Raw genomic sequence first — 109424 nt, 5'->3', positions numbered from 1 at the left:
GCGAGGAGACGACCGTTCTTGTCCCGTTGGGGCTCCCGTGCCTGCTCCGCCTCCGACATGCGTCCCCTCTGCGATCAACCCGCCCTGGCAGAGCGTTCATTGTCCCTCACCCCGGGACCGGTCCTGGTGCCGGGTCCGGGGTCCGCCGCGATACGGCACGACGAGGGAACCCCCACACCTTCCTACCTACCGGGCCTCCCCGTCCAGGCCGGTCCGGCGGCCACCGCCGGGGGCCGGGCTCTCTCCCGCCAACTGGCCCGGACCTGGCGGGCGGTGGCCGCCGGCGTGCACCCGCCCCTAGATCGGCACGATGTCCGGAGCGCCGAGCCGGGCCGCGTCCGCGGTGAGGTCGTCGGGCTGCCGCTGCGACTCGCGCTCGGCCTCCACGCGCTTCTCGTAGTGCTCGACCTCCCGGTCGATCTGCCCCTCGTCCCAGCCCAGCACCGGCGCCATCAGCTCCGCGCAGAGGCGGGCGCTGCGGGTACCCCGGTCGAAGGTCTCGATGGAGATCCGGGTACGCCGGGTCAGCACGTCGTCCAGGTGCCGGGCCCCTTCGTGGGAGGCCGCGTAGACGATCTCGGCGCGCAGGTAGTCGTCGGCGGCGGGCAGCGGTTCACCCAGGGAGGGGTCGGCCAGGATCAGTTCCAGAATTTCTTCCGTCATTGAGCCGTACCGGTTGAGCAGATGCTCCACCCGGACGACATGGAGCCCGGTCCGGGCCGCGATCCTGGCCCGCGCGTTCCACAGGGCCTTGTACCCCTCGGCGCCCAGCAGCGGGGTGTCCTCGGTGACGCAGGCGGCGACCCGCTGGTCGAGCCCGTGCACCGCCTCGTCCACCGCGTCCTTGGCCATGACCCGGTACGTCGTGTACTTGCCGCCCGCGACGACGACGAGTCCGGGGGCGGGGTGGGCCACGGTGTGCTCGCGCGACAGCTTGCTGGTCGCCTCCGACTCACCAGCCAGCAGCGGGCGCAGCCCGGCGTACACACCCTGGACGTCGTCCCTGGTCAGCGGGGTGGTGAGGACGGAGTTGAGGTGTTCGAGGAGGTAGTCGATATCCGCGCTGGAGGCGGCCGGGTGGGCCTTGTCCAGGTCCCAGTCGGTGTCCGTGGTGCCGATGATCCAGTGCCTCCCCCAGGGGATGACGAAGAGCACGGACTTCTCGGTGCGCAGGATGAGGCCGGAGGAGGAGTGGATGCGGTCCTTGGGGACGACCAGGTGGATGCCCTTGGAGGCCCGGACGTGGAACTGTCCGCGCTCCCCGATGAGCCCCTGGGTGTCGTCCGTCCACACCCCGGTCGCGTTGACCACCTGCTTGGCCCGGACCTCGTACTCCTCGCCGCCCTCGACGTCCCGCACCAGCGCGCCGACGACCCGCTCGCCCTCGCGGAGGAAGCCGACGACCCGGGCGCGGTTGGCCACCTGGGCCCCGTAGGAGGCGGCGGTGCGGACCAGCTCGGTGACGAAGCGGGCGTCGTCCATCTGCGCGTCGTAGTACTGCAACGCGCCGACCAGGGCGTCCTTCCTCAGCGCGGGGGCGACGCGCAGGGCGTGCTTGCGGGAGAGGTGGCGGTGCACGGGCAGGCCGCGGCCGTGGCCGGAGGAGACCGACATCGCGTCGTACAGCGCGACGCCGGAGCCCGCGTAGAGGCGCTCCCAGCCCTTGTGCTGCAAGGGGTAGAGGAAGGGCACCGGCTTCACCAGGTGCGGGGCGAGCCGCTCCAGCAGGAGCCCGCGCTCCTTCAGGGCCTCGCGCACCAGGGCGAAGTCGAGCATCTCCAGATAGCGCAGGCCGCCGTGGATCAGCTTGCTCGACCTGCTCGACGTGCCGGACGCCCAGTCGCGCGCCTCGACCAGGCCGGTCGAGAGTCCTCTGGTGGCGGCGTCCAGCACCGTGCCCGCGCCGACGACGCCCGCCCCCACGACCAGCACGTCCAGTTCGCGTTCGGCCATGGCGGCGAGCGCGGCGGTGCGCTCGGCGGGTCCCAGTGTCGCTGTCCTCACTGCTGCCTCCCGGTGGATCGGGGTGGTCGGACGCGGGAGTGCCACCCGGCCGAGGGGCCGACCGCCCGTGTCCACTCCTCGATTCTGTCCGCGCTCCCCGACTTCAGCCACCGCCTGTGGACAACACCCGAGCGACAGGCGTCACGCAATGCGACATATAGGTCATATATATGCCTAGTCTGACATTGCGCTGTCCACAGCAGTTGCGGAACTCGTTCTCCGGTATTAAGGAAGGCGGCCTTCGAGATGCCCGCAGACCTCGCCGTCATCGGACTCGGCCACCTCGGCCTGCCCCTGGTCCAGACCGCCGTGGCCGCCGGGATCGACACCGTCGGCTACGACCCCGACCCACGCGCCTGCGCGGAACTGCGCGCGGGCCGCACCCCCGTCGAGGGCTCCCTCACCGCGTCCGAGACCCGGCGCATGCTCTCCGGCGGCTTCCGGCCCACCACCAACGCCGCCGAGCTCGGCCGGGTCCGTACCGCCGTGATCTGTTCCCCCACCCCCCTCGGCCCCGACCGCACCATCGACCTCACCGCCCTCGGCGACGCCGCCCGGGCCCTGGCCGCCCAGCTGCGCCCGCACACCACCGTGCTGCTGGAGTCCGCCGTACCGCCCGGCACCACGGAGAACTTCCTGCGCCCCCTGCTCGAGGAGGGCTCCGGCCTCACCGCCGGACGCGACTTCCACCTCGCCTGCTCCCCCAGCCGGCTCGACCCCGGCAACCGCACCCACACCTACGCCTCCACCCCCAAGGTCATCGGCGGTCTCACCTCCGCCTGCACCGAGTCGGCCGCCGCCTTCTACGGACGCCTCACCGACAAGGTCGTACGGGCCCGGGGGCCGCGCGAGGCGGAGATGACGAAGGTGCTGGAGACCAACTTCCGGCACGTCAACATCGCGTTGGTCAACGAGATGGCGGTGGCCTGCCACGACCTCGGCGTCGACCTGTGGGACGTCATCCGGTGCGCGGAGACCAAGCCCTTCGGCTTCCAGCCCTTCCGGCCCGGGCCCGGCGTCGGTGGCCACGGCGTGCCGGTGGACCCGGGCTTCCTCCCGTACAGCAATCGCACGCCCGGCCATCCGCTGCGGATGGTCTCGCTGGCGCAGGAGATCAACGACCGGATGCCCAGTTACGTCATCCAGCGCTGCGCCACCCTGCTGAACGAGCACGGCAAGTCCGTCCGGGGGGCCCGCGTGCTGCTGCTCGGCGTCACCTACAAGCCGGACAGCGCCGACCAGGAGGCCGCGCCCGCCCGCGAGATCGCCACCCGGCTGATGGACATGGGCGCCCAGATCGGCTACCACGACCCGCACGTCCTGGACTGGCGGGTGCGCGAACTCCCCGTCCCGCGCGCCGACTCGCTGTACGAGGCGGCCGCGGCGGCCGACCTGACCGTACTGCTCCAGCAGCACCGCACCTACGACCTCCAGGGCCTCGCGGTGAAGGCCCAGCTCCTCCTGGACACCCGGGGCGCCACCCCGGCGGGGGCCGCACACCGGCTCTGACCGCACGTATCGGCCACCGAGATTGCTAGTGACCGATTCCGGTGCGTACTGCTACCGTGCGGCGTCACAGAGCGCACACATGTTCGCGTCAAGTACGCCCATGCGCATTTCGCCCCAGGGGGGACCACCATGAGTCAGCCCGTGCCGCCGCCGAACCAGCCCCAGCAGCCGTACGGCGGCCAGCCCGTAGACGGCAATCCGTACGCGGCCGGACCGGGCGCCTCCGCCCCCGTCGCCCCGGCGGGCAACCCGTACGGCGAGCAGACGCCGGCCCCCACCGGCAACCCCTTCGGGAACCCGCAGGGCCGGCCCGCCCCGTTCGGCGGCGGCGCCCCCTTCGCACCGGCTCCCCCGGCCCGCAACGGCCTCGCCCTCGGCGTACTAGCCGCCCTCGGCGCGGCGATCGTCGCCTCCATCCTGTACGGCGTGATCCTGGGCTCGATCGAGCGCGAGATCGGTTACGCGGCGGTCGGCGTCGGCTTCCTCGTCGGCTTCGCGGCGGGCAAGCTCGGCGGCGCCAACCCGGTGACCATCGCCGCGTCCGCCGTCTTCTCGATCGGTGCCGTCTACCTCGGCCAGCTCATCGGCTACGCCATGGTGATGGCGGACGTCGCCCAAGTCTCGTTCTCCGAGGTGTTCCTCGACCACTTCGACACCGTGACGCGGGTCTGGAACGAGGAGGCCGACTTCATGCGGTACCTCTTCCTCGCCCTCGGCGCGATCGCCGCGATCGGCGGCGCCAGGAAGGCGAACTGACACCCCGTACGACCATGCGGAAGGGCCCGGACCGTTCGACGGTCCGGGCCCTTCCCGTTCACCTACGGGCGGGTCAGCGGCGGTGCTGCGAGTCCGCCACCGTCACCTCGACGCGCTGGAACTCCTTCAGGTCGCTGTAGCCGGTGGTGGCCATCGCGCGGCGCAGGGCGCCGAAGATGTTCATCGAGCCGTCCGGGGTGTGCGATGGGCCGGTGAGGACCTCCTCCGTCGTCCCGACCGAGCCGAGGTCGACCAGCTTGCCGCGCGGCACGTCCTCGTGGACGGCCTCCATGCCCCAGTGGCGGCCACGGCCCGGCGCGTCCGTCGCGCGGGCCAGCGGGGAGCCCATCATCACGGCGTCCGCACCGCAGGCGATGGCCTTCGGCAGGTCGCCGGACCAGCCGACACCGCCGTCGGCGATGACGTGCACGTACCGGCCGCCGGACTCGTCCATGTAGTCGCGGCGGGCGCCGGCCACGTCCGCGACGGCGGTGGCCATCGGGACCTGGATGCCGAAGACGTTGCGCGTGGTGTGCGCGGCGCCACCGCCGAAGCCGACGAGGACACCGGCCGCGCCGGTGCGCATCAGGTGCAGGGCGGCGGTGTACGTGGCGCAGCCGCCGACGATGACCGGGACGTCCAGCTCGTAGATGAACTGCTTCAGGTTGAGCGGCTCGGCCGCGCCCGAGACGTGCTCGGCGGAGACCGTCGTACCGCGGATGACGAAGATGTCCACCCCGGCGTCGACGACGGCCTTGGAGAACTGGGCGGTGCGCTGCGGGGAGAGCGCGGCGGCGGTGACGACACCGGAGTCGCGCACCTCCTTGATGCGCTGCCCGATCAGCTCCTCCTGGATGGGGGCGGAGTAGATCTCCTGGAGCCGGCGGGTCGCGCTCTCGACGGGCATCCGGGCGATCTCGTCCAGCAGCGGCTGCGGGTCGGCGTGCCGGGTCCACAGCCCTTCCAGGTTGAGGACACCCAGGCCGCCGAGCTCACCGATGCGGATGGCGTGCTGCGGGGAGACCACGGAGTCCATGGGAGCGGCCAGGAACGGCAGCTCGAAGCGGTAGGCGTCGATCTGCCAGGCGATCGAGACCTCCTTCGGGTCCCGGGTGCGGCGGCTCGGTACGACAGCGATGTCGTCGAATGCGTAAGCCCGGCGGCCGCGCTTGCCGCGCCCGATCTCGATCTCAGTCACGATGTGTGGCCTTTCCCTCTACGTCTGCGCTGACCAGTATCCCCGACACACGGGTGAGGGGCGGTACCGGGAACTCCGGTCCGCCCCTCACCTGCGCCGATGCGTTACTTCCGGCTGTAGTTCGGTGCTTCCACCGTCATCTGGATGTCGTGCGGGTGGCTCTCCTTGAGACCCGCCGAGGTGATCCGGACGAAGCGGCCCTTGCTCTCCATCTGGTCGACGGACCGGGCGCCGACGTACCCCATGGTCTGGCGCAGGCCCCCGACGAGCTGGTGGAGGACGTTGGCCAGCGGACCGCGGTAGGGCACCTGGCCCTCGATGCCCTCGGGGACGAGCTTGTCGTCCGAGGAGACCTCGGCCTGGAAGTAGCGGTCCTTGGAGTACGAACGGCCCTGGCCGCGGGACTGCATGGCACCCAGCGAGCCCATGCCGCGGTACGACTTGAACTGCTTGCCGTTGATGAACATCAGCTCGCCCGGCGACTCCTCGCAGCCCGCGAGGAGGCTGCCCAGCATCACGCTGTCCGCGCCGGCGGCGAGCGCCTTGCCGATGTCGCCGGAGTACTGCAGGCCGCCGTCGCCGATGACCGGGACGCCCGCGGCACGGGCGGCGAGCGCGGCCTCGTAGATCGCGGTGACCTGCGGGACGCCGATGCCGGCGACCACGCGGGTGGTGCAGATCGAGCCCGGGCCGACGCCGACCTTCACACCGTCGACACCGGCGTCGATCAGCGCCTGGGCGCCGTCGCGGGTGGCGACGTTGCCGCCGATGACGTCGATACCGACACTCGACTTGATCTTCGCCATCCAGTCGAGGGCGTTGCTGTTGTGGCCGTGCGAGGTGTCGACGATCAGGAAGTCGACCCCGGCGGAGGCGAGGGCCTGGGCGCGGTCCAGCGCCTCGGGGCTGGCACCGACGGCCGCGCCGACCAGCAGACGGCCCTCGGCGTCCTTGGCGGCGTTCGGATACTGCTCGGCCTTCTTGAAGTCCTTGACCGTGATGAGGCCCTTGAGGAGGCCGGCCTCGTCGACCAGCGGCAGCTTCTCGATCTTGTGGCGGCGCAGCAGCTCCATCGCCTCCACACCGGAGATCCCGACCTTGCCGGTGACGAGCGGCATCGGCGTCATGACCTCGCGCACCTGGCGGGAGCGGTCCGACTCGAAGGCCATGTCGCGGTTGGTCACGATGCCGAGGAGCTTGCCCGCGGCGTCGGTGACCGGCACACCGCTGATGCGGAACTTGGCGCAGAGCGCGTCCGCCTCACCGAGGGTGGCGTCGGGGTGCACGGTGATCGGGTCGGTGACCATCCCGGACTCGGACCGCTTGACCAGGTCGACCTGGTTGACCTGGTCCTCGATCGAGAGGTTGCGGTGCAGCACGCCGACGCCGCCCTGACGGGCCATGGCGATGGCCATCCGGGACTCGGTCACCTTGTCCATGGCGGCCGACAGCAGGGGGATGTTCACCCGTACGTTGCGCGAGATGAGGGACGAGGTGTCGACCGCGTTGGGCAGGACCTCGGACGCGCCCGGCAACAGCAGCACGTCGTCGTATGTCAGCCCGAGCGTCGCGAACTTCTCAGGCACTCCGTCGACGTTTGCAGTCATGACACCTTCCCCAAATGGTCTTGATCGGTGCGGATGTCCATGCTAACGGGCTCCACGGGTGTCTCATTCCACGATCAAGATCAGTTGAGCGTTCTGTACTTTCCTACGGGCCGCCCGCGCCCCGTCGTCCTACTGCTCGGCCAGCGCCCGCAGCCTGCTGAGCGCACGGTGCTGGGCGACCCGGACGGCGCCCGGGGACATCCCGAGCATCCGTCCGGTCTCCTCGGCGGTCAGTCCGACCGCGACCCGCAGGACCAGCAGCTCGCGCTGGCTCTCCGGGAGGTTGGCGAGAAGCTTCTTGGCCCAGGCGGCGTCGCTGCTGAGCAGGGCGCGCTCCTCCGGGCCGAGGGAGTCGTCGGGGCGCTCCGGCATCTCGTCGGAGGGGACGGCGGTCGAGCCCGGGTGGCGCATCGCGGCGCGCTGGAGGTCGGCGACCTTGTGGCCGGCGATGGCGAAGACGAAGGCCTCGAAGGGCCGGCCGGTGTCCTTGTAGCGCGGCAGGGCCATCAGCACGGCGACGCAGACCTCCTGCGCGAGGTCCTCCACGAAGTGGCGAGCATCACCGGGCAGGCGGTTGAGCCGGGAGCGGCAGTAGCGCAGGGCGAGGGGGTGGACATGGGCCAGCAGATCGTGGGTGGCCTGCGCGTCGCCGTCGACGGCGCGGTGCACCAGAGCACCGATCACCGTGGTTCCGTCGTCGCGCATCGGACCATGGTGCCCTGGTGCCGTCCGGTCCGCTCCATCGCGTCCCGAGTTGTGCACCGAAGCGTTATGAGCGGGTGCGCCGGATGTCATGTCCTGCGCCCTCCCCTTCCGCTCGACCGAATCGTTCCTGAGGAACTCCACGACTCAAGGATGCGTCATCGGCCGGGAAGCGTCACACGGCGCGGTCGGCGGGCACCCGGATCCGGGGTCGTATCGCTGGTGACCCGTCCCGTCGCCCCGTCCGCCGGTCTGCGGACGGGGGCGGTCCGGGCCGGGCGTCAGCGGACCAGCCCCCAGCGGAATCCCAGGGCCACCGCGTGGGCGCGGTCCGAGGCCCCGAGCTTCTTGAACAGCCGCCTGGCGTGGGTCTTGACCGTGTCCTCGGAGAGGAACAGCTCACGGCCGATCTCCGCGTTGGAGCGGCCGTGGCTCATGCCTTCGAGCACCTGGATCTCCCGCGCGGTGAGCGTCGGGGCCGCCCCCATCTCGGCGGACCGCAGCCGGCGCGGGGCAAGCCGCCACGTCGGATCGGCCAGCGCCTGGGTGACGGTGGCCCGCAGCTCGGCGCGCGAGGCGTCCTTGTGCAGATAGCCGCGGGCACCGGCGGCGACCGCGAGCGCGACGCCGTCGAGGTCCTCGGCGACGGTCAGCATGATGATCCGGGCCCCGGGGTCGGCGGAGAGCAGCCGCCGGACCGTCTCCACACCCCCCAGACCGGGCATGCGTACGTCCATCAGAATCAGATCCGACCGGTCGGCCCCCCAACGGCGGAGGACTTCCTCGCCGTTGGCCGCCGTGGTCACGCGCTCGACACCGGGCACGGTGGCCACCGCGCGACGGAGCGCTTCTCGGGCAAGCGGGGAGTCGTCGCAGACGAGCACGGATGTCATGACCGTCCTCCGCAGCTGATGCGCGTCACCTTGAGCCTCCAGGCTGATACAAGTCGTCACCTGTGCGGTTGACCCCCTCGGACATGTGCCCGAGCTCGTTCTCCGTCAACCACATCCGCTCTCTTAACGATGGTCACTCGAAAGAGTTACGGGTCGGACCTTCGGGTTCGGCACTCTACGTGAGGGTGCGCACACGGAGGAGAGCGACGCGGGTGATTCACCCGTCAACCGAATCTTCACTCCGCAGCTTGCCCTATTTGGCGAGATTTCTTCCCTTTTAAGGGTGTCTGTGGCTAGATTCGCAAACAGTCATATTTACATCTACTAGCACCACAGATGTACGGTCGAGACTCAGGTCACCGAAGAGACGATCGCCGATCACGGGCCGCCGGTTCACCGGCGGTCGAGGATGCCGCTTCCGACGCAGCACGGCTTCGAGGGGACAAGCAATGGCAGATTTCTCCCGCCTTCCCGGACCCAACGCAGACCTGTGGGACTGGCAGCTGCTCGCCGCCTGCCGAGGCGTCGACAGTTCTCTGTTCTTCCACCCCGAAGGGGAGCGCGGCGCCGCCCGCAGCGCTCGTGAGACCTCCGCCAAGGAGGTGTGCATGCGGTGCCCGGTGCGCGCCGAGTGCGCGGCCCACGCCCTGGCCGTACGGGAGCCCTACGGGGTGTGGGGCGGCCTGACCGAGGACGAGCGCGAGGAGCTCATGGGCCGGGCCAGAACCAGACTCATCACCGCGGCGCCCTCGGGCGCCACCACGGCCACCACGGGCTCCCGCCCGACCTGACACCCGAGCGCCCCGCCCGAACGCAGAAACGTTTCCTCGGTACCGCCCCTCAGCGCGCGGCCGCCAGGGAGAGCTGGTCCAGCGTGGCCGCCACCGCCGGGACCCGGGCCAGGTCCGGCAGGGTGAGCGCCACGATCTCCCGCTCGATCGCGGGCTCCACCGGGACGGTCCTCGCCCCCTTGGGCCGTACCGACTCGACGGCCAGTTCCGGCAGCACGGCCACCCCGAGCCCGGCCCCCACCAGGCCCATCACCGCCGGGTAGTCGTCGGTGGCGAAGTCGATCCGGGGGGTGAACCCGGACTCCTCGCAGACCTCCACCAGTTGACGGCGGCAGCGCGGGCAGCCCGCGATCCACGCCTGGTCCGCCAGCTCACCGATGGACACGCTCGACGCGTCCGCCAGCCGGTGCCCGTCCGGGACCAGGCCGATCAGCCGGTCGGTGAGCAGCGGCCGGACCACCAGGTCGTCCCATTCGCCGCCGGAGCTTCCGTACCGGAAGGCCAGCGCGATGTCGCAGTCGCCGTCGCGCAGCAGGTCGACCGAGCGCGGTGGCTCGGCCTCGACGAGCGAGACCCGGGTCCCGGGGTGCTCGGCCCGCAGCGCCGCCAGCGCGCCGGGGACCAGGGTGGAGCTGCCGCTGGGGAAGGAGACGAGCCGGACCCGGCCGGCCCGCAGCCCGGCGATGGCGGCGACCTCCTCCTCGGCGGCGGTCAGCCCCGCGAGGATGCCGGAGGCGTGCCGTACCAGCGCCTCGCCTGCCTGGGTGAGGCGCATCTCGCGCCCGGTCCGGATCAGCAGGGTGGTGCCGGCGGAGGACTCCAGGGCCTTCATCTGCTGGCTGACCGCGGGCTGGGTGCAACCGAGTTCGCGGGCGGCTGCGGAGAACGAGCCGGTGGTGGCGACGGCGCGCAGGACACGGAGATGGCGTGCTTCGATCACCCGCCCACCATAAGAGCTTCTTGGGTGGGAGGCGAACTAACGGCGTACCCCTTTGGGGACTGAGCCATTAGCGTGACCGCATGAGATTGCTGAGTGTGAACGTCGGCCGGCCCACCCCCCTCCCCTCCGCCGGAGGTCCCGGCGGGCTGTCCGGGATCGACAAGCGGCCGTTCGAGGGGCCCGTGAGGGTCTCCGATCCCGGCCCCAAGGGGACGGGCGGCAGCGGGCTCGCCGGGGACGCGGTCTGCGACCTGCGCCACCACGGCGGCAGCGACCAGGCCGTCTACGCCTACGCCCGGGAGGAGCTGGACACCTGGGAGCGGGTGCTGGAGGGCCGGAAGCTGGGGGACGGGGCGTTCGGCGAGAACCTGACCACACTCGGGGTCGACGTGAGCGGCGCGCTGATCGGTGAGCGCTGGCGGGTGGGGGCGGAGCTGCTCCTGGAGGTGACCTCCGGGCGCATCCCGTGCCGGACGTTCGCCGACCACATCGGGGCGGAGAAGTGGGTGCGGCGGTTCACCCGGGAGGCGGCCACCGGCGCGTATCTGCGGGTGATCGAGCCGGGCACGATCCGGGCCGGGGACCCCGTCGAGATCGTCCACCGCCCGGACCACCAGGTCACCGCGGCCCTTCAGTTCCGGGCCGTCACGACGGAACGCACCCTGTTGCCGTCCCTGTTGGCCGCCGCGTCGGCCCTGCACCCGGAGGCGCTGCGCAGGGCCCGGGAGTATGTGGCGGCGGGCGGTGGTTCCGGGGCGTCGGCCGGGCACTAACGTGCCGCGTATGACGACTGCACTGATCACAGGCGCGACGGCGGGTATCGGGGCCGCCTTCGCGCGGCGGCTCGCGGCCCAGGGGCACAATCTTGTGCTGGTGGCCCGGGACACCGCCCGGCTGCGCGAGCAGGCCACCGAGCTGCACGACCGACACGGCATCGAGGCCGAGGTACTGAGCGCCGACCTGTCCACGGACACCGGGATCGGGGCGGTCGAGGAGCGGCTCGCGGACCGCACCCACCCGATCGACCTCCTGGTCAACAACGCCGGGTTCGGCAACAAGGGGCGCTACCTGGAGGTGTCGACGGCCGACGAGCTGACGATGCTGAAGGTGCACTGCGAGGCGGTGCTGCGGCTGACCTCGGCCGCCGCCACGGGGATGAGGGAGCGCGGCCGGGGCGCGGTGATCAACGTGGCGTCCGTCGCGGCGTTCGTGCCGCGCGGTACGTACGGGGCGTCCAAGGCGTGGGTCGTGCAGTTCACCCAGGGTGCGGCGAAGGACCTCGCCGGGTCGGGGGTGCGGCTGATGGCGCTGTGCCCCGGCTTCGTCCGTACGGAGTTCCATGAGCGGGCCGGCATGGGCACCGGCAACATCCCGGGGTGGATGTGGCTGGACGCGGACAAGCTGGTGGCGTCCGCACTGACGGACCTGGCCCGGGGCAAGGCGGTGTCGGTCCCGGACCCGCGCTACAAGGCGCTGATGGGACTGGTCAAGGTGACGCCGCGCAACCTGCTGGGCGGGGTCACCTCGCGTACGGGGCGCAAGTACGGGCCGCAGTAAACGCGTCGGGGCTCCCCGCCGTACGCCCCCGGCAACGGCACGAGGCCCGGTACCCCCGCGACGGGGGTACCGGGCCTCGGACGTACCGGGAGGTACTAGTGGGAGTGGCCGTGGCCGCCGTGACCGGCGTCGCCCTCGTCCTCGGCCGGCTTCTCGACGACCAGGGTCTCGGTCGTGAGCAGCAGCGACGCGATGGAAGCGGCGTTCTCCAGGGCGGAGCGGGTGACCTTGACCGGGTCGATGACGCCGGCCTTGACCAGGTCGCCGTACTCGCCGGTGGCGGCGTTGAAGCCCTGGCCCTTGTCGAGCTCGGAGACCTTGGAGGTGATGACGTAACCCTCCAGGCCCGCGTTCTCGGCGATCCAGCGCAGCGGCTCGACGGCGGCGCGGCGGACGACCGCGACACCGGTGGCCTCGTCACCGGTCTTGCCGAGGTTGCCCTCCAGGACCTTCACGGCGTGGACGAGGGAGGAGCCACCGCCGGAGACGATGCCCTCCTCGACCGCGGCGCGGGTGGCGGAGATGGCGTCCTCGAGGCGGTGCTTCTTCTCCTTGAGCTCCACCTCGGTGGCGGCACCGACGCGGATGACGCACACGCCGCCGGCCAGCTTCGCCAGGCGCTCCTGGAGCTTCTCGCGGTCCCAGTCGGAGTCCGTGGACTCGATCTCGGCCTTGATCTGGTTGACGCGGCCCTTGACGTCGTCGGCGTTGCCGCCGCCGTCGACGATGGTCGTGTCGTCCTTGGAGACGGTGACGCGGCGGGCGGTTCCGAGCACGTCCAGACCGGCCTGGTCGAGCTTGAGGCCGACCTCCTCGGCGATGACGGTGGCACCCGTGAGGGTGGCGATGTCGCCGAGCATGGCCTTGCGGCGGTCGCCGAAGCCCGGGGCCTTCACCGCGACGGCGTTGAAGGTGCCGCGGATCTTGTTGACGACGAGGGTGGAGAGCGCCTCGCCCTCGACGTCCTCGGCGATGATCAGGAGCGGCTTGGAGCCGCCGCCCTGGATGACCTTCTCCAGCAGCGGGAGCAGCTCCTGGATGGAGCCGATCTTGCCCTGGTGGATCAGGATGTACGGGTCGTCGAGGACGGCCTCCATACGCTCCTGGTCGGTCACCATGTACGGGGACAGGTAGCCCTTGTCGAAGGCCATGCCCTCGGTGAACTCCAGGTCCAGACCGAAGGTGTTGGACTCCTCGACGGTGATGACACCGTCCTTGCCGACCTTGTCCATCGCGTCCGCGATGAGCTCGCCGACCTGGGTGTCCTGCGCGGAGAGCGCGGCCACGGCGGCGATGTCGGACTTGTCGTCGATCGGGCGGGCGGTGGCGAGGAGCTCCTCGGACACGGCCTTGACGGCGGCGTCGATGCCCTTCTTCAGGGCGGCCGGGGAGGCGCCCGCGGCGACGTTGCGCAGGCCCTCGCGGACCAGCGCCTGGGCCAGGACGGTCGCGGTGGTGGTGCCGTCACCCGCTACGTCGTTGGTCTTGGTCGCCACCTCCTTGACGAGCTGGGCACCGAGGTTCTCGTACGGGTCGTCGAGCTCGACCTCGCGCGCGATGGTGACGCCGTCGTTGGTGATGGTGGGTGCGCCGAACTTCTTGTCGATGACGACGTTGCGGCCCTTGGGGCCGATCGTCACCTTGACCGTGTCGGCAAGCTTGTTGACGCCGCGCTCAAGGGCGCGACGGGCGTCCTCGTCGAACTTCAGAATCTTCGCCATGGGCTGTACTTCCCTCTCAAAATGAACTGCGCCCCTCACCGCCCGGCTAGTTATCTCGCAGGGGGCCAGGGGCGCAGAACACAGGCAAACGTGGGTGAGTTACTTCTCGATGATCGCGAGGACGTCGCGGGCCGAGAGGACGAGGTACTCCTCGCCGCTGTACTTCACCTCGGTGCCGCCGTACTTGCTGTACAGGACGACGTCGCCGGTCTTGACGTCGAGCGGAAGACGCTCGCCGTTCTCGAAGCGGCCCGGGCCCACGGCGAGGACGACGCCCTCCTGGGGCTTCTCCTTCGCGGTGTCCGGAATGACCAGGCCGGAAGCCGTGGTCTGCTCGGCGTCGAGCGGCTGGACCACAATGCGGTCCTCAAGCGGCTTGATCGCAACCTTGGAGCTGGTGGTCGACACGATCCGGTCTCCCCCTTCGGAGATCTCACGGGGTTTAGCAGTCAGTGGGCGGCGACCAGACCGATCCGTCGTCGCGGGTGCCGGACCTGCCCTGTCGCACGTTGTGGTGCTGGCACTCTCCAGGGGGGAGTGCCAGACCTGAGACTATGACCGCGATTAGCACTCGGTCAAGCGGAGTGCCAATTCACCACCCTCGCGCCGTCCCGGGCGGGGCCGGCCGCCCGTCCGTCCGTCCGGGACGCGGATCAGACGTAGTCCTCCAGCTTCGCCACCGCGTACCCCTTGTCGGTGATGGTCTTCATGACCAGGCGGATCATGTCGGGCATCGTGCCCTTCCAGTCGTTCTTGCCCCGGAAGTGGGTGAGGACGATGTCGCCGGGGTGCAGGTCGCGGTCCCACTCGCGCCACTCCATGTGGTCGGCGAAGGCCTCGGAGGACCAGAGGGGGACGGCGGTGATGCCGCAGGTCTTGGCGGCGACGAGGGTGTCGCGGTTGTAGTTGCCGTAGGGCGGACGGAACAGGGTGGGCCGCTTGCCGTAGTGCTTGAGGATCTTCTTCTGCTGGCCGCAGATCTCCCGCTTCTGCTCGGCGTAGGAGAGGCCGGGCAGATAGCGGTGGTTGAGCGTGTGGTTGCTGATGGTCACCCCGCGCTTCTGCATCTTCTTGAAGTACCCGTAGTCGTCATTGATGACGTAGTCGCTCAGGAAGGCGCTGTAGGGGATGTCCAGTTCGGTCATCATCCGCAGCAGCGCGGGGTCCTTCTCCGCCCCGTCGTCCATGGTGAGGAAGACGATCCTCTCCTTGGTGGGGACGGTGGTGAAGACGGGCGGCAGCCCCTCGTCGTCCCGGACCTCGAACCCCTCGCGGGTGGTGATGCGGGGCTTCACCTCGGGCGGCTCGGGCGCCGCGAGCGGGGTCTTGGCCAGCCCCCACTTCTTCGCGGCGACGGCCCGGGCGGCCTGTTTCCGCTTGAGCTCCTGGGCGTACGTGTCCAGGGCGCGGGCCGGCCCGGCCTGCCGGGCGGCCTGGCCCTGCTGCCCGGCGGCGGGCTTCGCCGGGCCGCCCGGGGTCCCCGCACCGCCGCCGGCCGTCTCCGTCGCACAGGCCGAGGTGACGACGGCGGCCAGGAGGGTCGCCAGCACGACGGAGACCGGCCGGTGCCGCTTCGTGGGTGATTTTCCTTTTTGTCGTACTAGCTGCATGGCGCCGCATCCTGCCAGCCGCCCGTCCGCCTCCCGTCCCGACACCGCGAGCGGACCGGACCCGTCCCCCGACCGGCCCACAGGGGCCCGCGTCGGCCTACGAGGGTCTGCGGTGGCTTACAGAGGCACGCGGCGGTCCATCAAGGGCCCGCGTTCGCCTACAGAGGCCCGCGGCGGTCCATCAAGGGCCCGCGTTCGCCTACAGAGGCCCGCGTCGCCCTGTAGGGACCCGCCCCGGCGCACCGGCCACAATGGACCGGGTGAACGCAACGACCCCCGCCACCCCGGCCGACGACCCCGCCCGCGCCGCCTTCGCCGCCCTGCGCACCCCCGAGGGCGAGCGCCTGCTGGCCGAGCTGCGCGACCACGACCCCGCCGAGGAACTGGCCACCGCGACCCGGCTGCGCCGCACGCACCCGGCGGAGCTGGTGTCGGCCGCCCTGGGCCAGGCCCGGCTGCGGCAGCGGGCGGTGGCGAAGTTCGGGGCGCAGGACGCGTACCGGATGTACTTCACGCCCAACGGCGTCGAGCAGGCCACCAGGACCTCGGTCGCCGGCCACCGCGCCGGCCGCCTCGCCGCGGTCGGCGTGCGGAGCGTGGCGGACCTGTGCTGCGGCATCGGCGGCGACGCCATCGCGCTGGCCCGCGCCGGGATCGCCGTCCTCGCCGTGGACCGCGACCCGCTCACCGCCGAGGTGGCCCGCGCCAACGCCGAGGCGCTCGGCCTGGGCGCGCTCGTCGAGGTGCGGTGCGCCGACGTCACGGAGACCGACACCTCCGCGTACGACGCCGTCTTCGTGGACCCGGCCCGGCGGGGCGGGCGCGGCAGGATCTTCGACCCGGAGGCGTACTCACCGCCGCTGTCCTGGGCGACGGCCGCCGCCCTCAAGGCGCCCCGGGCCGCGCTGAAGATCGCCCCGGGCATCCCGCACGAGGCGATCGGGCCGGAGGCCGAGGCGGAGTGGATCTCCGACGGCGGCGATGTGAAGGAGGCGGTGCTCTGGTACGGGGAGGGCTTCACGCCCGGTTCGTTCCGGGCCACCCTGCTGCCGTCCGGGGCCTCCCTCACCGCCGCGGCCCCGCTGCCCGCCCCGCCGGTGGGCCCGGTCGGGCGCTATCTGTACGAGCCGGACGGCGCGGTGATCCGGGCGCATCTGGTCGCCGACATCGTCGAGCGGTGCGGCGGTCGGCTGGTGGACGAGACGATCGCGTACGTGACGAGCGATGTGCCGTACTCCTCCCCGTACGTCTCCGGCTACGAGATCACCGACCGGCTCCCGTTCAACATGAAGAGGCTGAAGGCGCTGCTGCGGGAGCGTCAGGTGGGCGTGCTCACCGTCAAGAAGCGCGGCTCGGCGGTCGAACCGGAGGAGCTGCGCCGCCGGATGAAGCTCGGCGGCCCGAACGCGGCCACGGTGTTCCTGACCCGGGTGGCCGGGGCCCCGACGATGCTGATCGGCCGGCCGTTGGGGTGAGCGGAGCCGGCCGCTGGGGTGAGCGGAGCCGCCCGTCCGGTCCGGGGCGGGGCCAGGACCGGATCAACGCGGGCGGCGGGGGCGGGGCAGCGAGGGTGTGGTGAGCCCGGTGGCGCCGAAGGTACGCGCCGTCATGGCCGGGGGCGCCGAGGGTACGCGCCGTCATGGCCGGTACCGCCGGCTGACGGGCCCGGGCTCAGGCGTCCCGCAGCGCCTGGATGTCCAGCTTCCGCATGCCGAGCATCGCCTTCATGGTCCGCTCCGCCTTCACCGGGTCCGGGTCGGCCAGCAGCCGGGGCAGCTCGCTGGGGACGATCTGCCAGGAGACGCCGTACCGGTCCTTGAGCCAGCCGCACCGGCTCTCCTCCCCGCCCTCGGAGAGCGCGGTCCACAACCGGTCCACCTCGGCCTGGTCGGCGCAGTCCACGGAGAGCGAGATCGCCTCGGTGAAGGGGAACTGGGGTCCGCCGTTGAGCCCCGTGTACTCCTGGCCCGCGAGCCGGAAGCTGACGGTCAGCACGGAGCCCGTGTCGCCGGGGCCGGATTCGCCGTAGTAGCTGACGTCCAGGATGCGGGAGTCGCCGCCGAAGATCGCGACGTAGTGCTCGGCCGCCTCCTTCGCCTTGCCGTCGTACCAGAGACAGGGGGTGATCTTCTGCATGGTCGTCCTCTCCTCGTCGGGCCGCCCCGCGTCCGGGCCGGCCGGTCCGGACGTCGTGGGCGTGGTGGCCTCGTGGAAGGTAGACCCGCCCGGGCGCCCGGACTCATCGGCACCCGGCGTCCTCCTCGGGTTCCCCGGGACCATCACCGGGAAGGACGCGCAGGCACCGCTCAGCCCGCCGCCTCGAACCGCCACCGGTGCACCGGCCGGGTGATCAGGGAGGCGTCGGGCTCGGGGAGTTCGGGGAGGTCGTCGGCGTACGACGCCTCCTCCCACCACGTCATGACCAGCACCCGGTCCTGCGGGGCGCGCAGCAGCTCGCGGCGGGCCGGTTCACGGGACAGCTCGGCGGCCCGGGCCCGGGCCCACTCCAGGAGTTCGCCGCCTCGGCCGTCCACCGCGCGGGCCTCCCACATCAGGACGATGGTCGCGGCGCTCATGAGTAGAGGTTGTCCTTGCTGATCTCGTGCACGTGGTCGTGCGTGTGCTCGTGGTGTGCCCCCGGTACGTGCGGCTCCGTCACCGGCAGCGAGGAGTCCGCCGACAGTTCCAGGTCGGAGGGGCGCCGGTTGCGGGCGACCATCTCCGCGCCGAGCGCCGCGACCATCGCGCCGTTGTCCGTGCAGAGGCCGGGGCGCGGCACTCGCAGCCGGATACCCGCCCGCTCGCACCGCTCCTGCGCCAGCGCGCGGAGCCGGGAGTTGGCCGCGACCCCGCCGCCGATCATCAGGTGGTCGACGCCCTCGTCCTTGCAGGCCCGCACGGCCTTCCGCGTGAGCACGTCCACCACGGCCTCCTGGAAGGACGCCGCCACGTCCCGTACCGGCACCTCCTCGCCCGCCGCCCGCTTCGCCTCGATCCAGCGGGCGACGGAGGTCTTCAGGCCGGAGAAGGAGAAGTCGTACGGGGCGTCGCGCGGGCCGGTCAGGCCGCGCGGGAACGCGACGGCCGCCGGGTCGCCCTCCTTCGCCAGCCGGTCGATGACCGGGCCGCCGGGGAAGCCGAGGTTCAGCACCCGGGCGATCTTGTCGAACGCCTCGCCCGCCGCGTCGTCGATGGTCGCGCCGAGCGGCCGGACGTCGCTGGTGATGTCGGGGGCCAGCAGCAGCGAGGAGTGGCCGCCGCTGACCAGGAGCGCCATGGTCGGCTCGGGCAGCGGGCCGTGCTCCAGCTGGTCGACGCAGATGTGCGAGGCGAGGTGGTTGACCCCGTAGAGCGGCTTGTCCAGGGCGTACGCGTACGCCTTCGCAGCCGAGACGCCGACCAGCAGCGCGCCCGCGAGCCCGGGGCCCGAGGTGACCGCGATCCCGTCGAGGTCACGGGCGCTGACCCCGGCCTCCTTCAGGGCCCGCTCGATGGTGGGGACCATCGCCTCCAGGTGGGCGCGGGAGGCGATCTCCGGGACGACACCGCCGAAGCGGGCGTGGGTGTCGACGCTGGAGGCGACGGCGTCCGCGAGCAGGGTCGTCCCGCGCACGATGCCGACGCCGGTCTCGTCGCAGGAGGTCTCGATGCCGAGTACGAGGGGTTCGTCGGCAGCCATCATTCAGTCCCGTTTTCCGATGCGTGTTCGTGCACTGCTTGTTCTTGCATGGTGAGGCGCATGACCAGGGCGTCGATGTTCCCCGGCTGGTAGTAGCCGCGCCGGAAGCCGATCGGCTCGAAGCCGAACCGCTCGTACAGCTTCTGCGCGCGGGCGTTGTCGACCCGGACCTCCAGGAGGACGGTGGCGCACTCGAAGGCGGTCGCGGCCTTCAGCAGGTCGGTGAGGAGTTCGGAGCCGAGGCCGGTGCCCCAGGCCTCGCGGCTGACCGCGATGGTCTGGACGTCGGAGAGGTCACCGAGGGCGGCGAGCCCGGCGTATCCGGCGATCTCGCCGGTGGCCGGGTCCTCGGCGACGACGTAGTGGCGGGTGGCGCCGGGGCCGCGGGCGTGGGCCAGCTCGGACCAGAACATGCCCGGCGACCAGGCGTCCTCCGGGAAGAGAGCGTGCTCCAGCTCCAGCACCGGCTCGATGTCCCACCAGCGCATCTCGCGCAGCACGGCCGTGTGCGCCGCGTTCACAGCGCTCACTTCGGGGTGACCACCTTGTAGTTCTTCGGGACCTGCGCGTCGGGCCGGCGCAGGTAGAGCGGCCGCGGCTCCAGGAGTTCCTGCCCGGCGGCGAGCCGTTCGGCGGCGAGCGCCGCGAGCGCCCCGGCGGCGACGTGCTCGGGGCCGCGCGCGTCCGGGAAGGCGTCCGGGTAGAGCACCGCGCCCGCGCCGACCACGGGCAGCCCCGCCAGCTCGGCGGCGATGTCGGCGGGCCGGTCGACGGCCGGTTCCCCCGAACGGGTGCGGGCGTCCTCGTACCGCGCCCAGTAGACCTCCTTGCGGCGCGCGTCCGTCGCCACGGCGAAGGGCCCCTCCAGGCCGCTCCGCCCGGCGGCGTACGCGAGGCCGTCCAGGGTGCAGAGGCCGTGCACGGGTAGGGAGAGGACGGAGCCGAAGGTCGCCGCGGTGACCAGGCCGACCCGCAGTCCGGTGTAGGGGCCGGGGCCGACGCCCACGACCACGTCCGTCACGGCGCCGAGCTGCACGCCGGCCTCGGCGAGGACCCGGTCGACGGCGGGCAGCAGCAGTTCACCGTGGCGGCGGGCGTCGACCTGGCCGGAGGAGGCGATGACGGACGCACCGTCGTGCAGGGCGACGGTGACGGCGGGCGTGGCGGTATCCATGGCGAGCAAGAGCACGCAAACAGCCTACGGCTCCGCCGACGGCGGTACGGCGCCCGTACGGCGTCCCGGCCTGCCCGTCGCCTGCTGCTACCGTCACCGGGTATCCGCGGGTACGACGTAAACGCTTGTACGACAACGTCTGCGCGTCGTGCCGCAGGCGGCGGCCGAAAGGGGAGTTCACGGTGTCAAGGGGAAGCTCGGGAATGGTGGCCGGGCTCACTGCGGCGGCGGTCGTCGCGGTCGGCGTCCTCGCCTACCAGGCATCGGCGAACGCACCCGCATCGGTGGCGTCGTCCTCCTCGGCCGCTCCGAAGGCATCGGCTTCCGCCTCCGCCCGGCCCTCCGCGAAGCCGGAGCCGGTGCAGGACCCCCTCGCGGTCCCCGCGGACTCGGGCTCCGGGGAGCGCGTCGTCTACGCGCTGAAGGACCGGCGGGTGTGGCTGGTGGACGGGAACGGCACGGCGCTGCGCACGTTCACCGTGATGCCCAGCCCCGTGAGCCCGCCGCCCGGCGTCCACAAGGTCACCTCGCGCTCGGGCACGGTCCAGGGCTCGGACGGAGTGCCCATCGAGCACGTGGTGCGCTTCGCCAACGTCAACGACGTCGCGGTGGGCTTCAGCGCGGCGCAGGACGGCTCGATGCAGGCACCGGACCCGCAGTCGAGGACCGGCGGCGTACGGATGAAGCGGGCGGACGGCAACGCGATGTGGACCTTCGCCACGGTCGGCGCCAAGGTCGTCGTCGTCCCGTAGCGCCTCGCCGCGCCAAGTCGTCCCGTAGAGCCCCGCCGCGCCAAGTCGTCCCGTGGGGCCTCGCGCGCTAAGCGGCCCGGGGTCGGACAGCGCGGTCCGGCGCGTCCTTCTCGTCAGCGTCCACCGTGTCCGGCTCGCCGGGCGGGGTGGAGACCGCGGTGGCCGCCGCGCAGGAGGCCAGCAGGTCCTTCATGGACAGGGCGGACGGCGTCGGCTGCTGCCGCGGCTGCTCGGCACGCTCGGGCGTCGGCATGGATGCCTCCTGGGGGCTCCGGGGAGGTCGTGGTTAGGTAGACCTAACCAGGTCTCGTACCCATGTGACCACGACCACCGCCCCGTGCGCAACAATTTACCGACAGCCCGTCGGGAAGGCGAGGGCCGACCGGACCCCGGGGGCGTTGTTACGCCAGTTCCTCCCGCAGCCCCGCCCAGCGCGGGCCGATGCCCACCAGGGTCACCTCGCGCCGTTCGTCGTCCGTGTCGCCGGTCGCGCGGTCGATCAGCACCCGCAGCCGGTCCTCGGAAAGCTCCTCCACCTTGCCGTCGCCCCACTCCACGACCACCACCGACTCCGGCAGCGACACGTCGAGGTCCAGGTCCTCCATCTCGTCGAGCCCGCCGCCCAGGCGGTACGCGTCGACGTGGACCAGCGCCGGTCCCCCGACCAGCGAGGGGTGGACGCGGGCGATGACGAAGGTGGGCGAGGTGACCGCGCCGCGCACGCCGAGGCCTTCGCCGAGGCCCCGGGTCAGCGTCGTCTTCCCGGCGCCCAGCTCGCCCGTGAGCATGACCAGGTCGCCGGGGGCCAGGGTCCGGGCCAGGCGGCGGCCCAGGCCCTGCATCTGTTCGGGCGACTCGACGGTGATCGTCACGGTGACGGCCTCGGGAACGGGCGGGGCGAGGGCCGTCTCCGGGCTATCGGCGGCCGGGCTGCTGTGCGGTGCTTCCATGCTCGCCAACGTTAGCGGCAGCCACCGCTCCGCTGCGTACGAGCAGGTCGGCCAGCCGGTCGGTGACCGTCTCGGGGTGCTCCAGCATCACCAGGTGCCCGGCGTCCGGCACCAGGATCAGCTCGGCCTCGGGCAGCACGTCCGCGATGGCCTCGCTGTGCGAGCTGGGGGTGACCAGGTCCTTCTCCCCGGCCAGGATCAGCACCGGCACGTCACGGAAGGCGGGCAGCGCACCGCTCTTGTCGTGCTCGGTGAAGGCCGGGTAGAACTCGGCGACCACGTCGATCGGGGTCGACTCGATCAGCCGCTCCGCGAACCGGGCGACCGCCGGGTCCACGTCCCGCGAACTGAACGAGTACCGCTTGATCAGCCCGGCGAAGAGGTCGGCCGTGGCCCGGCGCCCCTTCTCCACCAGCTCCGCCTGCGAACCCAGCGCCCGCAGCACCCCCGGCAGCACCCGACGCACCGCGTTCACGCCCGCCACCGGCAGCCCGAAGTTCACCTCGCCGAGCTTGCCGCTGGAGGTGCCGACGAAGGCGACGGCGGCGACCCGGTCGCGGATCAGGGCCGGGCAGCGGTCGGCCAGCGCCATCATCGTCATGCCGCCCATGGAGTGGCCCACCAGCACGATCCGCCCCTCGGGGGCGGCGGCGTCGATGACGGCCTTCAGGTCGCGGCCCAGCTGGTCGATGCCGACCGGCACCCCGTCCGCCTGGGCCCGGCCGCGCTCGGAGCGGCCGTGGCTGCGCTGGTCCCAGTAGACGGCGCGGACCAGGCCGCGCAGGGCGGCCCGCTGGAAGTGCCAGGAGTCCTGGCCCAGGCAGTAGCCGTGGCTGAAGACGACGGTGACGGGGGCGGGGGCCTTGCGCCCGAAGAGCCGGCGGCGACGGGGGCTCTCGGAGGCGGCTCCATCGGCCGACTGCGCGGGCTCGACCTCGTCGACCTCGTAGTACAGCTCGGTCCCGTCGTCGGCGACCGCCCGGCCCGGCGTCCCGCGCAGCGAGCCGTAGGGTCCGGTCGCGTCCAGCGCGAGGCGGGCCTTCTTGCGCATCCCGCGCCCGACGGTGAGCCGCTCGACCGCGACCCCGGCCGCCGCACCGGCGGCGAGCACTCCTATCGCGGCCCCGGCCACACCCGCCCGGCGCCAGCCGGCCGCCGTCGTGGCGGCCGCCGCCACGGCCTCCCCCGCCGCCGCCCCCACGCTGCTCTCGCTCACCCTGCCGTGCCCCCGCTCGGATCGGCCGTCCCGTTCACGTACACCCTCGGTACCCGGCTTCCGATCCGGGTGACGATCTCGTACCCGATCGTGTCGGCGGCCACCGCCCAGTCCTCCACGCTCGGCTCGCCCCGGTCGCCCGGTCCGAACAGCAGGGCCTCCGCGCCCGGTTCCGGCCGGTCGCCGCCGAGGTCGACGACGAACTGGTCCATGGCGACGCGGCCCGCCACCGTGCGGACCTTGCCGCCGACCAGGACGGGCCCCGTGCCCGACGCGTGGCGCGGGACGCCGTCCGCGTAGCCGACGGGGATCAGGCCGAGCGTCGTCTCGGCGGGGGTCGCGTAGTGGTGGCCGTAGCTGACGCCGTGGCCGGCCGGGACGTCCTTGACCAGGGCGACGGCGGCGGCGAGTGTCATCACCGGGCGGAGTCCCAGCTCGGCGGGGGTGCCCAGCTCGGGGCCGGGCGAGACGCCGTACATCGCGATGCCGGTCCGTACGAGGTCGAAGTGGGCCTCGGGGATCGTGAGTGTGGCCGGGGAGTTGGCCAGGTGGCGCACCTCGGGCTCGACACCCTCCTTCTCGGCGTACGCGACCAGGTCCCGGAACACGGCGAGCTGGGCGGCGATCGAGGGGTGGCCGGGCTCGTCGGCGCAGGCGAAGTGGGACCAGAGGCCGGTGACCCGGATCGTTCCCGCCCGCTCGGCGGCGCGCGCCTGGGCGATGAGTTCGGGCCAGTCGGCGGGCTGGCAGCCGCCCCGGCCGAGGCCGGTGTCGGCCTTGAGCTGGACCCGGGCCGGGCGGTCGGCCCCGGCGGCGACGATCTCGCGCAGCGCCCACAGGCCGCCGACCGCGACGTCGATGTCGGCCTCGATCGCCTCGCGCCAGGGGCCGCCCGGCGTCCAGAGCCAGCACATGATCCGGCCGTCGATCCCGGCCGCCCGCAGGGCGAGGGCCTCGTGCGGGGTCGCGGTGCCCAGCCAGGTCGCCCCGGCCTCGCGGGCGGCCAGCGCGCAGGGCACGGCCCCGTGCCCGTACCCGTCGGACTTCACCACGGCCATGAGCTGTGCCCCGGCCGCCCGCTCGCGCAGCACCCGCACATTGGCGCGCAGCGCGGCGAGGTCGATCTCGGCACGGGCTCTCAGGGACGCTGTCTCGTTCATCGCGCCCAGTCTCTCAGAGCCGCCCGGCGCCTCCCCGGGAGCGCACGCCGGTATCCGGGCCTATGTACGTTTCATCACATGCCGGGGGCGGGTCCTCGACCAGGACCGGCACGTGGCCCGCCTCACTCCTCCCGCACATCGCGCCAGGCCGCCGGGATGCCGGCCGCGACGTCCTGCGCGGAGACCGGGGCCCCGTCCGAGCCGTGGCGGGCGGCCAGTCCGTGCAGGTAGGCGCCTACGGACGCGGCGTCGCGCGGGGCGAGACCGGCCGCCAGCAGCGATCCGGTCAGACCGGACAGCACATCGCCGCTACCAGCCGTGGCGAGCCATCCGGTCCCGGTCGGGTTGACCCGTACCGGGGTGTCCCGGGCCTCGGCGATCAGGGTCGTGGACCCCTTCAGGAGCACGGTGGCGCGGAAGCGGGCGGCCAGCTCCCGTACGGCGGCGAGCCGCCCCGCCTCCACCTCCTCGCGCGCCACGCCCAGCAGGGCGGCGGCCTCCCCGGCGTGCGGGGTCAGGACGGTCGCGGCGGTCCGGGTCCGTACGGTCTCCGCCTCCAGCAGCCGCAGCCCGTCCGCGTCGACCAGGACGGGGACGTCGGCGGCCAGCACATCGGCGACGGCCTCCTCCGCGCCCCGCCCGTCCCCGAGCCCCGGCCCGACCACCCAGGCCTGCACGCGTCCGGCCTTCGACGGCGGCCCGGCGTGCACCAGTGCCTCCGGGAAGCGGGCGATCACCGCCCCCGCGCCGGGCCCCACGTACCGCACGGCCCCGGCCCCGCCGTGCAGGGCGCCCGAGACCGCGAGGACGGCCGCGCCCGGGTAGCGCTCGGAACCGGCGACGACGCCGACGACCCCGCGCCGGTACTTGTCGCTCTCCGCACCCGGCACCGGCAGCAGCGCCGCCACGTCCGCGTACTGGAGCGCCTCCAGGTCCGGCGGCTCCGGCAGCTCCGGGCCCAGCCCGATGTCCACCAGCCGCAGGGCTCCGGCGTGTTCGGCGGCCGGGTCGATCAGGTGGCCCGGCTTGTACGTGCCGAAGGTGACGGTCGCGTCCGCCCGGACCGCCTCGCCGTGCACCTCCCCGGTGTCGGCCTCCACCCCGCTGGGCAGGTCGACGGCGACGACGGGGGTACGGTCGCGGGTCACCGCCCGCAGCAGGGCGCCGGCGTCCTCGCGCAGCCCGCCGCGCCCGCCGATGCCGGTGATGCCGTCCACCACGAGGTCGAGCACCCCGAGCCCGTCCGGCCCGTCGGCCACCCGTCCCCCCGCGGCCAGGAACGCGGCGAGGCCGCCCGCGTGCGCCCGGTCGGGCGAGATGAGCAGGGCGCGCACGCCGGCGCCCCGGCGGGCGAGGCGTGCGCCCGCGTACAGGGCGTCACCGCCGTTGTCGCCGCTGCCGACCAGGAGCAGGACCCGGGCCCCGTACACCCGGCCGTTGCGCCGCAGCAGGTCTCCGCAGGCCACGGCGAGGCCGGCGGCGGCGCGCTGCATCAGGGCGCCTTCGGGCACCCGCTTCATGAGGGCGGCCTCGGCGGCCCGTACGGTCTCCACGCTGTAGGCACGTCGCATGGGACCCACCCTGGGTGATCACGGGGGCGAACGCCACCCCCACCGGCCGGAAACGGCCCCCTCGGACCTGGGACGGCCCCACCCCTCCGCGCTCACGACGGCGGACGCGCCACCCCCGCCGACCGGAATTGCCCCCCCTCGGACCGGGACGACCCCACCCCTCCGCGCTCACGACGGCGGACGCGCCACCCCCGCCGACCGGAATTGCCCCCCCTCGGACCGGGACGACCTCACCCCTCCGCGCTCACGACGGCTGGCGAGCCCACCCCCGTGGTTGCGCGGAGACAACGCGCCGCGCGGGCCTCACCCCTCCGCGATCACCACCGCCGACGCCACCCCCGCGTCATGGCTGAGCGAGACGTGCCAGCCGCGCACGCCCAGCTCGGCGGCGCGGGCGGCGACCGTGCCGCTCACCCGCAGCCGGGGCTGGCCGCTCTCCTCGACCCAGACCTCGGCGTCGCTCCACAGCAGTCCGCCCGGCGCGCCGAGCGCCTTGGCCAGCGCCTCCTTCGCGGCGAACCGGGCGGCGAGCGAGGCGATGCCGCGCCGCTCGCCGCTGGGCAGGGTCAGCTCACTTCCGACGAAGAGGCGGTCGGCCAACTGGGGCGTACGCTCCAGCGCGGCGCCGAACCGCTCGATCTCGGCCACGTCGATCCCCACTCCGATGATCACGAACCCACCCTCGCCATCCCCATCACGCGGGGCGCGCGCCCCGGCTCACTCCACGGTCACGGACTTCGCCAGGTTGCGCGGCTGGTCCACTTCGTTGCCACGGGCCGTCGCCAGCTCGCAGGCGAAGACCTGGAGCGGCACGGTGGCGACCAGCGGCTGAAGCAGCGTAGGCGTTGCGGGGACGGTGATGAGGTGGTCGGCGTACGGGACGACGGCCTCGTCGCCCTCCTCGGCGACGACGACGGTGAGCGCGCCCCGGGCCCGGATCTCCTGGATGTTGGAGACGATCTTGTCGTGCAGCACCGACCGGCCGCGCGGCGAGGGCACGATGACGACGACCGGCAGCCCTTCCTCGATGAGGGCGATCGGCCCGTGCTTCAGCTCCCCGGCGGCGAACCCCTCGGCGTGCATGTAGGCGAGTTCCTTGAGCTTGAGCGCGCCTTCGAGGGCGACCGGGTAGCCGACGTGGCGCCCGAGGAAGAGCACGGTGTCGTGGTGGGCCAGGGAGCGGGCCAGCACGCGGACGGGCTCCATGGTCTCCAGTACGCGTTCCACCTCGCCGCTGATGGCCGAGAGCTGGCGCACCACCGTACGGATCTCGTCGCCCCACTTGGTGCCGCGCAACTGGCCGAGGTAGAGGGCGACGAGGTAGCAGGCGACGAGCTGGGTCAGGAACGCCTTGGTGGAGGCGACGGCGACCTCGGGCCCGGCGTGCGTGTAGAGGACGGCGTCGGATTCGCGCGGGATGGTCGAGCCGTTCGTGTTGCAGATGGCGAGCACCTTGGCGCCCTGTTCGCGGGCGTGCCGCAGGGCCATCAGGGTGTCCATGGTCTCGCCGGACTGGGAGATGGCGACGACGAGGGTGCGCTGGTCCAGGATCGGGTCGCGGTAGCGGAACTCGCTGGCCAGCTCGGTCTCGCAGGGCAGCCGGGTCCAGTGCTCGATGGCGTACTTGGCGATCATCCCGGCGTGGAAGGCGGTCCCGCAGGCGACGATGACGACCTTGTCGACCTCGCGGAGGTCGGCGTCGGGGATGCGCACCTCGTCCAGGCTCAGCGAGCCCTCGCCGTCGATCCGGCCGAGCAGGGTGTCGGCGACGGCCTGGGGCTGGTCGGCGATCTCCTTGAGCATGAAAGAGGCGTAACCGCCCTTCTCGGCGGCGGAGGCGTCCCAGTCGACGTGGTACTCGCGCACCTCGGCGACCTCCCCGTCGAACCCGGTGACGGACACGCCCTCCCGGCTCAGCTCGACGACCTGGTCCTGGCCCAGCTCGATGGCGGACCGGGTGTGGGCAATGAACGCGGCGACGTCGGAGGCGAGGAACCACTCGTCGTCCCCCACCCCCACCACGAGCGGCGAGTTGCGCCGGGCACCGACCACGACGTCCGGCTGGTCCGCGTGCACGGCCACCAGGGTGAACGCCCCCTCCAGCCGCCGGCACACCTGCCGCATGGCGTCCGCGAGGTCCCCGCCCGCCGAGAACGCCTCGGCCAGCAGATGCGCGACGACCTCGGTGTCCGTCTCCGACCCCAGGGCGTGCCCGCGCCCGGTCAGCTCGCGCCGCAGGGCCGCGAAGTTCTCGATGATCCCGTTGTGGACGACGGCGACCCGGCCCGCGTTGTCCAGGTGGGGGTGGGCGTTCACATCGGTGGGCGCCCCGTGCGTCGCCCACCGCGTGTGCCCGATCCCGGTCCGCCCGGCCGGCAGCGGCCGGTCCCCCAGCTCCTTCTCCAGATTGACGAGCTTGCCCGCCTTCTTCGCGGTGGCGAGGCCGCCGTCCGCGAGAACGGCGACACCCGCCGAGTCGTAGCCCCGGTATTCGAGGCGCTTGAGTCCCGCGACGACGACGTCCTGCGCCGACTGACCACCGACATAACCCACGATTCCGCACATAGCGGCACCCTAAGGCCGGAAGCGACCCGTAAGAGGAATGTTGGTGACACATGATTCTTTGTGCATGACCCACACGAAGGACGGCCGGTGGTCTACCTGCTCGACACCTCGGGCCTCGTACGACTGCTCTCCGACACCATCCTGCGGTCGGCGTGGTCCGCCACGGCGGCCCATCACGGCCTGACGGTCCTCCATGACGACCAGGGCTACCGCACGGTTGCCCGGCACGCTCCGGACCTCGGCGAGCACAGCGTTCACGACGTGGCCTGAATCTCCGGTGCGGAACCCCGCGCGGGGTTCCGCACCGGAGCGGGGTCAGCCCGTCAGGAGCAGTACTGCGCCTGCTTGCCGATCGACCGGTACATGCAGTCCGCGTTCTCGATCAGTTGCAGCACCGCGTCCCGGTTGCGGGAGGTCTCGCGCTCGATGACCTCGTCGGGCGGGTAGAAGCCGCCGCCCGAGGACGAGCGCGGGTACATCTCGAAGGTGTAGCCGAAGATCTTCTGCGCGCCCCACAGCCAGTCGTCGATCGAGCCGTCCGTGATGTAGAGGTCGCTGGACTGCTCGGCGGTGTACCCGTTGCTGGCCGCCATCTTCTGGCCCACCGCTGCGAAGGCGTTGCGGTCGTCGGCCGTCATACCGGGCGCGATGTCGTTGTACGTGTAGCCGAACGGCCACAGCACCAGCTCGCTGTAGGTGTGGAAGTCGATGGCCGCGGTGATCTGCTGCTTCCCGCCGACCACCCGGCTGCGCACGAAGTCCGCCACCACCTTCGTCTCGGGTGCGGACTCGGCGGCCCTGCCCCGGTACGTCTCCGAGGACGTGCTGGAGGACGAGCCGCCGCAGCAGCCCCACTTGAAGGCCCAGTTGCGGTTGAGGTCGGTACCCACCGCGCTGGAGCCGGAGTTGGGCTGCCGGTTCTTGCGCCAGCTGCGGTACGAGCCGGAGGCGATGTCGTACTCGCCGCCGTCGGGGTTCATGTCCGGCACGATCCACAGCTCACGGCCGTTGACCGCCTGGGTGATCCGGGAGTCGCTCCCGTACCCCGCGGCGAACTCGCGGAGCAGGTAGAGCGCCATCTCGACGGTCAGGTGCTCGCGGGCGTGCTGGTGGGCGGTGAACAGGACCTCGGGCTCGGCCTCGTCGGTGCCCACGTTGTCGCTGACCTTGACCGCGACGATGTCCCGGCCCTGGTAGGTCTTCCCGATGACGCGCTTGCTCATGATCGAGGGGTTCGCGGCGATGCGGGCGTCGATCGCCGCGGTCATCTCGGCGTAGTTGTGGTAGCGGGAGTCGGCCGACGGGAAGTCGAGCGCGCCGACTCCGCCCGCGGCGTGCGTCTGGGCGCCCAACGCGGGCAGCGCCTCCAGGACATGACCCTTGGCCCGGAGCTTCCTGGCCTGGGCGGCGTCCGCGGTGATCACGATGCCGTGGTCGTGCACCTCGTCGATCGAGACGCCCGCGCGGGCGATCTCGGTGCGGGCGGCGGGGGTGGTGCGTCCGGTTATCTCGTACTGGAGCGTCCGCTCGTCCGCGGCGACGACCGCGTTCGGGGCGGAGGTCTCGGCGGTTGCCACGGCGGTCGCCGGGGCGGCGAGGCCGAGGGCGAGCAGGACGGCGAGGGTGGCGTTCCGTCGGGCCTTCGCCGGCCGGGATCTCGGCCGGGAGGTCCGTGCGTCGGTAAGTCGCATGCTGGCAGTCTCCTGAGTCCGTCGGGGTGGGGGGTGGAGCTGTGCGACGGGCACAGGATGAATGCTTGTCATGAGCCGGTCAAGAGAGCGGTTCCGGCCATGATTCATCCGGCCGGTTCGAACGGATGGTCACATCTGCTACCCACCGGGCACTCCCTCGGGCTCCCACTCCTGGTCGTGGTCGGTCTCGGCGTGCTCGGGCTGCTGGGCTGGGCCGGGTTCTGCTTCGCCCGCTGGTACCGAGCCGATACCGAGACCCGGATCAGCCTGCGGCAGGCGCGGCGGCTGCGGTGGGGCTGGAAGCGGCTCGCCCCGATGCTGGGCCTGGCGGTCAAGGACGCCACCCCGACCGTGCTCCAGCAGTACGGCTCGAAGGAGCAACCGAACCAAGCCGCGCGTGCTGGTCCCGCGACTGCGCACCCGCGCCGACGCCTTCGGCGTCACCGTCACCGCCGATGCCCTGCCGCAGCTTGGGCTGAGCGCCTGGCAGGACGCCGGCGAGGGCCTGTGCGACGCCTGAGGCATGCGCCGTATCCCGATCAGCCAGCCCAAGCCCGGAGTGATCGTCGCGCGCGGCTTCCGCCGCGAGCCGCTGGAGGCGGTGATCCGCTCACCACTCCTCGGCCCCGACGGCTCCCCGGCCTGCCGATCGGGGCAGTTCGTCCCTCCACCGATGACCTGCTGCTCGGCTGGGACGAGGGCGGCACCCCCATCGTGCTCAATCCCCTGGTTCGAGTCCATACCTGAGCACGCCGCTCGCATGATCCGCACCGCCTGGGCCCTCGGCGTCCGCGAGGACCTCAGGCACCTGAACCTGCGCAAGTGGGCCCACATGCTCGGATTCCGCGGCCACTTCTCCACCAAGACCCGCGCCTACTCCACCACCCTCGGCGCTCTCCGGGCCGGCTGAGCCGCCTGGCACCGCCGCCACACCCCTCCGACCTCCCCGACCACCCTCGTTCTCGCCCACTGGGCCTACGACGGCACCGGCCTCACCCCCGACCTCGAACGCCTCGCCACCCTCATCGGCGGCGACCCGACATGCGAACTCCTGGAACAGGGCGTCGATCTCGTCGTCATCGAAGAACTCCTCGGCCACGCCGACATCGGCGTCACCGCCGGCGTCTACGCCCACGTACGACTCCGCCTCCAGCGCCAGGCCATCGACACCCTCGGGGGCATCCTCGGCCAGACCGACGCCCCCGGACGACCCGCCCACCGCAGCCGTCGTCCGCTGACGTTGCCGTCAGCATTGCCGTCAGCATTGCCGTCAAAACACCGCGAGGCCCCCTCTCCAAGAGCTGCAGGAAGAGGGGGCCTCGTCATGTCAATTCGACCCCGGATAGGAATGGAATCGATCTTCAGGACGACCAGGGGATGGTGCTACTCAACTGTCGAAAACCATCCGCTGCGCGGCTCCGACAACCGTCCCAGCGAGACCAAACTTCTGCACGCGGAAACTATTCCGTCCAGGCTTTCCGTGAATTCTTCACCGAGGCTCACCGAAAGCCTCCTGACCCTCCAGGCGTCAAATACTTCCGTCCCTTCCTCCAGGAAGTCCACGTCCACTTCTGCCCCACTGGCCTCAATGAAAAGGCATCCAAAACCGTGGAAGTTGTATTCAACACCTTCCCGGATACGCCCGGACTTCTCCAGGTCTCGCGACCGATACAGATGGAGGATGCTAGCCAGCCCTTGCCCACCCGGGTGACAGTGCTGAACAGCGCTGCGCACCCGGGAGAGGGCCTGCAAGTACACCTCGACTTCCCTCAAAGTCTTGCTCGTCATCGATACCCCGGTCTCTTGTGCTTGTTCACCAGACGGTCCGGCCCTACCTCGGCCCAGGCAGTTGTAATGTCATCGGCGCCCCCGGGATACCTGGCACGAATGTCAGCATCCGAACGCACCGAATACGGCACATCAATCCCCGCACGCTTCGCCGCGGCAACACGATGGTGACCGTCCAGGACGTACCGGTCATCACCGATCTTCGCCACGGATATCGGATCGCCCTGCCATCCATTCTCCTTCATTGAAGCAGTTAGCGAATCGACGTTCCTCTTGGACGCGTTGCCAGACAGAGCCTCCGTGCGCCTGAAGCTGTACGCATCCGCACTTCCGCAAATTCCATTCGAATTGTGAACGAGGACCGGCGTCTGTCCCGCCAGCACATATTAATAGTACGTGTGCTACGCGAAGCCTTTGACCTGCTTTTTCGCAGGTCAAGTACGGTTTGCTGGTCCGGCGAGGTGCGTGGGTGTCCGTGGTTGTGCGGGGTTGTTGCCGTCGCTACTGCCGTCAGGCGGTTCAGCCCAGGTACGGCTTCTCGCGCTGTTCCAGGAAGTGCTGGAGCCTGAGTCGTCGGGTGTGGTGCATCGGCAACTGTTCGATCTCTTCTGACGGTACAAACCGGAGTTCGGTGGACTCGTCGGAGATCTCCAGTTGGCCGCTGGTGATGCTGGCGGTGAAGCAGACGTTGAATTGGCGGCGGACCTCGCCGTCGGTGTAGGCGATGATGTGTTTCGGGTCGGTGTAGGTGCCGACCAGGCCGGTGATCTCGACGTCGAGGCCGGTTTCTTCCTTGACCTCGCGGACGGCCGTGCCTGGCAGGGAGTCGGTGAGGTCCATTCCGCCTCCGGGCAGCGCCCATAGGTCGTTGTCGCGGCGGCGCTGGAGGAGGATGCGCCCGTGGTCGTCGGTGACGACGGCGGAGGCGGCGACGACCATGCTGTTCGGCTTGGGCGCGTTCGGATCGTCGTAGTACTCGGTGCGGGCCACGGTCAGCCTTCCTCTCGTACGGGTGTTGCTGTCGTCCATGTCGAGCCGATCAAGCGGCTCCATCGAACGAGGATGTGATGGCATGGCCATGACTCGAATCCGTGTTGCCCTGCTGCCGTCGGCGGTCTGCATTGCGGGCACCGACCCGGCGCTGAAGGTCAAGGACCAGCAGACTGGGGAGGTCGCCACCGACCGGGAGACCGGCGCGTCGCTGTACACGGTGACCGTGATGCTCACGGAGGACGGCCGTGCCGAAGTCCTGAAGATCACGGTCCCGGAGACGGGTCTGGCGGCCAGGCTCAAGCCGGGGGCGATGGTGCGGCCGGTCGAGCTGTTCGCCACCCCGTGGGCGCGGATCTTCAACGGCCAGCTCTCCGACGGCGTCGCCTACCGCGCCGCTCGCCTGGAGCTGGTGGCGGCGGAGGCCGCCCAGTGATCCGCTCGAACACCCCGCGCCGGAGCGGGCGTTGTCTCCGCTCCGGCCACTGCCGGGCACCGAGGGCAAAGCCACGTTCTCCGCCTCGGGTGCGGTGCTCGATCTGCTCGGCCTGAGCCCGGAGCAGGCGGCCCGCCTCGACCTGGGCGACATGTTCCGCCTCATATCCGAGACCGAGAGGGACTGACATGGAGAACCTGACCGATCACGCACCGCAGGTGCTGCTGGTCGTGGCCGTGCTGGCGGGCGTCTGGCTGCTGCTGGTCGTGGTGCGCTACGCACGGGCCGATCCGGGCACGCGGGTCAGTATGTGGCAGGCCGTGCGGGTTCGCTGGGGCTGGATGCGCTTGGCGCGGATGGCCGGACTAACGGTCACCGACAAGACGCCGGGCCTGCTCTCGCAGCTCACCGCCCAGAATCACAGCCCCGCCCCTGCACCCCGGGTGCTGACTCCCAGGATCAAGGTGAAGCCGGACCGGTTCGGGGTGATCGTGCGGGCCAGGACACTGCCGCGGGTCGGATTGGAGGAGTACCAGAAGGCGGCACGCTTTCTGGCGGACGCCTGGCGGTACACGCGGGTCTCCGTCCTGCCGGACGGGCCCGGCCGAGTGGTGATCCGTGGCATGCGCTCCGACCCGTTGACCACGCCGACCAGGCACCGGCCCACCGGCAGACCGCCGGAGGACGTGGCGCGCTGGGAATTGGGGGTGGACGAGTACGCGGCGCCGGTGTGCGTGTCCTTGGCGAATGTGCCGGGGGTGACCGTGGCCGGCACCCTCGGCGCGGGCAAGACCTCCGGGATCAACAAGTTCGTCTGTGACCTCGCGCCGTCGGCGGCCGTGCAGTTCGTGGGCTTCGACGGGAAGGTGTCGCGGGCCGAAGAGGGCGACTACGCGGACCTGGTCAAGCGGATGTTCGCATTCTGCGGCGACGACCTGGACGAGGCCAACGCACTGTTCAAGCGCCTGGTGGCGCTGCGTCGGCGGCGGTCGTCGGTGATCCGGGGCGTGCTGGGCGTGAAGAACATGTGGCACGTCGGCCCCTCGCGGCTGTGGCCGCTCACCGTGGTCCTCATCGACGAGGCGCACACGTTCTTCCGCGAGTACAAGGGCGGCGATCCTGAGACGAAACGTTTGGCCGCGCTGACGGCGGAGAACGCCCGGCTGGTGGAGGACCTGGTCAAGAAGGGCCGCAGCGTCGGCATCCTAACCATCCTGATCAGCCAGAAGACCACCGGCGACGCCATCCCGACCTTCATCCGCGACGTGTGCCCGGCCGGGCTGTCCTTCGCGCAGAAGACGGTGGAAGCCGCGGTGGCCGCACTGGGCGACGACATCCGCAACTGGCCGGACGCCAGCCCGGTCACCTTGCAGGACCCCGCCTATGTCGGGTCGCGGTGATGGCGATGCAGGGCCGCCCCGGCTTCATACGCATCCGCACCCCCCACTTCTCCGACGCCGACGCCGCCCGCATCGCGGAAGCCACCTCCCACCTGACCGCCGACCCCGCCCTGTGCCTGGACGCCCTCCTCGACACCACCGACCACACGGGCCCCGGCGACGACGGGCCGGACGGCCCGGCCGTCCCCCTGGCCAAGCCTTGAACACCCCCGATGCCCAGGCCCCGAGAGGAGGCCCCGCACATGGCGGAGGAACGGTTCACCCGGCGCAGCGTGACCGTGGTCATGGGCGTGATCGCGGCCTTGGCCTTCGTCTTCTCCTTCGGCAACGTCTGGGCGCTCGCCCTGCGGCTCGGTGTCCCCCGCCCCACTGCCCCGCTGATCGCTCCCAGGGTGGACCTGTCCGTCGTCGGCCTCCTGGTCGCGCTGCGGTTCCTGGCCCTGCGCGGCGTCCCCAAGGCGGAGCTGAAGGCCGGCACCCGGCTACTGCACCTGTGCGGGCTGCTCACGCTCGCGCTGAACACCGCCGAACCCCTGCTGACCGGACGCTACGGACGGGCTTGCCTGGACACCGTCGCCCCGCTCCTGCTCCTGGGCTGGGGCCACGTCGGCCCCGCCTTCCTCGCCCACTTCCACACCACTGCACACCTGGAGGACACCACCACAGCTACCCCGGCCCCCGCGCCCATCGCTGAACCGGTGCCCACCTCGGTGCCCGCTCCCGAGACGGCGGCCCCGGCCCCCGAGCCGGTCCCCGCCGCGACACCTGTGCCGCCTCCGGCCGAAGTACCTCCCGTAATTGCGCCTGATTCCGCCCCCGCCCCCGCCCCCGCCGTCAACAAGGCGCCCGCTACTGGCTCCCGCCCGACCCTGCCCGCGCCCTGCTAAGTGCGGCCCGGCGCATCGCGGACACCCACCACGCCGAGCACGGAACACCGGTCACCGCCGCCCAGCTCGCAACCCGCATGGGCGTCGCCCTGCCGGTGGCCACCGCCGCCCTCGCTCAGCTCTGAGCCACCCCGGCAATCGGCCGGATCACCTCTCCCTGAAATCCACGCCCGCCCTTGGGCCTGGTTCGTCATGCCCCGAGCAGCCCCAACACGCCCACAACCATTGCCGGTTGCTGCTCGGGACCATCCACCCGACAGAAGGGACACGCCCCGAATGGTCACCCTGGACCTGCGCCACGTGGCAAGCCCCGCCGTGCGGGACCTGCTCCACCTTGTCAACCACCCCGACTTCGACCGCGCACAGCAGCAGATTGAACGCCTCGGCGGCTGCACCGAGCCCGTCCGCCTGACCGGCCGCACCACCGCCGTCGACACCACGACCGGTGAGGTGCTGCGCTCCTACACCACGTCCGAGGAGCCCACCGGCAGTCTGCTCACCACCTGCGGCAACCGCCGCGCCTCCCGCTGCCCGGCCTGCTCTCACCTCTACGCCGCCGACACCTTCCACCTCGTCCGCGCCGGCCTCTCCGGCGGCAAGACCGTGCCCGACACCGTCCGCACCCACCCCTGCGTCTTTGCCACCCTCACAGCACCCTCCTTCGGCCCCGTCCACAACCGCCCCGACACCCGGCCCTGCCGCTGCGGCACCCGCCACGAACCCACAGACCTCCTGCTGGGCACGCCACTCAACCCGGCGACGTACGACTACGCGGGCGCGGTCCTCTTCAACGCCCACGCCGGAGCCCTGTGGGCACGCTTCACCACCTACCTGCGCCGCGAGCTCGCCGCCCGGCTCGGCCTCACCCAGAAGGCCGCCCGCGCCGTCCTGCGGGTCTCCTTCGCCAAGGTCGCCGAGTACCAGAAGCGCGGCCTGGTCCACTTCCACGCCGTCATCCGACTCGACAACCCCGACGGCAACACCCAGCCCCCACCCTCGAACGCCACCGTCGCCGTGCTCACCGACGCCATCAAGGCCGCCGCACCGCGCGCCCGCATCTCCGTCGACTCCGACGCGGTCGGCGAACGGGCACTCGGCTGGGGCCAGCAGCTCGACGTGCGCGAGATCGCCGCCTTCGGCACCGACACCGAATTCAGCGACCAGGCCGTGGCCGCCTACGTGGCGAAGTACGCCACCAAGTCCGCCGACGCCTCCGGCACCCTCGGCCGCGCCCTGTACTGCCCCCCCTACCAGGGACGCGGCGGCACCCTCCTGCCCCACGGAACCCCGCTCCCCTGCACCGCCTGCGACGGCACCGGCCAGGCCCGGCCCCTGCCCCGCCTCGCCGTCGCACGCCACGCCCGGCAGATGATCCGCACCTGCTGGGAACTCGGAAAGCTGCCCGAGTTCGCCCACCTCAAGCTCTGGAAGTGGGCGCACATGCTCGGCTTCCGGGGCCACTCCTCCACCAAGTCCCGCTCCTACTCGACCACCCTGGGCGCGCTGCGCGACGCCCGCCGCGCCTGGCGCACCGAACAGGCCCGCACCCATGCCGGCCTGCCCGAGCCCGACCCGGACACCACGCTCGTCGTCGGCCAGTGGGACTACCTCGGCTCGGGCTACAGCCCCGGCGCCGCGCTCCTCGCCGCCCACGTCTGGCACCGCAGGGAATTGGAACGGCAGTTCACGGCCGAAGGGGGCTGCTGATGGCCTCGCCCCAGACCACCATCCCCTGTGCGGAGGTGGCACCGGCGCTGGATCTGCTCACGGTGCCCCAGGTGATGACCCGCCTCCAGCTCGGCCGCTCCGCCGTCTACGACCTGCTCCGCACCGGCCAGCTCGCCTCGATCACCCTCGGCCGCGCCCGCCGCATCCCTGCCCACGCCCTGACCGACTTCATCCGCACCCGACTCGAACAGGACGCCGCCTGATGATCACGCCCCGCCCTACTCCGTCCCGCCGCTCCCGTACACGTGCGAACGGCGACGGAACCGTATATCAGCGCAAGGACGGACGGTGGGAAGCCGCTGGATACGTCCTCGCCCCCGGCAACACCCGCAAGCGCGTCCGCGTCTATGGCCAGACCCGCAAAGAGGCCCTGACCAAGCTCACCGAGAAGATCGCCGCCAGCAACCGCGGCCTCCCCATCGCCGCAGCCGACAGCACCGTAAGCGCCTACCTCACGTACTGGCTGAACGGCGTCGCCGTCCACCACCTGCGGGAGAACACTCACACCCGCTACGCCGCCGCCATCCGCCTCTACCTCAACCCCGGTCTCGGCAAGAAGAAGCTCGCGCGGCTCACCGCACGCGACGTACGCACCTTCCTCGACGGGCTCCGCACCACCTGCCAGTGCTGCACCCAGGAACGGGACGCGGCCCGGCGTTCCTCATCGGCCACTGCTGCGCCAAGACGCTGTCGCCGCTGACGGTGACCTACGTCCACTCGGTCCTCAAGTCGGCCCTGGAACACGCCGTCCGCGAGGACGAGCTGCCGCGCAACGTGGCCCGGAACGTGAAGGCCGCCGCGCCCCGCACGAGGCGCTTCCAACCTCTTACGGCGGCCGAGGCCCGGCAGTTCCTCCAGGCCGCCAGCGGTGACCGGCTGCACGCGCTGTACGAACTCGCCCTTCGCACCGGGCTCCGCAAGGGCGAACTTCTCGGCCTCCACTGGGAAGACCTCAACCTGGACAGCGGCACCGCCACCACCCACCGTTCCCTCCAGCGCACCCGCAGCCAGGGCCTGACCGTCTTGAACACCAAGACCCTTGCCTCGGAACGCCGCATCGCCCTCCCAACCGAATGCATCAGCTCGCTCAAGATCCACCAGGAACGGCAGCGGGAGGAGCGTCAGGCGGCTGGAACGGGCTGGACGGACAACGGGCTCGTCTTTACCACCCCGAAGGGCAGGCCACTCGACCCTGGCAACCTCAACCGCCGCTTCCGCCGCCTCCTCCACGACGCCGGTCTTCGGACGATCCGTTTCCACGACCTCCGGCATTCGACCGCAACCCTGCTCCTGGAACAGGGCGTCGATCTCGTCGTCATCAAGGAACTCCTCGGCCACGCACACATCGGCGTCACCGCCGGCGTCTACGCCCACGTCCGACTCCGCCTCCAACGCCAGGCCATCGACACCCTCAACGACGCGCTCGGCCAGGCCGACGACGGCCCTGACGCCCCGCCCGCCGCTGCCGTCGTCCGCTGACGTTGCCGTCACCGTTGCCGTCAAACGACTGAAGAGCCCCACCGAAATGAGATTTCGATGGGGCTCTTCAGCCTTATTGACATTGACCTAGATATTAGGTAGCGGCTATCGAGATTCACCTTCACCGACGGGTCGCAATACAGACCGCAAGCGGTCAATCGCGGCCTGCGCCTCAGATCTCTCCTCGGCATCTACCCAGCTGCGCCAAAACCAGCCGTCCGTAGGAAGCGCCGCTTCCAGCGCCTGGACGGCAGATGACGCCAGGGCGGGCGTGATTGGTTTCGCCAGCCATTCCATGATGCCCGGGTATTCCTCGTTCCAAGCCAGAGACCGCCCAGCAGGAACATTTGCCGCAACCACCGCAGCAGCAGTCATCACCTCCTCCGGCAACACCGAAGAGGACGAGCTCCCGCCCCCCTCAATTGCGGAACGGAACGTGTTCTCCACGACCGCCAGCCGCTGCGGAGCCGACTGTTCTTGCAGCTCATCGAGGAAGTCCTCAGCCGTGTCGCTGTCGAACGGACCCGAACCCCAGGTTCCCATCACTCACTCCAGTTAGAGGCTTACGGCAGGTATCCGCCGATTGGAACTTCGATCTCTGGGTCTCTTCGGTTAAGGAGAGTTCCACCTCTCGCCTTAACGCCCTCCATCATGGTCTGCTCCATGCGGCGGATGGCCGTCTTACTTGTCCCGGCAGGCAGAGTGAAGTAGGTGACATTAACTACGTCATCCGATGTGTATCCGGCCTTGCGGATCGCATGCTTGGATCGCATCGACTTATTCACTCGCTCTCTAATGCTCGACGTTGAGCTTCCTACATACTTCGTTCCGTCATTGAGGTGAATGGTATAGATGCCCGGCCCGGTCGGCACATCAAACTTCGTGCCCGGCCCACAATTTGAGTTGTGAACGAGTACCGGAGTGGCCCCCGCCAGCACATATTATATGTCCCCGCATAGGCAATTCCTTTGGATCATCGAGCTGACCGAAGGAAGATGTCTGCGGTATGAAGTCCGGCAAGGTATGCGGTTGTGGTCTTTTCGTAGCAGGTTGCAATGCCTCACCACGGCTTCGGGCGGTTGATCCACCGTTCGAAGGTATTTCACCGGTTGTAGGTCTCGCGGGCGAAGGCTGGTGGCCGACCTCCAGGGCCCCTACCCGGCGCAGTCGGTGACCCTGTTGGGCGGCCCGAAGGGGGATCACCGTGTGGATCATGCATCTGTGCGAATGGACTGCGGATCGCGCTGTGAGGAGTACGCCTTGCCGGCCAGGACTACGTCCGGCTTGGTGAGAGGTCGTCCCCGAGACCGGGGAACCGCGATGCCGAGCTCGCCGACGATCTGCTGATACGGGCTCCGTTGCGGCAACAGCCGAACGCTCCGGTACGGGTGCAAGCACGCGCTCCCGTACGGGCGCCGCCTCCACCTCCCGTACCGGCGTGGGCCCCGCTCCCCCGGCGCCCCCGGCAACCGCCGCCCTCTGGGCCGCAGACTCCGGGTGGTTGTACGACTCCGTGCGCGTGGCCACCCGGCCGCCCTGGACGCGTTCGCGGGTGCGGCGCCGGAAACCGTGGTGCTCCAGCTCCCGCAGCCCGGCCGCGATGGCCGCCTCGCTCTCCGGGAAGGTCGCGGCCAGCGTCTTTATGCCGATCTGCCTCCCGGCGGGTGGCGACTGACCATGTGAGTGACGGCGCCCTCGCGCGCTCACGCGCCCGCAGGCGTAGGCGTAGCACCGGCCGGTCAGGGTGGGGTCGGGTTATTTCCTCAGTACTTGAAAACAGGTACTCAAAAGCTTTTACGTCGTGGCCTACCGCGACACGGCCCACCACGTCGCGGCCACCCACGTCCCGGTCCACCACGTCGCGGTCCACCGGGTCGCGGTCCACCGGGTCGCGGTGGTCACGATCCGGTGGAGGCCGCCTCCGGCCGGACGCCATCGCAACGGCCCGCCCACTCACAGCCAGCGGAGTTCCCACAGGCGCCAGACGGCGTCCTCGGCGAGTCGGTGCCCGCCCAGGACGGTGGAGCGCGTCACCACCCGGCGCTGCCTGTGCCAGATGGGGATCAGCGGGGCGTCCTTCGCAATGGTGTCCTGGATGGCCCGGAACCGCTTCATGGCTTTGCCTCGATCAGTGAACCGCTGGGTGTCCCTGATGTCCTGGTCCACCCCCACCGATGTGTAGCCGTTGTCCAGGACGTTTCCGGACCCCACCAACGGCTGGACGAAGGTGTCCGCGTCGGGAAAGTCAGGCACCCATTGGAATAAGTGGGCGTCGAACTCGCCTTTCAGGCAGCGCTTCTGGTAGGTGATGAAATCACGCTCCTCGACGAGCTCGACCCGGAACAGGCCGTTCTTCTCCAGTTGCCGCTTCAGCTCGCGCGCCTCGACGGCGGCGATACCGGACTGGTGCCCCAGTTTGATGCGCACCGGTACGGTGGTACCGGCAGCTCGCAGGCGCTGTGCCGCATATGCGGTATCCGCCTCCGGGTACCGGTCGAAGAACGCCGTACTGTGTCCGGCAACGCCTTGCGGAACGAGCGAATACAGCGGTGTCACCGTGTGCTTGAACACCTCGCTCGCCAGGTGTCCACGGTCGACGAGTGCCGCGACGGCTCTACGGGCCGCGATATTGCCCAGGGGTTTTCGTGGGCGCGAATTCAGCACGAGATAGTGCGCTTCCGCACTGTCCCCGACGGAGAGACGCACGTCCGTGTCGCCGGGGCCGATCCCGGCGAGGGTGGCGGCCGGAAGTCCTGCGTAGGCGATGTCGACCGTCCTGGCGTTCCATGCCTTCTCGACGTCCTGCGGTGTCTCGAAGTAGCGGACTTCGACCACCCCTCCCCGCTTGGTCACGGCACCTCTGTACGCGGCGTTCGGTTCCAGGGTGATGGCCTTCGCATCCCGGTAGGACGAGATGACGTAGGGCCCCGAACCGGAAACGCTCCGCTCTTCCCGTAGCCGGTTCAGCGGGAACTCCGCCGGGTCGACGATGGAACCCGCTCCCGTGGCGATCTTTGACGGCCACGTGGCATCCGCAGCCGCCAGGTGGAACGTCACGAGAGAGCCCTGGGCCTCCACGGAGGCGAGGTTGGCGAACAGCGGACCGGGACCGAGCGGGTCCCGAATACGCAGAATGCGGTCGAACGACCGCTTCACCGCCCTCGCCGTGAGCGGGTTCCCGTTGGAGAATGCGAGGCCGCCACGGAGTTCGCACTGGTAAGTAGTGAGTGTGGGACCGGTGAATTCGCAGGACTCAGCCGCGTCGGGCCTCGGAATGGGTGACCCCGGCTCGAAGGTGAGCAGGCTCTGATAGATGTTGTTGAACACCGCCCAGGACCCGGCGTCGTACACCCCTGCGGGGTCGAGTCCCGCCAGAACGCTGGACGTCCCGATGACGATGGGTTCTTCGTTCGCAGTCCCGGTCGGCGGCAGCTGACAGCCACCGACGAAAAGAAGCGCAACGGATCCTGCCACGATTCCCTTACGGATTGATTTCACGAGAGTGCTCATACTTCCTTGAACATGGACATGGCGGCGCCGTGCCATCGATGGCTGGAACTTAGGCGCAACGCGTGGGTGCTGCTATCCGTAAGCAGGAACTACGGATACGGCCCGTCCGTACCGCCATCGGGATACGTATAGGTAATCGCCCCGTTCCGGATATTGAGGGCCGGGGGCGCTTCGTACGGTGGTGTGACCAGTCAGCGGTCGATCCGACGCGAGCAGGCCGGGGAACCGCGACACCGAGGAGATGGCGCCATGACCAAGCTCTACTTCCAGGTCGATGTCCCCACCCGGAACTCCGTGCAGCCGGAGCGGTGCGGTCTGCATGTCTTCACCGGGGCCGCCGAGACCGGATCGGAGGCCCTGCGCATCGCGCGCGAGGCGTGTGACGCGGCGGTTGCCGCCCAGAAGGCGGGCTTCGCGCTCCCTCGTCGGCGCCCGGACGGCTGGGGAGCGCGCGGGGTGCGTGCCGGTTGGGTGTTCGACTGGACGGCCGCGACCGTCATCGTCTGGAAGCACGAGCGAACGTTCCGGACCGGCAGGGCCCCCCTGTCCCTGCGGGACGGATGTCCCTGGTAGGGGCCGTCAGGTTCGGGCCCGCCGGTCGGCCGGATCTCGTCTCACGGAGTCCGGCCCAGTCGGTGAGCGAGGTCGCGGCGGGAGAGCGCGCCGGTCTTGCGCATCGCGCCGGCGATGTGCTGCTCCACGGTGCGAGGGGAGAGGTGCAAGGTCGCGGCGATCTCCCGGTTGGTCAGGCCGGAGGAGGCGAGCTGCGCCACCTCGGCCTCCCGGGGGGACAACTGGTCGGTGTGCGAGGGTCGTCCGGGAGGGCGGCCCTTCCTGGCCGGCTGCCGTGTGCGCAGCAGGGCTCTGCTCCGAGCGGCGTCCCAGATGGCACCCAGGTCGGTGAAGCGCTGGGCGCAGAACTCCAGCTCGGTGATGGCCGACACGGTGGAGGCGTCGGGTGCCGGGGCGAGGGAAGCGTCGGGTGCCGGGGCGGGGGAGGCGTCGGGTGCCGGGGCGAGGGAGGCGTCGGGTGCCGGGGCGAGGGAAGCGTCGGGTGCCGGGGCGAGGGAAGCGTCGAGTGCCGGGGCGAGGGAAGCGTCGAGTGCCGGGGCGGGGAAGGCGGGGGTGTCCGCGGTCTCCGGGGCCCGGCCGGAGGTCCCTTCGGGGTCCGCCGCGATGACGCAGCGCGCGGCGCCCTCCGTGGTCAGTGCCTGGGAGTAAGGGCGGGGAAGTTCCGCATAGGCGGCCGCTGCCTCCCGGTACAACGCCGCGGCCTTCAGCAGCCCGCTCCGCTCCTCCCCGGCCAGCGCTTCCGTTTCGGTGAGTACGGCCCGGGTCCACACCAGCGCGGCTCTGGCGGCGGGCGCGTCACGCCGGCCGAGCCCCTGGGAGAAGTTCCGGACCATGGTGTGGGCGGTGGCCCCGTCGCCCGAACGCGCCAGTGCCTCCACGGCCCACGGCGCGAGTTCCGCGGCCCATGGCCATACCCCTTTCTCGGCCACCACCGTCCAGGCGGCCCGCGCCTGTTCCGCCGCGGCGGTCACTTCCTGGCGGGCCAGGGTCAGGCGGATCACGGCGCCGGCCGCCGTCGCGCCCAGGGGCACGGGCAGCTTCTCCGTCCCGAACGTCCCTCGCTGGGACAGCCAGGACACCGCCTCTCCCCAGTCCCCCTGGGCGAGGGCGAGCAGGCCTCGCACGACGTAGGCGTCGGAGGCGATGAACGGCATGTCGGCGGTGGTGGCGATGAAGTCCTCGCACCGCTTGTCCAGGCCGAGCCACTGGCCGGTCCACCACTCCTGGAGCAGCCGCGTCCCCGACGCGCTGTGTTCGGTGTAGGGCGCGCCGCTCTGTACGGACAGGTCACGGCCTTCCGCCAGCAGGTCCTCCGATCGTCCGTAGAAGCCGAGCCAGACCGCTGAGTCCGCGGCGTTGCACAGACCGCGTGCCGCCTGCCGGGCGCATGCGGGGTCCGTGCTCTTCACGGGCAGCTTCGCCACCAGCTCCCATGCTTCGGGATCGGCCCAACTCATGGCGAGTCCGACGTGGTTGGCCAGCACCGCCGTACGCATGGCGTCATCCCCGCTGTCGTCCGCAGCGGCCCTGGCCTTGATCAGCCACCCCTGGTGGACGTCGAGGGAGACGCCCGGCCAGTAGGGGGTGACCAGTGCCGCCATGGCGCGGGCGGCGAGGACGGACCGGACTTCGCGCAGTTCGGCGGCGGCGATCTCCAGTACCCGCCATCCCTCGGCGGACCGGCCCATCTGGTTGCACAGCATCAGCCCCAGGTCGAGCCGCAGCTCTCCTCGTACGTCCGGAGGGAGGGCCGCGTCCTGCACGATCTGTGCGAGCACCTCCACGGTCTGGTCCGAGCGCAGCCCGGTCACCGCGTTGCGGGCCAGCAGCGGTGCCAGCCGGGCCCGGGCCTGCGGGGGGATGCCGGGCGTGGCCAGGGTCCGCTCCAGCAGCGTGATCGCCTGTTGGTGCCGACCGGAAGCCTCCGCCGACTCGGCCGCCCTTTCCACCGCCCTCAGCCACCGGTGGCCGTCCCCGGCCGCCCTGTGGTGTTCGGCCACGGTGGCCCATGCCACGGGCGGTCTTCGGCTGAGCACGTTCGCCGTTCGCCGGTGCAGATCCTGGCGGACGGGGCCGGGCACGGTGGCCCGTACGGCCGACGCGGCCAGCGGGACGGCGAAGCCGTAACGGCCCTCGCCCAGCTCCGCCAGGGCCGCGCTCTCCAAGGCTTGCAGGAGTGCGCTGCTTCCGGTCACGGCCCCGAGGCCTGACACCGCGATCAGTTCGTCGCGGCCGGCGGGCCCGTCCAGGACGGCGGCCGCCCAGACCACCGGCCGGTGCGCCGAGGACACGGCGTACGTCCGGCTCAGCACCAGCTCCGCCAGTCGGGTGGGCACACCGGCCGCTTCCACCTCCGCGGCCGTGCCGGTGAAGGCGGGCTGCTGTTCCCGCAACACGGCGAGGAGGTCGACGACCACTCTGGGCACTCCCCCGGTGCGCTCGTGCAGCCTGCTCGCCGCCTCGGCCGCACAGCTCTCGCCCAGCACCTCCGCGGCGACCCGGCGGACACGTTCCTCGTCCCAGGGCGCCAGACGGTTCCTGAGCACCGTCAGCCGGTCCGGATACGTCATCGGGAGGCTGCCCAGCGGCAGACCGGGCACGGGGAGTTCCTCGGGGCGGTAGGTCAGCGCGGCCGCCGAGCCCGGCTCCAGCCCCTCCAGCACCCGGCGCAGCCGCCGCAGCTCCTCCTCGTCCGCCCGGTGGACGTCGTCCACCAGCCACAGGGTGGGTGCCCGCCGGTGCTCGTCCTCGGTTGGCCGCCCGCCATCTGCTCCGCACCGCCACCAGCGGCGGGCCACGGCCGGCGTCCCGGGCAGGTCGGCGAGTTCCTGGAGCAGGTGGCTCTTGCCCTCGCCGGCGGCGCCTTCGACGAACAGCAGCACCGGTTCGGCGCGTCGGCCGGCGAGAGCCCGCTCGAGGGCACTCAGGGCGGAACCACACGTCGTGATCACATCGCCACCCTCGCTCTCCTTCGCCCGGGCGCCCCGGGCACGCCACTCCCCGGCTCACCCGTCGGAGAAACAAGTAGATCACTTGTTCTCGATGAACAACAGCCTTGAACTCCTTTCGGGAGGAGTCGCCGCTTTTGCCTTCAGTCATACTCCTCCTCGAACGTCCGGAGAGCGAATTCACGGATACGTAATGAACTTTCAAAAAGAGCCTGCGGCGCGGGAGTTGTCGCAGGTCCGGGGCCTACCGCGCACGCACCATCCCACCGAGGCGGGCACATGGGCGTTATCGGCCCTCCGGAAGCGCACCCCTCTCCCGCTTCCCTCTGCATTCATGTGAACAGGACCAGCAGTTTCTACCACCTCGTCTCACAATTCGGGCGGGTGATGGGCCTGGCACGAGTTCACCCACGGCGTCACCGAGGCCACCGCGTGCCTCATCTACGCGGGCGAGTCGGAGGGCTCGACGAAGCCGCCTCCGGCCCGGAACGGCGTCGACGTCAAGGGCTGACCCCAGCCGCTCCCCCGGGGCCCGCACGGCGGCCGGCCGCCCACCGTCCTCGACGGCGGGCGGCCGGCGAATTAAATAGGGGTCCGTATACGCGGCACCCGGATGGTCATCCGGGTGCCGCGTTCGTACGTTTCCCCTCACCGGCCGATCACTCGCACCCCACAGGGATCAGCCGAACCACGACGGGTTCCGGAATCACCCGCCTCACGGCCCGTCGCGCACATCACCGGTGCCACCGATCTCCCCATCCCCACCGGGGAGCCGGTGGCACCGGAAACCGAGAGCTGAGCGTGCGAGTGGACCCTCTCGCACTCCTGCGCCACCCCCCATTTGTCATGCCCCGTTCGAGCGGAGTGACCTGCCCGAACGGATCGAAAGGAACCGAAGTGCACGGTTTTACCCCCCTCCGAATATCCGTCGCGCTCGCAACCGTCACCGCTGTGATGGGCACCGGCGTCGCCTTCGCCGGCGGGACCCCCGAGTCGGCCCACCCCACCGACTCGGCCCGGACGGCCGCCCCCGCGGCCAGCGGCACCGCCGAGCTCACCCAGCGCTTCATCGTCGGGTACAAGCCCCACGCGGAAGAGGCGAAGTCGAACACGGCGATCGTGAAGGACGCCAAGGCCAAGGGCGACGAGGCCGGCGAACGCCTCTCCTTCGAACGCCGCCTGGGCACGGGCGCCGCCCTCGTGGACCTGCCCGAAACCGACAAGCCGAAGGACACACAGGAGGCGATGGCCGCCTTCCGGGCCGACCCGGACGTCGCCTACGTCGTCCCCGACCGCCGGGTGTACCCCACCGCGGTCGACCCCGCCGAGTACAGCTACCAGTGGGACCTGTACGAGTCCCGGGCCGGCATGAACGTTCCCTCGGCCTGGAAGCAGGCTACCGGCAAGGGCGTCACCGTGGCGGTCATCGACACCGGCATCACGAAGCACGCCGAGCTGAGCTCCCGGCTGGTACCGGGATACGACTTCATCTCCAACTCCTGGACCGCCACGGACGGAGGGGGCCGGGACAGCGACCCGTCCGACACCGGGGACTGGATGAACCGCGGGGAATGCGGCAAGGACCGGAACGGCAACCCGGTCCCCGCCCGCGACACGAACAACTCCTGGCACGGCACCCATGTGGCCGGCACCATCGCGGCCACGGCCAACGGGTACGGCACGGTCGGCGTGGCCCACGAAGCCAACATCCAGCCGATCCGCGCCCTGGGCAAGTGCGGGGGATCGACCTCCGACATCGTCGACGCCATCAGCTGGGCCTCGGGCGGCACGGTGTCCGGAGCGCCCGCCAACAAGTACCCCGCAGCCGTCATCAACATGAGCCTCGGCGGTGAATTCGCCTGCGACCAGGCCTACAACGCCGCCATCAAGGCCGCCACGGGGCGTGGAACCAGCGTCGTCGTGGCCGCCGGCAACGACAACGCCGACGCCTCCGCCTACAGCCCGGCCGGCTGCGCGAACGTCATCACCGTCGCCGCCTCCGACCGGGAGGGCAACCGCGCCGCCTACTCCAACTACGGCAGGGCCGTCGACGTCACCGCCCCCGGTGGTGAGACCGCCGTGCGCGCCGACGACGGCATCTGGTCCACGATCAACAAGGGGACCCGCGCGCTGGGCGGCGAAGGCTACGCCTCCTACCAGGGCACGAGCATGGCCACTCCGCACATCGCTGGACTGGCCGCGCTGGTGAAGCAGAAGAACCCCTCGCTCACTCCCGCCCAGATCGAACAGGCGATCAGGAACAACACGCGCAGCCTGCCCGGGTCCTGCTCCGGCGGTTGCGGCACCGGTCTCGCCGACGCGTCCAAGACCCTGACTGCCGTCACCGGTAACTGACCCGGTCCCGAGCAGCCCAGGGCGGCACCGCTCCCTCAGCGGTCACGGCCCCTGAGGGAGCCTCGTTCGACTACAGGAGCAGCACGCGTGAACACCTTCAGCAGGACTCTGTCGATCGGCGCGATAGTCGGAGCGGTGGCTCTGACCGGAGGCCTGGCGGCCGCCTCGCAGGCCGCCGCCGACCCGACGCCCGCACCGTCCCCCCGTACCCAGCCCACCGGCATGGTGAAGGCGCTCGCCGACTCGCTCGGCGTGTCCGTCGCGGAGGCCGAGCGGAAGCTCGACCGCCAGAACGGCCAGCAGGAGACACTGAGACGGCTCGGCATGTCGGGAGTGCCCACCGGGAGCGCGTACTTCGACGCCAAGGGCACCCTCACGGTCGACGTCACCACCGCGCGGCAGGCCGCCGACGTCAAGGCGGCCGGACTCGCCGCCCGCATCCCGGCCCGGGCTCCCTCGGCGCTCGACCGGATCAAAACGGAACTCGACAGGCTCGCCGAGAAGAAGCTCCCGGCCGGGGTGGAGTCGTGGCACGTCGATCCGGTCGGCAACAGGGTCGTCGTCACCGTCCGCAACACCTCCGACACCACCAGCCGCGCCTTCGTGGCCACGGCGCGCACCCACGGCTCGGCCGTCACCGTGGAGACCACGCGCGACGACGCCCCGCAGGCCACCGCCGCCGTCGCGCCCGGCAGCAAGATGAACACCAACACCTCGGACGTGAACGGCCCTTACTGTTCCGTCGGCTTCGGGGCGCGGGACCAGCAGGGCAAGCAGTACCTGGCCACTGCCGGCCACTGCATCAAGGGCCTGGACACGCTGTACTTCAACGGATCAGCGTTCGCCAAGGGCACCAGGACCCGCTTCGCGCACGGCTACGACAGCGTCGACATGGGCGTCGCCGCCATCAGCTCCGGCAACTCCGTCACCACCGCCGTCGGCGGTTGGGGCGTCGTGTCGAACACCCCGGTCAGGGGGAGCCAGCGGGCCGCCGTCGGCTCGACGGTGTGCAAGTCCGGCGCGACCACGGGGTGGACCTGCGGCACCATCAGCAGCTACAACCACTCGGTCACCTACACCGACCCCGGCCAGCCGCAGACCCTGGTCAAAGGGCTGGCCAAGTCCAGCGTCTGCATCCACAAGGGCGACAGCGGCGGCGCCTGGATCACCAACCAGGGCCAGGCCCAAGGGGTGACCTCCGGTTCCAGCAACACCAGCTGCAACGGCAGCTTCGGCAGCGGCGCCAGCTGGATGCAGCCGCTGGACGACCTGCTCCGCTACTACGGCCTGACACTGAACACCGCGTCCTGACCGTACGTACCCACCGCGCGGGCCTCACGGCCTCACGGCTTCCCCGACGCGGTCGGCGGCCCTCCGACCGCGGTCGGGTGGCCGCCGACCGCCCGCTGCCGGGCCCGACGGCTCACCGCGGCGGAAGCTGCGCCTCCCTCACCGCGACCCACGCCCCCCAGGTCTCCACGGTGACGGCGAGCTGGTTGGCCGTGTGCCGGGTCACCCCGGTGTATGCGCCGTCCGCCGCCCCCTTCTCCCGCTCCACACCGCAGCCGATGAGCGTCGTGTCCAGCTGGTCCACGGCTTCGGCGGCTGCGGCCGGGGTGGCGTACTCGGCGACGCGGTACCGGGCGCGGGCGCCGTCCTTGCCCGTGTACATGCTGGTGAACTGCTGCTCGGGCTCCTCGGCGCCGCCGGACCACAAACCGCACGCGGTGTCCAGCCCCACCTGCGGCAGCGGAGCCTCCTCGCTCGGGTGGTCCGCCGGGACGACGCTCTTCCAACGCAGCTCCGCGTCCCCGGGCAGCTCCGAGGGCTCAAGGGACTGCACCACCCCGTCGGACACGAACGGGTTCGGGCCCTGGGCGGCCACCTCCGCACCGCCTGACCGCTGCGGCAGGACCAGGCCCGCCCACACGCCGACGCCCAGTGCGCCGGCGGCCACGACCGCCACCGCCGCCACGGCCGTCCGGCGCCGCGCCCGTCGACGGTCACCGCGTGCCCGGACCGTCGCGGCCGGGGCGAGCCGCACGGGAGCCTCGGGCAGCAGTTCCTCGATGTCAGCCATGCCGGACCATCCCCTCGTCGTCATGCGTGTCGATGTGCGCGAGCCGCTCGCCGAGCAGCTTCCGCGCGCGGCTGAGCCGGGTCCGTACCGCGCCGCTCGTGGAGCCCGTCTCGCGGGCCACCTCCTCCACCGGCAGGTCGAGCAGATGGTGCAGCACCACCGCCCGCCGCTGGTCCGGACTCAGCTCGCGCAGGGCCGCCACCAGGGCGGCCCGGTCGCCGGAGAGCCCGGACGGGCCCGGCACGTCCGGCGCGGGGCCGTGGCGCAACTGGGCGCGGAGCCGGTTGCGGGTGCGGCGCCAGGCGCTCACCGCCAGCCGGGACGCGACGGTCCGCACCCATGGGAGCGGGTCACCCTCGCGGGTCAGCCGGTCCCAGCGCTGCCAGGCCCGTGCGTACGCCTCCTGGACCGCGTCCTCCGCCTCCGCCAGATCGCCCGTCATCGCGTAGACCGTGGCGACCAGGCGTCTGGCCGTCGCTGCGTAGAAGGCGTCGAACTCAGCTTCCGTCGACATCCTGATCCTGCCTCTGTTCCGGATCCCCGTTTCGGGCCCTGGTCCCGGGTCCCTGGTCCCGGATCTCTCGTCCGGTCCCTGTTGTCCCTGTTTCCCGTGGTCGTATCTCTGCCGCTTCCTGTCATAGGCACGCCTGGGCGGCCCGCGATGTTACGAGCGGGCCGACGAGAATCCGGGGAGGGCCGGACACCCACGTGATGGACCCCACCCCCCACTCCGTTAAAACTCCCGCAACAATGAACGGGTGATCACCTCGCCCGTACGGAGCCCTCAGCGACGCACCGAGCATGCGCCGACCCCCTACGTGGACCTCTCGCGCGACGAGTGGAGCGCCCTGCGGGACAAGACGCCGCTGCCGCTGACCGCCGACGAGGTGGAGGGGCTGCGCGGGCTCGGTGACGTCATCGACCTCGACGAGGTGCGGGACGTCTATCTGCCGCTCTCCCGGCTGCTCAACCTCTACGTCCAGGCCACCTCCGGGCTGCGCGGCGCGCTGAACACCTTCCTCGGGGACGCCGGGAACGGGCACGGGGCGCAGCGCGGTACCCCGTTCGTCATAGGGGTCGCGGGCAGTGTCGCCGTCGGCAAGTCCACCAGCGCCCGTATCCTCCAGGCCCTGCTCGCGCGCTGGCCGGAGCACCCGCGGGTCGAGCTGGTGACCACGGACGGGTTCCTGCTGCCGATGAAGGAGCTCCGGGCACGCGGGCTGACCTCGCGCAAGGGGTTCCCGGAGTCCTACGACCGGCGGGCCCTGACCCGGTTCGTCGCGGACATCAAGGCGGGCAAGGACGAGGTGACCGCGCCCGTCTACTCGCACCTGATCTACGACATCGTCCCCGGCGAGCGGCTCACCGTACGCCGCCCGGACATCCTCATCGTGGAGGGGCTCAACGTCCTCCAGCCCGCGCTGCCGGGCCGGGACGGCCGGACCAGGGTCGGGCTCGCCGACTACTTCGACTTCAGCGTGTACGTGGACGCCCGCGCCGACGACATCGAGACCTGGTACCTCAGCCGCTTCCGCAAGCTGCGCGACACGGCGTTCCAGGACCCGTCCTCGTACTTCCGCAAGTACACCCAGGTCTCCGCGGAGGAGGCGATGGACTACGCGCGCACGATGTGGCGGACCGTCAACAAGCCGAATCTGCTGGAGAACGTCGCTCCGACGCGCGGCCGTGCCACTCTGGTGCTCCGCAAGGGCCCGGACCACAAGGTCCAGAAGCTGTCCCTGCGCAAACTCTGATCCCTCAGCCCCGGGAGGGCCGGCCGCGTGCTGCATCTGCGTCTCATCGTGCCCGCCGACGCCACCGACGAGGTCGTCACCCTGCTGGAGGGCACCGTCGGCACCGCCCACCTCGTCGTCCTGCCCGGCGCGGCCCGCTCCCCGGCCGGGGACGTGGTGATGTGCGACGTGGCACGGGAGGCCGGTGACGAGCTGATCGGTGCGCTGCGCCGCCTCGGCATCGACGAGTCCGGGGCCATCAGCGTCGAGCACCAGGACCTGACGCTCTCCGCACGCGCCGAGCAGGCGGAGCACGAGGCACCGGGCGACGGCGCCGACGCGGTGCTGTGGGAGGAGCTGACGGAGGCGACGCACGAGGAGTCGACGTTCTCCATCACGTACGTCTCCTTCCTCGCCCTCGCCACCATGCTCGCCGCCTGCGGCGTGATGCTCGACAACGCGGTGCTGATCGTGGGCGCGATGGCGGTCGGTCCGGAGTTCGGCCCGCTGGCCGGGATCTCCACCGCCCTGGTGCAGCGCGCGCCACGGCTGGTGGGGCGATCGCTGTGGGCGCTGATCGGGGGCTTCGCGCTGGCGATGATCGTCACCGCGGGATTCTCCTGGCTGCTGGACGTCTTCGGGCTGTTCGAGAAGTCGATGATCGAGGCGGAACGGCCCATCACCGGGTTCATCTGGCAGCCGGACTGGATGTCCTTCATCGTGGCGTTCCTGGCGGGCGTCGCCGGGACGCTCTCCCTCACCTCGGCGAAGTCCGGGGCGTTGATCGGCGTGGCGATCTCCGTGACGACGGTCCCGGCCGCCGCCAACGCGGCTGTCGCGTTCAGCTACTCCGACTACCAGCAGACCATCGGCTCCGGGCAGCAGCTGCTCGCCAACCTCGGCGGGATCGTCCTCGCGGGCACGCTGACACTGCTGCTGGAGAAGGCCCTGTGGCGGTCCCGACGCGCGCGGAAGCCCCCGGCGAGCACGCCGGGGGCTTCGGTGCGGGTGTGAGCCGCCGGCGTACGGGCCTGGACCGCTGCCCGTAGGCCTGCGGGACCGGCGAGCTCCGTACGCGTACGGCTGCGCGGCTCAGCCCAGCGCGGACTTCACCACGTCGGCCAGCCGGCCCGCCACCGCGCGCGCCTGCTCGATGTCGGCGGCCTCGACCATGACCCGTACCAGCGGCTCCGTACCCGACTGGCGCAGCAGGACGCGGCCGGTCGAGCCGAGCTCGCGCTCCGCCTCGGTCACCGCCGTGGCCAGCTCGGGCGAGGTGTCCACCCGGGACTTGTCGACGTCGGGGACGTTGATGAGCACCTGCGGCAGGCGCCGCATCACCCCGGCCAGCTCCGCGAGGCTCCGGCCGGTCGCGGTGACGCGGGCCGCCAGCATCAGGCCGGTCAGCGTGCCGTCGCCGGTCGTGGCGTGGTCCAGGACGATGACGTGGCCGGACTGCTCGCCGCCGAGCGCGAAGCCCTCGGCCTTCATCGACTCCAGGACGTAACGGTCGCCGACGGCCGTCTGGACGAGCTGGATGCCCTCGCGCTCCATGGCGATCTTGAAGCCGAGGTTCGACATCACGGTGCCGACGACGGTGTCCTTGCGCAGCTGCCCCGCCTCCCGCATGGCGAGGGCCAGGACGGCGAGGATCTGGTCGCCGTCGACCTCCTCGCCCGCCGCGTCCACGGCGAGGCAGCGGTCGGCGTCGCCGTCGTGGGCGATGCCCAGGTCGGCGCCGTGCTCGACGACGGCGGCGCGCAGCAGCTCCAGGTGGGTGGAGCCGCAGCCGTCGTTGATGTTCAGGCCGTCCGGCTCGGCGCCGATGGTGACGACCTGGGCGCCGGCCCGGGCGAACGCCTCGGGCGAGACCCGGGCGGCGGCGCCGTGCGCCTCGTCCAGGACGACCTTCAGCCCGTCGAGCCGGTTGGGGAGGACGGCGATGAGGTGGGCGACGTACCGGTCGAAGCCCTCCGTGTAGTCGGTGACCCGGCCGACGCCCGCGCCGGTCGGGCGGCTCCACGGCTCACCGGTGCGGTGCTGCTCGTAGACCGTCTCGATCCGGTCCTCCAGCTCGTCGGCGAGCTTGTGTCCGCCGCGCGCGAAGAACTTGACGCCGTTGTCCGGCATGGCGTTGTGGCTCGCGGAGAGCATCACGCCGATGTCGGCGCCGAGCGAGCCGGTGAGGTACGCCACGGCCGGGGTCGGCAGCACGCCGACGCGCAGGACGTCCACGCCCGCGCTGGCCAGACCGGCCACGACGGCGGCCTCCAGGAACTCTCCGGATGCCCGGGGGTCGCGGCCGACCACGGCGGTCGGGCGATGGCCCGCGAAGGTGCCCGCCTCGGCGAGTACGTGCGCCGCCGCGACCGAGAGCCCGAGCGCGAGCTCGGCCGTCAGATCCGCGTTGGCGACACCGCGCACTCCGTCCGTACCGAAGAGTCGTCCCACTGGTGTCCTCCGAGGTGCTCCGAAACCACAAAAAACCAAAGCAAAGCGAAACTAAACAACCACAACCACGAAAACGGCAAAACAGCCGGGTGGACGGCATGGCGCAGCTCACGCGCGAAAGGTACGCAGCGTGCGGGCCGATGAACGTCTCATGCCGTTATACGCTGCGGGGGCCGATAAACGAACGCCCCAGCAGCACGGAGTGTGCCGCCGGGGCGTTCGTGTAATGCGGACGAGCGGGCGATTTAGCGCTTGCTGTACTGCGGGGCCTTACGGGCCTTCTTGAGACCGGCCTTCTTGCGCTCGACCGCACGGTCGTCGCGGGAGAGGAAGCCGGCCTTCTTCAGCGTGGCGCGGTTGTTGTCCACGTCCGCCTCGTTCAGCGCGCGGGCCACGCCGAGGCGCAGGGCGCCGGCCTGACCGGAGACGCCGCCACCCGAGATACGGGCGACCACGTCGTAGCGGCCGTCGAGCTCGAGCACCTTGAAGGGCTCGTTGACTTCCTGCTGGTGCACCTTGTTGGGGAAGTAGTCCTCAAGGGTGCGACCGTTGATCTTCCACTTGCCGGTGCCCGGAACGATCCGGACGCGGGCGATGGCGTTCTTGCGACGGCCCAGGCCGGCGGCGGGCTGCGGGTCGCCGAAGCGGCCCGCGAGCGACTCGGAGGTGTACTCACCCTCGACGGGGACCTCCGACTCGAAGGTGGTCACCTCGGCGAAGGTCTCCTCGCCCTCGGTGCCCACCGTGTCGTCGGCGGTCGTCTCAACAGTGGTCTCGGCCACGATTCTCCTCAGATCTTTCTGTATGCCTTAGGGGGTGGCCGGAACTACTGCGCGACCTGGGTGATCTCGAACGGGACCGGCTGCTGAGCAGCGTGCGGGTGCTGGTCGCCCGCGTAGACCTTGAGCTTCGAGAGCATCTGGCGGCCCAGGGTGTTCTTGGGGATCATGCCCTTGATGGCCTTCTCGACGGCCTTCTCCGGGTTCTTCGCGAGCAGCTCGTCGTAGCGCACCGAACGGAGACCGCCCGGGAAGCCCGAGTGGCGGTACGCCATCTTCTGGGTCTTCTTGTTGCCGGACAGGTGCACCTTGTCGGCGTTGATGATGATGACGAAGTCGCCCATGTCCATGTGGGGGGCGTAGATCGCCTTGTGCTTGCCGCGGAGGAGGTTCGCAGCCGTGGTGGCCAGACGGCCCAGGACGATGTCCTGAGCGTCGATGATGTGCCACTGGCGAGTGACATCGCCGGGCTTAGGGCTGTACGTACGCACTTCGTAGCCTTCGCTTCTTCAGTGGATGGGGTCCAGACACACGACACCTCTGAAGCGATCATGCAGCTGGGGCCCACAATGCCGGGAACACTGCCCGTATGCGAGCCACTGGTAACTGCTCCAGAGAACTTACGTGCGGGCTCTTCGCGTGAGAACGACGCAGCCCATACGTGTAACAGTCCTCGACACTACCCGCCCGGCCCCGGACGGGTCAAAACGCGCCGGTCTACCGCGCCCGCTGCACCCGCCGCTCGTCCCACACCGGTTCCGACGTCTCCCGTACGACCCCGTCCGAGCCGAAGACCAGGTACCGGTCGAACGACTTCGCGAACCACCGGTCGTGCGTGACGGCCATCACCGTGCCGTCGTACACCTCCAGGCCGTCCTGCAGCGCCTCCGCCGACTCCAGGTCCAGGTTGTCCGTCGGCTCGTCCAGGAGCAGCGCGGTGGTGCCCGCCAGCTCCAGCAGCAGGATCTGGAACCGCGCCTGCTGGCCGCCGGACAGCCGCTCGAAGGCCTGGTCCCCCTGCCGCTCCAGTTCGTACCGCCGCAGCACTCCCATGGCGCCGCCCCGGTCCTTGGCGTGCTCGGACCAGAGGATCTCCACGAGCGTCTTGCCGAGCAGCTCCGGATGCGCGTGCGTCTGGGCGAAGTGCCCCGGCACGACCCGCGCCCCGAGCTTGCACTCCCCCGTGTGCGCCACCGGCTCCCCCGCCAGCAGCCGCAGGAAGTGCGACTTGCCCGACCCGTTGGAGCCGAGGACGGCGACCCGCTCCCCGTAGTAGATCTCCAGGTCGAAGGGCTTCATCAGCCCGGTCAGCTCCAGGCCCTTGCAGGTCACCGCCCGCACCCCGGTCCGCCCGCCGCGCAGCCGCATCCGGATGTCCTGCTCGCGCGGCGGCTCCGGCGGCGGGCCCGCCTCCTCGAACTTCTTGAAGCGGGTCTGCATCGCGTGGTAGCGGTTGGCCATGTCGGGGCTGTTCGCCGCCTGCTGCCGCATCCGCAGGACGAGCGCCTTCAGCCGGGCGTGCTCCTCCTGCCAGCGCCGCAGCAGTTCCTCGAACCGGGCGAACCGCTCCTTGCGCGCCTGGTGGTACGTGGCGAAGCCGCCACCGTGCACCCAGACGTCGCTGCCCGCCGCGCTCGGCTCGACGCTGACGATCTTCTCGGCGGCGCGGGAGAGCAGCTCGCGGTCGTGGGAGACGAAGAGGACCGTCTTACGGGTCTCCTTGAGCTTCTCCTCCAGCCAGCGCTTGCCCGGCACGTCCAGATAGTTGTCCGGCTCGTCCAGGAGCAGCACCTCGTCGGGGCCGCGCAGCAGCGCCTCCAGGACCAGCCGCTTCTGCTCACCGCCGCTGAGCGTGCGCACCTCGCGCCACTGCGCCTTCTCGTACGGGACGCCCAGCGCGGCCGTGGTGCACATGTCCCAGACGGTCTCGGCCTCGTACCCCCGCGCCTCGGCCCAGTCGCTGAGCGCCTGCGCGTACGCCATCTGCGCGGCCTCGTCGTCGACGGTGAGGATCTTCTCCTCGGCCGCGTCGACGGCCCTCGCCGCGTCCCGGATGCGCGGCTGGGAGACGGAGACCAGCAGGTCGCGTACGGTCCGCTCGTCCCGCACCGAGCCCACGAATTGCGGCATCACACCGAGCCCGCCGCTCACCGAGACCGTGCCGCCGTGCGGCTGGAGCTCGCCGGAGAGGAGCCGCAGCAAGGTCGTCTTGCCGGCCCCGTTCGCCCCGACGAGGGCGACGACGGCTCCGTCGGCCACCCGGAACGAGGCGTCGCCGAGCAGCACCCGCCCGTCCGGTAGGTAGTACTCCAGGTGGCCTGCTTCCAGATGTCCCATACCGAGCATTGTCACGTCCCGCACGGCGATGGCCCAACCGGATTACGGCGGCGCCGGAACCCCGCCGGGGAACTGGCCCTAAGATTCGCGCATGAGTTCATGGCAAGGGGGGCCCTCCTGGGGGCCAGGGGACAACGGGACTCCGGGGGACAGCGGAACTCCGGACTGGGCCGCGCTCGCCGACGAGTCCGCCGCGCGCGCCCGCCGCAAGCGGTGGCTGATGATCGGCGGCGGGGTGCTGGCGACCGCCGTGGTCGGCGCGATCGTGGCCACCGCCGTGGTGAGCACGGGCGGCGGCGGGAACGACCCGGGCAGCAGTGCGAGCGAACTGCCCGCGCCGGCCGACCTCCCGGAGGACACCTCGGCGCCCGCGCCGTCCTTCTCGTCGGTGGCGCCGCCGCCCCCGCCGGACCCGAAGGACTACATATCCAGCGCCGCCAAGGACAAGGCGCCGATCACCGTCGACGGCTTCTTCCCCGGCGAGAAGCTCGCCATGGGCGACCGCGTCCACCTCAAGGGCGCCACCAACCGGACCACCACCTGCGCCAACGGCACCCAGGGCGCCCTCGGTGCGGTCCTCACGAAGAACGGCTGCCGGCAGCTCATCCGTGCCACCTACCGCAAGGACGGGGTGGCCGTCACCGTCGGCATCGCGGTCTTCGACACCGAGTCCCGCGCGAAGAAGACGGTCGACCAGGCCTCCGGCGGCCTCGCCTCCCTCAGCGGTGCGGGCGTACCCACCTTCTGCCGCGGCGGTACGGTCTGCCGCCGCACGACCAACTCCTACGGCCGCTACGCCTACTTCACCATCGGCGGCTTCACCGACGGCACCCGCGTCACCGCCCAGGACAGGAACGTCTTCGCGGTCGGCGACGACCTGACGAACTTCGTCTTCCGCCAGATCCGCCACCGCGGCCAGGTGCAGGCCTCGCAGGCGGCGGAAGCCGGGCCGTAGGAGGAACGCCCGGCGGGAGCCGGCACACCCGCGCGCCTCAGCACCCCCGAGGCCTCAGCAGCACCCCGCCCCCGGCAGTGTCCTGACGTTACGGGCCTCCTCGGCGCGCGCCGCCAGCAACGCGTCCGCCGGGTACGCCACTTCCTCCAGCGTCAGCCCGTGCGGCCGCACCACGTGCACCGCCGGGTCACGCACCTTCGCCGCGAGCACCTCGGCGGGCCAGCCGGGCGGGCGGCGGCCGTCGCCGACGAAGAGCGCGGCACCGATGAGCGCCCGGACCATGTTGTGGCAGAACGCGTCGGCCTGCACGGTCGCGGTGAGGACGCCCGAGGACTCCTCCCGTACCCAACTCAGCTTCTGGAGCGTACGGATGGTGGTCGCGCCCTCGCGCTTCTTGCAGTACGCGGCGAAGTCGTGCTCGCCCACCATCAGGGCGGCCGCCTCGTTCATCGCGTCCAGGTCCAACGGCCGGTCGTGCCACAGCACATGACCGCGCGTCAGCGGGTCCACCCCGCCGGGCCGGTCACCGACCCGGTAGGCGTAACGCCTCCAGAGCGCGGAGAAGCGGGCGTTGAACCCGGCCGGGGCCGGCGCCGCCCGCCAGATCCGTACGTCCAGCGGGAGCCTGCCCGCCAGCCGCCGCAGCAGCTTCTCCTCGTGCTCGGCCCACACCGCCTCCGGCAGGTCCACGTGCGCCACCTGGCCCCGCGCGTGCACCCCGGCGTCCGTGCGGCCCGCCACCGTCAGGTCATAACCCACCGCCGACCGGGTCACGGTCCGCAGCGCGTCCTCGATCTCGCCCTGCACCGTGCGCCGGCTGGTCTGCTTCGCCCAGCCGGAGAAGTCCGTGCCGTCGTAGGACAGGTCCAGCCGCACCCGTACGAAACCGGGCTCCACCTCGTCACTCACCGCGTCATCCTCTCACTGCCCCTGGTCAGCAGAACGGGCCCGCACCGCCCCGAAGGGTGATGCGGGCCCGTCCCGTGGTCGTCAGAACGCTCAGGCGTCCTTGGACTCCTCGTCGGCCTTCTCGGCCGGCTTGGCGTCCTCGACGGTCTCCTCGGAGGACTCGGCCTTGGCCTCGTCCTTCTTGGCGGCGTCTTCCTTGACCGCGCGCTTCGTCGCGGCCTCGGCCTCACCGGTGGCCTGCTGGGCCACGGTCAGCGCCTCGACCAGCTCGATGACCGCCATCGGGGCGTTGTCGCCACGACGGTTGCCGATCTTGGTGATACGCGTGTAACCACCGGGGCGGTTCTCGTACCGGGGGGCGATCTCGGTGAAGAGCGTGTGCACGACGCTCTTGTCCGTGATCGTCTGGAGCACCAGGCGACGGTTGTGGATGTCGCCCTTCTTCGCCTTGGTGACGAGGCGCTCGGCGACGGGGCGCAGGCGGCGGGCCTTGGCCTCGGTCGTCGTGATGCGGCCGTGCTTGAACAGCGACTTCGCCAGGTTGGCGAGGAGCAGACGCTCGTGCGCGGCGCTGCCGCCCAGACGGGCACCCTTTGCGGGACGCGGCATGGTGATTCTCCTTGTGTGCTGCACCGGCCGTATCAGGTACCGGTGTCAGTTCCCGTAAGGCGGACGCCTCACGGAAGTCGTGCGGGTGGTGCTCAGTACTGCTCGGTCTCCACGAAACCGGCGTCCGCGTCGTCGTCGGCGCCGAAGGCGTCGGCGGCGGCGGTCGGGTCGAAGCCGGGAGGCGAGTCCTTGAGCGCGAGGCCCATACCGGCCAGCTTCGCCTTGACCTCGTCGATCGACTTCGCACCGAAGTTGCGGATGTCGAGCAGGTCCGCCTCGGAACGGGCCACGAGCTCACCCACGGAGTGGATGCCCTCGCGCTTGAGGCAGTTGTACGAACGGACCGTGAGCTCCAGCTCCTCGATCGGCAGAGCCAGATCGGCGGCGAGAGCGGCGTCCGTCGGGGACGGGCCCATGTCGATGCCCTCGGCGTCGATGTTGAGCTCGCGCGCCAGACCGAACAGCTCGACCAGGGTCTTGCCGGCCGACGCCATGGCGTCACGGGGACGCATGGCCTGCTTGGTCTCGACGTCGACGATCAGCTTGTCGAAGTCGGTGCGCTGCTCGACACGGGTCGCCTCGACCTTGTACGTGACCTTGAGCACCGGCGAGTAGATGGAGTCGACCGGGATCCGGCCGATCTCCTGGCCGACCTGCTTGTTCTGGACGGCGGAGACGTAGCCGCGACCGCGCTCGACGGTCAGCTCCATCTCCAGCTTGCCCTTGCCGTTGAGCGTGGCGAGAACGAGGTCGGGGTTGTGCACCTCGACACCGGCCGGGGGCGCGATGTCGGCGGCGGTGACCAGACCCGGGCCCTGCTTGCGCAGGTACATCACGACGGGCTCGTCGTGCTCCGAGGAGACGACCAGCTGCTTGATGTTGAGGATGAGGTCGGTGACGTCCTCCTTGACGCCCGGCACGGTGGTGAACTCGTGCAGGACACCGTCGATCCGGATGCTGGTGACAGCGGCACCGGGGATCGAGGAGAGGAGGGTACGGCGCAGGGAGTTGCCGAGGGTGTAACCGAAGCCCGGCTCCAGCGGCTCGATCACGAACCGGGAGCGGAATTCGTCGACGACCTCTTCGGTCAGCGACGGACGCTGAGCGATAAGCATGGGGAGAGTCCTTCAGTCGTGGGCACCCACTATTTGATGCCCGACACATGTGACAAGGGTACGGGCGGTACGCCCCGTGAGAGGTGTACCGCCCGGACCTGAACGCTACTGACGCACGGCCGTCACCGGCCGTGGCGGATCAGACGCGGCGACGCTTCGGCGGACGGCAGCCGTTGTGCGGCGTCGGGGTGACGTCCTGGATCGAACCGACCTCAAGGCCCGTGGCCTGGAGGGAGCGGATCGCGGTCTCACGGCCGGAGCCGGGACCCTTGACGAAGACGTCGACCTTGCGCATGCCGTGCTCCTGCGCGCGGCGGGCGGCCGACTCGGCGGCCATCTGCGCGGCGAAGGGGGTGGACTTGCGCGAGCCCTTGAAGCCGACGTGGCCGGCGGAGGCCCAGGAGATCACGTTGCCCGAGGGGTCCGTGATCGAGACGATGGTGTTGTTGAACGTGCTCTTGATGTGCGCGTGGCCGTGAGCGACGTTCTTCTTTTCCTTGCGACGCACCTTCTTGGCTGCGCCCTGACGACCCTTGGGGGGCATGTCTTGACTCCAGATGGAGAGGGGAGGTGATCGGTCCTACAGCGAAGACCGCTGGTTGCTGCGGTGGTCCGGAGATCCGGACGCGCGCAGTGCGTCCGCTGAGGACTACTTCTTGCCCGGCTTCTTCTTACCGGCGATGGCGCGACGCGGGCCCTTGCGGGTACGCGCGTTCGTGCTGGTGCGCTGACCGTGGACCGGCAGACCGCGACGGTGCCGGATGCCCTGGTAGCAGCCGATCTCGACCTTGCGGCGGATGTCGGCCTGGATCTCGCGGCGGAGGTCACCCTCGGTGCGGAGGTTGGCGTCCACGTACTCGCGGATCTTGACCAGGTCCTCTTCGGCCAGGTCGCGAACGCGGGCGTTCGGGTTCACGCCGGTGGTGGCGAGGATCTCCTTGGACCGGGTGCGCCCGATACCGAAGACGTAGGTGAGGGCAACCTCCACGCGCTTTTCGCGCGGGATGTCAACACCTGAAACGCGTGCCATTCAATGGCTCCAGTTGTTAGATCGGGGGTCTTCCGCAGTGCCGCTCCCGACCGCCGACCACTCGCTGGGAAGGGTGGTACGTCCGGGTCCCCGGCCCCCGCCGGAGGTGTCGTCAGCCGTGGCTTGGACGGGCTCTGCGTATGTACGTGATTACGTGCGTCGCGCGAAGAACTGCGAGATGCAGGCGGTCGTGCGTCAGCCCTGGCGCTGCTTGTGGCGCAGGTTGTCGCAGATGACCATGACCCGACCGTGACGGCGGATCACCTTGCACTTGTCGCAGATCTTCTTGACGCTCGGCTTGACCTTCATGGGATGTCAGGTTCTCCGGGTCAGTGCCATCACCGCGCCAAAACGGGGTGGGGGCAAGATCTACTTGTAGCGGTAGACGATCCGGCCACGCGTCAGGTCGTACGGAGAGAGCTCCACCACGACCCGGTCATCCGGGAGGATACGGATGTAGTGCATCCGCATCTTGCCGCTGATGTGCGCCAGGACCTTGTGACCGTTCTGGAGCTCCACCTTGAACATTGCGTTCGGGAGGGACTCGATCACGGTGCCCTCAATCTCGATGGCACCTTGCTTCTTGGCCACGCTTCGCCTTTCGAATCGGCTACCTTGATCGGCTCCCGCGATCCCGTGCCTTACCTGCGGACACACGGATGCACCAGAGCCGACGAGTCAGTCTACGTCAGCGGACTCCAAAAGACGAATCCGTCAAGTTTGCCCACTCCCGGTGATCCTTAGACCTCCCGGAGGGGTTGCATCAGGCCAGGGGGTCCGGTCAGGCCAGGGGGTCCGGTGCCGCTTCGATCCCGTACTCCGCGAGCTTCGCCTTGCCGCAGTCCGGCGCGGTCAGCACCAGCGGGCCCTGCTCCGTCAGCGCGATGGAGTGCTCCCAGTGCGAGGACCAGGTGCCGTCCGTCGTCAGGACCGTCCACTCGTCGCTCAGGACCTCCGTCCGCGCCGTACCGAGCGAGACCATCGGCTCGATCGCCAGGCAGACGCCCGGGACCAGCTTGATGCCCTTGCCGCGCTTGCGCGAGACGTAGTTCAGCAGGTGCGGGTCCATGTGCATCTCGGTGCCGATGCCGTGGCCGCCGTAGTCCTCGATGATCCCGTACTTGCCGGTGGCGGGACGGGGCTGCCGGCGGATGTAGGTCTCGATCGCCTTGGAGATGTCGACGAGGCGGTTGTTCACCTTCATCGCGGCGATCCCGGCCCACATCGACTCCTCGGTCACCCGGGAGAGCTCGACCAACTCCGGAGCGTGACCGGTGCCGACGAAGGCGGTGTACGCGGCGTCGCCGTGCCAGCCGTCCACGATCGCACCGGCGTCGATCGAGATGATGTCGCCGTCCTTGAGGACCGTCTTCTCGTCGGGGATGCCGTGGACGACGACTTCGTTGACCGAGGTGCAGATGGTCGCGGGGAACCCGCCGTAACCGAGGAAGTTCGACTTCGCGCCGTGGTCGGCGATCACCTTGCGGGCGACCTGGTCCAGGTCCTTCGTGGTGGCGCCGGGCACGGCCGCCTCACGGGTGGCCGCGTGAATGGCAGCGACCACCAGCCCCGCCTCGCGCATCTTCGCGATCTGCTCGGGGGTCTTGATCTGCACCATGGCTCGGCGCCTCTCTGCATCGTCGGTGACGGGTGACGGGTGACGGGTGACGGGTGACGGGTCCGCCGCGGCCGTACTCAACGATACGGGCGCAAACAGTCGGCCGCGGCGCCCTGGGGCGCCGCGGCCGGCTGTACAGCGGTGGTACGGGGTGGGGCTCAGTCCTGGTCGGACTGCTTGAGCGCCTCCATGGCACGCTTGGTCACCTCGGTGACCTTGCCGAGCGCGGAGATGGTCACCACCAGGCCCTGGGCCCGGTAGTAGTCGATGATCGGCTCGGTCTGCGTGTGGTAGACCTCCAGCCGGGTGCGGACCGTCTCCTCGCTGTCGTCGTCCCGCTGGTACAGCTCGCCGGCGCAGGTGTCGCAGACACCCTCGGTCTTCGGCGGGTTGTACGTCACGTGGAAGACGTGCGCGCTGTCGCTGCGGCAGATGCGGCGACCCGCGATCCGCTTCACGACCTCCTCTTCGGGGACCTCGAGATCGAGGACCGCGTCGAGCTTCACGCCCTCGTCCTTGAGCATCACGTCAAGGGCTTCGGCCTGGCCCACGTTCCGCGGGAAGCCGTCCAGCAGGAAGCCGTTCACGGCGTCCGACTGGGCCATGCGGTCCTTGGCCATCCCGATGGTGACCTCGTCCGGCACCAGCTGGCCTGCGTCCATGTAGGCGCGGGCCTGCTTGCCAAGGTCGGTGCCCTGGCTGATGTTGGCGCGGAAGAGGTCGCCCGTGGAGATGTGCGGAATCGACAGGTTCTTGGCAAGGTACGCAGCCTGCGTTCCCTTGCCGGCACCCGGAGGCCCGACGAGGACGATTCGCATCAGCGGAGGAACCCTTCGTAATTGCGCTGCTGGAGCTGACTCTCGATCTGCTTCACGGTTTCCAGACCCACACCCACGATGATGAGGATGCTCGTCCCGCCGAACGGGAAGTTCTGGTTCGCACCGCCGAAGCCTGCCAACGCCATCGTCGGCACCAGAGCGATCAGGCCCAGGTACAGCGAGCCCGGCCAAGTGATCCTGTTGAGCACGTAGCTCAGGTACTCAGCAGTAGGTCGACCTGCCCGGATGCCCGGGATGAAGCCACCATACTTCTTCATGTTGTCGGCGACTTCGTCGGGGTTGAACGAAATGGCCACGTAGAAGAAGGCGAAGAACACGATGAGTACGAAGTACACCGCGATGTAGTACGGGTGGTCACCCGTCACGAAGTGGTCCTGGATCCAGGTGGCCCAGCCGGCGGTGGACTGGGAGAACTGGACGATCAGCGACGGGATGAAGAGCAGCGAGGAGGCGAAGATGACGGGAATCACACCCGCCTGGTTCACCTTCAGCGGGATGTACGTGGACGTACCGCCGTAGGAACGGCGTCCGATCATGCGCTTCGCGTACTGCACCGGGATACGGCGCTGGGCCTGCTCGACGAAGACCACGAGGGCGACCATGACGAAGCCGATGAGGATGACCGTGCCGAACTCGATCCAGCCGTCGGCCAGCTTGCCGCTCTCCTTGATGGCCCACAGGGCGCCGGGGAACGTCGCGGCGATCGAGATGAACATGAGGATCGACATGCCGTTGCCCATGCCGCGGTCGGTGATGAGCTCACCGAGCCACATGACGGCGGCCGTACCGGCGGTCATGGTGATGACCATGACCATGGTCGTGAAGATCGACTTGTCGGCGACGATCTGGTCGGCCACGGAGCAGTTCTGGAACAGCGCCCCGCTCCGGGCGGTGGCGACGAGGCCGGTGCCCTGGAGGATGGCGAGCGCGACGGTCAGATAACGCGTGTACTGCGTGATCTTGGCCGTGCCGGCCTGCCCCTCCTTCTTGAGGGCTTCCAGTCGGGGGATCACGACGGTCAGCAGCTGCAGAATGATGCTGGCCGTGATGTACGGCATGATGCCGAGCGCGAAGATGGTGATCTGCAACAGGGCGCCACCGCTGAACATCTGCATCAGACCGAGCAGGCCACCCGAATCGGCCTGGTCGATGCACTGCTGCACCTTCGCGTAGTCGACGCCGGGAGCCGGGATGTGGGCCCCGAGCCGGTAGATCACGATGATGCCGAGTGTGAAGAGCAGCTTCTTGCGCAGGTCGGGCGTCTTGAACGCTCGGGCGAACGCGGTGAACACGGTGCCTCCTGCGACCCCCGCGCTATGCGTCAGAGGCGACGGGTCTGGATGGGACTGGATGGGAACGGATACAAGGCAGCCCTACATCGTAAGGAGGCCACAAAAGATTAACGGCGCTACCCTACCCGGCCCGGGACTGAGCAGGAAACACGCTCTGCACACCGGTGCAGCGCCCCTCCCCCGGCCCACGCCGCGAAAGACCGGCTAAGCCACACCATTTGGGACGTGAACGCCCCACGGCTCCGCCACCGCCGGTGCGGTGGACACCCGTTCAACCTTTCCCGAGCCTTTACGGTTCCCGTACAGCGCCACGAACACGAAAAAGCCTGGCCGGCCACCTCCGAGGAGATGGCCGGCCAGGCTCAGGTCCGTATCCGGGCTCAGACGAGCTCGGTGACCGTACCGCCGGCGGCGGTGATCTTCTCCTTGGCGGAGCCGGAGACGGCGTCAACCGAAACCTGCAGCGCCACGGAGATCTCGCCCTGTCCGAGGACCTTGACGAGGTGGTTGTTGCGCACAGCGCCCTTGGCGACCAGGTCGGCCACCGTGACCTCTCCACCCTCGGGGTAGAGCGCCGAGAGCTTGTCCAGGTTCACGACCTGGTACTCCGTGCGGAACGGGTTCTTGAAGCCCTTGAGCTTCGGGAGACGCATGTGGAGGGGCATCTGGCCACCCTCGAAGCGCTCCGGAACCTGGTAACGAGCCTTCGTACCCTTGGTACCACGGCCTGCGGTCTTACCCTTGGACGCCTCACCACGACCCACACGGGTCTTGGCGGTCTTGGCGCCCGGGGCAGGCCGGAGGTTGTGGGCCTTCAGCGGGCTGTTCTCCGCCATGTCAGTCAACCTCCTCAACCGTCACGAGGTGGCGGACGGTGTTGGCCATTCCGCGGAACTCGGGGCGGTCCTCCTTGACAACCGAGTCGTTCAGGCGCTTGAGCCCGAGCGAACGCAGGGTGTCGCGGTGGTTCTGCTTGCTGCCGATGTACGACTTCGTCTGCGTGATCTTGAGGCGAGCCATTACGCACCCGCTCCCGCACGTGCACGGAGCAGAGCCGCGGGGGCGACGTCCTCGAGGGGCAGACCACGGCGAGCCGCGATCTCCTCGGGACGCTGCAGGCCCTGGAGGGCCGCCACGGTCGCATGCACGATGTTGATCGCGTTGGACGAGCCAAGCGACTTCGACAGGATGTCGTGAACGCCGGCGCACTCGAGCACGGCACGCACCGGGCCACCGGCGATAACACCGGTACCGGGGGAAGCCGGCTTGAGCAGGACGACGCCCGCAGCCTTCTCGCCCGTGATCGGGTGAGGGATGGTGCCCTGGATGCGGGGGACCTTGAAGAAGTTCTTCTTGGCCTCTTCGACACCCTTGGCGATGGCCGCGGGAACTTCCTTGGCCTTGCCGTATCCGACACCGACGGTGCCGTCACCATCGCCCACCACGACCAGCGCGGTGAAGCTGAAGCGACGACCACCCTTCACAACCTTGGCGACGCGGTTGATCGCGACGACGCGCTCGACGTACGCGGTCTTCTCGGCAGCGCTGGCGCCACCGTCACGGCCCTTCCGGTCCCGCCGCTCGCCGCCACCGGCACCGCTTCCGCGGCGCTGGGGTCCAGCCATTGGATTTACCTCTCTCTGTTACGTCCGCTGTGCGTAGGAACCGGGGCTTAGAACTTCAGCCCGGCTTCACGGGCGGCGTCAGCCAGAGCGGCAATCCGCCCGGCGTACTGGTTACCACCGCGGTCAAACACGACGGCCTCGACGCCTGCGGCCTTGGCACGCTCGGCGACCAGGGCGCCGACCTGCTGGGCCTGAGCGCTCTTGTCACCCTCGCCACCACGGATCGAGGTGTCCAGGGTCGACGCCGACGCGAGCGTGTGGCCCGCGATGTCGTCGATGACCTGGGCCACGATGTGGCGGTTGGAACGCGTCACGACCAAGCGGGGACGCTCCGGCGAACCGGAGATGTGCTTGCGGACGCGGATGTGGCGGCGCTTGAGAGCGGCACGCTTGTACGCGTCGCCCTTGGCGATCTTCACACCGTATGCCATGGCTACTTACCAGCCTTTCCGACCTTGCGGCGGATGACCTCGCCCGCGTACTTGACGCCCTTGGCCTTGTACGGGTCGGGCTTCCGCAGCTTGCGGATGTTGGCGGCTACCTCGCCGACCTTCTGCTTGTCGATGCCCTCGACGCTGAGCTTCGTGGGCGACTCGACCTTGAAGGTGATGCCTTCCGGAGCCTCGATGAGGATCGGGTGGCTGTAGCCCAGGGCGAACTCCAGGTTGGAGCCCTTCGCCTGGACGCGGTAACCGACACCGCTGATCTCGAGCGCCTTGCTGTAACCCGTGGTCACACCGGTGATCATGTTCGCCACCAGCGTGCGGGACAGGCCGTGGAGGGCCTTGTTCTGACGCTCGTCGTTCGGGCGGGAGACGTTGAGCACGCCGTCCTCACCCTTGGAGACCTCGATCGGCGCGGCAACGGTGTGCGAGAGGGAACCCTTGGGGCCCTTCACGGCGACCGTACGGCCATCGATGGTGACGTCCACACCGGCGGGAACCTGGATGGGGAGCTTGCCGATTCGCGACATGAGCTTTCCTACCTTTCCCGACTACCAGACGTAGGCGAGGACTTCCCCACCTACGCCCTTCTTGCCTGCCTGCTGGCCGGTCAGGAGGCCGTGGGACGTGGAGATGATCGCCACGCCCAGGCCGCCGAGAACCTTCGGCAGGTTGGTGGACTTTGCGTATACACGCAGACCCGGCTTCGAAATCCGCTTGATGCCGGCGATCGAGCGCTCGCGGTTCGGGCCGAACTTCAGCTCGAGGACGAGGTTCTTGCCGACCTCGGCGTCCTCGACCTTCCAGCCGGTGATGAAGCCCTCCTGCTGGAGGATCTCCGCGATGTGCGACTTGATCTTGCTGTGCGGCATCGAGACATCGTCGTGATATGCCGAGTTCGCGTTACGCAGACGCGTGAGCATGTCTGCGATGGGATCAGTCATGGTCATGAGTTGGCCTTCGGCCTCTCTCGCCGGGGTTTCCTGTATGCGCCATCCCTCTCCCCACTCAGTGGCGGGACGGGTGCGGTGCGGGGACCTACGGCGTAGTAAGTCGGTCTTGGGCGGCAGGCGCCCAACCCTTCAAGCCTACGGCATGAAAGGCGGGGCTCCTGCCGACCAGATGCTTACCGAGAGTCTCCAGAACTTCCCTTCGCCCTAGGGCGGAGGAGAGTTACCAGGAGCTCTTGGTCACGCCCGGCAGCTCGCCACGGTGAGCCATCTCACGAAGGCACACGCGGCACAGGCCGAACTTGCGGTAGACGGAGTGGGGCCGGCCGCAGCGCTGGCAGCGGGTGTACCCGCGAACGCCGAACTTCGGCTTACGGGCGGCCTTAGCGATCAGAGCCTTCTTCGCCACGGTCAGTTCTCCTTGAACGGGAAGCCGAGGTGACGAAGGAGGGCACGACCCTCGTCGTCGTTGGTCGCCGTGGTGACCACGGTGATGTCCATGCCCCGGACCCGGTCGATCTTGTCCTGGTCGATCTCGTGGAACATGACCTGCTCCGTGAGACCGAAGGTGTAGTTGCCACGGCCGTCGAACTGCTTCGGCGACAGGCCACGGAAGTCACGGATACGCGGCAGCGCGAGCGACAGCGTACGGTCCAGGAACTCCCACATCCGGTCACCGCGGAGGGTGACGTGGCAGCCGATCGGCTGGCCCTCGCGCAGCTTGAACTGCGCGATGGACTTGCGGGCCTTGGTGACGGCCGGCTTCTGGCCGGTGATCGTGGTGAGGTCCTTGACGGCACCGTCGATCAGCTTGGAGTCGCGGGCGGCGTCGCCCACACCCATGTTGACCACGATCTTGACCAGACCGGGTACCTGCATGACGTTCTCGTACGAGAACTCCTCACGCAGCTTGCCGGCGATTTCCTCGCGGTAGCGCGTCTTGAGACGCGGCGCAGTGGTGGCAGTCATCAGATGTCCTCACCGGTCCGCTTGGCAACGCGGATCTTGTTGCCCTCGTCGTCAAAGCGGTAGCCGACGCGGGTGACAACCTTGTTGCCGTCCTTCTCCACGACCAGCTGAACGTTGCTGACGTGGATCGGGGCCTCGGTGGTGACAATGCCACCCGTCTGCGAACCGCGAGCCGTCTGACCGGCCTTGGTGTGCTTCTTGACCCGGTTGACACCCTCGACGAGGACGCGGTCCTGAGCGGGGTAGGCCACGATGACCTTGCCCTGCTTGCCCTTGTCCTTACCGGTGATGACCTGAACCAGGTCGCCCTTCTTGATCTTCATGCTTACAGCACCTCCGGCGCGAGCGAGATGATCTTCATGAACTTCTTCTCGCGCAGCTCCCGGCCCACCGGGCCGAAGATGCGGGTGCCGCGGGGGTCGCCGTCGTTCTTCAGAATGACGGCGGCGTTCTCGTCGAAGCGGATGTACGAGCCATCCGGACGGCGACGCTCCTTGACGGTGCGAACGATGACGGCCTTGACGACGTCACCCTTCTTCACGTTGCCACCGGGGATCGCGTCCTTGACGGTGGCGACGATGACGTCACCGATACCCGCGTAGCGGCGACCCGAGCCACCGAGAACACGAATGGTGAGAATTTCCTTCGCACCCGTGTTGTCGGCGACGCGCAGTCGCGACTCCTGCTGGATCACGTCTATCTCCTGATCGTCTGCCGGTTCCCGGCGGGTGCCTCTCCGTTACGGGAGAGGCACCTCACCGAGCCTGGCGGAACTGACCTGAGGGAGAACCCCTCAGGAATTACTTGGCCTTCTCGAGGATCTCGACGATGCGCCAGCGCTTCGAGGCCGACAGCGGACGCGTCTCCATGATGATGACGCGGTCGCCGACGCCCGCAGAGTTCTGCTCGTCGTGGGCCTTGAGCTTGTTCGTACGGCGGATGACCTTGCCGTACAGCGCGTGCTTGACGCGGTCCTCGACAGCGACGACGACGGTCTTGTCCATCTTGTCGCTGACGACGAGACCCTCACGGGTCTTGCGGAAGCCGCGCTCGATCTTGCTGGTCTCAGTCACAGTCTTCTCGCTCATCAGGCGCTCTCCACCGTCTCGATGCCCAGCTCGCGCTCACGCATCAGGGTGTAGATCCGGGCGATGTCCTTACGGACGGACTTGAGCCGGCCGTGGTTCTCGAGCTGACCCGTCGCCGCCTGGAAGCGGAGGTTGAACAGCTCTTCCTTGGCTTCGCGGAGCTTGTTGAGGAGCTCCTCGTCGCCCAGCTCGCGCAGCTCGGACGCCTTGGTACCGGCCGACATCACGACTCACCTGCCTCGCGCCGAACGATCCGGCACTTCATCGGAAGCTTGTGAGCAGCGCGGGTGAGCGCCTCACGAGCAATCTTCTCGTTCGGGTAGGACAGCTCGAACATCACCCGACCCGGCTTGACGTTCGCGATCCACCACTCGGGAGAACCCTTACCGGAACCCATGCGGGTCTCGGCGGGCTTCTTCGTCAGGGGACGGTCCGGGTAGATGTTGATCCAGACCTTGCCGCCACGCTTGATGTGACGGGTCATCGCGATACGAGCGGACTCGATCTGACGGTTCGTCACGTACGCCGGGGTCAGCGCCTGGATGCCGTACTCGCCGAACGCAACCTGCGTGCCACCCTTGGACATACCGCTGCGCTTCGGGTGGTGCTGCTTGCGGTGCTTGACCCTACGGGGGATCAGCATTTCGGTCAGGCCTCCGTTCCGGTGCTCTCAGCAGCCGGAGCAGCGGCGGCGGGGGCGTCGGCCTTGGGGGCCTCGGCTGCCGGCGACTGCTGCGGCTTACGGCCGCGACCGCCACGCTCGCCACCACGGCCGGCACCACGGCCGGCCGGGCGGTCGGTGCCGCCACGAGCCGGACGGTTGCCGGCACGGGCCGCGGCGTTCTCGGCGCGAACCTCGGCGATGTTCTTGACGTCGCCCTTGTAGATCCAGACCTTCACGCCGATGCGGCCGAAGGTCGTCTTGGCCTCGAAGAAGCCGTAGTCGACGTTCGCGCGGAGCGTGTGCAGGGGCACGCGGCCCTCGCGGTAGAACTCCGAGCGGGACATCTCGGCGCCGCCGAGGCGACCGCCGCACTGGATCTTGATGCCCTTGGCGCCGGCCTTCATCGAGCTCTGCATGCTCTTGCGCATCGCACGACGGAAGGAGACGCGGGAGGAGAGCTGCTCGGCGACGGCCTGGGCCACCAGCTGAGCGTCCACCTCGGGGTTCTTGACCTCGAGGATGTTCAGCTGGACCTGCTTGCCGGTCAGCTTCTCCAGCTCGCCGCGGATGCGATCGGCCTCGGCGCCACGGCGACCGATGACGATGCCCGGGCGGGCGGTGTGGATGTCGACGCGGACGCGGTCGCGGGTGCGCTCGATCTCGACCTTCGAGATGCCGGCCCGCTCCATGCCCTTCGTCATCATGCGACGAATGGCGACGTCTTCCTTGACGTAGTCCTTGTACAGCTTGTCGGCGTACCAGCGGGACTTGAAGTCCGTGGTGATGCCGAGCCGGAACCCGTGCGGGTTTACCTTCTGGCCCATTACCGGGTTCCTTCCTTGCTGCTGACGACCACGGTGATGTGGCTGGTCCGCTTACGGATCCGGTAGGCACGGCCCTGAGCACGCGGACGGAACCGCTTCAGGGTCGGGCCCTCGTCCACGTACGCCTCGCTGATGACCAGCGAAGAGGCGTCGGTGTGGTCGTAGTTGTGTGCAGCGTTGGCGATGGCGCTGTCCAGCACCTTGCCAACCGGCACGCTCGCGGCCTGCGGGGCGAAACGCAGGACCGCCTGAGCCTCCGTGGCATCCATGCCACGGATGAGGTCCACCACTCGGCGGGCCTTCATGGGCGTGACGCGGATGTACCGCGCCTGGGCCCTGGCTTCCATGGTTGTCCCTTCGGTGTAAGTCATAGTCGTTTCCACCCCGCGCTAGCGGCGCTTCGACTTCCGGTCGTCCTTGACGTGGCCGCGGAAGGTGCGAGTCGGCGAGAACTCGCCGAGCTTGTGGCCGACCATCGACTCGGTGACGAACACCGGGACGTGGATCTTGCCGTTGTGCACCGCGATGGTGTGACCCAGCATGGCCGGGACGATCATCGAGCGACGGGACCAGGTCTTGATGACGTTCTTGGTGCCTGCCTCGTTCTGTACGTCCACCTTCTTGATGAGGTGGCCGTCGACGAAGGGCCCCTTCTTGAGACTGCGCGGCATCTAAACCCGCTCCTAGCGCTTCTTGTTCGTCTTGCGGCGGCGGACGATGTACTTGTTGCTCGCCTTCTTGGGAGAACGAGTACGACCCTCCTTCTGACCCCACGGCGAGACCGGGTGACGTCCACCGGAGGTCTTGCCTTCACCACCACCGTGCGGGTGGTCAACCGGGTTCATCGCGACACCGCGGACGGTCGGGCGGACGCCCTTCCAGCGCATCCGGCCGGCCTTGCCCCAGTTGATGTTCGACTGCTCGGCGTTGCCGACCTCACCGATCGTCGCGCGGCAGCGCGCGTCGACCAGGCGGATCTCACCCGACGGCATACGAAGGTGGGCCATGGTGCCCTCCTTCGCCAGCAGCTGCACGGAGGCACCCGCGGAACGGGCGAACTTCGCGCCGCCGCCGGGCCGCAGCTCGATGGCGTGGATGGTCGTACCGACCGGGATGTTGCGCAGCGCCAGGTTGTTGCCGGGCTTGATGTCGGCGGTCGGACCGTTCTCGACACGGTCACCCTGCGACAGGCCACGGGGAGCGACGATGTAACGCTTCTCGCCGTCCGCGTAGTGCAGCAGCGCGATGCGCGCGGTGCGGTTCGGGTCGTACTCGATGTGCGCGACCTTGGCCGGCACGCCGTCCTTGTCGTGACGACGGAAGTCGATCACTCGGTAGGCGCGCTTGTGGCCACCGCCCTGGTGGCGAACGGTCACACGACCGGCGTTGTTACGGCCGCCCTTGCTGTGCAGAGGGCGGACCAGCGACTTCTCCGGCGTGGACCGCGTGATCTCGACAAAGTCGGCGACGCTGGAGCCACGACGGCCCGGGGTCGTCGGCTTGTACTTGCGGATACCCATTTCTCAGTCCTCGTCCGATTCCGGACGACTCGACCTCACTAGGAGGTCGGGCCGCCGAAGATGTCGATACGGTCGCCCTCGGCGAGGGTCACGATGGCGCGCTTCGTGTCGGAGCGCTTGCCGAAGCCGGTCTTGGTGCGCTTGCGCTTACCCTGCCGGTTGATCGTGTTGACCCCGGTGACCTTGACCGAGAAGACCGCTTCCACGGCCTGCTTGATCTGGGTCTTGTTGGAGCCGGGCGCGACGATGAACGTGTACTTGTTCTCGTCGAGCAGCGCGTAGCTCTTCTCGGAGACCACGGGCTTGACGAGAACGTCACGCGGGTCCGAGTACGTCTTGCTGGTAACGGTCGCCTCGCTCATCAGGCGTCGCTCCCTTCGGTCTCAGCGGTCTGGGGGCCAGACACGAAGGACTCGAAAGCGGCCTGGGTGAAGACCACGTCGTCAGAGACGATCACGTCGTACGTGTTGAGCTGGCCCGGCTCCAGGATGTGCACCTGGGGCAGGTTGCGCGCGGACAGCCACGCGGCCTCGTCGGCGCGGTCGACGACCAGGAGCAGGTTCTGGCGCTCCGAGATCTTGCCGAGCAGCGTCTTGGCGGCCTTCGTGGAGGCGGCACCCTCGACCACGCCGGTGACGACGTGGATGCGGGAGTGACGGGCCCGGTCGGAGAGGGCACCGCGCAGGGCGGCGGCCTTCATCTTCTTCGGGGTCCGCTGCGAGTAGTCACGCGGCTGCGGGCCGTGGACGACGCCACCACCGGCGAACTGCGGGGCGCGGGTCGAACCCTGACGGGCGCGGCCGGTGCCCTTCTGGCGGTAAGGCTTCTTGCCACCACCGCGGACTTCGCCGCGGCGCTTGGTCTTGTGCGTGCCCTGACGGGCAGCCGCCAGCTGGGCGACAACGACCTGGTGGATCAGCGGAACGCTGGTCTTCGCGTCGAAGATCTCCGCGGGGAGGTCGACGGTACCGGCCTTGTCGCCTGCCGGCGAAAGGATGTCAATGGTGCTCATTACCTCAAGCCCCCTTGGCCGCGGTACGGACCAGGACGAGGCCGCCGTTCGGACCGGGGACCGCGCCCTTGATGAGGAGCAGACCCTTCTCCGCGTCAACCGCGTGGATGGTCAGGTTCTGGGTGGTGACGCGCTCGTTACCCATACGGCCCGCCATGCGCATGCCCTTGAAGACACGCCCAGGGGTGGCGCAGCCACCGATGGAACCGGGGGAACGGTGCTTGCGCTGGGTGCCGTGCCCGGCGCCGAGGCCCTTGAAGTTGTGACGCTTCATGACACCGGCGAAGCCCTTGCCCTTGCTCTTGCCCGTGACGTCGACCTTGACGCCGGACTCGAACACCTCGGCAGTGACCTCCTGGCCCAGCGTGTACTCGCTGGCGTCAGGGGTGCGGAGCTCCACCAGGTGGCGGCGCGGGGTGACGTCGGCCTTGGCGAAGTGACCCTTGAGGGGCTTGTTCACCTTGCGCGGGTCGATCTCGCCGAAGGCGATCTGGACCGCTTCGTAGCCGTCGCTGTCGTTGGTGCGAACCTGCGTCACGACGCACGGCCCGGCCTTGACGACGGTCACCGGGACGACCCGGTTGTTCTCGTCCCAGACCTGGGTCATGCCGAGCTTCTCGCCCAGGACGCCCTTGATGTTCTTGCTCATCTCGGCCCGTCCCCTCAGAGCTTGATCTCGATGTCGACGCCCGCCGGGAGGTCGAGGCGCATCAGCGAGTCGACCGTCTTCGGCGTGGGGTCGAGGATGTCGATGAGGCGCTTGTGCGTGCGCATCTCGAAGTGCTCGCGAGAGTCCTTGTACTTGTGCGGCGACTTGATGACGCAGTACACGTTCTTCTCAGTGGGCAGCGGCACCGGGCCCGCGACCGACGCACCAGTGCGGGTCACCGTCTCGACGATCTTCTTCGCCGAGGAGTCGATGACCTCGTGGTCGTAGGCCTTGAGCCGGATGCGGATCTTCTGTCCCGCCATGGCTACTAGTAGTCCTGTCTCTCGTAACGCTCTGGAACCCGGGGGTTCTCTGGACTCCTCCTCCGACCCACGCGGTCGGGCGTGTCGCATCCCCTCTACGAAAATCTCCCGAAGGAGATCCCAACCAAGGGGGTGCGGGCCCAAGGACCGCGGAACCGGGGGCGGAACACCCACCGGGTGCCTGGTCGGCGCCCTGCGTTGCTTCCCGGAAGATTCCCGTACGTCCGGCCCATACAGGGCCGACGAGTACTGTGGGACTCGCTTCCGGTCCTCCCGGCGGGAGGCGCGCAGCATTGACACTCAACCGAGCAACCTGGTCAGTGTGCCATACGGGGTGCGGGCCTGGCCAATCGAGCCGGGAATCCTACCCCGGGCGAGCGAGTGCTCAAACGCGGGCGCGCATCCGGCGGTGCCGTGCCTCATGGGGCTCCGCCCTGTACGCCGACGGAATTCCGGGCGCCGGATGAGTCCCGCACGGGTGCGCCACCCGACTCCCCCACCAGGCAACCCGCCCGCCCCGATCCCCGTCCACCCCCGCGCAGGCGCCGCTCGACCAGCCGCCGACCTGCACGGAGACCAGGGAGTACGCAGGACAGGGCGACCGTTCGTCCGCTGCGGGGGAAGCGGGAGCGGACGGGGTGCGTGGCGTGGTGGATCGATCCGACCTGTCCCGGATACGGGTGCCCCGGCGCACGCTCCTCCTCGCGGCCACCGCGACCGCCGCGCTCGGCGGCTGTGCCGTACCGGCTCCGAGGCGCCAGGGCCCCGCGCCGGACCCGGCGCCCGGGCCGGCCATGGCGACCACGCGGCGGGCGCAGATCATGCAGTTCCTGGCGCACCCCGACGACGACCTGTACTTCATGAACCCGGACACCCGGCAGTCCCTGGACGCCGGGACACCGCTGGTCTGCGTGTACCTCACCGCGGGCGAGGCGGACGGCGTCAACAAGATCCCCGGCGCGCGCCGGGTCGAGCTGGTCTTCCTCAACACCGCGACGCACACCGGCCGGGGGCGGCTCGGACTGCCCAGCCTCCGGCAGGACCGGCGGCTGGTGCTGCGTACGGTCGTCGCCGACAACTCCCCGCTGGACAAGGCCGGTTCGTACACGTACGACGGTCTGGTCGACGTCCTGGTGGGGCTGCTGGAGCGGTACCGGCCCACCCTCGTGCACACCCTGGCCCCCGACCCGGACCTCCAGTCCAGCACCGAGGCGAAGCGGCGCGGGGACAGCGAGCAGTGCGGGTACTCCGACCACGCCGACCACACCGCGGCCGGCTGCTTCGCCTGGGCGGCGCCGATCCGGCGGGTGGCGCGGGCAACGGCTGCCGGGGAGTCCGTGCCCGGGTTCACCGTCTCCTCGTTCCGGGGCTACTACAACCGGCACCGGCCCAAGAACCTGCCGCCTGAGGTGCTGGAGAAGAAGGCCGCCGCTCTCGTCCCGTACGGCGGCTCACCGGACTGGGAGTGCGGCAACCCCTCCGGTTGCGGCGACTACAACGTGGGCGGCGACCGGCCCCTGACCAACCGGAAGGGCTGGGTCCGCTCCACCCGCCACCGCTACCCGGGGCCGCGTACCGCCGTCGCCTCCGGGGCGGACGGCCGGCTCACCGCGTACGGGATGCTGGGGCTGCGCGCCGTGCGATGGCGCGAGAGCGCGCCCGGCAGCGGGGTCTGGGACGCGCCGGACGACCTCGGCGGCGGCCCGCTCGCCCCGGTCCTCGGCCCGGCCACGACGGCGGACGGGCGGCAGCTGCTGTTCGGGCTTTGGTTCGCGGCGTCGGCGGGCACGGCTCGGACAACGAGCGCGAGATCGTGGTGCTGGAGCAGCGCTCCCCGAACGGTCCCTTCGGCCCGTGGCGGGGGCTGGGCAACCCCGCGCCGGGCCGTGACCATGGGCGCCGCATCGGTGTGCCGGTCGCCGTGGCCGCGCCGGACGGCCGCGTCCACCTCTTCGTACGGAACGCGGAGAAGGGGCTGAGCACCCGGATGCGTGAGGCGGGGAGCGGGCGTTGGAGCGCGTGGCGTGGCCTGGGCGGCGGTGAGGTGCAGGACGGGGTGACCGCGGTCGTGGACACGGCGGGGCGCGTCCATGTGTACGCGGCCGGGCACCATGCCGTGCACCACTGGACCCAGGACGCCCCGGGCACGGACGTCACCGCCCGTACCCAGCTCGTCGACGCGCCCGTCCCCTGCCACGCACCGGCCGCGCTCGCCGCGCCGGACGGCTCGGTCGAGCTGTACTACCGGGCCGCCGCCGCTGCCGAACTCACGGTGGTGGGCGGCGAGATGACTCCCGCCCCCCGCTTCGACGGTTACGGCCCGGTGGCCGCCGCGCGCTCGCCCCGGGGACCGGTCCTGCTGGGGCGGGAGCGGAGGGCGCGCTCCGTCTCCGTACCGCCGAAGCCACCGCCGTACGGTCGCGGGGCCCGGTCGCCCTGGACGGGGCCACACTCCACCTCGACACGGACGGGACGCCCACCGTGGTGGGGTTCGGGCCGGACGCGACACCGTGGACCTATCGTATGGGTGGCGCTACCTAGCGTTGGCCGGGGCATAACGCGGCGTTATGGGAAAGCGTTAGTACCCGGCCGATGGGTTCTTCGACACCCTGGGGACGCCCAGTCGGGCCGTCAGCCCCCCACAAACACGCCCCTCAGCGTGCTCCCCGAAATGAGGAACCATGCGCATAGCCAGGCTCGTTCCCGCTGCCCTCACTGCCGCGGCCGCCGTCCTCGCTCTCTTCGCGCCCACCGCCACCGCCGCCCCGCAGCCCCCGTTGCAGGACGCCCCACCCCCCTCCACGCAGATCATCGGCGGCGGCCAGGCGTCCAACGCCCCGTGGGCCGCGCGGCTGTTCTCCAACGGCAGGGAGACCTGTTCGGCCACGATCATCGCGCCGACCTGGATCCTCACCGCCAGGCACTGCGTCAGCGGCGGCGGCCTGTCGTTCCGCATCGGCAGCCTCGACCAGCACAGTGGCGGCGTGGTGGCCAACGGCGTCCAGACGTACAACCACAGCGCGGACATCTCCCTGGTCCGCCTGGACCGCTCCGTGCAGACGACCTACTCGCGCCTCGGCAACCCCGGCTCGGTGAGCGTCGGGCAGAGCGTCCAGGTCTGGGGCTGGGGCGCCACCTCGCAGTGCGGCTCCGAGGCCAACTGCCAGTCCCGCTACCTGAAGGTCGCCAACGTGACGGTGACCGGCGGCTGCGGTGACGCGTACGGCGGGTCGGCGATCTGCGCCCGCCGGGGCAACGGCATCACCGCCGGCGGCGACTCCGGCGGCCCGATGACGGCCAACGGCATCCAGGTCGGCGTGGCCTCCACCAGCGACCGGCAGACCACCACGGCGTACACGAACGTCACCGCGTACCGCTCCTGGATCAGGTCCGTCGCGGGCGTCTGACCGATCGTCCCCCTGGGCGCGGCGGGCCACCTGACCGGCCCGCCGTCCCCGTAAGCCGTAGGGCCCCCTTACCTCTCCGCCCTGAGGTAACGGGGCCCTACATCCATGTGCGCCCAGGACATCGGCGTGGCGGCCGCGGCCCGGCATGGCGAAGGGCCCCGCACCTCGGGAGAGGTGCGGGGCCCTTCTTGCGACTCGGTGAGCCACCAGGTCCAAGGACCAAGCAGAAACTACTTGATGATCTTGGTGACCTGGCCGGCGCCCACGGTCCGGCCACCCTCACGGATGGCGAACTTCAGGCCCTCTTCCATGGCGACCGGCTGGATCAGCGCGACGTCCATGAGGGTGTTGTCACCCGGCATGACCATCTCGGTGCCCTCGGGAAGGGTCACGACGCCCGTCACGTCCGTGGTACGGAAGTAGAACTGCGGGCGGTAGTTGTTGAAGAACGGGGTGTGGCGGCCACCCTCGTCCTTCGACAGGATGTAGGACTGCGCCTGGAACTCGGTGTGCGGCGTGACCGAACCCGGCTTGATGATGACCTGGCCGCGCTCGACGTCCTCGCGCTTGATGCCACGGAGGAGCAGACCGACGTTCTCACCGGCCTGGCCCTCGTCGAGCAGCTTGCGGAACATCTCGATGCCGGTGACCGTGGTGGTGGTCTTCTCGGTCTTGATACCGACGATGTCGACGGTCTCGTTGACCTTGAGGACACCACGCTCGATGCGGCCGGTGACGACCGTACCGCGACCGGTGATCGTGAAGACGTCCTCGATCGGCATGAGGAACGGCTTCTCGACGTCACGCTCGGGCTGCGGGATGGACTCGTCGACGGCGGCCATCAGGTTCAGGACCGACTGGCCCCACTCCTTGTCGCCCTCAAGAGCCTTGAGCGCCGAGACGCGCACGACCGGGAGGTCGTCGCCCGGGAACTCGTACTCGGAGAGGAGCTCACGGACCTCGAGCTCGACGAGCTCCATGATCTCCTCGTCGTCCACCATGTCGGCCTTGTTCAGGGCGACGACGATGTACGGAACGCCGACCTGGCGGGCCAGGAGCACGTGCTCCTTGGTCTGCGGCATCGGGCCGTCGGTCGCGGCGACGACGAGGATGGCGCCGTCCATCTGCGCCGCACCCGTGATCATGTTCTTGATGTAGTCGGCGTGACCCGGGCAGTCGACGTGCGCGTAGTGACGCGACTCCGTCTGGTACTCGACGTGCGCGATGGAGATGGTGATACCGCGCTGGCGCTCTTCGGGAGCCTTGTCGATCTGGTCGAAGGCCGAGGCCTCGTTCAGGTCCGGGTACGCGTCGTGCAGCACCTTGGTAATGGCGGCCGTGAGGGTCGTCTTACCGTGGTCGATGTGACCGATGGTGCCGATGTTGACGTGCGGCTTAGTCCGCTCGAACTTTGCCTTCGCCACTGGGGTCCTCCTGAGTGGTTCTGTACGCCTTGCTTCATCGGCGCCAGGTGATCGTTGCTGGGGTGCCGGTGCCGGGGGCATGCGGCACAGTGCTTGCGCGCTGTGCCGCATGCCCGCCAGGCTCCGGTGACAAGCCTAAAGCGTGAGCTCGGGAGAGTTACTCGCCCTTGGCCTTCGCGATGATCTCCTCGGCGACGTTCCGCGGAACCTCGGCGTAGGAGTCGAACTGCATCGAGTAGCTTGCGCGACCCGAGGTCTTGCTGCGGAGGTCTCCGACGTAGCCGAACATCTCCGAGAGGGGCACGAGGCCCTTCACGACGCGAGCGCCGCTGCGCTCCTCCATGGCCTGGATCTGGCCACGGCGGGAGTTGAGGTCGCCGATGACATCGCCCATGTAGTCCTCGGGCGTGGTGACCTCGACGGCCATCATCGGCTCAAGGAGCACGGGAGAGGCCTTGCGGGCACCCTCCTTGAACGCCTGCGAACCGGCGATCTTGAAGGCGAGCTCGGAGGAGTCGACCTCGTGGTAACCACCGTCGAGAAGGGTGACGCGGACGCCGACCATCTCGTAACCGGCCAGGATGCCGAACTGCATGGCTTCCTGGGCACCCGCGTCCACCGAGGGAATGTACTCACGGGGGATGCGGCCACCGGTGACCTTGTTGACGAACTCGTAGGAGGCGTCGCCACCCTCGATGGGCTCGAGGGCGATCTGCACCTTCGCGAACTGGCCGGTACCACCAGTCTGCTTCTTGTGCGTGTAGTCGATGCGCTCGACGGCCTTGCGGATCGTCTCGCGGTACGCGACCTGGGGCTTGCCGACGTTCGCCTCGACGCGGAACTCGCGCTTCATGCGGTCGACGAGCACCTCGAGGTGGAGCTCACCCATACCACCGATGATGGTCTGGCCGGTCTCCTCGTCGGAGTGCACCTGGAAGGAGGGGTCCTCCTCCGAGAGGCGCTGGATGGCGACACCCAGCTTCTCCTGGTCACCCTTGGACTTGGGCTCGATGGCGACCTGGATGACCGGCGCCGGGAAGTCCATGGACTCCAGGATGACCGGGTTCTTGTCGTCACACAGCGTCTCACCGGTGGTGGTCTGCTTCAGGCCCATGACGGCGATGATGTCACCGGCGCCCACCGACGCGATCTCCTCACGCTTGTTCGCGTGCATGCGGTAGATCTTGCCGATGCGCTCCTTCTTGCCCTTGACCGAGTTCAGCACCGCGGTGCCGGCCTCAAGGCGACCGGAGTAGATCCGGACGAAGGTGAGCTTACCGAGGTGCGGGTCACTCGCGATCTTGAACGCCAGGCCGGAGAACGGCTCGTCGTCCGAGGGCTTGCGCTTGACGACGACCTCGGGGTCCTTGACGTCGTGGCCCTCGATGGCCTCGACGTCCAGGGGGGAAGGCAGGTAGCGGACGACCGCGTCGAGCAGGGGCTGGACGCCCTTGTTCTTGAACGCGGTGCCACAGAACACCGGGGTGACGGTGACGGAGTCGGCACTGCCCTTCGACGCCAGGGTGATGCGGCGGATCGCCTCGTGCAGCTGCTCCTCGGTGGGCTCGTTGCCCTCGAGGTACAGCTCCATCATCTGGTCGTCGTTCTCGGCCACGGCCTCAAGGAGCTTGCCGCGCCATTCCTCGGCGGCCTCCTTGTGGGTGTCCGGGATCTCGACGGTGTCGTACATCTCGCCCTTGGCGGCCTCTTCGGGCCACACGAAGGCCTTCATCGACACGAGGTCGACGACGCCCTTGAAGTCGGCCTCGGCGCCGATGGGGAGCTGCATGACGAGCGGGACCGCGCCAAGGCGGTCGACGATCATGTCGACACAGCGGTGGAACTCGGCGCCGGTGCGGTCGAGCTTGTTGACGAAGCAGATACGCGGAACGCCGTAGCGGTCCGCCTGACGCCAGACGGTCTCGGACTGCGGCTCTACGCCGGCCACACCGTCGAACACGGTGACAGCGCCGTCGAGGACGCGGAGCGAACGCTCCACCTCGACGGTGAAGTCGACGTGACCCGGGGTGTCGATGATGTTGATGGTGTGGTCAACATCGTTGAGCGGCCAGTGGCAGGTCGTCGCGGCGGACGTGATCGTGATGCCGCGCTCCTGCTCCTGCTCCATCCAGTCCATCGTGGCAGCGCCGTCGTGGACTTCACCGATCTTGTAGCTCACACCGGTGTAGAAGAGGATCCGCTCAGTGGTGGTCGTCTTGCCCGCGTCGATGTGGGCCATGATCCCGATGTTGCGGACCTTGGCCAGGTCAAGCGAAGTGGTGGCCATAAGGCTCAATCTTCTCTCGGTCTCGATGGGGTAAGCGACTACCAGCGGTAGTGCGCGAAGGCCTTGTTGGACTCGGCCATCTTGTGGGTGTCCTCGCGCTTCTTGACCGAAGCGCCGAGGCCGTTGGAGGCGTCGAGCAGTTCGTTCATGAGGCGCTCGGTCATGGTCTTCTCGCGGCGGGCGCGGGAGTAACCGACGAGCCAGCGCAGAGCGAGGGTGGAGGCGCGACCGGGCTTGACCTCGATCGGCACCTGGTAGGTGGCGCCACCGACACGGCGGGACTTGACCTCGAGCGAGGGCTTGACGTTCTCAAGCGCGCGCTTCAGCGTGATGACCGGGTCGTTGCCGGTCTTCTCGCGGAGGCCTTCCATGGCGCCGTAGACGATCCGCTCGGCGGTGGAACGCTTGCCGTCGAGGAGGATCTTGTTGATCAGCGACGTGACAAGAGGAGAGCTGTAGACCGGGTCGATGATGACCGGGCGCTTCGGGGCGGGGCCCTTACGAGGCATTCTTACTTCTCCTTCTTGGCGCCGTAGCGGCTGCGGGCCTGCTTGCGGTTCTTGACACCCTGGGTGTCAAGGGAGCCGCGGATGATCTTGTAACGAACACCCGGCAGGTCCTTCACACGGCCACCACGCACGAGCACGATGGAGTGCTCCTGCAGGTTGTGTCCCTCACCCGGGATGTAGGCCGTGACCTCGATACCCGAGGTCAGACGCACACGCGCGACCTTACGGAGGGCCGAGTTCGGCTTCTTCGGGGTGGTCGTGAACACACGCGTGCAGACACCGCGACGCTGGGGCGAACCCTCGAGCGCGGGCGTCTTGTTCTTCTCGACCTTGTCCTGCCGGCCCTTCCGGACCAGCTGCTGGATCGTAGGCACTACTTCTCCGGTTTCTGTGTGCCGTTCGTGAAACTAACCTGGAACATCACCGACCCACGCGGTCGGGTGTGTCGAATACTGCGGACTCCCGCCCGAGGGGCAGAAGGGCGCAGATTGCGGTGGCTACCGACGGACTCGCGGTGCGGTTGAGGACACGCACCGGAGCCCAGGCACACCCCAGGCACAAGGCTTGAGCGTACCTACCTCACGGAGCTGGGTCAAAACAAATGCCGTCCACCCCGGCGGGCCCGGGCCGCCGGGCACCGCGAAGGGGCCTCACCCCTCTCCCGAGCTCTCTCCCGAGGTGAGGATTCGCGTCTCTCCCGAGGTGAGGACCTCGCGCCCTGCCGCTCGGACGCGGATGCGTCCGGCGCCCCTCACTCCGACGCGACCCGCACGGCGTCCGCGTCCGCCCCGGTCGGCAGGAACTGTCCGGCGACCCTGATGAACATGTCCCACTGGTCGCGCGGGACACCGAGCCCGGCGGCGGCTTCCTCCAGGGTCAGTCGGCGCGGCGGCCCGGCGGGGTCGGACGGGGCGCCCCCGAGGTCCGGCAGGGGCAGGTCCTCCTCGGAGAGCCGGCCCGAGCGGATCAGCATCTCGCGCACCGGGACGCGCAGCACGTGCGCGAGGCGCCGGGTCGTCTCCAGGTCCGGCATGCTCTGGCCCTGGAGCAGCCGGGTGATGGCCGCCCGGTGCACGCCCGCCTCGTCGGCGAGACGTGACTTGCCGCCGCCGCGCGGGCTGTCGATGTCGTATCCCCGTGCGCGGATCAGTTCCTCGATCCACGGCGTGAACTGGTCAGGTTCGCTGGCGGTCACAGGTGGTCGCCTCCCTCCCAGGCGCACTCAGACTAACGCGCTCGCACGCACCGATTTACACGCTTGCGCGCAAGCAATTGTAAGCATTCGGTGCAGAAGATCGAAGATCCCAGTTGCGCGCCCACGCGCAACGTGGCAATGTGCGAGCTCGCAACAAGTTGGGCTCGTCTCGGTCATCTGGGAGCACCCTCATGTCCGAACCGTCCGCAGTGCACACCACCGACGCCGGGGAGGCCTCCGGCTGGCGACGGTCCGCCGCGTGCTCCGGCCTCTCCCCCGCCGTCGTCTTCGCCCGCCGGGCCGCCGACGCCGCTCCGGCCCTGCGCGCCTGCGCCCGCTGCCCGGTGCAGCGGCAGTGCGAAGAGACCGTGGCCCCGGCCGACACCTGGTTCGACGGTGTCAGCGCCGGGCGGCTGTGGCGAAACGGCCGGCCCGTCGCACTCGACGGCACACACCGGTGACCACCGCCCGCCCCAGGACGAACGACCGGCCCCCCGCTCCGGCGGCCGGGAGCCGACCGCACACGGAGGACCTCATGACACACGCCACACCTTCCCCGACACCCGACGAAGGCCACGACGGCGAGGCGGCAGCGCGTGACGCCGGGCTCTGGGCCGGGACGCTGATCCGGCAGTTCCCCGAGCTGCTCACCGAACTCGCCCCGGGCCGGGGCTCGTCGGGCGCGGAGCGCCGCGCCCCCGGCCCGGCCGAGTCGGCGTTCCGCGCCGCCCGCACCGAGGCGGAACGCGAGGAGGCGCTGCTGAACGAGCAGCGGCACGGCCTGGCGGTCCCGGGACACTCCGCTGCTCCCGTGCGGCTGTACGTGTCCGACGCCATCCGCGACATCACCGACGGGGTGGTCGAGTTGCAGGAGGCCGTCCTCGACCGGCTGGGCCTCGGCCGGCCGCGCCGCTCCCCGGTGGGGCGCCGGCTGCTCGACATCACGGCCCTCCTCGGGCGCGTCGCCCAGGACCCCGTGCTGGCCGGCCACGTGCGGGACGAGATGCGCAGGCTGGCCAGGCGGTGCGCCAGGGCGCTCGGTGAGACGGAGAGCGTGGTGCGGGTGACCGGGCGGTGTCCGTGGTGCGACTCGGTCTCCCTGCGCGTCTTCCCCGAACGGCGGGCCCTGCTGTGCGTCAACCCGGCGTGCCGCTGCACCGACCCCGGGTGCGACTGCGTGGGCGACCCGGCCTTCCGCCACCTGTGGCCGGAAAGCGCCTGGCGGGAGCTCATACGGGCGGGTGGGACGACCGCCGCGGACATCGCCGCGGGGATGGCCGACGGTGACGCGCCGGCTTCCGTGGAAGCCGTACGCCGGGACGGGGGGCGTCGATGAGTACCGGTCAGGCTCCGCCTCGTACGGCGTCGCGGGCGGCGCTCATCACCGGGGTGCTCGCGGCCCAGGAGGCCGACGTCGCTCCGGCCACCATCCGCAAGTGGGTGCAGCTGGGGTATCTGGCGGCGGCCGGACAGCGCGGGCGGGCGCAGCTCTACCGGCTGGAGGACGTGTTCGCCGCCGAGCGGGCGGCTCGCAGGAGACCGCGTACGCGGTGAGGGCGCGTACGCGGTGAGGGCGCGTACGCGGTGAGGGCGCGTACGCGGTGAGGGCGCGGAAGAAAGGGGCGTCGGGCCGGCCACCCATCATGGGGTGGCCAACCCGGCGCCCTTATGCGTTCAGCGGTGAACGCGCCGCGCGGTCAGGGACTTTCGGTGCGGCCCGGGCGCCTCGCATCCCCTCCACGCGGGCGGTCCGGGCCGTCGGACCGCCTCGCGTGGTCCGGACGGTGCCCGGCGTCGGAGCCGCGGCCGGGCATGGACACACCCGCCGACCACACCCCGTTCCCCGCCGGGAACACCCATGCGGCCGTCAGGTCCCGGTACGCCACGCTCGCCGCCCTCGCGGCCGGCGGCCGGACCTGGCGCCAGGTGAAGGAGGAGACCCATGTCTGAGACCACGCCCGGCACACCCGTACCACAGCCCCCGGAGGAACCGCCCGCCCCTGCGGACACCACGCCCGCTCCCCTGCCGGTGGTCCTGGACGACCAGCAGCTGAACCGGCTGGCCTTCTCGGTGGCCGCGGAGCTGGCCTCGTACCTGGGTGTGCCGACCACGGCGCCCGCCGTCCCCGGGCTGCCCGTCGCGTCCTCGGCCGACGACCCGCGGCCGGGGGCACCGGCCCCCGAACCCCCGCCCGCCGGTCCCGGAGCCGAACAGCCCGCCGACGCCGTCCTCATTCCCGTCGCATCAGTCCAGGAGTCCTCCGCATGACCACCCAGTACACGCCGCTCAGTGGCCTTCCCTACCCGCAGTCCAGCGACCCGGCCGACCTGCCGGCCCAGCTCCAGACCCTGGCCCAGGCGCTGGACGGACGCACGGTCCTGCGCTTCGGTACGGCGGCGGAGCGCGACACCAGGGTCCCCGCCCCGGTCGCCGGCATGGTGGCCTGGACCGCGTCACCGCCGAGGCTCACCCACTACACCGGCTCGGCGTGGGCACCGGTCGGCGCCGTCCCGGTCTTCCGGGTCAAACCTCGACGGCGGCGACACGAAGTCCATCACCTACGCGGAGACGCTCCTCAACGCCACCGGCGACCCGATGCGGGCGGCGTTCGTCGCACCCGCGTCGGGCCAGGTCATCGTCACCGTCGGCGGCTACATCTCCAGCTCGGTGGCGAACATCAACTCGTACATGTCGGCCGCCATCCGCAACGCCTCGGACACGGTCGTCCTCGCCGCCGACGACAACCGGGCCGCGCTGGTCAGCTCCCCCAACCGGGCGTCCGTATCCACCCAGTTCCTCGTGACCGGCCTGGCCCCGGGCACGAACCACACGGCCACGCCCGCCTACCGCTCCGGCGCGGCCAACAACACGGCCGGCTTCGACACCCGCTACATCCGGGTCGACCCGATCATGTAGCGCCCCCGCCCCTCTTCCGGCCCCGGCCCCCGCACCCAGCGGCGGGCCGGGGCCGTTTCCGTCCCCGGAACCCGAGAACGACCACAAGGAGGTACGTCGCATGGCAGCACCCCTGTCCGCCGACGCCTTCGCCCGCGCCCTGCGCGCCGAAGGGGTCCGCGTCACCGAGCACTCCGGATGGCGCGACCACAACCGCAACCACAAAGGAGCCTGGGGTCCGGTCCACGGCGTCATGCTCCACCACACCGCCGGGACCAGCAGCGTCAGCTTCTGCCATCGCGGCACCACGGCCCTGCCCGGCCCCCTGTGCGTCGGGGTCGTGACCAAGTCCGGACTGGTCCACCTGGTCGGCTACGGGCGCACCAACCACGCCGGCAGCGGCTCCGCCGGCGTGCTGGCCGCCGTACGCGCCGACGCCCGTCTCCCGGCCCCGGGCGCGGATACCGTGGACGGCAACGCCCGCTTCTACGGCTTCGAGATCGAGAACCTGGGCGACGGCCGCGACCCCTACCCGGCCGCACAGCTCGACGCCGTGGAGCGGCTGTCGGCCGCGCTGTGCCGGGCCCACGGCTGGCCCGCGGCCGGGGTGATCGGCCACAAGGAGTGGACCCGGCGCAAGATCGACCCCACCTTCCCGATGGACACGATGCGCACCCGGATCACCGGCCGGCTCGGGAAGAAGCCCGCCGGCCCCGCACCCGCCCCGGCCCTCGCCGCCTTCCCGGGCAGCGCCTTCTTCACCGTCGGCAGCCGCAGCCCGCTGTTCACCGCGGTCGGCGAGCGCCTGGTCGCCGTGGGCTGCGGACGGTACGCCGAGGGGCCGGGGCCGGTCTGGAGCGAGGCCGACCGCCGCTCGTACGCCGCGTGGCAGCGCCGGCTGGGCTACGCCGGCCAGGACGCCGACGGGGTGCCGGGCCCCTCCTCCTGGGCCGCGCTCGAAGTCCCCCGCAACCGCTGACCCCCGCGATACGGAAAGGCGCACCCCATGTCAGAGGCAACCCGCCGGTCCCTGCGCACCCTCGTCCAGACCGCCGTCGCGCTCCTGGTCGCCCTGCCCGCCCTCGTCGACGCCTCCGGGGTCGCCGCGAGCCTGCCCTGGGCGGCCGGTGCCGTGGCGGTCGCCGCCGTGCTGAGCCGGATCATGGCGCTGGAATCCGTACAGCGCCTGCTGCCCCGCTCCTTGCGTACCGGGGCGGACGACGGCCGCAGGCTCGCCGGGCTGATCCGCTCGGAACGGAGGCGTGGATGAGCGACCCCGCACACAGTGATCCGGCGGCCGTCGCCCTGGAGCTGGAGAGGCTCCGCGGCACGGTCGAGGTCGGCTTCGCCCGCGTCGACGGCTCGCTCGCCCTGCTGGTGCAGCGCAGCGACCAGAGCGACCGCCAGCTCGCCGAGCACGAAACGCGGCTGGACACCCTGGAGCGGGCCCGCTGGCCACTGCCCGGCGTCGCCGCGGTGACCGCCGCCACCGGTGTGGCCCTGTCCCTGTGGCAGCTCGCCACCCGGTGACCCGGCCCACCCCCCGCACACGCCTGAGGGCGGCCACCCCGTCACGTACGGGATGGCCGCCCTCAGGCGTTCAAGCGACTCGCCTACTGGTTGTACGGACCGTAGTCGTAGTCCTCCAGCGGGACGGCCTGGCCGGAGCCGGTGCCGAACGGCGAGTAGTCGATGTCGTCGTAGCCGACGGCCGAGTACATCGCGGCCTTGGCCTCCTCGGTCGGCTCGACCCGGATGTTGCGGTAGCGGGACAGACCCGTACCGGCCGGGATGAGCTTACCGATGATGACGTTCTCCTTGAGGCCGATCAGGGAGTCCGACTTGGCGTTGATCGCCGCGTCGGTCAGGACCCTGGTCGTCTCCTGGAAGGACGCCGCCGACAGCCACGACTCGGTGGCGAGCGAGGCCTTGGTGATACCCATCAGCTGCGGACGGCCGGAGGCGGGGTGACCGCCCTCGGTGACCACACGACGGTTCTCGGTCTCGAACTTCGACCGCTCGACCAGCTCGCCCGGAAGCAGCTCCGCGTCGCCGGACTCGATGATCGTCACGCGGCGGAGCATCTGCCGGATGATGATCTCGATGTGCTTGTCGTGGATCGACACGCCCTGCGAGTTGTAGACCTTCTGGACTTCGCCGACCAGGTGGACCTGGACCGCACGCTGGCCGAGGATGCGCAGCACGTCGTGCGGGTTGGTGGCACCCACGGTGAGCTTCTGGCCCACCTCGACCGGGTCGCCCTCACCCACGAGCAGACGGGCACGCTTCGAGATCGGGAACGCCGTCTCGTCGCTGCCGTCGTCCGGGGTGACGACGAGCTTCTTGGTCTTCTCGGTCTCCTCGATCCGCACCCGGCCCTTGGCCTCGGAGATCGGGGCGACACCCTTCGGCGTACGGGCCTCGAAGAGCTCGACGACTCGGGGCAGACCCTGGGTGATGTCGTCACCGGCCACACCACCGGTGTGGAAGGTGCGCATCGTCAGCTGGGTGCCGGGCTCACCGATGGACTGGGCGGCGATGATGCCGACCGCCTCACCGATGTCGACCAGCTTGCCGGTGGCGAGCGAGCGCCCGTAGCAGAAGGCACAGGTGCCGACCGCAGACTCACAGGTCAGGACCGAGCGGGTCTTGACCTCCTCGACGCCGGCGCCTACCAGGGCGTCGATCAGGACGTCACCGAGGTCGACGTTGGCAGGCGCGATGACCTTGCCGTCCACCACGACGTCCTCGGCGAGCATGCGGGCGTAGACCGAGGTCTCGACGTCGTCCGTCTTGCGGAGCACGCCGTCGGCGCCCTTGACCGCGATCTTCAGCTTCAGGCCGCGGTCGGTGCCGCAGTCCTCCTCACGGATGATCACGTCCTGCGAGACGTCCACCAGACGACGGGTCAGGTAACCCGAGTCGGCGGTACGCAGGGCGGTGTCCGCCAGACCCTTACGGGCACCGTGCGTGGAGATGAAGTACTCCAGAACGGTGAGGCCCTCACGGAAGGACGCCTTGATCGGACGCGGGATGGTCTCGTTCTTCGCGTTCGACACCAGACCACGCATACCGGCGATCTGCCGCATCTGCATCATGTTTCCTCGGGCACCCGAGTCAACCATCATGAAGATGGGGTTGGTCTTGGGGAAGTTCGCGTTCATCGCCTCGGCGACCTCGTTGGTCGCCTTGGTCCAGATCGCGATGAGCTCCTGCGTGCGCTCGTCCTTGGTGATCAGACCGCGCTCGTACTGCTTCTGGACCTTCTCGTCCTGCTCCTCGTAGCCCTTGACGATGGCCTTCTTGGCCTCGGGCACGACGACGTCGGAGATGGCCACGGTGACGCCCGAACGGGTCGCCCAGTGGAAGCCCGCCGCCTTCAGGTTGTCGAGCGTCGCCGCCACGATGACCTTGGGGTAGCGCTCGGCCAGGTCGTTGACGATCTCGGAGAGCTGCTTCTTGCCCACCGAGTAGTCGACGAACGGGTAGTCCTCGGGCAACAGCTCGTTGAAGAGCGCGCGGCCCAGGCTGGTCCGCAGCCGGAAGGTGTCACCCGGCTGGTACTCGGGCTCGCCCTCCTCGGCGACCGGCGGCACCCAGCCGCGCGGCGGGATGGTGCCCACCGGGAAGCGGATGTCGACGGTGGACTGGAGCGCCAGCTCGCCGGCGTCGAACGCCATGATCGCCTCGGCCGTGGAGCCGAACGCGCGGCCCTCGCCCTTGGTGTCACGGAGCTCACCGTCGGTGGTGAGGAAGAACAGCCCCAGCACCATGTCCTGGGTCGGCATGGTGACGGGACGGCCGTCGGCCGGCTTCAGGATGTTGTTCGAGGACAGCATCAGGATGCGGGCCTCGGCCTGCGCCTCCGCGGAGAGCGGCAGGTGCACGGCCATCTGGTCACCGTCGAAGTCCGCGTTGAACGCGGTGCAGACGAGCGGGTGGATCTGGATGGCCTTGCCCTCGACCAGCTGCGGCTCGAAGGCCTGGATGCCGAGGCGGTGCAGGGTGGGCGCACGGTTCAGCAGCACCGGGTGCTCGGCGATGACCTCTTCGAGGACGTCGTACACGACGGTGCGGCCACGCTCGACCATGCGCTTGGCCGACTTGATGTTCTGCGCGTGGTTCAGGTCCACCAGGCGCTTCATCACGAACGGCTTGAAGAGCTCCAGCGCCATGGCCTTGGGCAGACCGCACTGGTGCAGCTTGAGCTGCGGGCCGACGACGATGACGGAACGCGCGGAGTAGTCCACACGCTTACCGAGCAGGTTCTGACGGAAACGACCCTGCTTACCCTTGAGCATGTCGCTCAGGGACTTCAGCGGGCGGTTGCCGGGACCGGTGACCGGACGACCGCGGCGGCCGTTGTCGAACAGCGCGTCGACGGCCTCCTGCAGCATCCGCTTCTCGTTGTTCACGATGATCTCGGGAGCACCGAGGTCGAGGAGACGCTTGAGGCGGTTGTTGCGGTTGATCACACGGCGGTACAGGTCGTTCAGGTCGGAGGTGGCGAAGCGGCCACCGTCCAGCTGCACCATCGGACGCAGGTCCGGCGGGATGACCGGCACGCAGTCCAGCACCATGCCCTTGGGCTTGTTGCTGGTCTGCAGGAACGCGGAGACGACCTTGAGGCGCTTGAGCGCACGGGTCTTCTTCTGGCCCTTGCCGGTGCGGATGATCTCGCGGAGGCGCTCGGCCTCCTCGTCGAGGTCGAAGGACTCCAGGCGCTTCTGCAGCGCGGCGGCGCCCATGCAGCCGTCGAAGTACGTGCCGAAGCGGTCACGCAGCTCGCGGTAGAGCAGCTCGTCGCCCTCCAGGTCCTGGACCTTGAGGTTCTTGAAGCGGCTCCACACCTCGTCGAGGCGGTCGATCTCGCGCTGCGCACGGTCGCGCAGCTGCTTCATCTCACGCTCGGCACCTTCGCGCACCTTGCGGCGCACGTCGGCCTTGGCGCCCTCGGCCTCCAGCTCGGCCAGGTCGGTCTCGAGCTTCTTGGCGCGGGCCTCCAGGTCGGAGTCACGGCGGTTCTCGGTCTGCTGGCGCTCGACGGAGACGTGCGCCTCCAGGGACGGCAGGTCGCGGGTACGACGCTCCTCGTCCACGAACGTGATCATGTACGCGGCGAAGTAGATGACCTTTTCCAGGTCCTTCGGCGCGAGGTCCAGCAGGTATCCGAGGCGCGACGGGACGCCCTTGAAGTACCAGATGTGGGTGACGGGAGCGGCAAGCTCGATGTGGCCCATCCGCTCACGACGCACCTTGGCGCGAGTGACCTCGACGCCGCAGCGCTCACAGATGATGCCCTTGAAGCGGACACGCTTGTACTTGCCGCAGTAGCACTCCCAGTCCCGGGTAGGACCGAAGATCTTCTCGCAGAAGAGTCCGTCCTTCTCGGGCTTGAGCGTGCGGTAGTTGATGGTCTCCGGCTTCTTCACTTCGCCGTGGGACCAGGTCCGGATGTCGTCCGCGGTGGCAAGGCCGATCCGCAGCTCGTCGAAGAAGTTGACGTCGAGCACTTGTCGTCAATCCCTCTTTCGGGGGTTCGAGCCCCCTCGCTCGGAAGCGAGAAATCGGGGCACTTCAGCAATGGTCTGAACGGGTCCGGGGAGAGCCGGCCGGATCACGGGGATCCGGCCGGCGAACCCGTCAGACCTCTTCGACGCTGCTCGGCTCTCGCCGGGACAGGTCGATACCGAGCTCCTCCGCTGCGCGGAAGACGTCCTCGTCCGTGTCGCGCATCTCGATGGACATGCCGTCCGAGGACAGCACCTCCACGTTGAGGCAGAGCGACTGCATTTCCTTGATGAGCACCTTGAAGGACTCGGGGATGCCCGGCTCGGGGATGTTCTCGCCCTTGACGATGGCCTCGTAGACCTTCACGCGGCCGGTCACGTCGTCGGACTTGATCGTCAGCAGCTCCTGGAGGGCGTACGCGGCGCCGTATGCCTCCAGCGCCCACACCTCCATCTCACCGAAGCGCTGTCCACCGAACTGAGCCTTACCACCCAGCGGCTGCTGGGTGATCATGGAGTACGGACCGGTCGAACGCGCGTGCAGCTTGTCGTCGACCAGGTGGTGGAGCTTGAGGATGTACATGAACCCGACCGAGACCGGGTCCGGGAACGGCTCGCCGGAGCGGCCGTCGAACAGCTTGGCCTTGCCGGAGGGCTGGACCAGGCGGTCGCCGTCGCGGTTGGGGATCGTGGCCTCGAAGAGACCGGAGATCTCGTCCTCGCGCGCGCCGTCGAAGACGGGCGTGGCGACGTTGGTGCCGGGGGCGACCTGGTCGGCGCCGATGGACTGCAGGCGCTTGGCCCACTCGTCACCGAGGCCGGAGACGTCCCAGCCACGGCTGGCGAGCCAGCCGAGGTGGATCTCCAGGACCTGTCCCGGGTTCATTCGGGACGGGACACCCAGCGGGTTGAGGATGATGTCGACCGGGGTGCCGTCCTCCAGGAACGGCATGTCCTCGATCGGCAGGATCTTCGAGATGACGCCCTTGTTGCCGTGACGGCCGGCGAGCTTGTCACCGTCGGTGATCTTGCGCTTCTGCGCGACGTAGACGCGGACCAGCTGGTTCACGCCCGGCGGCAGCTCGTCGCCCTCTTCGCGGTCGAAGACGCGGACGCCGATGACCTTGCCGATCTCACCGTGCGGCACCTTCAGCGAGGTGTCGCGCACCTCGCGCGCCTTCTCACCGAAGATCGCGCGGAGCAGGCGCTCCTCGGGGGTCAGCTCGGTCTCGCCCTTGGGCGTGACCTTGCCGACGAGGATGTCACCGGCGACGACCTCGGCACCGATCCGGATGATGCCGCGCTCGTCGAGGTCGGCGAGGACCTCTTCGGAGACGTTCGGGATGTCCCGGGTGATCTCCTCCGGGCCGAGCTTGGTGTCACGGGCGTCGACCTCGTGCTCCTCGATGTGGATCGAGGAGAGGACGTCGTCCTGCACGAGGCGCTGCGACAGGATGATCGCGTCCTCGTAGTTGTGACCCTCCCACGGCATGAACGCCACGAGGAGGTTCTTGCCGAGGGCCATCTCACCGTTCTCGGTGGCCGGGCCATCGGCGAGGACCTGGTCGGCGACGATCCGGTCGCCCTCGGAGACGACGACCTTCTGGTTGACCGAGGTGCCCTGGTTGGAGCGCATGAACTTGGCGATGCGGTACGTGGTGTACGTACCGTCGTCGTTCGTGACGGTGATGTAGTCCGCGGAGACCTCCTGGACCACACCGTCCTTCTCGGCCTTGAGCACGTCACCGGCGTCGGTGGCGCAGCGGTACTCCATGCCGGTGCCCACCAGCGGCGCCTCGGACTTGATGAGCGGCACCGCCTGCCGCATCATGTTCGCGCCCATGAGGGCACGGTTGGCGTCGTCGTGCTCCAGGAACGGGATCATCGCGGTGGCGACGGACACCATCTGGCGCGGCGAGACGTCCATGTAGTCGACGTCCGTGCCGGGCACGTAGTCGACCTCTCCGCCACGACGGCGGACCAGGACGCGGGGCTCGGTGAAGCGCAGCTCGTCGGAGAGGATCGCGTTCGCCTGGGCGATGACGAAGCGGTCCTCCTCGTCGGCCGTGATGTAGTCGACGTCGTCGGTGACCTGGCCGTCGACGACCTTGCGGTACGGCGTCTCGATGAAGCCGAACGCGTTGACGCGGCCGTACGAGGCGAGCGAACCGATCAGACCGATGTTCGGGCCTTCAGGGGTCTCGATCGGACACATGCGCCCGTAGTGGGACGGGTGCACGTCACGGACCTCGAAGCCGGCCCGCTCACGGGAGAGACCACCCGGGCCAAGGGCCGACAGGCGGCGCTTGTGGGTGAGACCCGACAGCGGGTTGTTCTGGTCCATGAACTGCGACAGCTGGCTGGTGCCGAAGAACTCCTTGATGGAGGCGACGACCGGCCGGATGTTGATCAGGGTCTGCGGCGTGATGGCCTCGACGTCCTGGGTCGTCATGCGCTCGCGCACGACGCGCTCCATCCGCGCCAGACCCGTACGGACCTGGTTCTGGATGAGCTCGCCGACGTTGCGCAGACGACGGTTGCCGAAGTGGTCGATGTCGTCGGTCTCGACGACGATCTCCCGGCCCGACTCACCGATCGTCTCGGTCTCACCGGCGTGCAGCTTGACCAGGTACTTGATGGTCGCGATGACGTCGTCGGTGGTGAGCACCCCGGCGTCCAGCGGCTCATCGGCGCCGAGCTTCTTGTTCACCTTGTAGCGGCCGACCTTCGCGAGGTCGTAGCGCTTCGGGTTGAAGTAGAGGTTCTCGAGCAGCGTCTGAGCGGCCTCGCGCGTGGGCGGCTCGCCCGGGCGCAGCTTGCGGTAGATGTCGAGCAGCGCGTCGTCCTGGCCCTGGGTGTGGTCCTTCTCCAGGGTGGCGCGCATCGACTCGTACTCGCCGAACTCCTCGAGGATCTGCTCGGTGCTCCAGCCGAGGGCCTTGAGGAGGACGGTCACGGACTGCTTGCGCTTGCGGTCGATGCGGACACCGACCATGTCGCGCTTGTCGATCTCCATCTCCAGCCAGGCACCCCGGGAGGGGATGATCTTGGCGGAGAAGATGTCCTTGTCGGACGTCTTGTCGATGGAGGAGTCGAAGTAGACACCCGGCGAGCGGACCAGCTGCGACACGACGACACGCTCGGTGCCGTTGATGACGAAGGTGCCCTTGTTGGTCATGAGCGGGAAGTCGCCCATGAAGACCGTCTGGGACTTGATCTCGCCGGTCTCGTTGTTGGTGAACTCGGCCGTGACGAAGAGCGGCGCCGCGAACGTGAAGTCGCGCTCCTTGCACTCGTCGATCGAGTTCTTCGGGGGCTCGAAGCGGTGGTCGCGGAACGTAAGCGACATCGACCCGGAGAAGTCCTCGATCGGTGAGATCTCCTCGAAGATCTCCTCCAGGCCGGACTTGGTGGGGACGTCTTGTCCACTGTCCAGAGCAGCCTCGACGCGAGCCTTCCAGGCGGCGTTGCCGAGGAGCCAGTCAAAGCTCTCGGTCTGCAGCGCGAGGAGGTTCGGAACCTCGAGGGGCTCCTTGATCTTTGCAAAGGAGATGCGCAGCGGGGCGGTGCTGGCACCGTTGTTCGTATTCGCGGTCGAGGCGTTGCGCGAGGCGGCCAAGAGGGGGTCCTTCCGAGGGCTCGGACTCACTACGCGCGTACCGGTCCCACATTGGACAAAGAGACACATCGCCCCGGATCGACCCCGAAGGGCCGGCTCGGAGAGGATCGGTCATCGATGCTCAAGCGGTGGGTATGCCCCTGGTGACGGGCAGGAGGCAGCTAACAGGCAGCGCAAAGGGTCAGTGTAGCCAAGCGGCACACTGATGTCCAGTCGGGGTTCTCAGAGACCCACGTCGCTCTCAACAGCTGTTCTCAACTACCTATGTGGCTGGCCCTCGCGCGGGGTGCGCTCTTCTTTACTGCCCTCTTCACTCTCGATCCATGCCTCGGATACGGATCGAAGTGATGACGCGTCCTGAGAATTGCGCGCCTCGTGCCGTTCGTCAAGGCCCACCGGTCCGGACGGGCCCCCAGGAGCACTCTCCGGCCGCCCCCGGGGAGCCCTCAGGAGGCCCCTGGGCGCCCCGCGAGAGGCGCACGGCGAAGATCACCCTACTCGTCACCGGCCGAAGAGCAAGGCAGCCGCCACGGTACGCCGAAGGGCGACCACCCGGATGGGTGACCGCCCTTCGGTACGGGCGCGTGACGCGCCCAGGGAGTCGCAGGACTCCCGAGGTGTTACTTGACCTCGACGGAAGCGCCGGCGGCCTTGAGGGACTCGGCAGCCTTCTCGGCGACCTCCTTGGCGACCTTCTCGAGGACCGGCTTCGGGGTGCCGTCGACGAGGTCCTTGGCCTCCTTGAGACCCAGCGAGGTCAGCTCACGCACGGTCTTGATGACCTGGATCTTCTTCTCGCCGGCGCCGGTGAGGATGACGTCGAACTCGTCCTGCTCCTCAGCGGCCTCGGCCGGGGCGCCCGGGCCGGCCGGACCGGCGACGGCGACGGCCGCGGCGGCGGTGACGTCGAACTTCTCCTCGAAGGCCTTCACGAACTCGGAGAGCTCGATGAGGGTCATCTCTTCGAACTGCGCGAGCAGGTCGTCCTGGGACAGCTTCGCCATGACAGGCGTCCTTCCACTATTCGGCAGGTGCCGGATGTATATGTCGGCGGGCGTACGTGGAGCCCGCTGGACCGCTGAGCGAAATTACTCGGCGGCCTCGGCGGGAGCCGGAGTACCGGCACCGCCCTGCTCTTCCTTCTTGGCGCGAAGCGCTTCCGCGGTGCGGACGAACTTCGACGGCAGGGCCTGGAAGACCTGCGCCGCCTGCGTCTGCTTGCCCTTGAAAGCACCGGCCAGCTTGGAGAGCAGAACCTCGCGGGACTCGAGGTCCGCGAGCTTCTTGATCTCATCGGCGGACAGCGCCTTACCGTCAAGGACACCGCCCTTGATGATGAGGTTGGGGTTGTCCTTGGCGAAGTCACGAAGACCCTTCGCCGACTCCACCGGGTCACCGGTGACGAAGGCAACCGCCGTCGGACCCGAGAACAGGTCGTCCAGCGTGTCGATCCCGGCCTCGTTGGCCGCAATCTTGGTCAGCGTGTTCTTCACCACGGCGTACTGGGCATTCTCACCGAGCGAACGGCGCAGCGTCTTGAGCTGCGCCACGGTGAGACCCCGGTACTCGGTCAGCACAGCGGCGTTCGAGCTGCGGAACTGGTCCGCGAGCTCGGCTACCGCGGCAGCCTTGTCGGGCCTTGCCATGAGCGTCGGCCTCCTTCCGGGTGATGAGGACCGCTCAGAAGGGGCCGGGAAAGACGAAACGCCCCAGCACAAGTGCCAGGGCGCGGCTCGACCGGACAGAGTCCGGGAGCAGTTCCACAGTCACCTGCGCAGGTCGTCCGATCTAGCGGAACCTTCGGTCACTGTCCCTCTGTCGAGAGTGCAGCGACGACCAGCGGTCTTTGGCTTCTTCTGGAGAGTACGCGACCGGGGGCGCGCCGGGCAAATCCGGCGCTGTCCACCCCGGTGCGGGAGGTTTAGCGGGAGGTCAGAAGGGGCCCGTCACGGGCTCTCCCGCTTCCCTCCGCCGCGTACGAGGACGGGCCCCGCACCTTCGAAAGGGTGCGGGGCCCGTCCCCACAGAGCACGCGTACGGCGCGGCTACCGGATGAGCGCGATGGCTCAGACGGCGGCCGGGTCCTCCTCGACGAGGAGGTTGCGGGTGCGGTTGGCGTCCAGCGGGATGCCGGGGCCCATCGTGGTGGCCAGCGTGGCCTTCTTGATGTAGCGGCCCTTGGCGGCGGACGGCTTCAGACGGAGGATCTCGTCCAGCGCCGCTGCGTAGTTCTCCACCAGCTTGGTCTCGTCGAAGGAGACCTTGCCGATGATGAAGTGCAGGTTCGAGTGCTTGTCGACGCGGAACTCGATCTTGCCGCCCTTGATGTCGTTGACAGCCTTCACGACATCGGGGGTGACGGTGCCGGTCTTCGGGTTCGGCATCAGACCACGCGGACCGAGCACGCGGCCCAGGCGGCCGACCTTGCCCATGAGGTCCGGGGTGGCGACGACGGCGTCGAAGTCCAGACGGCCCTTGGCCACCTCGTCGATGAGCTCGTCGGCGCCGACGATGTCGGCTCCGGCGGCTTCCGCGGCCGCAGCACGGTCACCGGTCGCGAAGACCAGGACCCGGGCGGTCTTGCCGGTGCCGTGCGGGAGGTTCACGGTGCCGCGGACCATCTGGTCGGCCTTGCGCGGGTCGACACCCAGGCAGAAGGCGACCTCGACGGTGCCGTCGAACTTCGTGGAGGCGGTGTCCTTGGCGAGACGGACGGCCTCGAGCGGGGCGTAGTTGCGCTCCCGGTCGACCTTGGCGTCCGCAGCGCGGAGGTTCTTGCTGCGCTTCACTTCTACTCCTGTGGTTTCAGAGTGTGGAGTCGTGGTGCGGACCAGCGCTTGGTCCTACCACTGAGGGCTACGGGGGCTGAATCAGCCTTCGACCGTGATGCCCATGGAACGGGCGGTGCCGGCAATGATCTTCGACGCGGCGTCGAGGTCATTGGCGTTCAGGTCGGGGAGCTTCGTCGTGGCGATCTCGCGGACCTGGGCGGCCGTCAGCTTGGCGACCTTGGTCTTGTGCGGCTCGCCGGAGCCCTTGTCCACACCCGCGGCCTTGAGGATCAGCTTGGCGGCCGGCGGAGTCTTCGTGACGAAGGTGAAGGAGCGGTCCTCGTAGACCGTGATCTCCACCGGCACGACCATGCCACGCTGCGACTCGGTCGCGGCGTTGTAGGCCTTGCAGAACTCCATGATGTTGACGCCGTGCTGACCGAGCGCGGGGCCGACCGGCGGGGCCGGGTTCGCCGCACCGGCGTTGATCTGGAGCTTGATAAGCCCCGTGACCTTCTTCTTCTTGGGAGGCATTGCTCTCTCCGGGTCCTATGAGAGTGTTTCGCCGCCGATTCCGGTCATCCGGATGGAGGCATACCGCACAACGATAACGGGTATAGCTGTGCGACCAAAAACCCAGCAGGTCAGAGCGGCTGCGAAGCCCCTCTGACCTGCTGGGTAGGCATGTGTCCAGAAACCGGCGGGAAGCGCTAGTTCTTCTGGATCTGATCGAAGCTGAGCTCGACCGGGGTCTCGCGGCCGAAGATCTCGACGAGGCCCTTGACCTTCTTCGAGTCGGCGTTGATCTCGTTGATCGTGGCCTGCAGCGTGGCGAACGGGCCGTCGGTGACGGTGACCGAGTCGCCCACCTCGAAGTCCAGCACCTGGACCTCGACCTTGCGGGACGGAGCCGGCTTGCCCTCGGCCTCGGCGGCCTCGCGGGCGGCCTTCTCCTCGGCCTCGGGGGCGAGCATCTTGACGATCTCGTCCAGGGTCAGCGGGTAGGGGTCGTAGGCGTTGCCCACGAAGCCGGTGACGCCCGGCGTGTTGCGCACGACGCCCCAGGACTCGTTCGTCAGGTCCATGCGCACCAGCACGTAACCGGGGAGCTTGTTCTGCCGGACGTTCTTGCGCTCGCCGTTCTTGATCTGGACGATTTCCTCTTCAGGCACCTCGGCCTGATAGATGAACTCCTCCACGTTGAGGGAGACGGCGCGCTGCTCCAGGTTGGCCTTCACGCGCTTCTCGTAACCGGCGTACGTGTGGATGACGTACCACTCGCCGGGGAGGGTGCGGAGCTCGTCGCGCAGGGCGGCGACGGGGTCGACGGGGGCGGCCGGCTCGGCCTCCTCCTCGTCGGCGCTCTCGTCGTCGGCCTCGACAACTTCAGCGGCTTCCTCGGCCTCGGCGGCTTCCTCGGCCTCGGCGGCTTCCTCGGCCTCGGCGGCGACAGCGTCGTCGTCGGCCTCGGCGGCTTCTTCGGCCTCGGCGGCGACAGCGTCGTCGTCGGTCTCGACCGTCTCGTCCACGTCGACGTCCACAGCGGTCTCGGCCTGGTCGGGCTCGTCGGAATCAGCAGCCTCAACGATGTCGAGCTCGTCCTTGGCGGACTCGAAGGCGCCAGCCTCGGGCTCGACGGCGTCGTTCAGGTTCGGGTCAGACACGATGGCTGCTTCTTCCTGGATACAAAGGGGTGGAACATGCGGTGGGGGCGCCGGTCGGACGCCTTCCGCCGGCTCAGCCGAAGACGTACTTGATGACCCGTGCGAACCCCATGTCGAGAACGGTAACAAGACCGATCATGACAACGACGAACACGATCACCACGGTGGTGTATGTCGTCAGCTGGCTGCGAGTCGGCCAGACAACCTTACGGAGTTCGGCGACGATCTGGCGGTAGAACAGCGCGAGGCGGCCCAGAGGACCCTTCTTGCCGCGCTTGCCGCCCTTCCGGGTCTTCTTCTTCGACTCGGGGGATTCATCCTCGGCATCAGGCATGTCGATGGAGCCCACGGCGTCCGTCACGCTTCTCACCTGATTCCGGGTCGTGGCCGTGCCGCGCCCGGTGGAGCCGCACGGCTGTGCAATGAAGTACGTACATGCGCACACATCCTGGCGAAGGAGTGTGTAGCAGGGCCGGAGGGACTTGAACCCCCAACCGCTGGTTTTGGAGACCAGTGCTCTACCAATTGAGCTACGACCCTTGGTGGTTTCCACCAACCTACCGCATCTTTCCCGGTGCCCGGGTGCGAAAACGGTGTGGCTGGTGAAGGCCAACGACAGGTGAGTGTACGTGCTCAGGAGCGCTGCGTCGAACAGACAACTACCGACCGGTCGTGTCCGGTTCCCGTCCGAGTCCTGTCCGGTCCCTGAAACCCGTGTGCCGTCGGGTTTTCCGGTCTGGGAGCATGGGGCCATGAGCGCTGCAACTTCTCCGTCCGAGCGCCGGGTCTCCGCCCGCATCGGTGCGATCTCCGAGTCCGCGACCCTCGCCGTCGACGCCAAGGCCAAGGCCCTCAAGGCCGCCGGGCGCCCGGTGATCGGCTTCGGTGCCGGCGAGCCCGACTTCCCGACCCCCGGCTACATCGTCGACGCCGCGGTCGAGGCCTGCCGCAACCCGAAGTACCACCGCTACACCCCGGCCGGCGGGCTCCCCGAGCTCAAGGCCGCCATCGCAGAGAAGACGCTGCGGGACTCCGGCTACGAGGTCGACGCGAGCCAGATCCTGGTGACCAACGGCGGCAAGCAGGCCATCTACGAGGCCTTCGCCGCGATCCTCGACCCGGGCGACGAGGTCATCGTCCCCGCCCCGTACTGGACCACCTACCCCGAGTCGATCCGGCTCGCCGGCGGTGTCCCGGTCGAGGTCGTCGCCGACGAGACCACCGGCTACCGGGTCTCCGTCGAGCAGTTGGAGGCCGCGCGCACGGAGCGGACGAAGGTGGTCCTGTTCGTCTCGCCGTCCAACCCGACCGGCGCCGTCTACAGCGAGGCCGACGCCGAGGCGATCGGCCGCTGGGCCGTCGAGCACGGCCTGTGGGTCATGACCGACGAGATCTACGAGCACCTCGTCTACGGCGACGCGACCTTCACCTCGCTCCCGGCGATCGTGCCGGAGCTGCGCGACAAGTGCGTCGTCGTCAACGGCGTCGCCAAGACGTACGCGATGACCGGCTGGCGGGTGGGCTGGATCATCGGGCCGAAAGACGTCGTCAAGGCCGCGACCAACCTCCAGTCGCACGCCACCTCCAACGTCTCCAACGTGGCCCAGGTCGCCGCGCTCGCCGCGGTGTCCGGCCCGCTGGACGCCGTCGCGGAGATGCGCACCGCCTTCGACCGCCGCCGCAACCTCATCGTGCGGATGCTCAACGAGATCGACGGCGTGCTCTGCCCGGAGCCGGAGGGCGCGTTCTACGCCTACCCGTCGGTGAAGGGCCTGCTCGGCAAGGAGATCCGCGGCAGGCGCCCGGCCGACTCGGTCGAGCTCGCCGCCCTGATCCTGGACGAGGCCGAGGTCGCCGTCGTCCCGGGTGAGGCCTTCGGCACCCCGGGGTACCTCCGCCTCTCCTACGCGCTGGGCGACGAGGACCTCGTCGAGGGCGTCTCCCGGCTCCAGAAGCTGCTGGGCGAGGCCAAGGCCTGAGAAGCCCGCGGATTGTGCCCCCGGCCATATCGGCCGGGGGCGCTTTTCGTGCCGGCCCCACTCCAAAGAGGAAAGCCGCTTCCGCTCCGGCCCGCCCGTGCGGCAGGATCTTCCGATGGAGCGTGATGTACGTCTGTTGCCCAAAGCCCACCTGCACCTGCACTTCACCGGGTCGATGCGGCCCAGCACCCTGCTCGAACTCGCCGACAAGTACGGGGTCCACCTCCCCGACGCGCTGACCGGCGGCGAGCCCCCGAAACTGCGGGCGACCGACGAGCGCGGCTGGTTCCGGTTCCAGCGGCTCTACGACATCGCCCGGTCCTGCCTGCGGTCGCCCGAGGACATCCACCGCCTGGTCCGCGAGAGCGCCGAGGAGGACGTCGCGGACGGTTCCGGGTGGCTGGAGATCCAGGTCGACCCCACCTCGTACGCCCCGCTGCTCGGCGGACTGATCCCGGCCATCGAGATCATCCTCGACGCGGTGGACAGCGCCGCCCGGGACACCGGCCTGGGGATGCGCGTGGTGATCGCCGCCAACCGGATGAAGCACCCGCTGGACGCCCGGACCCTGGCGCGGCTGGCCGTGCGGTACGCGGACCGGGGCGTCGTCGGCTTCGGGCTCTCCAACGACGAGCGGCGCGGTATGGCCCGTGACTTCGACCGGGCCTTCGCCATCGCCCGGGAGGGCGGCCTGCTGGCGGCCCCGCACGGCGGGGAGCTCGCTGGCCCCTCCAGCGTGCGTGACTGCCTGGACGATCTGGACGCATCGCGCATCGGCCATGGTGTCCGGGCCGCCGAGGACCCCCGGCTGCTGGCGCGGCTGGCCGAGCGCCGGGTGACCTGTGAGGTCTGCCCGTCCTCCAACGTGGCGCTCGGCGTCTACGAGAAGGCCGCGGATGTACCCCTGCGCGCGCTGTTCGACGCCGGGGTGCCGATGGCGCTGGGTGCGGACGACCCGCTGCTGTTCGGCTCGCGGCTCGCCGCGCAGTACGAGCTGGTCCGGCGCCATCACGGCTTCACCGACGCGGAGCTGGCCGAGCTGGCCCGCCAGTCGGTGCGCGGATCGGCCGCGCCCGTCGACGTACGGGACAAGATGCTTTCGGGGATCGACGACTGGCTGGCCGACTAGGGCGACGCGCGCCCTACAGGGAGACGCCGACCGTCACCGGCTCGTTGACCAGGGTGACGCCGAAGGCCGCGTGGACGCCGGCGACGACCTCACGGGCGAGCGCGAGGAGGTCCTCGGTGGTGGCCTCGCCGCGGTTGGTGAGGGCGAGGGTGTGCTTGGTGGAGATCCGGGCCGGGCCGGCGCCGTACCCCTTGGTGAAGCCCGCCCGGTCGATCAGCCAGGCGGCCGAGGTCTTGGTGCGGCCGTCCTCGGCGGGGAACGCCGGAGGCGCCACGTCCGGGCCGAGGCGCTCGTGGACCCGGGCCAGGAAGTCCTGGAACGCGGCCGCGTCGAGGATCGGGTTGGTGAAGAAGGACCCCGCGGACCAGGTGTCGTGGTCGTCCGGGTCCAGCACCATGCCCTTGCCGGCGCGCAGCCTCAGCACGGTTTCCCGGGCGGCGGAGGCGGGAACGCGCTCGCCCTGCTCGACACCCATGGCCCGGGCCGTCTCCGGGTACCTGAGGGGCGCGGAGAGACCGCCTGCCTCTTCCAGCTCGAATCGGACACGGAGCACCACGAAACGGTCGGGTTCGGCCTTGAAGCGACTGTGCCGGTACGAGAAGGAGCACTCCGTGTTCGAAAGAGTCACCGTCTCCCGGGTGCGCCGGTCGTAGGCGACGACCTCCGTGATCGTGGCGGACACCTCCTGTCCGTACGCCCCGACGTTCTGGATGGGCGTCGCGCCCGCGGAGCCCGGGATCCCGGCCAGGCACTCGATGCCGGCGAGACCCGCCTCGACGGTCCGGGCGACGGCGTCGGTCCAGACCTCGCCGGCCGCCAGCTCCAGCGACGTACCGGCGAGGGTGAATCCCTTGGTGGCGATCCGCAGCGCCGTGCCGTCGAAGCCCTTGTCACCGATGACCAGGTTGGAGCCGCCGCCGATGACCAGCAGCGGGGTGCCGCTCGCGTCGGCCTCGCGTACGGCGGCGACCACCTCGGCGTCGGTGGTGGCCGTCAGGAGCCGGGTGGCGGGGCCGCCGAGCCGGAAGGTGGTCAGGGGGGCGAGGGGGGCATCGTGGAGTTCCTGCACGGGGACAAGAGTACGGTCCGCGCCCCCGCCGCTCGGGCGGGGCCACGGACCGTACGGGGCCCACGTGGGCCGTCAGGCGAGCCGGACGACGGCGCGGGACATGCCCAGCACCTTCTTGCCGTCGCAGACGGCCACCAGGTCCACCCGGACCAGGTTGTCCTCCAGCTTGGCCGCGACCTTGCCAATGACCTCGATCAGCGCACCCTTGTCGTCGTCGGGCACGACGACCGGCTTGGTGAACCGCACCCCGTAGTCGACGACCGCGCCCGGATCCCCGGCCCAGTCCGTGACCACGCGGATCGCCTCGGCCATCGTGAACATGCCGTGCGCGATCACATCCGGCAGTCCGACCTCGCGCGCGAATCTCTCGTTCCAGTGGATCGGGTTGAAGTCGCCCGAAGCGCCCGCGTACTGCACGAGCGTCGCCCGCGTCACCGGGAACGACCGCGCGGGCAGCTCCGTCCCGACCTCGACCGACCCGTAGGAGACCTTCGCCGTCATCACGCCTCCTCGGCGGCGCGTGCCACCAGCTTCGTGAGCGCCGTGACCACCAGCTCGCCGGCCTCGTCGTGCACGTCTCCGCGGATGTCCACGATGTCGTTGCCCCCCAGAGACTTGATGTTCTCGATCGTGGAGGTGACCGTCAGCCGGTCCCCCGCCCGTACCGGGCGTACGTACGAGAACTTCTGGTCGCCGTGGACGACCCGGCTGTAGTCCAGGCCCAGCTGCGGGTCCCGCACCACCTCGCCGGCGGCCCGGTAGGTGATCGAGAAGACGAAGGTGGGCGGCGCGATCACATCAAGATGGCCGAGCGCGCGGGCCGCCTCCGCATCGACGTACGCCGGATGGGTGTCACCCACCGCCTCGGCGAACTCGCGGATCTTCTCCCGGCCGACCTCGTACGCCGGAGTGGGCGGATACGTCCGCCCCACGAAGGACTGGTCGAGCGCCATGGGCTCGCTACCTCCTGATGGAAAGACGAATAAGGGCGCGCCCCTGTGCGGGAACCGCCCCGTACAACGACACGAGGCCGCCCCCAGAGGGGACGGCCTCGTGTACGAGCCTGATTCAGCGCGTTTCGCGGTGCGCGGTGTGCGAGTTGCAGCGCGGGCAGTGCTTCTTCATCTCAAGACGGTCCGGGTTGTTACGCCGGTTCTTCTTGGTGATGTAGTTCCGCTCCTTGCACTCCACGCAGGCCAGCGTGATCTTCGGGCGGACGTCGGTGGCAGCCACGTGAGTGCTCCTTGGACGGACGATGGACGGATGAACGCATAAAAGAGTAGCCGATCGAAGGACCGACCCAACAATCGGCTACCGTTAGTAGCGGTGACCGGACTTGAACCGGTGACACAGCGATTATGAGCCGCTTGCTCTACCGACTGAGCTACACCGCTTTGATGATGAGTCCCCCCGCCGAAGCGGGGTTTCCCGATCACCAGAGCCCCAATGCGGAATCGAACCGCAGACCTTCTCCTTACCATGGAGACGCTCTACCGACTGAGCTATTGGGGCGAGCGATGAAGACATTACACGGTCCCCGGCCGATCGCCCAAATCCGTTTCGGCACCACGCTCCGGCCCTCGGCCCGGGTCCGCCCACACCCCCTGATCAGGCCTTGATCCAGCCCGCGCGGCCTTGCGGACGAAGCCCTTCCCCGCGCCGGCACAGGCGCACCGGTACGACTATTGCGCTCCTCCCGGAAGCCGCCCCCGCACGCCCCTAGGCTCGACCCACTCCGTGTGATCTTGCACCCCTCCCTGGAGCGCGATGCCTGACAGCCAGCCGCGGCGGCCCGACGACAACGCGCCCGACAGCGCCGACGCGGCCACCACCGATCCCGCCCCCACCCTCGTCCTGGCCGGCGCCCGCCTCGTCGACGGCCGCGACGTCGACGTACGCCTCAGCGGCAGCCGCATCGAGGCCGTCGGCACCGCGGGCAGCCTCACCACCCGCGGCCCCCGCATCGACCTGCGCGGCTACCTCCTGCTCCCCGCCCCGGCGGAACCCCACGCCCACGGCGACACCGCCCTCACCGCCGACCCCGACGGCCCCGGGCCCGCCTCCCATCACGCCGAGGACATCCAGCGCCGCGCCACCGAGGCCGCCCTCCTCCAGCTGGGCCACGGCGCCACCGCCCTGCGCGCCCACGTCCGCATCGGCGACGTCCAGGGGCTGGCCGCGCTGGAGGCCGTCCTGCAGACCCGGCGGGTGCTGCGCGGCCTCGCCGACCTGACCGCGGTCGCCGTCCCCCGCCTCCTCACCGGCGTCGCCGGGGCCGACAACCTCGCGCTGCTCCGCGACGCGGTGAAGATGGGTGCCGCGGTCGTCGGCGGCTGCCCCGACCTGGACCCCGACCCCACCGGGTACACCGCCGCCGTCCTGGAGGTGGCCGCCGAACACGGCTGCCCCGTCGACCTGCACACCGACGGCGACGACCCCACCCGCCTCGCCCGCCTCGCCGCCATGGCCGGGGGGCTGCGCCCAGGAGTCACCATCGGCCCCTGCGCCGGCCTCGCCCACCTCCCCCTGGAGACCGCGACCCGCGCCGCCGACCAGCTCGCCGCCGCCGGCATCACCGTCGTCTGCCTCCCCCAGGGCGGGTGCACCGGCTCCGAACGCCGCGCGAGCGCCCCCGTACGCCTCCTGCGCTCCGCCGGCGTACGCGTGGCGGCAGGCAGCGGCGCACTGCGTGACACGGCCAACCCCGTGGGCCGCGGCGACCCGCTCGAAGCCGCGTACCTCCTCGCCTCGCAGCACGGCCTGCGCGCCGAGCAGGCCTACGCCACGGTCTCCACGACCGCCCGCGCGGCCCTCGGCCTGCCCGCCGTCCGCGTGGAGGCGGGCTTCCCCGCCGAACTCCTCGCCGTACGCGGCGAACGGCTCTCCGCCGTGCTCTCCCTCGCCTACAGCCGCATCGTCATCCACCGCGGCCGGGTCGTCGCCCGCACCAGCGCCGTACGCGAGTACTGCGACTCCGACCCCGACACCGGCCCCGATCTCCCCCGCCAGGGGCGACCCGACTCCGGTGCCGGGCCCAGGAGCTGAGCACACGGCGGCCGCCGGGCGTATGGTCGGAGATATGCGCATTGTCATCGCAGGTGGACACGGACGGATCGCACTGCGGCTGGAGCGGCTGCTCGCCGCACGCGGGGATGAAGCCGTCGGGATCATCCGCAACCCCCAACAGAGCCAGGAACTCACCGACATCGGCGCCGAACCCGCCGTGCTGGACCTCGAATCGGCCTCCGTCGAGGAGACCGCGGAGGTGCTGCGCGGCGCCGACGCGGCCGTCTTCGCGGCGGGCGCGGGACCGGACAGCGGCACCGCCCGCAAGGACACCGTCGACCGGGGCGCCGCCGTCCTGTTCGCCGACGCGGCCCAAGCGGCGGGCGTACGCCGGTACATCGTCGTCTCCTCCATGGGCGCCGACCCCGACCATCCCGGCGACGAGGTGTTCGACGTCTACCTGAGGGCGAAGGGCGCGGCGGACGCCGACGTTCGCTCCCGGTCCGCGCTCGACTGGACGATCCTGCGCCCCGGCATGCTCACCAACGACGCGGGCAACGGGCAGATCCTGCTCGCCGCCAAGACCGGCCGCGGCCCGATCCCGCGCGACGACGTGGCGGCGACGATCCTGGAGCTGCTGGACACCCCGGCGACGGCGGGCCTGACCCTCGAAGTCATCTCCGGGAACGTGCCGGTCACGGTGTCCGTGAAGGACGTCGCCGGCAACTGACCAGGAGCCCCGGGACCCCTGACAACGAGGAAGCCCCCGACCAGAAGGACTGGTCGGGGGCTTCGTTCGCGTGGCGGCGCCAGGGTTCGAACCTGGGTAGGCTGAGCCGGCAGATTTACAGTCTGCTCCCTTTGGCCACTCGGGCACACCGCCTCGAACGACGCGTCGGATCTCCACTGGTGAGCTCCTTGGCGACGACGTAAACAATACCTGATGGCCGGGGGTGCTCCGCCACCTCATTGATCAGCAGCCGACGGGTGCGGCGGTGGCTAGGC

General features: G+C 69.8%; 120 protein-coding genes, 4 tRNA genes and 3 pseudogenes (1 of these 127 only partly in view). 39 read left to right on the top strand and 88 right to left on the bottom strand.

Translation table 11 applies throughout. The features are described 5' to 3' along the window. Both ACIQAK_RS14985 and ACIQAK_RS14980 read right to left on the bottom strand, forming a co-directional pair. Positions 1 to 59, bottom strand: the 5' end (the start) of a protein-coding gene (locus tag ACIQAK_RS14985; protein WP_366390860.1) for a serine/threonine-protein kinase. 2062 nt of this gene lie to the left of the window's left edge; only the first 59 of its 2121 coding nucleotides appear in the window; the start codon lies at positions 57 to 59; the stop codon falls past the left edge of the window. 238 nt (positions 60 to 297) lie between these two features. Continuing rightward, the gene (locus ACIQAK_RS14980) at positions 298 to 2004 is read right to left on the bottom strand and encodes a glycerol-3-phosphate dehydrogenase/oxidase (protein WP_366390859.1); all 1707 of its coding nucleotides are present in this window, start codon (positions 2002 to 2004) and stop codon (positions 298 to 300) included. Between the two features lie 246 nt (positions 2005 to 2250). On the opposite strand from ACIQAK_RS14980, the gene ACIQAK_RS14975 reads away from it, so the two are divergent. Then, a complete protein-coding gene (locus ACIQAK_RS14975; protein WP_366390858.1) occupies positions 2251 to 3513 on the top strand; it encodes a nucleotide sugar dehydrogenase in 1263 nt (420 codons plus the stop codon). 129 nt (positions 3514 to 3642) lie between these two features. Then, the gene (locus tag ACIQAK_RS14970) at positions 3643 to 4269 is read left to right on the top strand and encodes a hypothetical protein (RefSeq protein WP_366390857.1); all 627 of its coding nucleotides are present in this window, start codon (positions 3643 to 3645) and stop codon (positions 4267 to 4269) included. Positions 4270 to 4342: 73 nt separating this feature from the next. Here ACIQAK_RS14970 and ACIQAK_RS14965 read toward each other — a convergent pair whose 3' ends face one another. The 4 genes from ACIQAK_RS14965 to ACIQAK_RS14950 form a co-directional block, all read right to left on the bottom strand. Beyond that, on the bottom strand, positions 4343 to 5467 hold the full coding sequence (locus ACIQAK_RS14965) for a GuaB3 family IMP dehydrogenase-related protein (protein ID WP_366390856.1): 1125 nt from the start codon (positions 5465 to 5467) through the stop codon (positions 4343 to 4345). Between the two features lie 104 nt (positions 5468 to 5571). Continuing rightward, entirely contained in the window at positions 5572 to 7074 is a 1503-nt protein-coding gene (gene guaB, locus ACIQAK_RS14960; protein ID WP_366390855.1) for an IMP dehydrogenase, read from the bottom strand. A gap of 129 nt (positions 7075 to 7203) precedes the next feature. Beyond that, complete coding sequence (locus tag ACIQAK_RS14955) at positions 7204 to 7779, bottom strand: sigma-70 family RNA polymerase sigma factor (protein WP_366390854.1); 576 nt, start codon at positions 7777 to 7779, stop codon at positions 7204 to 7206. A 278-nt stretch (positions 7780 to 8057) separates the two neighbouring features. Next, positions 8058 to 8669 (bottom strand): response regulator transcription factor, encoded by a 612-nt coding sequence (locus tag ACIQAK_RS14950; protein ID WP_003948568.1) that lies wholly within the window; start codon positions 8667 to 8669, stop codon positions 8058 to 8060. Between the two features lie 449 nt (positions 8670 to 9118). On the opposite strand from ACIQAK_RS14950, the gene ACIQAK_RS14945 reads away from it, so the two are divergent. After that, positions 9119 to 9460, top strand: coding sequence for a WhiB family transcriptional regulator (locus ACIQAK_RS14945; RefSeq protein ID WP_026238029.1), 342 nt, complete (start codon positions 9119 to 9121; stop codon positions 9458 to 9460). A 49-nt stretch (positions 9461 to 9509) separates the two neighbouring features. Here ACIQAK_RS14945 and ACIQAK_RS14940 read toward each other — a convergent pair whose 3' ends face one another. Next, positions 9510 to 10400: a LysR family transcriptional regulator gene (locus ACIQAK_RS14940; protein ID WP_366390853.1), complete on the bottom strand. Its 891-nt coding sequence runs from the start codon at positions 10398 to 10400 to the stop codon at positions 9510 to 9512. 80 nt (positions 10401 to 10480) lie between these two features. On the opposite strand from ACIQAK_RS14940, the gene ACIQAK_RS14935 reads away from it, so the two are divergent. Both ACIQAK_RS14935 and ACIQAK_RS14930 read left to right on the top strand, forming a co-directional pair. Then, on the top strand, positions 10481 to 11173 hold the full coding sequence (locus ACIQAK_RS14935) for an MOSC domain-containing protein (RefSeq protein WP_366390852.1): 693 nt from the start codon (positions 10481 to 10483) through the stop codon (positions 11171 to 11173). Between the two features lie 10 nt (positions 11174 to 11183). Next, positions 11184 to 11957, top strand: coding sequence for an SDR family oxidoreductase (locus ACIQAK_RS14930; RefSeq protein WP_366390851.1), 774 nt, complete (start codon positions 11184 to 11186; stop codon positions 11955 to 11957). 95 nt (positions 11958 to 12052) lie between these two features. Here the strand turns inward: ACIQAK_RS14930 and groL are convergent, their stop codons facing one another. From groL to ACIQAK_RS14915, 3 genes are all read right to left on the bottom strand, one after another. Continuing rightward, a complete protein-coding gene (gene groL, locus ACIQAK_RS14925) occupies positions 12053 to 13678 on the bottom strand; it encodes a chaperonin GroEL (protein WP_366390850.1) in 1626 nt (541 codons plus the stop codon). A gap of 99 nt (positions 13679 to 13777) precedes the next feature. Beyond that, positions 13778 to 14086 carry a co-chaperone GroES gene (groES, locus tag ACIQAK_RS14920; protein WP_366390849.1) on the bottom strand — a complete coding sequence of 103 codons (309 nt, stop codon included), beginning with the start codon at positions 14084 to 14086 and terminating at the stop codon, positions 13778 to 13780. A gap of 245 nt (positions 14087 to 14331) precedes the next feature. Next, positions 14332 to 15288 (bottom strand): polysaccharide deacetylase family protein, encoded by a 957-nt coding sequence (locus tag ACIQAK_RS14915; protein WP_366390848.1) that lies wholly within the window; start codon positions 15286 to 15288, stop codon positions 14332 to 14334. A 251-nt stretch (positions 15289 to 15539) separates the two neighbouring features. On the opposite strand from ACIQAK_RS14915, the gene ACIQAK_RS14910 reads away from it, so the two are divergent. Next, positions 15540 to 16763 (top strand): THUMP-like domain-containing protein, encoded by a 1224-nt coding sequence (locus ACIQAK_RS14910; RefSeq protein ID WP_366390847.1) that lies wholly within the window; start codon positions 15540 to 15542, stop codon positions 16761 to 16763. A 196-nt stretch (positions 16764 to 16959) separates the two neighbouring features. Here ACIQAK_RS14910 and ACIQAK_RS14905 read toward each other — a convergent pair whose 3' ends face one another. From ACIQAK_RS14905 to tsaB, 5 genes are all read right to left on the bottom strand, one after another. Next, positions 16960 to 17424, bottom strand: coding sequence for a VOC family protein (locus ACIQAK_RS14905; protein ID WP_366390846.1), 465 nt, complete (start codon positions 17422 to 17424; stop codon positions 16960 to 16962). A gap of 170 nt (positions 17425 to 17594) precedes the next feature. Next, complete coding sequence (locus ACIQAK_RS14900) at positions 17595 to 17864, bottom strand: hypothetical protein (RefSeq protein ID WP_366390845.1); 270 nt, start codon at positions 17862 to 17864, stop codon at positions 17595 to 17597. Then, the gene (gene tsaD / locus ACIQAK_RS14895) at positions 17861 to 18967 is read right to left on the bottom strand and encodes a tRNA (adenosine(37)-N6)-threonylcarbamoyltransferase complex transferase subunit TsaD (protein ID WP_366390844.1); all 1107 of its coding nucleotides are present in this window, start codon (positions 18965 to 18967) and stop codon (positions 17861 to 17863) included. The genes ACIQAK_RS14900 and tsaD overlap by 4 nt, the downstream gene beginning before the upstream one ends. After that, positions 18967 to 19455: a ribosomal protein S18-alanine N-acetyltransferase gene (rimI, locus tag ACIQAK_RS14890; RefSeq protein WP_366390927.1), complete on the bottom strand. Its 489-nt coding sequence runs from the start codon at positions 19453 to 19455 to the stop codon at positions 18967 to 18969. Before rimI ends, tsaD begins: the two co-directional genes overlap by 1 nt. Before the next feature lie 38 nt (positions 19456 to 19493). Continuing rightward, entirely contained in the window at positions 19494 to 20141 is a 648-nt protein-coding gene (gene tsaB, locus ACIQAK_RS14885; RefSeq protein ID WP_366390926.1) for a tRNA (adenosine(37)-N6)-threonylcarbamoyltransferase complex dimerization subunit type 1 TsaB, read from the bottom strand. Between the two features lie 203 nt (positions 20142 to 20344). Here tsaB and ACIQAK_RS14880 point away from each other — a divergent pair, with 203 nt between their 5' ends. Next, positions 20345 to 20893, top strand: coding sequence for a hypothetical protein (locus ACIQAK_RS14880; protein ID WP_366390843.1), 549 nt, complete (start codon positions 20345 to 20347; stop codon positions 20891 to 20893). A gap of 67 nt (positions 20894 to 20960) precedes the next feature. Here ACIQAK_RS14880 and ACIQAK_RS14875 read toward each other — a convergent pair whose 3' ends face one another. The 7 genes from ACIQAK_RS14875 to glmS all read right to left on the bottom strand — a co-directional run bounded on the left by ACIQAK_RS14875 (position 20961) and on the right by glmS (position 28355). Beyond that, a complete protein-coding gene (locus tag ACIQAK_RS14875; RefSeq protein ID WP_366390842.1) occupies positions 20961 to 21146 on the bottom strand; it encodes a hypothetical protein in 186 nt (61 codons plus the stop codon). Positions 21147 to 21294: 148 nt separating this feature from the next. Continuing rightward, positions 21295 to 21843, bottom strand: coding sequence for a tRNA (adenosine(37)-N6)-threonylcarbamoyltransferase complex ATPase subunit type 1 TsaE (tsaE, locus tag ACIQAK_RS14870; protein ID WP_366390841.1), 549 nt, complete (start codon positions 21841 to 21843; stop codon positions 21295 to 21297). Continuing rightward, complete coding sequence (locus ACIQAK_RS14865) at positions 21809 to 23059, bottom strand: alpha/beta hydrolase (protein WP_366390840.1); 1251 nt, start codon at positions 23057 to 23059, stop codon at positions 21809 to 21811. Before ACIQAK_RS14865 ends, tsaE begins: the two co-directional genes overlap by 35 nt. Further along, positions 23056 to 24219, bottom strand: coding sequence for an alanine racemase (alr, locus tag ACIQAK_RS14860; RefSeq protein WP_366390839.1), 1164 nt, complete (start codon positions 24217 to 24219; stop codon positions 23056 to 23058). The genes ACIQAK_RS14865 and alr overlap by 4 nt, the downstream gene beginning before the upstream one ends. 122 nt (positions 24220 to 24341) lie before the next feature. Next, positions 24342 to 25790 carry an NAD(P)H-hydrate dehydratase gene (locus tag ACIQAK_RS14855; RefSeq protein ID WP_366390838.1) on the bottom strand — a complete coding sequence of 483 codons (1449 nt, stop codon included), beginning with the start codon at positions 25788 to 25790 and terminating at the stop codon, positions 24342 to 24344. A 303-nt stretch (positions 25791 to 26093) separates the two neighbouring features. Next, complete coding sequence (locus ACIQAK_RS14850; RefSeq protein ID WP_012379449.1) at positions 26094 to 26462, bottom strand: holo-ACP synthase; 369 nt, start codon at positions 26460 to 26462, stop codon at positions 26094 to 26096. Positions 26463 to 26507: 45 nt separating this feature from the next. Next, complete coding sequence (gene glmS, locus ACIQAK_RS14845; RefSeq protein WP_366390837.1) at positions 26508 to 28355, bottom strand: glutamine--fructose-6-phosphate transaminase (isomerizing); 1848 nt, start codon at positions 28353 to 28355, stop codon at positions 26508 to 26510. A gap of 87 nt (positions 28356 to 28442) precedes the next feature. On the opposite strand from glmS, the gene ACIQAK_RS14840 reads away from it, so the two are divergent. Then, positions 28443 to 28625: a hypothetical protein gene (locus tag ACIQAK_RS14840; protein WP_366390836.1), complete on the top strand. Its 183-nt coding sequence runs from the start codon at positions 28443 to 28445 to the stop codon at positions 28623 to 28625. 53 nt (positions 28626 to 28678) lie between these two features. On the opposite strand, the gene ACIQAK_RS14835 is transcribed toward ACIQAK_RS14840, so the two are convergent. Then, positions 28679 to 30046 carry a M14 family metallopeptidase gene (locus ACIQAK_RS14835; protein ID WP_366390835.1) on the bottom strand — a complete coding sequence of 456 codons (1368 nt, stop codon included), beginning with the start codon at positions 30044 to 30046 and terminating at the stop codon, positions 28679 to 28681. Positions 30047 to 30443: 397 nt separating this feature from the next. Here ACIQAK_RS14835 and ACIQAK_RS14830 point away from each other — a divergent pair, with 397 nt between their 5' ends. Then, the gene (locus ACIQAK_RS14830) at positions 30444 to 30566 is read left to right on the top strand and encodes a hypothetical protein (RefSeq protein ID WP_366390834.1); all 123 of its coding nucleotides are present in this window, start codon (positions 30444 to 30446) and stop codon (positions 30564 to 30566) included. Between the two features lie 219 nt (positions 30567 to 30785). Next, positions 30786 to 31094, top strand: a pseudogene (locus tag ACIQAK_RS14825) (replication initiator); the annotation flags it as partial. A 335-nt stretch (positions 31095 to 31429) separates the two neighbouring features. Here the strand turns inward: ACIQAK_RS14825 and ACIQAK_RS14820 are convergent. The 3 genes from ACIQAK_RS14820 to ACIQAK_RS14810 all read right to left on the bottom strand — a co-directional run bounded on the left by ACIQAK_RS14820 (position 31430) and on the right by ACIQAK_RS14810 (position 32824). Then, entirely contained in the window at positions 31430 to 31834 is a 405-nt protein-coding gene (locus ACIQAK_RS14820) for a DUF6896 domain-containing protein (RefSeq protein WP_366390833.1), read from the bottom strand. Continuing rightward, positions 31831 to 32217, bottom strand: coding sequence for a ParB/RepB/Spo0J family partition protein (locus ACIQAK_RS14815; protein WP_366390832.1), 387 nt, complete (start codon positions 32215 to 32217; stop codon positions 31831 to 31833). Before ACIQAK_RS14815 ends, ACIQAK_RS14820 begins: the two co-directional genes overlap by 4 nt. Before the next feature lie 136 nt (positions 32218 to 32353). Next, the gene (locus ACIQAK_RS14810; protein ID WP_366390925.1) at positions 32354 to 32824 is read right to left on the bottom strand and encodes an NUDIX domain-containing protein; all 471 of its coding nucleotides are present in this window, start codon (positions 32822 to 32824) and stop codon (positions 32354 to 32356) included. An 82-nt stretch (positions 32825 to 32906) separates the two neighbouring features. Between ACIQAK_RS14810 and ACIQAK_RS14805 the strand changes: the two genes are divergently transcribed. From ACIQAK_RS14805 to ACIQAK_RS14770, 8 genes and pseudogenes are all read left to right on the top strand, one after another. Further along, positions 32907 to 33260: a hypothetical protein gene (locus tag ACIQAK_RS14805; RefSeq protein ID WP_366390831.1), complete on the top strand. Its 354-nt coding sequence runs from the start codon at positions 32907 to 32909 to the stop codon at positions 33258 to 33260. A gap of 31 nt (positions 33261 to 33291) precedes the next feature. After that, a complete protein-coding gene (locus ACIQAK_RS14800; protein WP_366390830.1) occupies positions 33292 to 33447 on the top strand; it encodes a hypothetical protein in 156 nt (51 codons plus the stop codon). A gap of 1 nt (position 33448) precedes the next feature. Beyond that, positions 33449 to 34660, top strand: coding sequence for an FtsK/SpoIIIE domain-containing protein (locus tag ACIQAK_RS14795; RefSeq protein WP_366390829.1), 1212 nt, complete (start codon positions 33449 to 33451; stop codon positions 34658 to 34660). Continuing rightward, the gene (locus ACIQAK_RS14790; protein ID WP_366390828.1) at positions 34660 to 34863 is read left to right on the top strand and encodes a hypothetical protein; all 204 of its coding nucleotides are present in this window, start codon (positions 34660 to 34662) and stop codon (positions 34861 to 34863) included. The genes ACIQAK_RS14795 and ACIQAK_RS14790 overlap by 1 nt, the downstream gene beginning before the upstream one ends. 39 nt (positions 34864 to 34902) lie before the next feature. Beyond that, positions 34903 to 35547: a DUF2637 domain-containing protein gene (locus ACIQAK_RS14785; RefSeq protein ID WP_366390827.1), complete on the top strand. Its 645-nt coding sequence runs from the start codon at positions 34903 to 34905 to the stop codon at positions 35545 to 35547. Between the two features lie 276 nt (positions 35548 to 35823). Beyond that, on the top strand, positions 35824 to 37254 hold the full coding sequence (locus ACIQAK_RS14780) for a replication initiator (RefSeq protein ID WP_366390826.1): 1431 nt from the start codon (positions 35824 to 35826) through the stop codon (positions 37252 to 37254). Further along, complete coding sequence (locus tag ACIQAK_RS14775) at positions 37254 to 37478, top strand: helix-turn-helix domain-containing protein (RefSeq protein ID WP_366390825.1); 225 nt, start codon at positions 37254 to 37256, stop codon at positions 37476 to 37478. The genes ACIQAK_RS14780 and ACIQAK_RS14775 overlap by 1 nt, the downstream gene beginning before the upstream one ends. Continuing rightward, positions 37478 to 38754: pseudogene (locus ACIQAK_RS14770) on the top strand (tyrosine-type recombinase/integrase). The gene ACIQAK_RS14775 and the pseudogene ACIQAK_RS14770 overlap by 1 nt, the downstream one beginning before the upstream one ends. Before the next feature lie 105 nt (positions 38755 to 38859). Here the strand turns inward: ACIQAK_RS14770 and ACIQAK_RS14765 are convergent. Next, positions 38860 to 39297 (bottom strand): DUF4259 domain-containing protein, encoded by a 438-nt coding sequence (locus tag ACIQAK_RS14765; protein WP_366390824.1) that lies wholly within the window; start codon positions 39295 to 39297, stop codon positions 38860 to 38862. Positions 39298 to 40707: 1410 nt separating this feature from the next. Next, entirely contained in the window at positions 40708 to 42300 is a 1593-nt protein-coding gene (locus ACIQAK_RS14760; protein ID WP_366390823.1) for an ABC transporter substrate-binding protein, read from the bottom strand. Positions 42301 to 42513: 213 nt separating this feature from the next. Here ACIQAK_RS14760 and ACIQAK_RS14755 point away from each other — a divergent pair, with 213 nt between their 5' ends. Continuing rightward, positions 42514 to 42837, top strand: a complete 324-nt coding sequence (locus ACIQAK_RS14755) for a hypothetical protein (RefSeq protein ID WP_366390822.1) — start codon at positions 42514 to 42516, stop codon at positions 42835 to 42837. A gap of 41 nt (positions 42838 to 42878) precedes the next feature. On the opposite strand, the gene ACIQAK_RS14750 is transcribed toward ACIQAK_RS14755, so the two are convergent. Continuing rightward, complete coding sequence (locus ACIQAK_RS14750; protein WP_366390821.1) at positions 42879 to 45788, bottom strand: LuxR C-terminal-related transcriptional regulator; 2910 nt, start codon at positions 45786 to 45788, stop codon at positions 42879 to 42881. An 894-nt stretch (positions 45789 to 46682) separates the two neighbouring features. Between ACIQAK_RS14750 and ACIQAK_RS14745 the strand changes: the two genes are divergently transcribed. Both ACIQAK_RS14745 and ACIQAK_RS14740 read left to right on the top strand, forming a co-directional pair. Next, positions 46683 to 48140 (top strand): S8 family peptidase, encoded by a 1458-nt coding sequence (locus tag ACIQAK_RS14745; protein WP_401848068.1) that lies wholly within the window; start codon positions 46683 to 46685, stop codon positions 48138 to 48140. Positions 48141 to 48227: 87 nt separating this feature from the next. Next, positions 48228 to 49451 carry a S1 family peptidase gene (locus ACIQAK_RS14740; RefSeq protein ID WP_366390820.1) on the top strand — a complete coding sequence of 408 codons (1224 nt, stop codon included), beginning with the start codon at positions 48228 to 48230 and terminating at the stop codon, positions 49449 to 49451. 112 nt (positions 49452 to 49563) lie between these two features. On the opposite strand, the gene ACIQAK_RS14735 is transcribed toward ACIQAK_RS14740, so the two are convergent. Together ACIQAK_RS14735 and ACIQAK_RS14730 are read right to left on the bottom strand one after the other, a co-directional pair. Beyond that, positions 49564 to 50220, bottom strand: a complete 657-nt coding sequence (locus ACIQAK_RS14735) for a hypothetical protein (RefSeq protein ID WP_366390819.1) — start codon at positions 50218 to 50220, stop codon at positions 49564 to 49566. After that, positions 50213 to 50734: a SigE family RNA polymerase sigma factor gene (locus tag ACIQAK_RS14730; RefSeq protein WP_366390818.1), complete on the bottom strand. Its 522-nt coding sequence runs from the start codon at positions 50732 to 50734 to the stop codon at positions 50213 to 50215. Before ACIQAK_RS14730 ends, ACIQAK_RS14735 begins: the two co-directional genes overlap by 8 nt. Positions 50735 to 50978: 244 nt before the next feature. Between ACIQAK_RS14730 and coaA the strand changes: the two genes are divergently transcribed. Together coaA and ACIQAK_RS14720 are read left to right on the top strand one after the other, a co-directional pair. Beyond that, positions 50979 to 51974, top strand: a complete 996-nt coding sequence (gene coaA / locus ACIQAK_RS14725; RefSeq protein ID WP_366390817.1) for a type I pantothenate kinase — start codon at positions 50979 to 50981, stop codon at positions 51972 to 51974. 27 nt (positions 51975 to 52001) lie between these two features. Beyond that, positions 52002 to 52967 (top strand): DUF389 domain-containing protein, encoded by a 966-nt coding sequence (locus ACIQAK_RS14720; RefSeq protein ID WP_366390816.1) that lies wholly within the window; start codon positions 52002 to 52004, stop codon positions 52965 to 52967. A gap of 78 nt (positions 52968 to 53045) precedes the next feature. On the opposite strand, the gene glmM is transcribed toward ACIQAK_RS14720, so the two are convergent. From glmM to ACIQAK_RS14700, 4 genes are all read right to left on the bottom strand, one after another. Then, positions 53046 to 54404: a phosphoglucosamine mutase gene (gene glmM / locus ACIQAK_RS14715; RefSeq protein ID WP_366390815.1), complete on the bottom strand. Its 1359-nt coding sequence runs from the start codon at positions 54402 to 54404 to the stop codon at positions 53046 to 53048. Between the two features lie 245 nt (positions 54405 to 54649). Beyond that, positions 54650 to 55186: a 30S ribosomal protein S9 gene (rpsI, locus tag ACIQAK_RS14710; RefSeq protein WP_401365485.1), complete on the bottom strand. Its 537-nt coding sequence runs from the start codon at positions 55184 to 55186 to the stop codon at positions 54650 to 54652. Positions 55187 to 55230: 44 nt separating this feature from the next. Next, a complete protein-coding gene (rplM, locus tag ACIQAK_RS14705; RefSeq protein ID WP_003966932.1) occupies positions 55231 to 55674 on the bottom strand; it encodes a 50S ribosomal protein L13 in 444 nt (147 codons plus the stop codon). Between the two features lie 226 nt (positions 55675 to 55900). Then, entirely contained in the window at positions 55901 to 57520 is a 1620-nt protein-coding gene (locus tag ACIQAK_RS14700; protein ID WP_366390814.1) for an ATP-binding cassette domain-containing protein, read from the bottom strand. 91 nt (positions 57521 to 57611) lie between these two features. On the opposite strand from ACIQAK_RS14700, the gene ACIQAK_RS14695 reads away from it, so the two are divergent. Next, the gene (locus ACIQAK_RS14695; protein ID WP_366390813.1) at positions 57612 to 58475 is read left to right on the top strand and encodes a hypothetical protein; all 864 of its coding nucleotides are present in this window, start codon (positions 57612 to 57614) and stop codon (positions 58473 to 58475) included. 54 nt (positions 58476 to 58529) lie between these two features. Here the strand turns inward: ACIQAK_RS14695 and truA are convergent, their stop codons facing one another. From truA to rpsJ, 31 genes are all read right to left on the bottom strand, one after another. After that, positions 58530 to 59384 carry a tRNA pseudouridine(38-40) synthase TruA gene (truA, locus tag ACIQAK_RS14690; RefSeq protein ID WP_366390812.1) on the bottom strand — a complete coding sequence of 285 codons (855 nt, stop codon included), beginning with the start codon at positions 59382 to 59384 and terminating at the stop codon, positions 58530 to 58532. Positions 59385 to 59474: 90 nt separating this feature from the next. Next, positions 59475 to 59993, bottom strand: coding sequence for a 50S ribosomal protein L17 (rplQ, locus tag ACIQAK_RS14685; RefSeq protein WP_366390811.1), 519 nt, complete (start codon positions 59991 to 59993; stop codon positions 59475 to 59477). 92 nt (positions 59994 to 60085) lie between these two features. Further along, complete coding sequence (locus ACIQAK_RS14680; protein ID WP_003966937.1) at positions 60086 to 61108, bottom strand: DNA-directed RNA polymerase subunit alpha; 1023 nt, start codon at positions 61106 to 61108, stop codon at positions 60086 to 60088. Positions 61109 to 61247: 139 nt separating this feature from the next. Then, positions 61248 to 61652, bottom strand: coding sequence for a 30S ribosomal protein S11 (rpsK, locus tag ACIQAK_RS14675; RefSeq protein WP_003956432.1), 405 nt, complete (start codon positions 61650 to 61652; stop codon positions 61248 to 61250). A 105-nt stretch (positions 61653 to 61757) separates the two neighbouring features. Further along, on the bottom strand, positions 61758 to 62138 hold the full coding sequence (gene rpsM, locus ACIQAK_RS14670) for a 30S ribosomal protein S13 (protein ID WP_124269616.1): 381 nt from the start codon (positions 62136 to 62138) through the stop codon (positions 61758 to 61760). A gap of 195 nt (positions 62139 to 62333) precedes the next feature. Next, a complete protein-coding gene (gene rpmJ, locus ACIQAK_RS14665) occupies positions 62334 to 62447 on the bottom strand; it encodes a 50S ribosomal protein L36 (protein WP_003956441.1) in 114 nt (37 codons plus the stop codon). 60 nt (positions 62448 to 62507) lie between these two features. After that, positions 62508 to 62729: a translation initiation factor IF-1 gene (gene infA, locus ACIQAK_RS14660; RefSeq protein WP_003956442.1), complete on the bottom strand. Its 222-nt coding sequence runs from the start codon at positions 62727 to 62729 to the stop codon at positions 62508 to 62510. A gap of 190 nt (positions 62730 to 62919) precedes the next feature. Beyond that, the gene (gene map, locus ACIQAK_RS14655; protein WP_366390810.1) at positions 62920 to 63756 is read right to left on the bottom strand and encodes a type I methionyl aminopeptidase; all 837 of its coding nucleotides are present in this window, start codon (positions 63754 to 63756) and stop codon (positions 62920 to 62922) included. A 158-nt stretch (positions 63757 to 63914) separates the two neighbouring features. Beyond that, complete coding sequence (locus ACIQAK_RS14650) at positions 63915 to 64574, bottom strand: adenylate kinase (RefSeq protein ID WP_366390809.1); 660 nt, start codon at positions 64572 to 64574, stop codon at positions 63915 to 63917. Continuing rightward, entirely contained in the window at positions 64574 to 65887 is a 1314-nt protein-coding gene (secY, locus tag ACIQAK_RS14645; protein WP_366390808.1) for a preprotein translocase subunit SecY, read from the bottom strand. Before secY ends, ACIQAK_RS14650 begins: the two co-directional genes overlap by 1 nt. Positions 65888 to 66267: 380 nt before the next feature. After that, positions 66268 to 66723 (bottom strand): 50S ribosomal protein L15, encoded by a 456-nt coding sequence (gene rplO / locus ACIQAK_RS14640; RefSeq protein ID WP_366390807.1) that lies wholly within the window; start codon positions 66721 to 66723, stop codon positions 66268 to 66270. A gap of 1 nt (position 66724) precedes the next feature. Beyond that, complete coding sequence (rpmD, locus tag ACIQAK_RS14635; RefSeq protein ID WP_015610734.1) at positions 66725 to 66907, bottom strand: 50S ribosomal protein L30; 183 nt, start codon at positions 66905 to 66907, stop codon at positions 66725 to 66727. Next, positions 66907 to 67512 carry a 30S ribosomal protein S5 gene (rpsE, locus tag ACIQAK_RS14630; RefSeq protein WP_003966944.1) on the bottom strand — a complete coding sequence of 202 codons (606 nt, stop codon included), beginning with the start codon at positions 67510 to 67512 and terminating at the stop codon, positions 66907 to 66909. The genes rpmD and rpsE overlap by 1 nt, the downstream gene beginning before the upstream one ends. A gap of 47 nt (positions 67513 to 67559) precedes the next feature. Further along, a complete protein-coding gene (gene rplR, locus ACIQAK_RS14625) occupies positions 67560 to 67943 on the bottom strand; it encodes a 50S ribosomal protein L18 (protein ID WP_015610732.1) in 384 nt (127 codons plus the stop codon). Between the two features lie 2 nt (positions 67944 to 67945). Beyond that, positions 67946 to 68485: a 50S ribosomal protein L6 gene (gene rplF / locus ACIQAK_RS14620; protein WP_073877635.1), complete on the bottom strand. Its 540-nt coding sequence runs from the start codon at positions 68483 to 68485 to the stop codon at positions 67946 to 67948. A 21-nt stretch (positions 68486 to 68506) separates the two neighbouring features. Then, on the bottom strand, positions 68507 to 68905 hold the full coding sequence (rpsH, locus tag ACIQAK_RS14615; protein ID WP_007446728.1) for a 30S ribosomal protein S8: 399 nt from the start codon (positions 68903 to 68905) through the stop codon (positions 68507 to 68509). A 223-nt stretch (positions 68906 to 69128) separates the two neighbouring features. After that, entirely contained in the window at positions 69129 to 69314 is a 186-nt protein-coding gene (locus ACIQAK_RS14610) for a type Z 30S ribosomal protein S14 (RefSeq protein ID WP_003948630.1), read from the bottom strand. A gap of 2 nt (positions 69315 to 69316) precedes the next feature. Next, a complete protein-coding gene (gene rplE / locus ACIQAK_RS14605) occupies positions 69317 to 69874 on the bottom strand; it encodes a 50S ribosomal protein L5 (RefSeq protein ID WP_003966948.1) in 558 nt (185 codons plus the stop codon). Continuing rightward, positions 69874 to 70197, bottom strand: a complete 324-nt coding sequence (rplX, locus tag ACIQAK_RS14600; RefSeq protein ID WP_003966949.1) for a 50S ribosomal protein L24 — start codon at positions 70195 to 70197, stop codon at positions 69874 to 69876. The genes rplE and rplX overlap by 1 nt, the downstream gene beginning before the upstream one ends. A 2-nt stretch (positions 70198 to 70199) precedes the next feature. Next, positions 70200 to 70568, bottom strand: a complete 369-nt coding sequence (gene rplN, locus ACIQAK_RS14595) for a 50S ribosomal protein L14 (protein WP_003974257.1) — start codon at positions 70566 to 70568, stop codon at positions 70200 to 70202. Between the two features lie 106 nt (positions 70569 to 70674). Beyond that, a complete protein-coding gene (gene rpsQ, locus ACIQAK_RS14590) occupies positions 70675 to 70962 on the bottom strand; it encodes a 30S ribosomal protein S17 (protein ID WP_031127482.1) in 288 nt (95 codons plus the stop codon). Next, entirely contained in the window at positions 70962 to 71186 is a 225-nt protein-coding gene (rpmC, locus tag ACIQAK_RS14585) for a 50S ribosomal protein L29 (protein ID WP_003966952.1), read from the bottom strand. The genes rpsQ and rpmC overlap by 1 nt, the downstream gene beginning before the upstream one ends. Continuing rightward, a complete protein-coding gene (gene rplP / locus ACIQAK_RS14580; protein WP_003966953.1) occupies positions 71186 to 71605 on the bottom strand; it encodes a 50S ribosomal protein L16 in 420 nt (139 codons plus the stop codon). The genes rpmC and rplP overlap by 1 nt, the downstream gene beginning before the upstream one ends. Positions 71606 to 71610: 5 nt before the next feature. Next, the gene (rpsC, locus tag ACIQAK_RS14575; protein ID WP_366390806.1) at positions 71611 to 72450 is read right to left on the bottom strand and encodes a 30S ribosomal protein S3; all 840 of its coding nucleotides are present in this window, start codon (positions 72448 to 72450) and stop codon (positions 71611 to 71613) included. Continuing rightward, positions 72450 to 72797 (bottom strand): 50S ribosomal protein L22, encoded by a 348-nt coding sequence (gene rplV / locus ACIQAK_RS14570; protein ID WP_004571827.1) that lies wholly within the window; start codon positions 72795 to 72797, stop codon positions 72450 to 72452. The genes rpsC and rplV overlap by 1 nt, the downstream gene beginning before the upstream one ends. Positions 72798 to 72839: 42 nt before the next feature. Further along, positions 72840 to 73121, bottom strand: a complete 282-nt coding sequence (gene rpsS / locus ACIQAK_RS14565; protein WP_003966956.1) for a 30S ribosomal protein S19 — start codon at positions 73119 to 73121, stop codon at positions 72840 to 72842. Between the two features lie 12 nt (positions 73122 to 73133). Next, positions 73134 to 73970, bottom strand: a complete 837-nt coding sequence (rplB, locus tag ACIQAK_RS14560) for a 50S ribosomal protein L2 (RefSeq protein WP_003966957.1) — start codon at positions 73968 to 73970, stop codon at positions 73134 to 73136. A gap of 38 nt (positions 73971 to 74008) precedes the next feature. After that, positions 74009 to 74332 (bottom strand): 50S ribosomal protein L23, encoded by a 324-nt coding sequence (rplW, locus tag ACIQAK_RS14555; protein WP_007446738.1) that lies wholly within the window; start codon positions 74330 to 74332, stop codon positions 74009 to 74011. After that, positions 74332 to 74982 (bottom strand): 50S ribosomal protein L4, encoded by a 651-nt coding sequence (gene rplD / locus ACIQAK_RS14550; RefSeq protein ID WP_003966959.1) that lies wholly within the window; start codon positions 74980 to 74982, stop codon positions 74332 to 74334. Before rplD ends, rplW begins: the two co-directional genes overlap by 1 nt. Positions 74983 to 74986: 4 nt before the next feature. Next, positions 74987 to 75631, bottom strand: a complete 645-nt coding sequence (gene rplC / locus ACIQAK_RS14545) for a 50S ribosomal protein L3 (protein ID WP_003966960.1) — start codon at positions 75629 to 75631, stop codon at positions 74987 to 74989. 14 nt (positions 75632 to 75645) lie between these two features. Further along, entirely contained in the window at positions 75646 to 75954 is a 309-nt protein-coding gene (gene rpsJ / locus ACIQAK_RS14540) for a 30S ribosomal protein S10 (RefSeq protein ID WP_003948644.1), read from the bottom strand. Positions 75955 to 76634: 680 nt separating this feature from the next. Here rpsJ and ACIQAK_RS14535 point away from each other — a divergent pair. Both ACIQAK_RS14535 and ACIQAK_RS14530 read left to right on the top strand, forming a co-directional pair. Continuing rightward, a pseudogene (locus ACIQAK_RS14535) lies at positions 76635 to 78495 on the top strand (PIG-L family deacetylase). Between the two features lie 140 nt (positions 78496 to 78635). After that, positions 78636 to 79361 (top strand): trypsin-like serine protease, encoded by a 726-nt coding sequence (locus tag ACIQAK_RS14530; RefSeq protein ID WP_366390805.1) that lies wholly within the window; start codon positions 78636 to 78638, stop codon positions 79359 to 79361. A 230-nt stretch (positions 79362 to 79591) separates the two neighbouring features. On the opposite strand, the gene tuf is transcribed toward ACIQAK_RS14530, so the two are convergent. The 5 genes from tuf to ACIQAK_RS14505 all read right to left on the bottom strand — a co-directional run bounded on the left by tuf (position 79592) and on the right by ACIQAK_RS14505 (position 84776). Then, on the bottom strand, positions 79592 to 80785 hold the full coding sequence (gene tuf, locus ACIQAK_RS14525) for an elongation factor Tu (protein ID WP_015610719.1): 1194 nt from the start codon (positions 80783 to 80785) through the stop codon (positions 79592 to 79594). A gap of 157 nt (positions 80786 to 80942) precedes the next feature. Further along, on the bottom strand, positions 80943 to 83072 hold the full coding sequence (fusA, locus tag ACIQAK_RS14520) for an elongation factor G (RefSeq protein WP_366390804.1): 2130 nt from the start codon (positions 83070 to 83072) through the stop codon (positions 80943 to 80945). Between the two features lie 38 nt (positions 83073 to 83110). Next, positions 83111 to 83581 carry a 30S ribosomal protein S7 gene (rpsG, locus tag ACIQAK_RS14515; protein ID WP_003966970.1) on the bottom strand — a complete coding sequence of 157 codons (471 nt, stop codon included), beginning with the start codon at positions 83579 to 83581 and terminating at the stop codon, positions 83111 to 83113. 2 nt (positions 83582 to 83583) lie between these two features. Continuing rightward, entirely contained in the window at positions 83584 to 83955 is a 372-nt protein-coding gene (rpsL, locus tag ACIQAK_RS14510) for a 30S ribosomal protein S12 (protein WP_003948652.1), read from the bottom strand. A 377-nt stretch (positions 83956 to 84332) separates the two neighbouring features. Continuing rightward, positions 84333 to 84776, bottom strand: a complete 444-nt coding sequence (locus ACIQAK_RS14505; protein ID WP_366390803.1) for a helix-turn-helix transcriptional regulator — start codon at positions 84774 to 84776, stop codon at positions 84333 to 84335. 191 nt (positions 84777 to 84967) lie between these two features. On the opposite strand from ACIQAK_RS14505, the gene ACIQAK_RS14500 reads away from it, so the two are divergent. The 5 genes from ACIQAK_RS14500 (at position 84968) to ACIQAK_RS14480 (ending at position 87045) form a co-directional block, all read left to right on the top strand. Beyond that, complete coding sequence (locus ACIQAK_RS14500; RefSeq protein ID WP_366390802.1) at positions 84968 to 85237, top strand: WhiB family transcriptional regulator; 270 nt, start codon at positions 84968 to 84970, stop codon at positions 85235 to 85237. 74 nt (positions 85238 to 85311) lie between these two features. Next, positions 85312 to 86112: a hypothetical protein gene (locus ACIQAK_RS14495; protein WP_366390801.1), complete on the top strand. Its 801-nt coding sequence runs from the start codon at positions 85312 to 85314 to the stop codon at positions 86110 to 86112. Beyond that, positions 86109 to 86330, top strand: coding sequence for a hypothetical protein (locus tag ACIQAK_RS14490; RefSeq protein WP_366390800.1), 222 nt, complete (start codon positions 86109 to 86111; stop codon positions 86328 to 86330). Before ACIQAK_RS14495 ends, ACIQAK_RS14490 begins: the two co-directional genes overlap by 4 nt. 258 nt (positions 86331 to 86588) lie before the next feature. Further along, a complete protein-coding gene (locus ACIQAK_RS14485) occupies positions 86589 to 86726 on the top strand; it encodes a hypothetical protein (protein WP_366390799.1) in 138 nt (45 codons plus the stop codon). Next, entirely contained in the window at positions 86719 to 87045 is a 327-nt protein-coding gene (locus tag ACIQAK_RS14480) for a hypothetical protein (protein WP_366390798.1), read from the top strand. The genes ACIQAK_RS14485 and ACIQAK_RS14480 overlap by 8 nt, the downstream gene beginning before the upstream one ends. Before the next feature lie 31 nt (positions 87046 to 87076). On the opposite strand, the gene ACIQAK_RS14475 is transcribed toward ACIQAK_RS14480, so the two are convergent. Next, positions 87077 to 87247 carry a hypothetical protein gene (locus tag ACIQAK_RS14475; protein WP_366390797.1) on the bottom strand — a complete coding sequence of 57 codons (171 nt, stop codon included), beginning with the start codon at positions 87245 to 87247 and terminating at the stop codon, positions 87077 to 87079. Positions 87248 to 87372: 125 nt separating this feature from the next. Here ACIQAK_RS14475 and ACIQAK_RS14470 point away from each other — a divergent pair, with 125 nt between their 5' ends. The 4 genes from ACIQAK_RS14470 (at position 87373) to ACIQAK_RS14455 (ending at position 89202) form a co-directional block, all read left to right on the top strand. Then, on the top strand, positions 87373 to 87693 hold the full coding sequence (locus ACIQAK_RS14470) for a hypothetical protein (RefSeq protein ID WP_366390796.1): 321 nt from the start codon (positions 87373 to 87375) through the stop codon (positions 87691 to 87693). Positions 87694 to 87793: 100 nt separating this feature from the next. Beyond that, positions 87794 to 88651: a peptidoglycan-binding protein gene (locus ACIQAK_RS14465; protein WP_366390795.1), complete on the top strand. Its 858-nt coding sequence runs from the start codon at positions 87794 to 87796 to the stop codon at positions 88649 to 88651. 27 nt (positions 88652 to 88678) lie between these two features. Continuing rightward, positions 88679 to 88942: a hypothetical protein gene (locus ACIQAK_RS14460; protein ID WP_366390794.1), complete on the top strand. Its 264-nt coding sequence runs from the start codon at positions 88679 to 88681 to the stop codon at positions 88940 to 88942. Then, a complete protein-coding gene (locus tag ACIQAK_RS14455; protein WP_366390793.1) occupies positions 88939 to 89202 on the top strand; it encodes a hypothetical protein in 264 nt (87 codons plus the stop codon). Before ACIQAK_RS14460 ends, ACIQAK_RS14455 begins: the two co-directional genes overlap by 4 nt. An 83-nt stretch (positions 89203 to 89285) precedes the next feature. Here ACIQAK_RS14455 and ACIQAK_RS14450 read toward each other — a convergent pair whose 3' ends face one another. The 9 genes from ACIQAK_RS14450 to ACIQAK_RS14410 all read right to left on the bottom strand — a co-directional run bounded on the left by ACIQAK_RS14450 (position 89286) and on the right by ACIQAK_RS14410 (position 101776). Beyond that, on the bottom strand, positions 89286 to 93185 hold the full coding sequence (locus ACIQAK_RS14450) for a DNA-directed RNA polymerase subunit beta' (RefSeq protein WP_366390792.1): 3900 nt from the start codon (positions 93183 to 93185) through the stop codon (positions 89286 to 89288). A gap of 130 nt (positions 93186 to 93315) precedes the next feature. Further along, on the bottom strand, positions 93316 to 96801 hold the full coding sequence (gene rpoB / locus ACIQAK_RS14445; protein ID WP_366390791.1) for a DNA-directed RNA polymerase subunit beta: 3486 nt from the start codon (positions 96799 to 96801) through the stop codon (positions 93316 to 93318). Between the two features lie 620 nt (positions 96802 to 97421). Continuing rightward, the gene (gene rplL / locus ACIQAK_RS14440) at positions 97422 to 97805 is read right to left on the bottom strand and encodes a 50S ribosomal protein L7/L12 (protein ID WP_366390790.1); all 384 of its coding nucleotides are present in this window, start codon (positions 97803 to 97805) and stop codon (positions 97422 to 97424) included. Between the two features lie 84 nt (positions 97806 to 97889). Then, on the bottom strand, positions 97890 to 98447 hold the full coding sequence (rplJ, locus tag ACIQAK_RS14435; RefSeq protein ID WP_018510603.1) for a 50S ribosomal protein L10: 558 nt from the start codon (positions 98445 to 98447) through the stop codon (positions 97890 to 97892). Between the two features lie 420 nt (positions 98448 to 98867). Next, on the bottom strand, positions 98868 to 99590 hold the full coding sequence (gene rplA, locus ACIQAK_RS14430; protein ID WP_366390789.1) for a 50S ribosomal protein L1: 723 nt from the start codon (positions 99588 to 99590) through the stop codon (positions 98868 to 98870). An 81-nt stretch (positions 99591 to 99671) separates the two neighbouring features. Continuing rightward, positions 99672 to 100106, bottom strand: coding sequence for a 50S ribosomal protein L11 (rplK, locus tag ACIQAK_RS14425; protein WP_003967000.1), 435 nt, complete (start codon positions 100104 to 100106; stop codon positions 99672 to 99674). Positions 100107 to 100282: 176 nt separating this feature from the next. Beyond that, a complete protein-coding gene (gene nusG / locus ACIQAK_RS14420; RefSeq protein WP_366390788.1) occupies positions 100283 to 101236 on the bottom strand; it encodes a transcription termination/antitermination protein NusG in 954 nt (317 codons plus the stop codon). Positions 101237 to 101309: 73 nt separating this feature from the next. Further along, positions 101310 to 101597 (bottom strand): preprotein translocase subunit SecE, encoded by a 288-nt coding sequence (gene secE / locus ACIQAK_RS14415; protein ID WP_366390787.1) that lies wholly within the window; start codon positions 101595 to 101597, stop codon positions 101310 to 101312. Positions 101598 to 101703: 106 nt separating this feature from the next. After that, positions 101704 to 101776, bottom strand: a tRNA-Trp gene (locus ACIQAK_RS14410). Positions 101777 to 101988: 212 nt separating this feature from the next. On the opposite strand from ACIQAK_RS14410, the gene ACIQAK_RS14405 reads away from it, so the two are divergent. Beyond that, positions 101989 to 103215 carry a pyridoxal phosphate-dependent aminotransferase gene (locus ACIQAK_RS14405; protein WP_366390786.1) on the top strand — a complete coding sequence of 409 codons (1227 nt, stop codon included), beginning with the start codon at positions 101989 to 101991 and terminating at the stop codon, positions 103213 to 103215. Between the two features lie 115 nt (positions 103216 to 103330). Then, positions 103331 to 104344, top strand: coding sequence for an adenosine deaminase (locus tag ACIQAK_RS14400; RefSeq protein ID WP_366390785.1), 1014 nt, complete (start codon positions 103331 to 103333; stop codon positions 104342 to 104344). Positions 104345 to 104357: 13 nt separating this feature from the next. Here the strand turns inward: ACIQAK_RS14400 and ACIQAK_RS14395 are convergent, their stop codons facing one another. From ACIQAK_RS14395 to ACIQAK_RS14370, 6 genes are all read right to left on the bottom strand, one after another. Beyond that, positions 104358 to 105413: a UDP-N-acetylmuramate dehydrogenase gene (locus ACIQAK_RS14395; protein WP_366390784.1), complete on the bottom strand. Its 1056-nt coding sequence runs from the start codon at positions 105411 to 105413 to the stop codon at positions 104358 to 104360. Between the two features lie 72 nt (positions 105414 to 105485). Continuing rightward, positions 105486 to 105914 carry a MaoC family dehydratase gene (locus tag ACIQAK_RS14390; protein WP_366390783.1) on the bottom strand — a complete coding sequence of 143 codons (429 nt, stop codon included), beginning with the start codon at positions 105912 to 105914 and terminating at the stop codon, positions 105486 to 105488. After that, positions 105914 to 106366, bottom strand: a complete 453-nt coding sequence (locus ACIQAK_RS14385; RefSeq protein ID WP_366390782.1) for a MaoC family dehydratase N-terminal domain-containing protein — start codon at positions 106364 to 106366, stop codon at positions 105914 to 105916. The genes ACIQAK_RS14390 and ACIQAK_RS14385 overlap by 1 nt, the downstream gene beginning before the upstream one ends. A 115-nt stretch (positions 106367 to 106481) precedes the next feature. Next, entirely contained in the window at positions 106482 to 106646 is a 165-nt protein-coding gene (gene rpmG, locus ACIQAK_RS14380) for a 50S ribosomal protein L33 (RefSeq protein ID WP_003956487.1), read from the bottom strand. 88 nt (positions 106647 to 106734) lie between these two features. Then, a tRNA-Met gene (locus tag ACIQAK_RS14375) sits at positions 106735 to 106807 on the bottom strand. Positions 106808 to 106852: 45 nt separating this feature from the next. After that, positions 106853 to 106925: transfer RNA gene (locus tag ACIQAK_RS14370), tRNA-Thr, on the bottom strand. A 255-nt stretch (positions 106926 to 107180) separates the two neighbouring features. Between ACIQAK_RS14370 and ACIQAK_RS14365 the strand changes: the two genes are divergently transcribed. Continuing rightward, positions 107181 to 108458, top strand: a complete 1278-nt coding sequence (locus ACIQAK_RS14365) for an amidohydrolase family protein (RefSeq protein WP_366390781.1) — start codon at positions 107181 to 107183, stop codon at positions 108456 to 108458. Positions 108459 to 108492: 34 nt separating this feature from the next. Further along, positions 108493 to 109149, top strand: coding sequence for an SDR family oxidoreductase (locus ACIQAK_RS14360; protein ID WP_366390780.1), 657 nt, complete (start codon positions 108493 to 108495; stop codon positions 109147 to 109149). Positions 109150 to 109220: 71 nt separating this feature from the next. Here the strand turns inward: ACIQAK_RS14360 and ACIQAK_RS14355 are convergent. After that, positions 109221 to 109302 (bottom strand) — tRNA-Tyr (locus ACIQAK_RS14355). Between the last annotated feature and the right edge of the window lie 122 nt (positions 109303 to 109424).

It is taken from the genome of Streptomyces sp. NPDC088706 (genome assembly GCF_044752765.1).
Taxonomy (GTDB): Bacteria; Actinomycetota; Actinomycetes; order Streptomycetales; family Streptomycetaceae; genus Streptomyces.
This window is presented reverse-complemented; position numbering and strand designations above follow the sequence as displayed.

Excerpts from the sequence above, each read along its gene's own strand:
- ACIQAK_RS14485 (WP_366390799.1), top strand. The coding sequence starts at position 86,589 with ATGGACACACCCGCCGACCACACCCCGTTCCCCGCCGGGAACACCCAT.
- ACIQAK_RS14465 (WP_366390795.1), top strand. The coding sequence starts at position 87,794 with ATGGCAGCACCCCTGTCCGCCGACGCCTTCGCCCGCGCCCTGCGCGCC.
- ACIQAK_RS14955 (WP_366390854.1), bottom strand. The coding sequence starts at position 7,779 with ATGCGCGACGACGGAACCACGGTGATCGGTGCTCTGGTGCACCGCGCC.
- ACIQAK_RS14935 (WP_366390852.1), top strand. The coding sequence starts at position 10,481 with ATGAGATTGCTGAGTGTGAACGTCGGCCGGCCCACCCCCCTCCCCTCC.
- rplB (WP_003966957.1), bottom strand. The coding sequence starts at position 73,970 with ATGGGTATCCGCAAGTACAAGCCGACGACCCCGGGCCGTCGTGGCTCC.
- alr (WP_366390839.1), bottom strand. The coding sequence starts at position 24,219 with ATGAACGAGACAGCGTCCCTGAGAGCCCGTGCCGAGATCGACCTCGCC.
- ACIQAK_RS14855 (WP_366390838.1), bottom strand. The coding sequence starts at position 25,790 with ATGCGACGTGCCTACAGCGTGGAGACCGTACGGGCCGCCGAGGCCGCC.
- rpmJ (WP_003956441.1), bottom strand. The coding sequence starts at position 62,447 with ATGAAGGTCAAGCCGAGCGTCAAGAAGATCTGCGACAAGTGCAAGGTG.
- ACIQAK_RS14755 (WP_366390822.1), top strand. The coding sequence starts at position 42,514 with ATGACCAAGCTCTACTTCCAGGTCGATGTCCCCACCCGGAACTCCGTG.
- ACIQAK_RS14495 (WP_366390801.1), top strand. The coding sequence starts at position 85,312 with ATGACACACGCCACACCTTCCCCGACACCCGACGAAGGCCACGACGGC.
- rplK (WP_003967000.1), bottom strand. The coding sequence starts at position 100,106 with ATGCCTCCCAAGAAGAAGAAGGTCACGGGGCTTATCAAGCTCCAGATC.
- ACIQAK_RS14795 (WP_366390829.1), top strand. The coding sequence starts at position 33,449 with ATGGAGAACCTGACCGATCACGCACCGCAGGTGCTGCTGGTCGTGGCC.
- rpsS (WP_003966956.1), bottom strand. The coding sequence starts at position 73,121 with ATGCCGCGCAGTCTCAAGAAGGGGCCCTTCGTCGACGGCCACCTCATC.
- ACIQAK_RS14915 (WP_366390848.1), bottom strand. The coding sequence starts at position 15,288 with ATGCAGCTAGTACGACAAAAAGGAAAATCACCCACGAAGCGGCACCGG.
- ACIQAK_RS14360 (WP_366390780.1), top strand. The coding sequence starts at position 108,493 with ATGCGCATTGTCATCGCAGGTGGACACGGACGGATCGCACTGCGGCTG.
- ACIQAK_RS14480 (WP_366390798.1), top strand. The coding sequence starts at position 86,719 with ATGTCTGAGACCACGCCCGGCACACCCGTACCACAGCCCCCGGAGGAA.
- ACIQAK_RS14785 (WP_366390827.1), top strand. The coding sequence starts at position 34,903 with ATGGCGGAGGAACGGTTCACCCGGCGCAGCGTGACCGTGGTCATGGGC.
- ACIQAK_RS14680 (WP_003966937.1), bottom strand. The coding sequence starts at position 61,108 with ATGCTTATCGCTCAGCGTCCGTCGCTGACCGAAGAGGTCGTCGACGAA.
- rpsE (WP_003966944.1), bottom strand. The coding sequence starts at position 67,512 with ATGGCTGGACCCCAGCGCCGCGGAAGCGGTGCCGGTGGCGGCGAGCGG.
- ACIQAK_RS14700 (WP_366390814.1), bottom strand. The coding sequence starts at position 57,520 with ATGGGACATCTGGAAGCAGGCCACCTGGAGTACTACCTACCGGACGGG.
- ACIQAK_RS14975 (WP_366390858.1), top strand. The coding sequence starts at position 2,251 with ATGCCCGCAGACCTCGCCGTCATCGGACTCGGCCACCTCGGCCTGCCC.
- rplP (WP_003966953.1), bottom strand. The coding sequence starts at position 71,605 with ATGCTGATCCCCCGTAGGGTCAAGCACCGCAAGCAGCACCACCCGAAG.
- ACIQAK_RS14820 (WP_366390833.1), bottom strand. The coding sequence starts at position 31,834 with ATGACGAGCAAGACTTTGAGGGAAGTCGAGGTGTACTTGCAGGCCCTC.
- fusA (WP_366390804.1), bottom strand. The coding sequence starts at position 83,072 with ATGGCCACCACTTCGCTTGACCTGGCCAAGGTCCGCAACATCGGGATC.
- tsaD (WP_366390844.1), bottom strand. The coding sequence starts at position 18,967 with ATGGCTGCCGACGAACCCCTCGTACTCGGCATCGAGACCTCCTGCGAC.
- rplR (WP_015610732.1), bottom strand. The coding sequence starts at position 67,943 with ATGGCATACGGTGTGAAGATCGCCAAGGGCGACGCGTACAAGCGTGCC.
- rplO (WP_366390807.1), bottom strand. The coding sequence starts at position 66,723 with ATGGCGGAGAACAGCCCGCTGAAGGCCCACAACCTCCGGCCTGCCCCG.
- ACIQAK_RS14765 (WP_366390824.1), bottom strand. The coding sequence starts at position 39,297 with ATGGGAACCTGGGGTTCGGGTCCGTTCGACAGCGACACGGCTGAGGAC.
- ACIQAK_RS14365 (WP_366390781.1), top strand. The coding sequence starts at position 107,181 with ATGCCTGACAGCCAGCCGCGGCGGCCCGACGACAACGCGCCCGACAGC.
- ACIQAK_RS14500 (WP_366390802.1), top strand. The coding sequence starts at position 84,968 with ATGTCCGAACCGTCCGCAGTGCACACCACCGACGCCGGGGAGGCCTCC.
- guaB (WP_366390855.1), bottom strand. The coding sequence starts at position 7,074 with ATGACTGCAAACGTCGACGGAGTGCCTGAGAAGTTCGCGACGCTCGGG.
- groL (WP_366390850.1), bottom strand. The coding sequence starts at position 13,678 with ATGGCGAAGATTCTGAAGTTCGACGAGGACGCCCGTCGCGCCCTTGAG.
- rpmC (WP_003966952.1), bottom strand. The coding sequence starts at position 71,186 with ATGTCGGCCGGTACCAAGGCGTCCGAGCTGCGCGAGCTGGGCGACGAG.
- map (WP_366390810.1), bottom strand. The coding sequence starts at position 63,756 with ATGGTGCAGATCAAGACCCCCGAGCAGATCGCGAAGATGCGCGAGGCG.
- ACIQAK_RS14385 (WP_366390782.1), bottom strand. The coding sequence starts at position 106,366 with ATGGCGCTCGACCAGTCCTTCGTGGGGCGGACGTATCCGCCCACTCCG.
- ACIQAK_RS14945 (WP_026238029.1), top strand. The coding sequence starts at position 9,119 with ATGGCAGATTTCTCCCGCCTTCCCGGACCCAACGCAGACCTGTGGGAC.
- ACIQAK_RS14695 (WP_366390813.1), top strand. The coding sequence starts at position 57,612 with ATGAGTTCATGGCAAGGGGGGCCCTCCTGGGGGCCAGGGGACAACGGG.
- ACIQAK_RS14455 (WP_366390793.1), top strand. The coding sequence starts at position 88,939 with ATGAGCGACCCCGCACACAGTGATCCGGCGGCCGTCGCCCTGGAGCTG.
- ACIQAK_RS14905 (WP_366390846.1), bottom strand. The coding sequence starts at position 17,424 with ATGCAGAAGATCACCCCCTGTCTCTGGTACGACGGCAAGGCGAAGGAG.
- ACIQAK_RS14780 (WP_366390826.1), top strand. The coding sequence starts at position 35,824 with ATGGTCACCCTGGACCTGCGCCACGTGGCAAGCCCCGCCGTGCGGGAC.
- rpmD (WP_015610734.1), bottom strand. The coding sequence starts at position 66,907 with ATGGCTCGCCTCAAGATCACGCAGACGAAGTCGTACATCGGCAGCAAG.
- rpsK (WP_003956432.1), bottom strand. The coding sequence starts at position 61,652 with ATGCCCCCCAAGGGTCGTCAGGGCGCAGCCAAGAAGGTGCGTCGCAAG.
- rpsQ (WP_031127482.1), bottom strand. The coding sequence starts at position 70,962 with ATGAGCGAGAAGACTGTGACTGAGACCAGCAAGATCGAGCGCGGCTTC.
- ACIQAK_RS14880 (WP_366390843.1), top strand. The coding sequence starts at position 20,345 with ATGGTGGCCGGGCTCACTGCGGCGGCGGTCGTCGCGGTCGGCGTCCTC.
- ACIQAK_RS14930 (WP_366390851.1), top strand. The coding sequence starts at position 11,184 with ATGACGACTGCACTGATCACAGGCGCGACGGCGGGTATCGGGGCCGCC.
- tsaE (WP_366390841.1), bottom strand. The coding sequence starts at position 21,843 with ATGGAAGCACCGCACAGCAGCCCGGCCGCCGATAGCCCGGAGACGGCC.
- ACIQAK_RS14730 (WP_366390818.1), bottom strand. The coding sequence starts at position 50,734 with ATGTCGACGGAAGCTGAGTTCGACGCCTTCTACGCAGCGACGGCCAGA.
- ACIQAK_RS14460 (WP_366390794.1), top strand. The coding sequence starts at position 88,679 with ATGTCAGAGGCAACCCGCCGGTCCCTGCGCACCCTCGTCCAGACCGCC.
- rpsG (WP_003966970.1), bottom strand. The coding sequence starts at position 83,581 with ATGCCTCGTAAGGGCCCCGCCCCGAAGCGCCCGGTCATCATCGACCCG.
- rplJ (WP_018510603.1), bottom strand. The coding sequence starts at position 98,447 with ATGGCAAGGCCCGACAAGGCTGCCGCGGTAGCCGAGCTCGCGGACCAG.
- ACIQAK_RS14405 (WP_366390786.1), top strand. The coding sequence starts at position 101,989 with ATGAGCGCTGCAACTTCTCCGTCCGAGCGCCGGGTCTCCGCCCGCATC.
- glmS (WP_366390837.1), bottom strand. The coding sequence starts at position 28,355 with ATGTGCGGAATCGTGGGTTATGTCGGTGGTCAGTCGGCGCAGGACGTC.
- ACIQAK_RS14470 (WP_366390796.1), top strand. The coding sequence starts at position 87,373 with ATGCGGGCGGCGTTCGTCGCACCCGCGTCGGGCCAGGTCATCGTCACC.
- rplE (WP_003966948.1), bottom strand. The coding sequence starts at position 69,874 with ATGACTGCCACCACTGCGCCGCGTCTCAAGACGCGCTACCGCGAGGAA.
- ACIQAK_RS14775 (WP_366390825.1), top strand. The coding sequence starts at position 37,254 with ATGGCCTCGCCCCAGACCACCATCCCCTGTGCGGAGGTGGCACCGGCG.
- rplW (WP_007446738.1), bottom strand. The coding sequence starts at position 74,332 with ATGAGCGAGGCGACCGTTACCAGCAAGACGTACTCGGACCCGCGTGAC.
- ACIQAK_RS14390 (WP_366390783.1), bottom strand. The coding sequence starts at position 105,914 with ATGACGGCGAAGGTCTCCTACGGGTCGGTCGAGGTCGGGACGGAGCTG.
- rpsH (WP_007446728.1), bottom strand. The coding sequence starts at position 68,905 with ATGACCATGACTGATCCCATCGCAGACATGCTCACGCGTCTGCGTAAC.
- rplD (WP_003966959.1), bottom strand. The coding sequence starts at position 74,982 with ATGAGCACCATTGACATCCTTTCGCCGGCAGGCGACAAGGCCGGTACC.
- rplL (WP_366390790.1), bottom strand. The coding sequence starts at position 97,805 with ATGGCGAAGCTGTCCCAGGACGACCTGCTCGCGCAGTTCGAAGAGATG.
- ACIQAK_RS14900 (WP_366390845.1), bottom strand. The coding sequence starts at position 17,864 with ATGAGCGCCGCGACCATCGTCCTGATGTGGGAGGCCCGCGCGGTGGAC.
- ACIQAK_RS14760 (WP_366390823.1), bottom strand. The coding sequence starts at position 42,300 with ATGGCACGGCGCCGCCATGTCCATGTTCAAGGAAGTATGAGCACTCTC.
- ACIQAK_RS14970 (WP_366390857.1), top strand. The coding sequence starts at position 3,643 with ATGAGTCAGCCCGTGCCGCCGCCGAACCAGCCCCAGCAGCCGTACGGC.
- ACIQAK_RS14875 (WP_366390842.1), bottom strand. The coding sequence starts at position 21,146 with ATGCCGACGCCCGAGCGTGCCGAGCAGCCGCGGCAGCAGCCGACGCCG.
- ACIQAK_RS14805 (WP_366390831.1), top strand. The coding sequence starts at position 32,907 with ATGGCCATGACTCGAATCCGTGTTGCCCTGCTGCCGTCGGCGGTCTGC.
- ACIQAK_RS14490 (WP_366390800.1), top strand. The coding sequence starts at position 86,109 with ATGAGTACCGGTCAGGCTCCGCCTCGTACGGCGTCGCGGGCGGCGCTC.
- rplV (WP_004571827.1), bottom strand. The coding sequence starts at position 72,797 with ATGGAAGCCAGGGCCCAGGCGCGGTACATCCGCGTCACGCCCATGAAG.
- ACIQAK_RS14650 (WP_366390809.1), bottom strand. The coding sequence starts at position 64,574 with ATGCGAATCGTCCTCGTCGGGCCTCCGGGTGCCGGCAAGGGAACGCAG.
- ACIQAK_RS14835 (WP_366390835.1), bottom strand. The coding sequence starts at position 30,046 with ATGCGACTTACCGACGCACGGACCTCCCGGCCGAGATCCCGGCCGGCG.
- ACIQAK_RS14790 (WP_366390828.1), top strand. The coding sequence starts at position 34,660 with ATGGCGATGCAGGGCCGCCCCGGCTTCATACGCATCCGCACCCCCCAC.
- rpsM (WP_124269616.1), bottom strand. The coding sequence starts at position 62,138 with ATGGCACGCGTTTCAGGTGTTGACATCCCGCGCGAAAAGCGCGTGGAG.
- rplQ (WP_366390811.1), bottom strand. The coding sequence starts at position 59,993 with ATGCCGCGTCCCGCAAAGGGTGCCCGTCTGGGCGGCAGCGCCGCGCAC.
- ACIQAK_RS14400 (WP_366390785.1), top strand. The coding sequence starts at position 103,331 with ATGGAGCGTGATGTACGTCTGTTGCCCAAAGCCCACCTGCACCTGCAC.
- rimI (WP_366390927.1), bottom strand. The coding sequence starts at position 19,455 with ATGCGCTGGTGGGACATCGAGCCGGTGCTGGAGCTGGAGCACGCTCTC.
- ACIQAK_RS14735 (WP_366390819.1), bottom strand. The coding sequence starts at position 50,220 with ATGGCTGACATCGAGGAACTGCTGCCCGAGGCTCCCGTGCGGCTCGCC.
- ACIQAK_RS14910 (WP_366390847.1), top strand. The coding sequence starts at position 15,540 with ATGGACCGGGTGAACGCAACGACCCCCGCCACCCCGGCCGACGACCCC.
- rpsJ (WP_003948644.1), bottom strand. The coding sequence starts at position 75,954 with ATGGCGGGACAGAAGATCCGCATCCGGCTCAAGGCCTACGACCACGAG.
- rplC (WP_003966960.1), bottom strand. The coding sequence starts at position 75,631 with ATGAGCAAGAACATCAAGGGCGTCCTGGGCGAGAAGCTCGGCATGACC.
- tsaB (WP_366390926.1), bottom strand. The coding sequence starts at position 20,141 with ATGGATACCGCCACGCCCGCCGTCACCGTCGCCCTGCACGACGGTGCG.
- rpsC (WP_366390806.1), bottom strand. The coding sequence starts at position 72,450 with ATGGGCCAGAAGGTAAACCCGCACGGGTTCCGGCTCGGCATCACCACG.
- rplX (WP_003966949.1), bottom strand. The coding sequence starts at position 70,197 with ATGAAGATCAAGAAGGGCGACCTGGTTCAGGTCATCACCGGTAAGGAC.
- ACIQAK_RS14530 (WP_366390805.1), top strand. The coding sequence starts at position 78,636 with ATGCGCATAGCCAGGCTCGTTCCCGCTGCCCTCACTGCCGCGGCCGCC.
- rplF (WP_073877635.1), bottom strand. The coding sequence starts at position 68,485 with ATGTCGCGAATCGGCAAGCTCCCCATCCAGGTTCCCGCCGGTGTGGAC.
- ACIQAK_RS14950 (WP_003948568.1), bottom strand. The coding sequence starts at position 8,669 with ATGACATCCGTGCTCGTCTGCGACGACTCCCCGCTTGCCCGAGAAGCG.